General features: G+C 67.3%; 110 protein-coding genes, 2 tRNA genes and 1 pseudogene (1 of these 113 cut by a window edge). 58 read left to right on the top strand and 55 right to left on the bottom strand.

Annotation, left to right across the window (positions count from 1 at the left end):
- The first annotated feature begins 136 nt into the window (after window positions 1-136).
- The 18 genes from PAM7066_RS02200 (at window position 137) to PAM7066_RS02115 (ending at window position 14777) form a co-directional block, all read left to right on the top strand.
- Window positions 137-496, top strand: coding sequence for a hypothetical protein (locus tag PAM7066_RS02200; RefSeq protein WP_090928620.1), 360 nt, complete (start codon window positions 137-139; stop codon window positions 494-496).
- Window positions 405-1733: a DNA-packaging protein gene (locus PAM7066_RS02195; protein WP_085852474.1), complete on the top strand. Its 1329-nt coding sequence runs from the start codon at window positions 405-407 to the stop codon at window positions 1731-1733. Before PAM7066_RS02200 ends, PAM7066_RS02195 begins: the two co-directional genes overlap by 92 nt.
- An 8-nt stretch (window positions 1734-1741) precedes the next feature.
- Entirely contained in the window at window positions 1742-2905 is a 1164-nt protein-coding gene (locus PAM7066_RS02190; RefSeq protein WP_370738074.1) for a phage portal protein, read from the top strand.
- A 3-nt stretch (window positions 2906-2908) separates the two neighbouring features.
- Window positions 2909-3445, top strand: a complete 537-nt coding sequence (locus PAM7066_RS02185) for an HK97 family phage prohead protease (protein WP_085852472.1) — start codon at window positions 2909-2911, stop codon at window positions 3443-3445.
- A gap of 33 nt (window positions 3446-3478) precedes the next feature.
- Entirely contained in the window at window positions 3479-4657 is a 1179-nt protein-coding gene (locus tag PAM7066_RS02180; protein WP_085852471.1) for a phage major capsid protein, read from the top strand.
- 148 nt (window positions 4658-4805) lie between these two features.
- Entirely contained in the window at window positions 4806-5387 is a 582-nt protein-coding gene (locus PAM7066_RS02175; RefSeq protein ID WP_085852470.1) for a head-tail connector protein, read from the top strand.
- The gene (locus tag PAM7066_RS02170) at window positions 5387-5722 is read left to right on the top strand and encodes a head-tail adaptor protein (RefSeq protein WP_085852469.1); all 336 of its coding nucleotides are present in this window, start codon (window positions 5387-5389) and stop codon (window positions 5720-5722) included. The genes PAM7066_RS02175 and PAM7066_RS02170 overlap by 1 nt, the downstream gene beginning before the upstream one ends.
- Window positions 5719-6132, top strand: a complete 414-nt coding sequence (locus PAM7066_RS02165) for a DUF3168 domain-containing protein (RefSeq protein ID WP_085852468.1) — start codon at window positions 5719-5721, stop codon at window positions 6130-6132. Before PAM7066_RS02170 ends, PAM7066_RS02165 begins: the two co-directional genes overlap by 4 nt.
- A 19-nt stretch (window positions 6133-6151) precedes the next feature.
- Window positions 6152-6562 carry a phage major tail protein, TP901-1 family gene (locus PAM7066_RS02160; protein ID WP_085852467.1) on the top strand — a complete coding sequence of 137 codons (411 nt, stop codon included), beginning with the start codon at window positions 6152-6154 and terminating at the stop codon, window positions 6560-6562.
- A complete protein-coding gene (locus PAM7066_RS02155; RefSeq protein WP_085852466.1) occupies window positions 6562-6873 on the top strand; it encodes a gene transfer agent family protein in 312 nt (103 codons plus the stop codon). Before PAM7066_RS02160 ends, PAM7066_RS02155 begins: the two co-directional genes overlap by 1 nt.
- Complete coding sequence (locus PAM7066_RS02150; protein WP_085852465.1) at window positions 6870-7070, top strand: rcc01693 family protein; 201 nt, start codon at window positions 6870-6872, stop codon at window positions 7068-7070. Before PAM7066_RS02155 ends, PAM7066_RS02150 begins: the two co-directional genes overlap by 4 nt.
- Window positions 7063-7632 carry an RcGTA-type gene transfer agent tail tape measure protein gene (locus PAM7066_RS02145; RefSeq protein WP_090928616.1) on the top strand — a complete coding sequence of 190 codons (570 nt, stop codon included), beginning with the start codon at window positions 7063-7065 and terminating at the stop codon, window positions 7630-7632. Before PAM7066_RS02150 ends, PAM7066_RS02145 begins: the two co-directional genes overlap by 8 nt.
- Before the next feature lie 13 nt (window positions 7633-7645).
- A complete protein-coding gene (locus PAM7066_RS02140) occupies window positions 7646-8269 on the top strand; it encodes a DUF2460 domain-containing protein (RefSeq protein WP_085852463.1) in 624 nt (207 codons plus the stop codon).
- A complete protein-coding gene (locus tag PAM7066_RS02135; protein WP_085852462.1) occupies window positions 8269-9087 on the top strand; it encodes a phage/gene transfer agent baseplate hub protein in 819 nt (272 codons plus the stop codon). The genes PAM7066_RS02140 and PAM7066_RS02135 overlap by 1 nt, the downstream gene beginning before the upstream one ends.
- The gene (locus tag PAM7066_RS02130; RefSeq protein ID WP_085852461.1) at window positions 9084-9509 is read left to right on the top strand and encodes an NlpC/P60 family protein; all 426 of its coding nucleotides are present in this window, start codon (window positions 9084-9086) and stop codon (window positions 9507-9509) included. The genes PAM7066_RS02135 and PAM7066_RS02130 overlap by 4 nt, the downstream gene beginning before the upstream one ends.
- Complete coding sequence (locus PAM7066_RS02125; protein ID WP_085852460.1) at window positions 9509-13417, top strand: baseplate multidomain protein megatron; 3909 nt, start codon at window positions 9509-9511, stop codon at window positions 13415-13417. Before PAM7066_RS02130 ends, PAM7066_RS02125 begins: the two co-directional genes overlap by 1 nt.
- 67 nt (window positions 13418-13484) lie before the next feature.
- Window positions 13485-14288: a serine O-acetyltransferase gene (cysE, locus tag PAM7066_RS02120; RefSeq protein WP_085852459.1), complete on the top strand. Its 804-nt coding sequence runs from the start codon at window positions 13485-13487 to the stop codon at window positions 14286-14288.
- A 63-nt stretch (window positions 14289-14351) separates the two neighbouring features.
- A complete protein-coding gene (locus PAM7066_RS02115; protein WP_085852458.1) occupies window positions 14352-14777 on the top strand; it encodes a globin domain-containing protein in 426 nt (141 codons plus the stop codon).
- Here the strand turns inward: PAM7066_RS02115 and PAM7066_RS02110 are convergent.
- The 4 genes from PAM7066_RS02110 to PAM7066_RS02095 form a co-directional block, all read right to left on the bottom strand.
- Complete coding sequence (locus tag PAM7066_RS02110; RefSeq protein ID WP_085852457.1) at window positions 14774-15076, bottom strand: FtsB family cell division protein; 303 nt, start codon at window positions 15074-15076, stop codon at window positions 14774-14776. The genes PAM7066_RS02115 and PAM7066_RS02110 overlap by 4 nt on opposite strands.
- 110 nt (window positions 15077-15186) lie before the next feature.
- The gene (locus PAM7066_RS02105) at window positions 15187-16116 is read right to left on the bottom strand and encodes a class I fructose-bisphosphate aldolase (protein WP_085852456.1); all 930 of its coding nucleotides are present in this window, start codon (window positions 16114-16116) and stop codon (window positions 15187-15189) included.
- A 92-nt stretch (window positions 16117-16208) separates the two neighbouring features.
- The gene (locus PAM7066_RS02100) at window positions 16209-16952 is read right to left on the bottom strand and encodes an SDR family NAD(P)-dependent oxidoreductase (RefSeq protein WP_085852455.1); all 744 of its coding nucleotides are present in this window, start codon (window positions 16950-16952) and stop codon (window positions 16209-16211) included.
- Window positions 16949-18127, bottom strand: a complete 1179-nt coding sequence (locus PAM7066_RS02095; RefSeq protein ID WP_085852454.1) for a phosphoglycerate kinase — start codon at window positions 18125-18127, stop codon at window positions 16949-16951. Before PAM7066_RS02095 ends, PAM7066_RS02100 begins: the two co-directional genes overlap by 4 nt.
- Window positions 18128-18250: 123 nt before the next feature.
- Between PAM7066_RS02095 and PAM7066_RS02090 the strand changes: the two genes are divergently transcribed.
- On the top strand, window positions 18251-18757 hold the full coding sequence (locus PAM7066_RS02090) for a peptidylprolyl isomerase (RefSeq protein WP_085852453.1): 507 nt from the start codon (window positions 18251-18253) through the stop codon (window positions 18755-18757).
- Window positions 18750-19295, top strand: a complete 546-nt coding sequence (locus tag PAM7066_RS02085; protein ID WP_085852452.1) for a peptidylprolyl isomerase — start codon at window positions 18750-18752, stop codon at window positions 19293-19295. Before PAM7066_RS02090 ends, PAM7066_RS02085 begins: the two co-directional genes overlap by 8 nt.
- 103 nt (window positions 19296-19398) lie before the next feature.
- On the opposite strand, the pseudogene PAM7066_RS19120 reads toward PAM7066_RS02085, so the two are convergent.
- From PAM7066_RS19120 to PAM7066_RS02060, 5 genes and pseudogenes are all read right to left on the bottom strand, one after another.
- Window positions 19399-19497, bottom strand: a pseudogene (locus PAM7066_RS19120) (AAA family ATPase); the annotation flags it as partial.
- A complete protein-coding gene (locus PAM7066_RS02075) occupies window positions 19494-20918 on the bottom strand; it encodes a protein adenylyltransferase SelO (protein WP_085852450.1) in 1425 nt (474 codons plus the stop codon). The gene PAM7066_RS02075 and the pseudogene PAM7066_RS19120, both read right to left, overlap by 4 nt.
- Before the next feature lie 72 nt (window positions 20919-20990).
- Window positions 20991-21431 (bottom strand): GNAT family N-acetyltransferase, encoded by a 441-nt coding sequence (locus tag PAM7066_RS02070; protein ID WP_085852449.1) that lies wholly within the window; start codon window positions 21429-21431, stop codon window positions 20991-20993.
- The gene (locus PAM7066_RS02065) at window positions 21432-22361 is read right to left on the bottom strand and encodes a nucleoside hydrolase (protein WP_085852448.1); all 930 of its coding nucleotides are present in this window, start codon (window positions 22359-22361) and stop codon (window positions 21432-21434) included.
- A 78-nt stretch (window positions 22362-22439) separates the two neighbouring features.
- Window positions 22440-23810: a M20/M25/M40 family metallo-hydrolase gene (locus PAM7066_RS02060; protein ID WP_085852447.1), complete on the bottom strand. Its 1371-nt coding sequence runs from the start codon at window positions 23808-23810 to the stop codon at window positions 22440-22442.
- A 220-nt stretch (window positions 23811-24030) separates the two neighbouring features.
- On the opposite strand from PAM7066_RS02060, the gene hemA reads away from it, so the two are divergent.
- The 3 genes from hemA (at window position 24031) to ispG (ending at window position 27876) form a co-directional block, all read left to right on the top strand.
- Window positions 24031-25254 carry a 5-aminolevulinate synthase gene (gene hemA / locus PAM7066_RS02055; protein ID WP_085852446.1) on the top strand — a complete coding sequence of 408 codons (1224 nt, stop codon included), beginning with the start codon at window positions 24031-24033 and terminating at the stop codon, window positions 25252-25254.
- 133 nt (window positions 25255-25387) lie between these two features.
- On the top strand, window positions 25388-26656 hold the full coding sequence (locus tag PAM7066_RS02050; protein ID WP_085852445.1) for a helix-turn-helix domain-containing protein: 1269 nt from the start codon (window positions 25388-25390) through the stop codon (window positions 26654-26656).
- A gap of 86 nt (window positions 26657-26742) precedes the next feature.
- Window positions 26743-27876, top strand: a complete 1134-nt coding sequence (gene ispG, locus PAM7066_RS02045) for a flavodoxin-dependent (E)-4-hydroxy-3-methylbut-2-enyl-diphosphate synthase (RefSeq protein WP_085852444.1) — start codon at window positions 26743-26745, stop codon at window positions 27874-27876.
- Window positions 27877-27903: 27 nt separating this feature from the next.
- Here ispG and PAM7066_RS02040 read toward each other — a convergent pair whose 3' ends face one another.
- Window positions 27904-29832, bottom strand: a complete 1929-nt coding sequence (locus PAM7066_RS02040) for a monovalent cation:proton antiporter-2 (CPA2) family protein (protein ID WP_085852443.1) — start codon at window positions 29830-29832, stop codon at window positions 27904-27906.
- A gap of 58 nt (window positions 29833-29890) precedes the next feature.
- Window positions 29891-32836 (bottom strand): hypothetical protein, encoded by a 2946-nt coding sequence (locus tag PAM7066_RS02035; RefSeq protein WP_085852442.1) that lies wholly within the window; start codon window positions 32834-32836, stop codon window positions 29891-29893.
- 153 nt (window positions 32837-32989) lie between these two features.
- On the opposite strand from PAM7066_RS02035, the gene PAM7066_RS02030 reads away from it, so the two are divergent.
- The gene (locus PAM7066_RS02030) at window positions 32990-33679 is read left to right on the top strand and encodes an SIMPL domain-containing protein (RefSeq protein ID WP_085852441.1); all 690 of its coding nucleotides are present in this window, start codon (window positions 32990-32992) and stop codon (window positions 33677-33679) included.
- Here the strand turns inward: PAM7066_RS02030 and PAM7066_RS02025 are convergent.
- Window positions 33676-34209 carry a DUF421 domain-containing protein gene (locus PAM7066_RS02025; protein ID WP_090928608.1) on the bottom strand — a complete coding sequence of 178 codons (534 nt, stop codon included), beginning with the start codon at window positions 34207-34209 and terminating at the stop codon, window positions 33676-33678. The two genes, PAM7066_RS02030 and PAM7066_RS02025, sit on opposite strands and share 4 nt — an antisense overlap.
- Window positions 34210-34298: 89 nt before the next feature.
- On the opposite strand from PAM7066_RS02025, the gene PAM7066_RS02020 reads away from it, so the two are divergent.
- A complete protein-coding gene (locus PAM7066_RS02020; protein WP_085852439.1) occupies window positions 34299-34712 on the top strand; it encodes a VOC family protein in 414 nt (137 codons plus the stop codon).
- On the opposite strand, the gene mtnA is transcribed toward PAM7066_RS02020, so the two are convergent.
- From mtnA to PAM7066_RS02005, 3 genes are all read right to left on the bottom strand, one after another.
- Window positions 34709-35803, bottom strand: a complete 1095-nt coding sequence (gene mtnA / locus PAM7066_RS02015) for an S-methyl-5-thioribose-1-phosphate isomerase (protein ID WP_085852438.1) — start codon at window positions 35801-35803, stop codon at window positions 34709-34711. The two genes, PAM7066_RS02020 and mtnA, sit on opposite strands and share 4 nt — an antisense overlap.
- Entirely contained in the window at window positions 35800-36729 is a 930-nt protein-coding gene (tal, locus tag PAM7066_RS02010; protein WP_085852437.1) for a transaldolase, read from the bottom strand. The genes mtnA and tal overlap by 4 nt, the downstream gene beginning before the upstream one ends.
- 72 nt (window positions 36730-36801) lie before the next feature.
- Window positions 36802-37488: a M48 family metallopeptidase gene (locus tag PAM7066_RS02005; RefSeq protein ID WP_085852436.1), complete on the bottom strand. Its 687-nt coding sequence runs from the start codon at window positions 37486-37488 to the stop codon at window positions 36802-36804.
- Window positions 37489-37671: 183 nt separating this feature from the next.
- On the opposite strand from PAM7066_RS02005, the gene PAM7066_RS02000 reads away from it, so the two are divergent.
- Window positions 37672-38643, top strand: a complete 972-nt coding sequence (locus PAM7066_RS02000; RefSeq protein ID WP_085852435.1) for a sensor histidine kinase — start codon at window positions 37672-37674, stop codon at window positions 38641-38643.
- A gap of 38 nt (window positions 38644-38681) precedes the next feature.
- On the opposite strand, the gene PAM7066_RS01995 is transcribed toward PAM7066_RS02000, so the two are convergent.
- The 6 genes from PAM7066_RS01995 to PAM7066_RS01975 form a co-directional block, all read right to left on the bottom strand.
- Complete coding sequence (locus PAM7066_RS01995) at window positions 38682-39110, bottom strand: OsmC family protein (RefSeq protein ID WP_085852434.1); 429 nt, start codon at window positions 39108-39110, stop codon at window positions 38682-38684.
- Window positions 39111-39227: 117 nt separating this feature from the next.
- Window positions 39228-40244, bottom strand: a complete 1017-nt coding sequence (locus tag PAM7066_RS01990) for an aldo/keto reductase (RefSeq protein ID WP_085852433.1) — start codon at window positions 40242-40244, stop codon at window positions 39228-39230.
- Between the two features lie 39 nt (window positions 40245-40283).
- Complete coding sequence (locus PAM7066_RS01985) at window positions 40284-41468, bottom strand: vWA domain-containing protein (protein WP_085852432.1); 1185 nt, start codon at window positions 41466-41468, stop codon at window positions 40284-40286.
- Window positions 41468-41635 (bottom strand): hypothetical protein, encoded by a 168-nt coding sequence (locus PAM7066_RS18815; protein ID WP_090928604.1) that lies wholly within the window; start codon window positions 41633-41635, stop codon window positions 41468-41470. The genes PAM7066_RS01985 and PAM7066_RS18815 overlap by 1 nt, the downstream gene beginning before the upstream one ends.
- A complete protein-coding gene (locus PAM7066_RS01980; protein WP_245749558.1) occupies window positions 41632-43002 on the bottom strand; it encodes a DUF2927 domain-containing protein in 1371 nt (456 codons plus the stop codon). Before PAM7066_RS01980 ends, PAM7066_RS18815 begins: the two co-directional genes overlap by 4 nt.
- 100 nt (window positions 43003-43102) lie before the next feature.
- Window positions 43103-43942, bottom strand: coding sequence for an AAA family ATPase (locus PAM7066_RS01975; RefSeq protein ID WP_085852430.1), 840 nt, complete (start codon window positions 43940-43942; stop codon window positions 43103-43105).
- Between the two features lie 220 nt (window positions 43943-44162).
- Between PAM7066_RS01975 and dksA the strand changes: the two genes are divergently transcribed.
- Together dksA and PAM7066_RS01965 are read left to right on the top strand one after the other, a co-directional pair.
- A complete protein-coding gene (dksA, locus tag PAM7066_RS01970) occupies window positions 44163-44576 on the top strand; it encodes an RNA polymerase-binding protein DksA (RefSeq protein ID WP_085852429.1) in 414 nt (137 codons plus the stop codon).
- Between the two features lie 38 nt (window positions 44577-44614).
- Window positions 44615-45679: an FAD-dependent monooxygenase gene (locus PAM7066_RS01965; RefSeq protein WP_085852428.1), complete on the top strand. Its 1065-nt coding sequence runs from the start codon at window positions 44615-44617 to the stop codon at window positions 45677-45679.
- 92 nt (window positions 45680-45771) lie between these two features.
- Here the strand turns inward: PAM7066_RS01965 and tpiA are convergent, their stop codons facing one another.
- Window positions 45772-46524 (bottom strand): triose-phosphate isomerase, encoded by a 753-nt coding sequence (tpiA, locus tag PAM7066_RS01960; protein WP_085852427.1) that lies wholly within the window; start codon window positions 46522-46524, stop codon window positions 45772-45774.
- Window positions 46525-46927: 403 nt separating this feature from the next.
- Here tpiA and PAM7066_RS01955 point away from each other — a divergent pair, with 403 nt between their 5' ends.
- Window positions 46928-47644 (top strand): proteasome-type protease, encoded by a 717-nt coding sequence (locus tag PAM7066_RS01955; RefSeq protein ID WP_085852426.1) that lies wholly within the window; start codon window positions 46928-46930, stop codon window positions 47642-47644.
- A gap of 7 nt (window positions 47645-47651) precedes the next feature.
- On the opposite strand, the gene PAM7066_RS01950 is transcribed toward PAM7066_RS01955, so the two are convergent.
- Window positions 47652-48593 (bottom strand): alpha/beta fold hydrolase, encoded by a 942-nt coding sequence (locus tag PAM7066_RS01950; protein ID WP_085852425.1) that lies wholly within the window; start codon window positions 48591-48593, stop codon window positions 47652-47654.
- Entirely contained in the window at window positions 48594-48878 is a 285-nt protein-coding gene (locus tag PAM7066_RS01945) for an SCP2 sterol-binding domain-containing protein (RefSeq protein ID WP_085852424.1), read from the bottom strand.
- A gap of 76 nt (window positions 48879-48954) precedes the next feature.
- On the opposite strand from PAM7066_RS01945, the gene PAM7066_RS01940 reads away from it, so the two are divergent.
- The 6 genes from PAM7066_RS01940 (at window position 48955) to PAM7066_RS01915 (ending at window position 54454) form a co-directional block, all read left to right on the top strand.
- On the top strand, window positions 48955-49509 hold the full coding sequence (locus PAM7066_RS01940; RefSeq protein WP_085852782.1) for a tetratricopeptide repeat protein: 555 nt from the start codon (window positions 48955-48957) through the stop codon (window positions 49507-49509).
- A 130-nt stretch (window positions 49510-49639) separates the two neighbouring features.
- Window positions 49640-49864 (top strand): hypothetical protein, encoded by a 225-nt coding sequence (locus PAM7066_RS01935; RefSeq protein ID WP_085852423.1) that lies wholly within the window; start codon window positions 49640-49642, stop codon window positions 49862-49864.
- A 98-nt stretch (window positions 49865-49962) separates the two neighbouring features.
- Entirely contained in the window at window positions 49963-52962 is a 3000-nt protein-coding gene (locus PAM7066_RS01930) for a helicase-related protein (protein ID WP_085852422.1), read from the top strand.
- Window positions 52963-53340: an RNA-binding S4 domain-containing protein gene (locus tag PAM7066_RS01925; RefSeq protein ID WP_085852421.1), complete on the top strand. Its 378-nt coding sequence runs from the start codon at window positions 52963-52965 to the stop codon at window positions 53338-53340.
- A gap of 85 nt (window positions 53341-53425) precedes the next feature.
- Window positions 53426-53761 carry a ferredoxin FdxA gene (gene fdxA / locus PAM7066_RS01920; protein WP_085852420.1) on the top strand — a complete coding sequence of 112 codons (336 nt, stop codon included), beginning with the start codon at window positions 53426-53428 and terminating at the stop codon, window positions 53759-53761.
- Window positions 53762-53935: 174 nt separating this feature from the next.
- A complete protein-coding gene (locus PAM7066_RS01915) occupies window positions 53936-54454 on the top strand; it encodes a CarD family transcriptional regulator (RefSeq protein ID WP_085852419.1) in 519 nt (172 codons plus the stop codon).
- A gap of 139 nt (window positions 54455-54593) precedes the next feature.
- Here the strand turns inward: PAM7066_RS01915 and PAM7066_RS01910 are convergent.
- Window positions 54594-54668: transfer RNA gene (locus PAM7066_RS01910), tRNA-Glu, on the bottom strand.
- Between the two features lie 90 nt (window positions 54669-54758).
- The gene (recJ, locus tag PAM7066_RS01905; RefSeq protein WP_245749557.1) at window positions 54759-56519 is read right to left on the bottom strand and encodes a single-stranded-DNA-specific exonuclease RecJ; all 1761 of its coding nucleotides are present in this window, start codon (window positions 56517-56519) and stop codon (window positions 54759-54761) included.
- Window positions 56520-56635: 116 nt separating this feature from the next.
- On the opposite strand from recJ, the gene PAM7066_RS01900 reads away from it, so the two are divergent.
- From PAM7066_RS01900 to hmuQ, 4 genes are all read left to right on the top strand, one after another.
- Window positions 56636-57202, top strand: coding sequence for a hypothetical protein (locus tag PAM7066_RS01900; RefSeq protein WP_176237560.1), 567 nt, complete (start codon window positions 56636-56638; stop codon window positions 57200-57202).
- A 156-nt stretch (window positions 57203-57358) separates the two neighbouring features.
- Window positions 57359-59764 (top strand): endopeptidase La, encoded by a 2406-nt coding sequence (gene lon, locus PAM7066_RS01895; RefSeq protein WP_085852417.1) that lies wholly within the window; start codon window positions 57359-57361, stop codon window positions 59762-59764.
- 248 nt (window positions 59765-60012) lie between these two features.
- A tRNA-Val gene (locus PAM7066_RS01890) sits at window positions 60013-60087 on the top strand.
- A 1091-nt stretch (window positions 60088-61178) separates the two neighbouring features.
- Window positions 61179-61490: a heme-degrading protein HmuQ gene (gene hmuQ / locus PAM7066_RS01885; RefSeq protein WP_085852416.1), complete on the top strand. Its 312-nt coding sequence runs from the start codon at window positions 61179-61181 to the stop codon at window positions 61488-61490.
- A 357-nt stretch (window positions 61491-61847) separates the two neighbouring features.
- Here hmuQ and PAM7066_RS01880 read toward each other — a convergent pair whose 3' ends face one another.
- From PAM7066_RS01880 to PAM7066_RS01865, 4 genes are all read right to left on the bottom strand, one after another.
- Entirely contained in the window at window positions 61848-63497 is a 1650-nt protein-coding gene (locus PAM7066_RS01880) for a BCCT family transporter (protein WP_085852415.1), read from the bottom strand.
- A gap of 95 nt (window positions 63498-63592) precedes the next feature.
- Complete coding sequence (locus tag PAM7066_RS01875) at window positions 63593-64012, bottom strand: hypothetical protein (protein WP_085852414.1); 420 nt, start codon at window positions 64010-64012, stop codon at window positions 63593-63595.
- Window positions 64013-64201: 189 nt separating this feature from the next.
- A complete protein-coding gene (gene glnA / locus PAM7066_RS01870; RefSeq protein WP_085852413.1) occupies window positions 64202-65608 on the bottom strand; it encodes a type I glutamate--ammonia ligase in 1407 nt (468 codons plus the stop codon).
- Between the two features lie 34 nt (window positions 65609-65642).
- Window positions 65643-65981 carry a P-II family nitrogen regulator gene (locus PAM7066_RS01865; RefSeq protein WP_085852412.1) on the bottom strand — a complete coding sequence of 113 codons (339 nt, stop codon included), beginning with the start codon at window positions 65979-65981 and terminating at the stop codon, window positions 65643-65645.
- A gap of 165 nt (window positions 65982-66146) precedes the next feature.
- Between PAM7066_RS01865 and PAM7066_RS01860 the strand changes: the two genes are divergently transcribed.
- Complete coding sequence (locus tag PAM7066_RS01860; RefSeq protein WP_085852411.1) at window positions 66147-67661, top strand: NAD(P)H-hydrate dehydratase; 1515 nt, start codon at window positions 66147-66149, stop codon at window positions 67659-67661.
- Between the two features lie 6 nt (window positions 67662-67667).
- Here the strand turns inward: PAM7066_RS01860 and glmS are convergent, their stop codons facing one another.
- Both glmS and glmU read right to left on the bottom strand, forming a co-directional pair.
- Window positions 67668-69479, bottom strand: a complete 1812-nt coding sequence (gene glmS / locus PAM7066_RS01855; RefSeq protein ID WP_085852410.1) for a glutamine--fructose-6-phosphate transaminase (isomerizing) — start codon at window positions 69477-69479, stop codon at window positions 67668-67670.
- On the bottom strand, window positions 69479-70828 hold the full coding sequence (gene glmU / locus PAM7066_RS01850) for a bifunctional UDP-N-acetylglucosamine diphosphorylase/glucosamine-1-phosphate N-acetyltransferase GlmU (protein WP_085852409.1): 1350 nt from the start codon (window positions 70826-70828) through the stop codon (window positions 69479-69481). The genes glmS and glmU overlap by 1 nt, the downstream gene beginning before the upstream one ends.
- A gap of 111 nt (window positions 70829-70939) precedes the next feature.
- Between glmU and PAM7066_RS01845 the strand changes: the two genes are divergently transcribed.
- From PAM7066_RS01845 to PAM7066_RS01835, 3 genes are all read left to right on the top strand, one after another.
- A complete protein-coding gene (locus PAM7066_RS01845; RefSeq protein ID WP_085852408.1) occupies window positions 70940-71608 on the top strand; it encodes an HAD-IA family hydrolase in 669 nt (222 codons plus the stop codon).
- 123 nt (window positions 71609-71731) lie between these two features.
- A complete protein-coding gene (locus PAM7066_RS01840) occupies window positions 71732-72799 on the top strand; it encodes a Hint domain-containing protein (protein ID WP_085852407.1) in 1068 nt (355 codons plus the stop codon).
- Between the two features lie 104 nt (window positions 72800-72903).
- Window positions 72904-73179, top strand: coding sequence for a hypothetical protein (locus tag PAM7066_RS01835; RefSeq protein WP_085852406.1), 276 nt, complete (start codon window positions 72904-72906; stop codon window positions 73177-73179).
- Between the two features lie 12 nt (window positions 73180-73191).
- Here PAM7066_RS01835 and PAM7066_RS01830 read toward each other — a convergent pair whose 3' ends face one another.
- The 4 genes from PAM7066_RS01830 to PAM7066_RS01815 all read right to left on the bottom strand — a co-directional run bounded on the left by PAM7066_RS01830 (window position 73192) and on the right by PAM7066_RS01815 (window position 77082).
- Window positions 73192-73971: a gamma-glutamyl-gamma-aminobutyrate hydrolase family protein gene (locus tag PAM7066_RS01830; RefSeq protein ID WP_085852405.1), complete on the bottom strand. Its 780-nt coding sequence runs from the start codon at window positions 73969-73971 to the stop codon at window positions 73192-73194.
- 158 nt (window positions 73972-74129) lie between these two features.
- Window positions 74130-74552: a GlcG/HbpS family heme-binding protein gene (locus PAM7066_RS01825; RefSeq protein WP_085852404.1), complete on the bottom strand. Its 423-nt coding sequence runs from the start codon at window positions 74550-74552 to the stop codon at window positions 74130-74132.
- Between the two features lie 15 nt (window positions 74553-74567).
- Entirely contained in the window at window positions 74568-76718 is a 2151-nt protein-coding gene (locus tag PAM7066_RS01820; protein ID WP_085852403.1) for a malate synthase G, read from the bottom strand.
- A 127-nt stretch (window positions 76719-76845) separates the two neighbouring features.
- Entirely contained in the window at window positions 76846-77082 is a 237-nt protein-coding gene (locus tag PAM7066_RS01815; RefSeq protein WP_085852402.1) for a hypothetical protein, read from the bottom strand.
- 101 nt (window positions 77083-77183) lie between these two features.
- Between PAM7066_RS01815 and pepN the strand changes: the two genes are divergently transcribed.
- From pepN to PAM7066_RS01795, 4 genes are all read left to right on the top strand, one after another.
- Complete coding sequence (gene pepN / locus PAM7066_RS01810) at window positions 77184-79745, top strand: aminopeptidase N (RefSeq protein ID WP_085852401.1); 2562 nt, start codon at window positions 77184-77186, stop codon at window positions 79743-79745.
- Between the two features lie 69 nt (window positions 79746-79814).
- Window positions 79815-80246: a methyltransferase family protein gene (locus tag PAM7066_RS01805; RefSeq protein WP_085852400.1), complete on the top strand. Its 432-nt coding sequence runs from the start codon at window positions 79815-79817 to the stop codon at window positions 80244-80246.
- Between the two features lie 100 nt (window positions 80247-80346).
- Window positions 80347-81915, top strand: a complete 1569-nt coding sequence (locus PAM7066_RS01800) for a Re/Si-specific NAD(P)(+) transhydrogenase subunit alpha (protein WP_085852399.1) — start codon at window positions 80347-80349, stop codon at window positions 81913-81915.
- A 10-nt stretch (window positions 81916-81925) separates the two neighbouring features.
- Window positions 81926-83458, top strand: coding sequence for an NAD(P)(+) transhydrogenase (Re/Si-specific) subunit beta (locus PAM7066_RS01795; RefSeq protein ID WP_085852398.1), 1533 nt, complete (start codon window positions 81926-81928; stop codon window positions 83456-83458).
- Between the two features lie 33 nt (window positions 83459-83491).
- Here the strand turns inward: PAM7066_RS01795 and PAM7066_RS01790 are convergent, their stop codons facing one another.
- The 5 genes from PAM7066_RS01790 to PAM7066_RS01770 form a co-directional block, all read right to left on the bottom strand.
- Window positions 83492-84400, bottom strand: a complete 909-nt coding sequence (locus PAM7066_RS01790) for an AEC family transporter (RefSeq protein WP_085852397.1) — start codon at window positions 84398-84400, stop codon at window positions 83492-83494.
- A gap of 13 nt (window positions 84401-84413) precedes the next feature.
- Window positions 84414-85247 carry an arginyltransferase gene (locus PAM7066_RS01785; RefSeq protein WP_085852396.1) on the bottom strand — a complete coding sequence of 278 codons (834 nt, stop codon included), beginning with the start codon at window positions 85245-85247 and terminating at the stop codon, window positions 84414-84416.
- A gap of 68 nt (window positions 85248-85315) precedes the next feature.
- Window positions 85316-85765, bottom strand: a complete 450-nt coding sequence (locus PAM7066_RS01780; protein ID WP_090928675.1) for an RDD family protein — start codon at window positions 85763-85765, stop codon at window positions 85316-85318.
- A gap of 54 nt (window positions 85766-85819) precedes the next feature.
- Entirely contained in the window at window positions 85820-86230 is a 411-nt protein-coding gene (locus PAM7066_RS01775; protein WP_085852394.1) for a DUF2852 domain-containing protein, read from the bottom strand.
- 85 nt (window positions 86231-86315) lie between these two features.
- Entirely contained in the window at window positions 86316-86798 is a 483-nt protein-coding gene (locus tag PAM7066_RS01770) for a YbaK/EbsC family protein (RefSeq protein ID WP_085852393.1), read from the bottom strand.
- Window positions 86799-86873: 75 nt separating this feature from the next.
- Between PAM7066_RS01770 and PAM7066_RS01765 the strand changes: the two genes are divergently transcribed.
- From PAM7066_RS01765 to PAM7066_RS01745, 5 genes are all read left to right on the top strand, one after another.
- Window positions 86874-89639, top strand: a complete 2766-nt coding sequence (locus tag PAM7066_RS01765) for a [protein-PII] uridylyltransferase family protein (RefSeq protein WP_085852392.1) — start codon at window positions 86874-86876, stop codon at window positions 89637-89639.
- Window positions 89626-89901 (top strand): hypothetical protein, encoded by a 276-nt coding sequence (locus PAM7066_RS01760; RefSeq protein ID WP_085852391.1) that lies wholly within the window; start codon window positions 89626-89628, stop codon window positions 89899-89901. Before PAM7066_RS01765 ends, PAM7066_RS01760 begins: the two co-directional genes overlap by 14 nt.
- A gap of 85 nt (window positions 89902-89986) precedes the next feature.
- Window positions 89987-91765 (top strand): SLC13 family permease, encoded by a 1779-nt coding sequence (locus PAM7066_RS01755; RefSeq protein ID WP_085852390.1) that lies wholly within the window; start codon window positions 89987-89989, stop codon window positions 91763-91765.
- Window positions 91765-92088, top strand: coding sequence for a hypothetical protein (locus tag PAM7066_RS01750; RefSeq protein WP_085852389.1), 324 nt, complete (start codon window positions 91765-91767; stop codon window positions 92086-92088). The genes PAM7066_RS01755 and PAM7066_RS01750 overlap by 1 nt, the downstream gene beginning before the upstream one ends.
- A gap of 104 nt (window positions 92089-92192) precedes the next feature.
- Window positions 92193-92933, top strand: coding sequence for a YebC/PmpR family DNA-binding transcriptional regulator (locus PAM7066_RS01745; RefSeq protein WP_085852780.1), 741 nt, complete (start codon window positions 92193-92195; stop codon window positions 92931-92933).
- Between the two features lie 3 nt (window positions 92934-92936).
- Here the strand turns inward: PAM7066_RS01745 and PAM7066_RS01740 are convergent, their stop codons facing one another.
- Window positions 92937-93209, bottom strand: coding sequence for a DksA/TraR family C4-type zinc finger protein (locus PAM7066_RS01740; RefSeq protein WP_085852388.1), 273 nt, complete (start codon window positions 93207-93209; stop codon window positions 92937-92939).
- Between the two features lie 95 nt (window positions 93210-93304).
- On the opposite strand from PAM7066_RS01740, the gene PAM7066_RS01735 reads away from it, so the two are divergent.
- Complete coding sequence (locus tag PAM7066_RS01735; RefSeq protein WP_085852387.1) at window positions 93305-93901, top strand: LysE/ArgO family amino acid transporter; 597 nt, start codon at window positions 93305-93307, stop codon at window positions 93899-93901.
- Window positions 93898-94770 carry a DMT family transporter gene (locus PAM7066_RS01730; RefSeq protein WP_276326052.1) on the top strand — a complete coding sequence of 291 codons (873 nt, stop codon included), beginning with the start codon at window positions 93898-93900 and terminating at the stop codon, window positions 94768-94770. The genes PAM7066_RS01735 and PAM7066_RS01730 overlap by 4 nt, the downstream gene beginning before the upstream one ends.
- 4 nt (window positions 94771-94774) lie before the next feature.
- Here PAM7066_RS01730 and PAM7066_RS01725 read toward each other — a convergent pair whose 3' ends face one another.
- From PAM7066_RS01725 to PAM7066_RS01685, 9 genes are all read right to left on the bottom strand, one after another.
- The gene (locus PAM7066_RS01725) at window positions 94775-95329 is read right to left on the bottom strand and encodes a CvpA family protein (RefSeq protein WP_085852386.1); all 555 of its coding nucleotides are present in this window, start codon (window positions 95327-95329) and stop codon (window positions 94775-94777) included.
- 12 nt (window positions 95330-95341) lie between these two features.
- Window positions 95342-96709 (bottom strand): DNA repair protein RadA, encoded by a 1368-nt coding sequence (gene radA / locus PAM7066_RS01720; RefSeq protein WP_085852385.1) that lies wholly within the window; start codon window positions 96707-96709, stop codon window positions 95342-95344.
- A 36-nt stretch (window positions 96710-96745) separates the two neighbouring features.
- A complete protein-coding gene (locus PAM7066_RS01715) occupies window positions 96746-97378 on the bottom strand; it encodes a DNA repair protein (protein ID WP_139214931.1) in 633 nt (210 codons plus the stop codon).
- Between the two features lie 281 nt (window positions 97379-97659).
- Window positions 97660-98697: an alanine racemase gene (alr, locus tag PAM7066_RS01710; protein ID WP_085852383.1), complete on the bottom strand. Its 1038-nt coding sequence runs from the start codon at window positions 98695-98697 to the stop codon at window positions 97660-97662.
- A gap of 159 nt (window positions 98698-98856) precedes the next feature.
- A complete protein-coding gene (locus tag PAM7066_RS01705) occupies window positions 98857-100353 on the bottom strand; it encodes a replicative DNA helicase (protein ID WP_085852382.1) in 1497 nt (498 codons plus the stop codon).
- A gap of 192 nt (window positions 100354-100545) precedes the next feature.
- A complete protein-coding gene (locus PAM7066_RS01700) occupies window positions 100546-101226 on the bottom strand; it encodes an orotate phosphoribosyltransferase (RefSeq protein WP_085852381.1) in 681 nt (226 codons plus the stop codon).
- Window positions 101226-102206, bottom strand: a complete 981-nt coding sequence (gene glpX, locus PAM7066_RS01695) for a class II fructose-bisphosphatase (RefSeq protein ID WP_085852380.1) — start codon at window positions 102204-102206, stop codon at window positions 101226-101228. Before glpX ends, PAM7066_RS01700 begins: the two co-directional genes overlap by 1 nt.
- 96 nt (window positions 102207-102302) lie before the next feature.
- Window positions 102303-103598, bottom strand: coding sequence for a homoserine dehydrogenase (locus PAM7066_RS01690; protein ID WP_085852379.1), 1296 nt, complete (start codon window positions 103596-103598; stop codon window positions 102303-102305).
- A 61-nt stretch (window positions 103599-103659) separates the two neighbouring features.
- The gene (locus PAM7066_RS01685) at window positions 103660-104127 is read right to left on the bottom strand and encodes a hypothetical protein (protein WP_085852378.1); all 468 of its coding nucleotides are present in this window, start codon (window positions 104125-104127) and stop codon (window positions 103660-103662) included.
- 123 nt (window positions 104128-104250) lie between these two features.
- Here PAM7066_RS01685 and PAM7066_RS01680 point away from each other — a divergent pair, with 123 nt between their 5' ends.
- Window positions 104251-104724 carry a hypothetical protein gene (locus PAM7066_RS01680; RefSeq protein ID WP_085852377.1) on the top strand — a complete coding sequence of 158 codons (474 nt, stop codon included), beginning with the start codon at window positions 104251-104253 and terminating at the stop codon, window positions 104722-104724.
- Here PAM7066_RS01680 and PAM7066_RS01675 read toward each other — a convergent pair.
- The 4 genes from PAM7066_RS01675 to PAM7066_RS01660 form a co-directional block, all read right to left on the bottom strand.
- Window positions 104721-105302, bottom strand: a complete 582-nt coding sequence (locus PAM7066_RS01675; protein WP_085852376.1) for a TadE/TadG family type IV pilus assembly protein — start codon at window positions 105300-105302, stop codon at window positions 104721-104723. The two genes, PAM7066_RS01680 and PAM7066_RS01675, sit on opposite strands and share 4 nt — an antisense overlap.
- A 2-nt stretch (window positions 105303-105304) precedes the next feature.
- Window positions 105305-105832, bottom strand: a complete 528-nt coding sequence (locus tag PAM7066_RS01670; RefSeq protein ID WP_085852375.1) for a TadE/TadG family type IV pilus assembly protein — start codon at window positions 105830-105832, stop codon at window positions 105305-105307.
- Window positions 105829-107442 (bottom strand): TadE/TadG family type IV pilus assembly protein, encoded by a 1614-nt coding sequence (locus tag PAM7066_RS01665; RefSeq protein WP_085852374.1) that lies wholly within the window; start codon window positions 107440-107442, stop codon window positions 105829-105831. The genes PAM7066_RS01670 and PAM7066_RS01665 overlap by 4 nt, the downstream gene beginning before the upstream one ends.
- Before the next feature lie 254 nt (window positions 107443-107696).
- Complete coding sequence (locus tag PAM7066_RS01660) at window positions 107697-108191, bottom strand: fasciclin domain-containing protein (RefSeq protein WP_085852373.1); 495 nt, start codon at window positions 108189-108191, stop codon at window positions 107697-107699.
- 170 nt (window positions 108192-108361) lie between these two features.
- Between PAM7066_RS01660 and PAM7066_RS01655 the strand changes: the two genes are divergently transcribed.
- The 3 genes from PAM7066_RS01655 to rpoD form a co-directional block, all read left to right on the top strand.
- Entirely contained in the window at window positions 108362-108796 is a 435-nt protein-coding gene (locus PAM7066_RS01655; protein WP_085852372.1) for a hypothetical protein, read from the top strand.
- A 47-nt stretch (window positions 108797-108843) separates the two neighbouring features.
- Window positions 108844-110778, top strand: coding sequence for a DNA primase (gene dnaG, locus PAM7066_RS01650; protein WP_085852371.1), 1935 nt, complete (start codon window positions 108844-108846; stop codon window positions 110776-110778).
- Between the two features lie 148 nt (window positions 110779-110926).
- Window positions 110927-111271: the 5' end (the start) of an RNA polymerase sigma factor RpoD gene (gene rpoD, locus PAM7066_RS01645; RefSeq protein WP_085852370.1), read on the top strand. It continues 1662 nt past the right edge of the window; 345 of the gene's 2007 nt are visible here — the first part of the coding sequence; the start codon lies at window positions 110927-110929; the stop codon falls past the right edge of the window.

The following is a 111271-nucleotide window of genomic DNA, read 5'->3' as shown; positions in this document are numbered from 1 at the left end:
CGCACCGTCGTGATCCAGCGGCCGGTCGGGTTGGCCGCGTTTCAGGATTTCCCGCGAAAACAGGTCTTGCTGGTGGCGGCGTCGAGGGGGCGCGGCTCTTGGATCGGAGACCAACTTTGCTGGGGGGCAGGGGTCGATGACGATCATACGGGTGGAAGGAACGGGGCACGAACACGACGAGTGCGTGCTGGAGCTGGCGGAACATCAGTTCACGGAACTGCTGATCGAGCTGGGCGAGATGAAGGACCGCGTTCGTGAGGGCGACGCGGTGCCGGATTCAGAGGTGAAGAAGTGCGTAAGCGCGGTGCAAAGGGCGATTGACCATGTCTTCAGCGAAAGGAAACGGCTCGACGAGGCCCGGCGCAAGCGGGCCGGGATCGTCCATGACTACGCCATCGACTTCGATGCCGCGCGGGACGAGATCGGGCGCCGCCTGGATCGCCTCCGCGCCGTTGGAGGTGCAGGAGAGGTTCCTGGCGGAGCTGACCGAGGGTGAGCTGACGGCGCTGCCGTGGCTGTTCGAGTTCTGGGCGATGGAGCACCAGCTTCCGCCCGAGGGCGACTGGCGGTCCTGGGTGATCCTTGGCGGGCGCGGTGCGGGCAAGACCCGCGCCGGGGCCGAGTGGGTGCGGTCGATGGTCGAGGGGGCGCGCCCCCTCGATCCCGGCGTGTCGAAGCGGATGGCGCTGGTGGGCGAGACGCTCGACCAGGTGCGCGAAGTGATGATCTTTGGCGAGTCGGGTATTCTGGCCTGCTCGCCGCCCGACCGGCGGCCGGAGTGGGAATCGACCCGCAAGCGGCTGGTCTGGCCGAACGGGGCGGTGGCGCAGGCGTTTTCGGCGCATGACCCGGAGTCGCTGCGCGGTCCGCAGTTCGATGCGGCCTGGGTGGACGAGCTGGCCAAGTGGCGCCGGGGCGAAGAGGCTTGGGACATGCTGCAATTCTGTCTGCGTTTGGGTGACCGTCCGCGGCAATGCGTGACGACGACTCCGCGCAACGTGCCGGTGCTGAAGCGGCTGCTGGAGGCGGAGTCGACCGTGCGGACCCATGCGGCGACGCAGGTCAACAAGGCGAACCTTGCGGCCTCGTTCCTTGAGGAGGTCGAGCGGCGGTACGGCGGCTCGCGGCTTGGCTTGCAGGAGCTGGACGGGCGGCTTCTGGAGGATGTCGAGGGTGCGCTTTGGACCTCATCGCAACTGTCGGGTTGCCGGGGCGGTACGGGCGCGCTGAGTCGAGTCGTGGTGGCGGTGGACCCGCCGGTCACGGGCGGCGCGAATTCGGATACCTGCGGGATCGTCGTGGCAGGCCTGACCGTAGACGGCGAGCGGGCCGTGGTGATCGAGGATGCGTCCGTGAAGGGCTCGCCGCTGGAATGGGCGCAGGCGGCTGTCGCGGCCTACCACCGGCACGGTGCGGACCGCGTCGTGGCCGAGGTGAACCAGGGTGGCGAGCTGGTCGAGGCGATCCTGCGCCAAGTGGACCGTACGGTGAGTTACCGAGGCGTTTACGCGTCACGGGGCAAGGTCAGTCGAGCGGAACCAGTGGCGGCCCTCTACGAACAGGGGCGGGTCGCCCACCGGGGCCGGATGGACGAATTGGAGGCCCAGATGGTGCAGATGGCGGTTGGTGGATTTCGCGGTGCGGGATCGCCCGACCGGGTCGATGCGCTGGTCTGGGCTCTGACGGAGCTGATGCTGGGTCGCACGATGCGTCCGGGCGTCCGGGGACTTTGAGGAGAGACGTGATGTTTCAGTTTCTGACGCGAGGCGGTGCGGCGCCCGTCGAGGTCAAGGCGAGCGCTGCGGGTGCGCTCACCGCCTCGCGGATCGCCACGGGGAGCGCGGGCCGGGTGGCCTGGAGCCCGCGCGACACCGCCTCGCTGACCCGGTCGGGGTTCCAGGGCAACCCGGTGGTGTTCCGCTGCGTGAAGCTGGTGTCCGAGGCGGCGGCGGCGCTGCCGCTGGTGCTGGAGGCGAAAGGCGCGCGGATGGAGGTGCACCCCGTTGTCACGCTGCTGTCCCGGCCGAACGGGGCGCAGGGACGGGCGGAGTTGTTCGAAGCGCTGTACGGGCAGCTTCTGCTGACCGGCGACGGCTATGTCGAGGCGGTCGGGGGCGAAGGGCTTCCCGAGGAACTGCACGTGCTGCGGTCCGAGCGGATGAGCGTGGTGCCCGGCGCGGACGGATGGCCGGTGGCTTATGATTACAGCGTCAGCGGGCGGGCGCATCGCTTCCCGGCCGAGGCGGTCTGCCACGTAAAGAGCTTCCACCCGCAGGACGACCACTACGGGCTGTCGCCGATGCAGGCGGTGGCCCAGGCGATGGACGTGCACAACAGCGCGTCGCGGTGGTCGAAGGCGCTTCTGGACAACGCGGCGCGGCCCTCGGGGGCGATCGTGTTCGACGGCGGCGACGGCAGCGTGATGACGCCCGAGCAATATGACCGGCTGGTGGCGGAGATCGAAGCGAACCATCAAGGCGCGCGGAATGCCGGGCGGCCGATGCTGCTGGAAGGGGGGCTGGATTGGAAGCCGATGGGGTTCTCTCCGTCCGACATGGAGTTCCAGCAGACCAAGGAGTCGGCGGCGCGCGAGATCGCCACGGCCTTTGGGGTGCCGCCGATGCTGCTGGGGATCCCCGGGGACGCGACCTACGCCAACTATGCCGAGGCGCACCGGGCCTTCTATCGGCTGACGGTGCTGCCGATGGCGTCGCGGGTCACGGCGTCGCTGGCGCAGTGGCTGGAAGGGTTCGCAGGCGAGGACCTGGAGCTGCGGGTGGATCTGGATCGCGTGCCGGCGCTGTCGGCCGAGCGCGATGCACAATGGGCCCGGATCGCGGGCGCGAGTTTTCTGAGCGATGCCGAGAAGCGGGCGCTTCTCGGTCTCGCCCCCTCGGAGGAGTGAGTGATGGAGCTTGAGCGGAAGTTCGTGGACCTCGGGCAGGTCACGGTCAGCGAAGGCCATGTGATCGAGGGGTATGCTTCGTTGTTCGGGGCGCAGGATCAGGGCGGCGACATGGTGGCGCGGGGGGCCTACGCAGCTTCGCTGGCGGCGCTGGGTGCGAAGGGACAGCGGGTCAAGATGCTGTGGCAGCATGATCCGGCGCAACCGATCGGCGTCTGGGACGAGGTGCGCGAGGACGCGCAGGGTCTCTGGGTCAAGGGGCGCATCCTGACCGAAGTCGAGAAGGGGCGCGAGGCGGCTGCGCTGATCAATGCGGGGGCCATCGACGGGCTGTCGATCGGCTACCGCGTGACGCGGGCTGCGAAGGGTTCGGGGGGCGGAAGGCTCCTGAGCGAACTGGAGCTCTGGGAGGTGTCTCTGGTCACCTTCCCGATGCTCCGGGAGGCGCGGGTGGGTCGGAAGGGCGACGAGATGCCCGACCCGTGGCGCGATCTGGCAGAGGTCTTCAGGACCGCAAGCCGGGAACTGTCGGGCGCCTGACGGCCCCGATCCGACAAATCGAAGGAAGCAACGATGAGCACGACCGGGCCCGGCGTCCGGACGGAGAAGGCGTGCGCGCCCGATCCGATCCGCGACGTGCAGAATGCGATGGCTGATTTCGTCAGCGATCTCAAGTCGTTCAAGAACGACGTTCAGACCAGACTTCAACACAACGAAGAGCGACACATCATGCTGCAGACCAAATCCCAGCGCCCCGTCCTGGCCACGGCGGCCGAGATCGAGGCGCCTCACCAAAAGGCGTTCGAAGCCTATATCCGCTCGGGCGACGACGATGCCCTGCGCGGCCTCGTGCTCGAAGGCAAGGGCCTGTCGACGGCGGTGAACTCGGACGGCGGCTACCTCGTCGATCCGCAGACCTCGGACAGCGTCAAGGCCGTCCTGAAGTCCACCGCCTCGATCCGCCAGATTGCAACCGTGGTGAATGTCGAGTCGACCTCGTACGACGTCCTGATCGACACCAGCGACCTTGCGTCCGGCTGGGCCTCGGAGATCTCTGGTGTGGCCGAGACCGGGACCGGCCAGATCGACCGGATCTCGATCCCGCTGCACGAGCTGTCGGCCCTTCCGAAAGCTTCGCAGCGCCTGCTCGACGACGCGGCGTTCGATATCGAGGGTTGGCTTGCCGGCCGCATCGCGGACACGTTCTCTCGTGCCGAGGCTGCGGCCTTCGTGATCGGCGACGGCAACGAAAAGCCCCGCGGCTTCCTACGCCACAACATCGTGGAAGAGCAGTCCTGGACCTGGGGCTCGCTCGGCTATGTTGCCTCGGGTGCCGACGGCGCCTTCGGCGATGTCGATGCAGTCGTGGATCTGATCTACGCACTGGGTGCGGAATACCGAGCCAACGCGACTTTCGTGATGAACTCGAAGACCGCCGGGGTGGTTCGCCGCCTGAAGGACAACGACGGCCGCTTCCTTTGGTCGGACGGTTTGGCCGCCCATGAGCCGGCGCGCCTGATGGGTTACCCCGTGCTGATCGCAGAGGACATGCCGGACATCGCGGCGGGCAACACGGCCATCGCCTTCGGTGACTTCTCGTCCGGCTACACCGTGGCAGAACGTCCCGACCTGCGCATCCTGCGCGATCCGTTCTCGGCCAAGCCGCACGTCCTGTTCTACGCGACCAAGCGCGTGGGCGGCGACGTGAGCGACTTCGCCGCGATCAAGCTTCTGAAGTTCTCGGTCGCCTAACGGCGGGTGGGGCGGGTCGGGCTGAGGCGCCCGGCCCGGACGAACGCGCGCATTTCGCGCATCGACCAGCTTTCCCTCCGTCCAAGCGGTGTGTGGGCGCGCGTTCGTCATATCCGGGCGGAGGGATCGAGGCAGAGGGAAAACCGCCATGTATCTTGTCGAGCAATCGGGTCTGAGCGCAGCAGCGCTGCCGATCTCGGACCTTCGGGCCCACTTGCGTCTGGGCACCGGCTTTGCCGACGACGCGGTGCAGGACCCGGTTCTTGAACGGTCGCTCCGTGCGGCCATTGCGCAAATCGAATCTACGACCGGAAAGGCGCTCCTGAGGCGCGACTTTTCCGGAACCGTCTCGGCCTGGCGAGAGATCGGGCGGCAGGTGTTGCCGCGGGCTCCTCTTGAGGCGGTGACCGAGATCGCCGTGATCGACGGGAAGGGCGATCGCAAGGTGCTGGACCTCGACTCTGTCCATGTTCGGCACGACGCACATCGGCCGGCGATCGTGGCGAGGGGGTTTTCCCTGCCCGCCATCCCAGTTGGAGGCCACGCCGAGATCGCCTTCCGCGCAGGCTATGCAGCTAGTTGGGCAGAACTGCCCGGCGATTTGTCCTTTGCGGTGCTGAGCCTGGCAGGTGCGCTCTACGAAGAGCGGGCGCAACCCGGGCAGGTTCCGGCGGGTGTGCGGGCGTTGATCGCGCCGTACCGCCAGCCACGCTTGTGGGGAGTGTTCTGATGGATTTCCGACCTACGCGAGCGCTGGTTCTCGAGACCCGCACGAAGGTCTCGGACGGGGCCGGCGGGACGATCGAGGAATGGGCGCCTCTTGGCACGCTCTGGGCCGATATGCGGCCGCGAACGGGCGGCCTTTCGGACGGGCAGGAGGTGTCCTTGTCGCGGACCCTGTGGCGGATCGTGACGCGGGGCGCGCCGGCGGGAGCTCCGTCCCGTCCCGTGGCCGGGCAGCGGTTTCGGGAAGATGAGCGCATCTTCGGCATCCTGACGGTGACCGAGGGTGACCCGCAGGCGAAATGGCTGGTCGTTCAGGCCGAAGAGGAGGTGGTGCGATGAGCTATGCGGTCGCGAGCTCGCTGCAGGAGGCAGTCTACGAACGGCTGACCTTCGATGCGGGCGTGTATGATCTGGTTCAGGGGGCGGTCTATGACGGCGTGCCTGCGGGAACGGTACCCCCCCTGTTCGTCAGCCTAGGCGAAGAGAAAGTGACCGACCGGTCGGACGCGGATGGCTACGGCGCGGTGCACGAGGTCGTGGTCTCGGTCGTGTCGTCGGCCAACGGATTTCAGGCGGCAAAGCGGTTGGCAGGAGCGATTTCGGACGCGCTGCTGGGGACGCCGCTGGCGCTGGAGCGTGGGTACCTCGTCGGTATCTGGTTCCGCGGCGCCCATGCGAGGCGGGTTGCTCGCAGCGGCACTCGGCGGATCGATCTGCGCTTCAAGGCGCAGGTCCGGGACAATTCTTGAAAAGGCGGGAGTAAGGGACATGGCGGCCCAGAACGGCAAGGATCTTTTGATCAAGCTGGACATGACGGACGCGGGTGCGTTCGAAACCATCGCGGGGCTTCGGGCCACGCGGATATCCTTCAACGCCGAGGCGGTGGAGGCCACGAGCCTGGAAAGCGGCGGCTGGCGCGAGCTTCTGGCGGGCGCGGGCGTGAAGCAGGCCTCGATCTCGGGATCGGGCGTCTTCAAGGATGCGGCGACCGACGAGCGGATGCGCCGGGTGTTCTTCGAGAGCCGGACGCCTGTGTTCCAGGTGATCATTCCCGATTTCGGCATCGTCGAGGGTGCGTTCCAGGTGACCTCGATCGAATACGCCGGCACCCATGACGGTGAGGCAACCTATGAGCTGTCGCTCGCATCGGCCGGGCAGCTGAGCTTCACGGCGCTCTGATGGCCAACCCGTGGGCGGGCGAGGTCGCCGTGACCATCGACGGGGAGCGGCATGTCGCGAAGCTGACGCTGGGCGCGCTTGCCGAACTCGAGGATGCGTTGGGTGCAGGTGGCTTGGTTCCGCTGATCGAGCGTTTCGACACGGGCGGCTACGGGACACGCGATGTCGTGGCTCTGCTTCTTGCCGGTCTCAGGGCAGGCGGATGGCGCGGATCGGCGGCAGAACTGATGGCTGCCGAAATCGAGGGCGGTCCGCTCGAGGCGGCGCGGGTTGCGGCGGCGCTGCTGGCCCGCGCGTTCGGGGCGCCATGACCGCGTTCGACTGGCCTGCGCTTCTGCGGGCGGGGATCGCGATGGGGCTGAAGCCGCACGAGTTCTGGGCGCTCACGCCCTCGGAGCTCGAGATGATGCTTGGGCGCGGCGCAGGGGTCGCGCCCATGGGACGGGGCCGCCTTGAAGAATTGCGGGCGGCATTCCCCGACGAGCGCAGGAGGGCGCGACATGAGTGAGTTCAGCGATTTCGAAGACGAGCTACGGCGGTTCGAGGACAGCGTCGGCGGCGCAGAAGAGATGCTCCGGGCGCTGAAATCGGGGCTGCAGGACGTCTCGAAGGAGGGCGGAAAGCTGTCGGACTCGTTGCGCGGGATCGGGCAGTCGATGGTCGAAAGCGCCTATGCCGCGGCCGTCAGCCCCCTGCGGAAGGAACTGAGCAGCCTCATTACCGCTGGCGCGCAGAGCCTGTTGGGGAGCCTTCTTCCCTTCGCCAAGGGAGGTTCGTTCACGCAGGGACGGGTCATGCCCTTCGCCACGGGTGGCGTGGTGAACGGGCCCATGACCTTCCCGATGCGGGGCGGCACCGGGCTGATGGGCGAGGCCGGGCCCGAGGCGATCATGCCCCTGACACGCGGCGCGGACGGCAAGCTCGGCGTCCGCGCCGAGGGCGGCGCATCCGCACCTGCTCAGGTGGTGATCAATATCCAGACCCCGGATGTCGCCGGGTTCCAACGCTCGCAGAGCCAGATCGCGGCGCAGATGAGCCGCGCCCTGTCGCGCGCCGAGCGCAATCGCTGAAGGAGAAGAGGCCATGGCCTTTCACGAAGAGCGCTTTCCGACGGATCTGAGTTTCGGCGCCGTCGGCGGCCCGGAGCGGCGGACCGAGATCGTCACGCTGGCCAATGGCTTCGAGGAACGAAATACACCCTGGGCACATTCGCGGCGTCGATACGACGCGGGGTTCGGACTTCGCTCGTTGGAAGATGTCGAGCTGCTGGTCGCCTTCTTCGAGGCGCGGCGCGGGCAGTTGCACGGGTTTCGCTGGAAGGACTGGGCGGATTTCTCATCCGCACCGGGCGGCGCCGTGCCCGATTTCGACGATCAGCGGATCGGAACCGGGGACGGGACCACACGGGCGTTCGGCTTGCGCAAGACCTACGGGGTCGGTGAGAGCGCATATGCGCGGCCGATCTCGAAGCCGGTCGCGGGCTCGGTGCGGGTTGGTGTCGACGGTGTCGAAGTCTCGGCGTTCGAGGTTGACCACTCGACCGGCGAGATCGTCTTGGACGCCGCTCCGGCCAATGGCGTGGTGGTCACAGCGGGTTTTCTGTTCGATGTGCCGGTTCGGTTCGACGCTGACCGCATCGATGTGTCGCTTGCGACATTCAATGCGGGCCAGGTGCCCGACGTGCCGGTAGTGGAGCTGCGGGTTTGATGGCTGATCTCACGGGAACTCTGTGCCGCTGCTGGCGGCTGACGTGCTCGGATGGACGCGTCTTCGCATTCACCGACCACGATGCCCGTCTGTCGTTCGACGGGGCCGACTTCAGTCCTTCGGACGCGATGACTGCGCGGGCGTTGGAGCAGACAACCGGACTCTCGGTGGACAATTCCGAGGCGATCGGAGCCCTGTCCGCGGCGGGCCTGACCGAAGAGGATATACTCGCCGGGCGGTTCGACAGTGCGGCGGTGGAGATATGGCAGGTGAACTGGTCCGATCTTTCGGATCGGCGCCTGAGCTTTCGCGGCACGCTGGGGGAGATCGAGCGTGCCGGCGGCGCCTTCAAGGCCGAGCTGCGGGGCTTGACCGAGCAGCTCAACCGGCCGGTGGGGCGGCTCTATCAGAAGCAATGCGCGGCACGGTTCGGCGACGCCACTTGCGGGATGAACGCTGACATTTACGCAGTGGACGTCGTGGTGAGCCGGATCGAGGGCGCCATGATCGAGGTGACCGCCGGGACTGCGCCTGCGGAACACTACGCATTCGGGACCCTGCGGGTTCTGGATGGAGCCGCGAGCGGGCAGGTTGTTCACGTTCGAGGTGACCGCGCCGCGGATGGCGCACGGAGCCTGACGCTCTGGGACAGCGTGCGCGGATTGGCGATCGGGGACCGGGTGAAGCTGATCGCTGGGTGCGACAAGCGCGCCGCGACCTGCCGCGAGAAGTTCGGAAATATGCTGAACTTTCGCGGCTTTCCGCATCTCCCGACCGAAGACTGGGTGACGGCGTATCCGTCGGGCGGTGCCTCGTGAGCCGCGCGGCCGATGTCGCCCGCAGCTGGATCGGGACACCCTACGTGCACCAGGCATCGTGCCGAGGTGCGGGGACGGATTGCCTCGGCCTCGTGCGCGGCGTCTGGCGCGAATTGGCCGGGGCGGAGCCCGTGGTCATTCCGCCCTACACCTCAGACTGGAGCGAGCCGGCGCGGGAAGAAACGCTGTGGGAGGCCGCGCGGGGCCTGCTTGTCGAGCGGCCCCCGGGCGCTGTGGAGCCGGGGCATGTGCTCCTCTTCCGGATGCGCAAGGGCGGCGTCGCCAAGCATCTGGGTATCGCCAGTGGGGCCGAGCGGTTCATTCATGCGTATTCCGGGCACGGCGTCATCGAAAGCGCCCTGAGCAAGCCTTGGCGGCACAAGCTCGTCGCGGCGTTCGAATTTCCTCAAGGAGGTCACTGATGGCCACGATGGTTCTGGGCGCCGCGGGCGGCGCCGTCGGCACGTCCCTTGGGGGCGGGATCCTGGGTCTGAGCTCGGCCGCCGTGGGGCGTGCCGCGGGTGGAATGGCCGGTCGGCTGATCGATGCGCAGCTCAGCCAGAAGATCCTGGGTGCCGGCGGTCGCATTGTCGAGCATGGTCGGATAGACCGGTTGCGCCTGACGTCGGCCGGTGAGGGCGCTCCGATTCCGCAGGTCTTTGGCAGGATGCGGATTGCGGGCCATGTGATCTGGGCCTCGAAGTTCGTGGAACGGGTCAGCGAAACTGCTGGCGGAGCGGGCGGCAAGGGCGCGCGGACCGCGGCAACGGCGGACCGGACGTACTCCTACGAGATCTCGCTCGCCATCGGGCTGTGCGAGGGGCCGATCGCGGGTATCGGGCGGGTCTGGGCCGATGGTCGGGAACTCGTCCGCGAGTCGCTGGACCTGCGGGTCTACGCCGGCCACGCGGACCAGCTGTCTGATCCGGCCATCGAGGCCGTCGAGGGCGCCGGCGCCGCGCCAGCCTATCGCGGGCTTGCCTATGTGGTGATCGAGAATCTCGCCCTCGGGACCTTCGGCAACCGGGTGCCGCAATTCAGCTTCGAGGTCGTTCGAAACGAGGGTGAAGAGGGTGCCGGTGACGTGGCGCAGCATGTCAGGGGCGTCGCGCTGATCCCCGGAACGGGCGAGTATTCGATTGCTACCACGCCGGTCCGCTACGACGACGGCGCGGACGAGAGCGCCTTCGTCAACGCGCATGTCCGGACGGGTCGGACGGACATGGCGGCCTCGATTCAGGCGCTGACGACCGAACTGCCGCGCTGCGGGGCGCTGTCGCTGGTGGTCTCGTGGTTCGGGGACGACCTGCGCTGTGGCGTCTGTTCGCTCAAGCCGAAGGTCGAGGCGCTCGGGCGCGACGGGGTGGAGATCGCATGGCGTTCGGGGGGGATCGGGCATCGTGATGCCGAGCAGGTGCCGCAGCAGGACGGGCGCGTCGCCTATGGCGGTACGCCGGCCGACGGGGCGGTGATCGAGGCGATCCGCGCTGCCACGGAAGCGGGGCAGGAGGTGATGTTCTATCCGTTCATCCTGATGGACCAGCTGCCGGGCAACGGCCTTCCCGATCCGTATGGCTGGTCCGAACAACCTGCGCTTCCCTGGCGGGGTCGGATCACCTGCGACGTGGCCCCTGGCCATGACGGCTCTCCCGACGGGACCGCGGCGGTCGATGCCGACGTCATGTCTTTCTTCGGCGCGGCTGCTTCCGACGACTTCCAGATTTCGGGCGGCGAGGTGCACTATCATGGACCCGACGAGTGGTCCTTCCGCCGGATGATCCTGCACTACGCGCATGTTTGTGCCGTGGCGGGCGGAGTCGAGAGCTTCTGTATCGGCAGCGAGATGCGCGGGCTGACGACGCTTCGGGGAACCGACGGCTTTCCGGCAGTCCGTGCGCTGAAGGCGCTTGCGGCGGATGTTCGGGGGATCCTGGGACCGGAAGTCAAGATCGGCTATGCGGCCGATTGGTCAGAGTACTTTGGCTACCACCCTGCGGACGGATCGGGAGATCTGTTCTTTCATCTCGATCCGCTCTGGTCCGATCCGAACATCGATTTCGTGGGCATCGACAATTACATGCCGCTGTCGGATTGGCGCGGAGAGCATGACGAGGCCGATTCCGCCTATCAGGGCCCGCACGATCTTGATTACCTCAAGGCCAATATCGAGGGCGGCGAAGGCTTCGACTGGTACTACGGGAGCGACGCCGATCGCCTGGCTCAACTTCGCCGACCGATCACGGACGGCGCCTATGACGAGCCGTGGGTCTGGCGCTACAAGGACATCCGCAACTGGTGGAGTTCGCCCCACCACGATCGGATCGGTGGGCTGCGTCAGCCCATGTCGACGCCTTGGGAGCCCGGCTCGAAGCCGATCCGCTTCACCGAGATGGGCTGCGCCGCGATCGACAAGGGGACCAACCAGCCGAACAAGTTTCTGGACCCGAAATCTTCGGAATCCGCGTTGCCCTGGTTCTCGGACGGCGCGAGGGACGACTTCGTGCAGGTCCAGTACCTGCGCGCGATGGACGAGTACTGGGGCGATCCGGAACGCAATCCGGTATCGGCCACTTATGCCCGTCCGATGGTGGACATGCGTCACGCCTACGCATGGGCATGGGACGCGCGTCCGTTTCCCGCCTTCCCGGGGCTTCCGGACGTTTGGAGCGACGCGGAGAACTACTATCGCGGCCATTGGCTGACGGGGCGCTCTGGCTACCGCACCCTGGCCTCTGTCGTCTCCGAGATCTGCCACCGTGCCGGCGTTCGCACCATCGACGTGACGCGGTTGCGGGGGATGGTTCGCGGCTATGCGGTCACGGAGGTCACTGACGCGCGCGCAGTGTTGCAACCGCTCATGCTGGCCTATGGCTTCGATGCGGTCGAGCGGGACGGCGTTCTCCGTTTCTCGATGCGGCGAACAGATGGGGCCGTCGCGCTGGACCAGGCCGATGTGGTCGCTGCCGATGGCGGTGATGTGGTCACGGTTCGTGATCCGGAGGTCGAAGAGGCCGGACGCGTGTCGGTCGGTTACGTGGTCGAGACGGGTGATTTCCCAGCCGGCGTTGCCGAGGCCGTTGTGCCCGGGACGGACGACACGAGCCTGGCGCGGGTGGAGTTGCCCCTCGTGCTGAGCCCATCCGAAGCGCGCGGGATCGCCGAGCGTTGGCTGGCCGAGGCTCAAGCCGGACGCGACCGGATCAGCTTTGCGCTGCCGCCGTCGCGCTTCGACCTGGGCGCAGGCGACGTGGTTTCGATGCAAGATGCGTTGTGGCGTATAGATCGCGTGGCAAAGGGTGCGGCGCTGCAGGTCGAGGCTGTGCGGATTGCGGCTGGACGATCGCTCGTTGCAGCGGGAGGGGCGCTGGAGGACGGCATCGCCGTGGCGCCGGCCGTATTGCCGACGCCGCCCGTGGCCCTCTTCATGGATCTGCCGGTTCTGGACGGAGAGGGGGACGCGGTGCCGAGGATCGCGGTCGGGGCGAAGCGCTGGCCCGGCCCTGTTGCGGTGCTGTCGAGCGTGGAAGACGCGGGCTATGCGCTGGACACGACGGTGGTTCGGGGTGCGGTGATGGGCGTGACGGAGACAGCGCTCGCCCATGCGGCGCCGGGTCGGGTGGATCGTGGACCAGCGCTGCGCGTGCGGCTGCTGAGTGGTGCCTTGGCTTCCGTCAGCGATGCTGCGTTCGCGGCGGGTGCCAACGCGATGGCGATCGGGTCGGGCGAAGACGACCTGTGGGAAGTGTTCCAGTTCCGCGATGCCGAGCTTGTCGGCACGCATAGATGGACCCTCTCTCACCGTCTGCGCGGACAGGCTGGAACCGATGCGGTCATGCCGGCGGTCTGGCCGGCGGGAAGTCGGGTGGTTCTGCTTGACGCCGCCTTGGTCCCTCTGCACCGCGGCGCGGCGCAACCGGGGTTGGAGCGTCACTGGCGGATCGGCCCGGCGGATCAGCCTCTGGACGGACCGAGCTTTACCCATGCCGTCCGCGGGTTCGAGGGGATCGGACTTCGGCCCTACAGTCCCGTGCACCTCGGCTTCACGCCCAACGGTGGGGATTTGCAGGCGAAGTGGATTCGACGGACGCGAATCAACGGCGATAGCTGGAGCGGGCGCGAGGTGGCGCTTGGAGAAGAGACCGAAGCATATCTGGTTCGGGTCATGCGGGGCACGAACGTGGTTCGCGAGGTCGAGGTGGCCACGCCCGCCTGGAACTATGCCGCGGCGATGCGCGCCTCTGACGGGTCGGGATGTCGGCTGGAAGTCGCGCAGCTGTCTCGCGCGTTCGGGGCAGGGCCGACCGTTGCGTTGGCGCTTCCCGACCCGTAAGGCTGGCTTGGTCCTTGGCGCGCCACCCACTATATTGGGTGGCGCGAGCCGTCTCGGAGGAAGTGTCATGAGCCTCGAAGCTACGAATCTGAGAGCCGTTGATCCGGTTTGGGAACGTATCCGCGAGGAATGCCACCAGGCGACGCAGGACGAGCCGCTGATGGCCGGGATGTTCCACATCTCGGTCCTGCATCACGACACGTTCGAAAGCGCGTTGGCTTACCGGGTGGCGCTGAAGCTCTCGAGCGGTGAAATGCCCGAGCAGATCCTGCGCGAGATTGCCGACGAGGCCTACGCGGCCGATCCGTGGCTGGGGCAGGCGGCGCGGGCGGATCTCGTCGCTACGGTCGAGCGCGATCCGGTGTGCCATCGGTTCGTCCAGCCGCTTCTCTACTTCAAGGGGTTCCAGGCCGTGCAGGCCTATCGGCTGGCCCATTGGCTTTGGGAACAAGAGCGGATCGACCTCGCACTTTATGTGCAGATGCGCACCTCCGAGGTGTTCGGCGTGGACATCCACCCGGCCGCGAAGATGGGCAAGGGGATCATGATCGACCACGCGCACTCCATCGTGATCGGCGAAACCGCGACAGTCGGCGACAACGTCTCGATGCTGCATTCGGTGACGTTGGGCGGAACGGGCAAGGAAGATGACGACCGCCATCCCAAGATCGGCGACGGCGTGATGATTGGGGCCGGCGCGAAGGTGCTGGGGGCGATTCGGGTCGGCCATTGCTCGCGCGTGGCGGCGGGGTCGGTGGTTCTGGAAGAGGTGCCGCCGATGAAGACCGTGGCGGGCGTTCCCGCAAGGATCGTGGGCGAGGCGGGCTGCGCGCAGCCTTCGATCATGATGGATCAGCTCTTCGGCCGCTGACGGCTTAAACTCCGCATTAAAATCTCGGAGCTACGGTTGGGCGACCGCACCAAGGGGGCGCCCATGCCGAACGATGACATGCGTTTGATCCAGCCAAGTATAGCGCGTATCTTCGTCGTACGTCGGAGCATCGGCCAGGCGTTCTACGAGCGACTGTTCGAGCGACAGCCGACGTTCCGAACCATGTTTCCGACGGACCTGCGCACACAGGCGCGGACGTTCGACGACATGATCGCCCTGATCGTCAAGAAGACCGGCGACCCCGAGGCCGTGACGCCGGTCCTGCTGGCAATCGGGCGCCGATACCTCACCTATGGGTTGCGCCCGCAGGATTTGCGGGTGATCGGCGAGGTTCTGATGGAAGTTCTGTGTGCGCAAACGCCAGGCGGCCTGTCGCCTGATGAGGCAGCCGCATGGGAGCGATCGTTCAGCCGCGCGGCGGAAGTGGTGAAGCTCACCCTTGCCGATCCGGTGCCCGTGGAGGGCTAGCGAAGGATGATCTCGTTCGCGCCGATGTAGCCCAGGATCTCGCGGGCCTGCTCGTCGAGCAGGTCGAGGTCGAGATACTCGTCCGACAGCCGCCTAGTGCGGTTGGCATAGACCGCGACCTCGGCCTCGAGCGCGTCGAGTTGGGTCTCGAGCTGTCGGGCTTCGGCGTCGATCTCGATCCGGCGCATCAGGCCGTAGTCCCCCTGGACGGACGCGAAGGCAAAGTAGCTACCCAGCACGAAGGTCAGGACCACGTAGCAGAACAAGCCGTAGGAGAAGCGTTTGTGCGGATAGCTCATGCGGTTGCGTGACCCGGGGACCTGGACGTCGTGCCCATGATTGGCAAAGGCGGCCCGGATTGGGAATCCCGGGCCGCCGGAAAGACGCGCAGCAACGCAGCAAGTGTGACTTATTCGCTGCCCTTGTAGATCGACACGAGCTTGTCGAACATCGCCATCGCCTCGGATTTCTCTCGCTGGAAGGCGTTGCGCCCGATGATCGACCCGTTGCCCCCGCCGTCGCGGATGGCGCGGGCGTCGTCATAGATCGACTCTTCGCCCTTCTTGGCACCGCCCGAGAACACGACGATGCGGCGACCGTTGAAGGACGAACGCATGCATTCCTTCACCCGAGCGGTCTGGCTCGCGATGTCGATCTGCTGCTCTTCGAAGACCTTCTTGGCCTCGGGCACCTCGAGGTGATCGGTCGACAGCTTGATCTTGATGATGTGGGCGCCCAGGAGCGCGGCGATCTGAGCCGCGTAGGCGGCCACGTCGATGGCTGTTTCGCCTTCTTTCGAGATCGCCTCGCCGCGCGGGTAGGACCAGATCACGGTGGGCAGTCCGACCGAGGCGGCCTCGTGGCGCATCTCGACGATCTCTTCGAACATGTCGAGCTGACGGTCCGAGCCGGGGTAGATCGTGAAGCCGATGGCCGAGCAGCCCAGCCGCAGCGCGTCGTCGACCGAGGCCGTGACCGCCTGGTCCTTGCCCGAGGTCGAGGACATCAGCGAGTTGGCCGAGTTCACCTTCAGGATCGTCGGGATCTGGCCTGCGAACGTGTCGGCACCGGCTTCCAGCAGCCCGAGCGGTGCCGCAAAGGCGTTGAGGCCCGCATCGATCGCCAGCTGGTAATGGTAGTGCGGGTCGTAGGCGGGGGCATTGGGTCCGTAGGTGCGGGCCGGGCCGTGCTCGAACCCCTGGTCGACGGGCAGGATGATCATCTTGCCGGTGCCCTTCAGGCGTCCCTCCATCAGCATGCGGCAGAGATTGCCCTTCACGCCGGGGTTTTCGCCCTCGTAATTCGCCAGGATCTGCTGAACCTTACGGGTGGCTTTCATCGTGTCGCTCCTCTCGATGGCGTTGCGCCTGATGTAGGGTGGCAGGCGCCCCCGGGGCAATTTGTTTTCGCCAACGGCGCGCGCATTAGGGCTTACGGGCGGTGATTCAGGGTCCGCGCCACGATCGGCAGCAGCAAGGCGCGCGGCAGGATGCTGGTGGCGGCGGCCAGCAACTTGCCCTGCGCGCCGGGGATCACCGTGCGCCGGCCGGCCATCATCCCGTCCCATCCGATGCGTGCCACGTCCGAGGCTGGCAACATGCGCCGGCCGCCGCGCAATCCGCCGGCCTCGAAGAACGCGGTGTCCACCGGACCGGGGCAGAGGGCGGTGACGGTCACGCCGCGGCCCTTCGCCTCATGGTGCAGGGCGTCGGACAAGGACCGCAGGTAGGCCTTGCTGGCAAAGTAGATCGCCATGTTCGGACCCGGCACCCACGCGGCCAGAGAAGCCACGTTCAGGATGCGCCCCGACCCGCGCGGGACCATTTGGCCGAGCGCCCGCTTGGCCAGCAACGTCGCCGCCAAGACGTTCACGTCGAGCATATGGCGCTCGCGATCCCAAGTGTCGGGCTTCGCGAAGTCGCCCGACCCGCCGAGGCCGGCATTGTTGATCAGGATGTCGACCTCGCGCGCCTCCTGCCAGACCCGCTCGACCTCGGCGGGGTCAGAGAGGTCAGCGGGGATTACCTCGGCCCCGTCGATCTCGGCCGCCAGACGGTCGAGGTCGTCGCGGTTGCGCGCGGTCAGGATCACCCGGTGCCCCTCTGCTGCCGCAATACGGGCGAACTCGGCTCCGAGCCCGCGCGAGGCCCCGGTGATCAGAACGCGGACGCTCACCCGAGGGCCGCGACGCCCGGAAGGGTCTTGCCCTCCATCCACTCGAGGAAAGCGCCGCCCGCCGACGAGATATAGGTGAAGTCGTCCGCAGCACCCGCCTTGTTCAGAGCGGCCACCGTGTCGCCACCCCCGGCGACCGACACGAGGCTGCCCTCGCGCGTCAGCCGCGCGGCCTCGGCGGCGGCGGCGTTGGTGGCGGCATCGAACGGCTGGATCTCGAACGCGCCCAGCGGGCCGTTCCAGATCAGCGTCTTGCACCCGGCCATCGCCTTCTTGATCCGCTCCACGCTGTCGGGGCCGGTGTCGAGGATCATGGCGTCCGAGGGACAGGCATTGGCGGCCACCGTCTCGCTTTCGGCGCCTGCCTTGAACTCACGGGCGACGACGACGTCATGGGGCAGGATGATCTCGCAGCCCATTTCGTCGGCGCGGGCCAGGATGTCCTTGGCGGTATCGGTCATGTCATGCTCGGCGAGGCTTTTCCCGACGTCGATCCCCTGCGCGGCAAGGAAGGTGTTGGCCATGCCGCCGCCGATCACCAGGTGGTTCACCTTGCGGAGCAGGTTCGACAGCAGGTCCAGCTTGGTCGAGACCTTCGCGCCCCCGACCACGGCCATCACCGGGCGGTCCGGTTCGGTCAGCGCGGTTTCCAGCGCGTTCAACTCTTCGGCCATCAAGAGGCCGGCGCAGGCGGGCAGGCGACGCGCCAGCCCTTCCGTCGAGGCATGAGCCCGATGTGCGGCAGAGAATGCGTCGTTGCAATAGACGTCGCCCAGCTTCGCCATCCGGTCGGCCAGCGCGTCGTCGTTCTTCTCCTCGCCCGCGTGGAAGCGGGTGTTCTCCAGCAGGACCACGCCGCCCTTCGCGACCGCCTCGGCGGCCGCGTCACCGACGCAGTCCTCGCCGAAGGTCACGTCCCGGCCGAGCGCCTTCTCCAGCGCCGGAACGACCTGCCGCAGGGACATCTCATCGACCCGCTGCCCCTTCGGGCGGCCGAAATGGGCCAGCAGCACCGGCTGGCCGCCCTTTTCCAGGATGGCGTTCACCGTGGGCACGATGCGCTCGATCCGGGTGGCGTCGGTGACGCGCCCGCCCTCGACCGGCACGTTCAGATCGACGCGGGTCAGCACCCGCTTGCCGTCGAGATCCATCTTGTCGAGCGAAGTCCAGCTCATGCCCGTCTCCCTTGTTCTTCGTCGCGCAACTTGTCGCGCGATCCTGTCGCCTTCGCAACCGCGCCCTTTCCCAAGCGCGTGCGACGGCTTAGGTAGCGCCCCAACGCAGTTCGAGGAGGCACAATGGCCGAAATCACCGATCCCGAAAACACGATCATCATCGAGCTCAAGGACGGCCGCGTCGTCGTCGAGCTGATGCCCAAGATCGCGCCCCAGCACGCCGAGCGGATGAAGACCCTCGCCCGCGAAGGCGCCTATGACGGCGTGGTGTTCCACCGCGTGATCGAAGGCTTCATGGCCCAGACCGGCGACGTCCAGAACGGCAATGCCGACAAGGACTTCAACATCCGCCTCGCCGGAACCGGCGGGTCCGAATACCCCAACGTCCCGGCCGAGTTCTCGAAGATCCCGCATGACCGCGGCACGATCGGAGCTGCACGCTCGCAAAACCCCGACAGCGCGAATTCGCAGTTCTTCATCAACTTCGGCGACAACCATTTCCTGAACGGCCAATACACCGTCTACGGGCGCGTCATCGAGGGGATGGAGCATGTCGACTCCATCACCCGTGGCGAGCCCCCCGCAAACCCCGACAAGATGATCAGCATGAAGGTTGCCGCCGATGCGTAAACTCGCCCTCATCCTTTCGCTCACCGCGTCCCCCGCACTTGCCACCGGTCTCGACATCGAGATCGCGGGCGAGGCGGGCGGCACAGTCCATATCGACCTCTACGAGGACGTCGCCCCCCAGCATGTCGAGCGGATCACCGCCCTGGCCGAGCGTGGCGCCTATGACGGCGTGGTCTTCCACCGCGTGATCGACGGCTTCATGGCCCAGACCGGCGACGTCCAGTTCGGCAAGGCCGGCGGCGACCTGTCCCGCGCGGGCACCGGCGGGTCGGACCTGCCGGACCTGCAGGCCGAGTTCTCGGACCGGTCGTTCGGTCGCGGCACCGTCGGCATGGCCCGCTCGGCCAGCCCCGACAGCGCGAACTCGCAATTCTTCATCAACTTCGCGGCCACCCCGCATCTCGACGGGCAGTACACAATCGTCGGCGAAGTGACCGAAGGGATGGAGATCGTGGACCAGATCAAGCGCGGCGCGCCCGGCTCCGGCGCCGTGTCCGACACGCCGGACGTGATGGAAAGCGTCACCGTCACCGAATGAGCCGCGAGGGGCGGGACGATCGCGTCTCGCCCCCGTTCAGCCCGGCGCGGGCAAGGTGGCCAGAAACGCCGCCACGCCCCGCCGATCCCGCAGGCGCGTCGCCGTCGATATGGACGACCGGCAGCCCCGTGCGCGCACCAAGCTCGCGCGCCAGCGTCGATTTCCCGGCCCGGGGCTGGCCGACGATCATCTTGCGTTTCATGTACCGCAGAAGGTCGCCCTCACCTCCTCGCCCGGGGCAGGCGGGGTCGCATAGTCTGGGTGGTCGTCGAACGGGGTGGCGAGCGCGGCGTGGAGCGCGTGGAATGGGCCGTAATCGCCCCCGACCGCCGCCTGGATGCACTCTTCGACGCGGTGGTTGCGGGGAATGATGCCGGGGTTCGACCGGCGCATCAGCGCGACCTGGTCCGCTTCGGTAGCGCCATCGCGGTGGCGCCGGGCGGTCCACATCTCGTGCCACTGGTCGAAGGCGGGACGGTCGGTCACGTGATCGGCGGCGCTGCCGTCCGCCAGTCCGCGGAAGACCAGCGTGAAGTCGTCGCGGTTGGTCGCCATGATGTCGAGCAACTGATGGACGAGGGCAGTGTCGTCTTCCTCTGCGGTCGAGAGACCCAGCTTGGCGCGGAATACCTCCAGCCACTCGGCCTGATAGCGCGTGCCGAAATCGTTGACGAGGTCCGTGAACCGCTCGACCGCAGCCTGCCGGTCGGGCATCAGCGGCAGGAGGCAGGTCGCGAATTGCGCGAGGTTCCAGACCGCGATCTCGGGCTGGTGGGCATAGGCGTAGCGCCCGTGGCGGTCGATGGACGAGAACACCGTGTCGGGGTGGTAGCCGTCCAGGAATGCGCAGGGGCCGTAGTCGATGGTCTCGCCCGAGACGGCCATGTTGTCGGTGTTCATCACGCCGTGAATGAAGCCCACCCCCATCCACCGCGCGATCAGCCGCGCCTGCGCGCTGACGACGGCGTCCAGCAGCCCTTCCGGGCCGTCCGCGCCCGGGTAGTGGCGGGCAATGACGTGGTCGGTCAGGGCCTGCAGCCCCTCGGTATCCTGGCGGGCGTAGAGGTACTGAAACGTGCCGACGCGGATATGCGAGGACGCCACGCGGGTCAGCACGGCGCCGGGCAGGGGCGCTTCGCGCAGGACGGTCTCTCCGGTTTCGACGGCGGCGAGGGCGCGGGTCGTGGGAATGCCGAGCTTATGCATCGCCTCGCTGACGAGGTATTCGCGCAGGACCGGCCCCAGCCACGCCCGCCCGTCGCCTCCGCGCGAGAAGGGCGTGCGGCCCGCGCCCTTGAGCTGCAGGTCGTAGCGCCGGCCGTCGGAGACGACCTCGCCTAGCAATACCGCGCGGCCGTCGCCGAGCTGCGGCACCCAGCCGCCGAACTGGTGGCCCGCGTAGGCCTGTGCGATGGGCTCGGCGCCCTCGGGCGGCGTGTTGCCGGCCAGCGCCTCCACGCCATCGGGTCCGCGCAGCGCCTCGGGGTCGAGGCCGAGGTTGCGCGCAAGCTCGTCGTTCAGCGCGACGAGGCGCGGCGCGGCCACGGGGACGGGGCGCTGGCGGGCGAACAGACGGTCGGGCAGGCGGGCGTAGCTGTTGTCGAACGGCAGGGCGAGGGTCATGGTGGGCCTCCTTCCTGCGTCGATGTAGGAGCCCGCGGCCCGGTGCAAAACCTCGGCCGCGGGAAAAGGCGGTCAGAGCAGGCGGGTCAGCGCCGGCGCCTCCTCGGCTTTGAATCGCAGCCGGTCGAAGAGGCGCGTTCCGCCCGAGGGCGGTGCCGAGGCGTGGACGGCGCGCACCCCGTGCTGGGACAGCATCTTCAGAAGCGCCATCAGCGCCTCGGTCGCCATGCCGCGGCCGCGGACGGGCGGGCGGATGTACAGCTCGTCCAGGTAGGCGACCGTGCCGCCCTGCGCGATGGAATGGCCGAAGCTGACCGACAGGTAACCGACCGGGGACGAGGGCGGGCCGATCAGGTAGAACGCGCCCGGCGCCTCGCCCGACAGCAGCGACGCGATCGCGATGTCTCGGTCCTGGGGATCGGGGGCGTGGCCGATCTCGTCATGGCAGGCGGCCACGAGGCGGATGGCGCGGGATTCGTCGTCGGGGCGGGCGATGCGCAGGGTGGCGGACATTCAGAGGCGCCCCAGACGGTCGGTCAGAAGGTCGAAGAAGCCCTGTGCGTCGAGGTCGCCGATGAACAGCGCGTTGGCCGGCCGGTCGGTGATGGACCACCAGTCGGCGACGGTCATGCCGCGGGTCAGGTCGCTGTCGCACTCGACCTCGACATTGATCTCGCGGCCGGTGAAGAGCTCGGGCTTCAGGAGCCACGCGATCGTGCAGGGATCATGCAGCGGCGCCCCGTCCGAGCCGTATTTCTCCTTGTCGAAGCGTTCGTAGAAGTCGGTCATCTCGGCGACTGCGCGGCCTACAGGGGTGCCGAGGGCGCGGAAGACGTCGTTGCGCTTGCCCGTCACCATTGCCTTATGCGTCACGTCCAGCGGCAGCACCGTGATTGGTGCGCCCGCGTGGAACACCAGCTGCGCGGCCTCGGGGTCCACGTAGATGTTGAACTCGGCCGCTGGGGTGATGTTGCCGACCTCGAAATAGGCGCCGCCCATCAGGACGATGCGGGCGATCTTCGGCGCGATGTCGGGCGCCTTCATCAGCGCCATCGCGATGTTGGTCAGCGGCCCGATGGGGACGAGGGTCACGCTGCCCGACGGTTCGCGACGCAGCGTCTCGATGATGAAGTCGACGGCGTGCTGCTCCTGCAGCGGCATCGTCGGGTCGGGCAGGTCCGGGCCATCGAGGCCGGTGCGGCCGTGGACATGCTCGGCCGTGACGAGGGGCCGCTTCAGCGGCTGGCGCGCGCCGGCGAAGACGGGGATGTCCGTCCGCCCCGCCAATTCGCAGACGATGCGGGCGTTCTTCTGCGTCAGGTCCAGCGGCACGTTTCCGGCCACGGCGGTGATGCCCAGAACCTCGAGCTCGGGCGAGGCAAGGGCAGCGAGGATCGCGACCGCGTCGTCCTGCCCCGGGTCTGTGTCGATGATGATCTTCATGGGCGGACATCTGACGGGCCGCCGCGGGGAGGTCAACGGGATTGACCACCGCGCGCGACGGCCCGCCGAATCAGACGGTCAGGCGATCTCGGACAGGATGCGGGCCCAGCTTCTGGTGCCGCGGTGGAAGCTCTCGACGTCGTATTTCTCGTTCGGCGAGTGGATCTGGTCGTCGTCGCGACCGAACCCGATGAGCATGGAATCCATGTTCAGGATGCTCTTGAAATATCCCGCGATGGGGATCGACCCGCCCGCGCCGATATAGGCGGCCTCTTCCGGCCATTCCTGCCCGAGCGCGGTGCGTGCTGCCTCGAAGGCGGGGTTCGAGATGTCCATGCGGCTCGCGGGGGCGGCGCCGTGGCCGTGGAACTCGACCTTGCAATCACCGGGCAGCATCTCGCGGACCATCGCGCGGAAGCTCTCGCGGATGGCGTGGGGGTCCTGGTCGCCCACCAGCCGGAACGAGATCTTGGCCGCGGCCTCGGCAGGCAGCACGGTCTTGAAGCCCTTGCCGGCATAGCCGCCGCGGATGCCGTTGATCTCGGCCGTGGGGCGCGACCAGAGCTGCTCCAGCGCGGTGCGGTCCCGTTCGCCCGCGGGCATCGCGAGGCCCACGCCCGACAGGAAGGCCGAGGCGTCGAAGCCCAGGCTGTCCCACTGGGCGCGCATCGTGTCGGTCAGGTCGGGCACGCCGTCGTAGAAGCCGGGCACGGTGACGCGGCCGTTCTCGTCATGCAGGCTCGCGAGGATGCGGCTGAGCACGCGGATCGGGTTGGCCGCAAGCCCGCCGAAGCTGCCCGAGTGGAGGTCCTTGCTGGCGGCCTTGATGACCACTTCTTCGCCCAGAAGCCCGCGCAGCTGGGTGACGATCCCGGGCCGGCCTTTGGCGAAGAGCCCGGTGTCGCAGATCAGCGCCAGGTCCTTCGACAGCCAGTCGCGATTGGCCTCGAGGAAAGGAACGAGAGAAGGCGAGCCCGATTCTTCCTCGCCCTCGAACAGGAAGGTGATGTTGCCGGGCAGCGAGCCATGGACGGATTTCCACGCGCGGCAGGCCTCGACGAAGGTCATCAGCTGGCCCTTGTCGTCCGAAGCGCCCCGCCCGCGGATCACGCGGGTGCCGTCCGCGTCCTCGATCGCGGGGTCGAAGGGGTCGCGGGTCCAGAGCTCGAGCGGGTCGACGGGTTGGACGTCGTAATGCCCGTAGAACAGGATCGGCCGACCCTCGCCGCCGGTGGTCGCGGTCACCATCGGGTGGCCCGGCGTGTCGTGGATCTGCGCCTCGCAGCCAAGGCCTGCAAGCTCGTCGCGCAACCATTCCGCAGCGCGACGCGTTTCGGACAGGTAATCCGGGTCGGTCGAGATCGAGGGGATGCGCAGGAAATTCAGCAGCCGGTCGAGGCTGGCGTCGAGATCCGCGTTGATACGGTCGAGAACGGCGTCGAGGGTCATCGTGGGCTCCTTCGGGAAGGCTTTCCACATTCCTAGACCAGGGCGAATGGCGGGCGACAGTTCGAAAGATTCTAAACTGGACGTCGAAAGGTTTCTTGGGCTAGCATCATGATAGTTGATTTAGATCATGGCGTACGGGGCCGGAGTCGCGACATTGGGTCCGCGTGACAATCCGGGAACCGGGGAATACGTCGCGAGAGATCCGCGATGGGAGACGACAGTGAATTACGACGCCAGCATCGACGCCGCGATCCAGAAGCTGCACGACGAAGGTCGGTACCGCACCTTCATCGATATCGAACGCAAGCGCGGATCGTTTCCCCACGCCATCTGGACCCGCGCCGACGGAACCGAAAGCCCCGTAACCGTCTGGTGCGGCAACGATTACCTCGGGATGGGCCAGCACCCGGTGGTGCTCGATGCCATGCACGAGGCGATCGAGCGGGCCGGTGCCGGATCGGGCGGAACGCGCAACATCAGCGGCACGACCGTGTACCACAAGCGGCTCGAGGCCGAACTGGCCGATCTGCACGGCAAGGAAGCCGCGCTGCTCTTCACCTCGGCCTATATCGCCAATGACGCGACGCTGTCTACGCTGCCCAAGATCTTTCCCGGTCTGATCATCTATTCGGACTCGCTGAACCACGCTTCGATGATCGAAGGCGTGCGCCGCAACGGCGGGGCCAAGCGCGTCTTCCGCCACAACGACGTCGGCCACCTGCGCGAGCTGCTCGAGGCCGACGACCCGGCAGTGCCGAAGCTGATCGCTTTCGAGTCGGTCTATTCGATGGACGGCGATTTTGGTCCGATCGAGCAGATCTGCGACCTGGCCGAGGAATTCGGGGCCTTGACCTATATCGACGAGGTCCACGCGGTCGGCATGTACGGCCCTCGCGGCGGCGGCGTGACCGAGCGTGACGGGCTGGCGCACCGGATCGACATCATCAACGGGACCCTCGCCAAGGCCTACGGCGTGATGGGCGGCTACATCGCCGCGTCCGAGCGGATGTGCGACGCGGTGCGGTCTTATGCGCCCGGCTTCATCTTCACGACCTCGCTGCCGCCATCGGTCGCGGCGGGCGCCGCGGCCAGTGTCGCCCATCTCAAGACCGACCAGGGGCTGCGCGACAACCACCAGTTGCAGGCGCGAATCCTCAAGACGCGTCTGAAGGGAATCAGTCTGCCCTTCATCGACCACGGCAGCCACATTGTCCCCGTGCATGTGGGCGATCCGGTCCACTGCAAGATGCTGTCGGACATGCTGCTCGAGGATTTCGGCATCTACGTCCAGCCGATCAACTTCCCCACCGTCCCTCGCGGCACTGAAAGGCTGCGCTTTACCCCGTCCCCCGTCCATGGCCCGCAGGAAATCGACGCACTGGTGCGCGCATTGGACAACCTTTGGTCACATTGTGCGCTAAATCGTGCCGAACTGAGCGCGTGATATACAATTGACGGTGTTCAGCAGGCGGTCAGCTGTGGTAGTTCGCTTCTAACGAAGGTCCACGGTCGCTTTCGCGGGAACCGAAGCGTGGCTTGAAGGACTCTGTTCTGGGCAGGGCGAAGGAAGTGGGGGCATGATCGGGCGGTTCCGACAGCAGGACGATCAGATCGACGAGCCCAAGGGCTTCGACGACTACGACATGCGCCTCGGCGACATGATGCGGGGCGAGCGTGCGACGCTCGGCAAGTCCCTGCTCGACGTCCAGCGTGAACTTAAGATCAAGGCCACATACATCGCCGCCATCGAGAACGCCGATCCCTCGGCCTTCGAAACCCCGGGCTTCATCGCGGGCTACGTGCGATCCTATGCGCGGTATCTCGGGCTCGACCCCGAGTGGGCGTTCAAGGCGTTCTGCGCCGAGTCCGGATTTTCGACCTCCCACGGGATGAGCAACGCGGCATCGAGCAAACGCTCGGAGGGGGCGGACGAGCCGTCGCCCTTCGGTAGCCGCAACCTTGGCATTCCGCACCGACGCGAGAGCTTCCTGACCCGGGTCGAGCCCGGCGCGATCGGATCGATCATGGTGCTGACGGGGCTGATCGGCCTGCTGGGCTACGGGGGGTATGCCGTCCTCAACGAAGTGCAGCGCGTGCAGTTCGTGCCGGTGGAGCAGGCCCCCAATGTCGTGGCCGACATCGACCCGCTGGACGGGGTCGTCGCCTCCACGGGCGAGACCGACGATCCTGCCGTGGCCGCCGCCCGCGAAGGGTTCGACCGGCTCTATCGTCCGCAGGCACTGGACGTGCCGGTCATCGTCGCGCGCGACGGGCCGATCGGCACCCTCGATCCCCGCGGCACGGGCAGCTTCATCGGCACCGGCTCTGGCCCGATCCCCGCCAATGCCATTCCCGATCCCGAAGGTGGCGGCGGAACGAACGTCGCTTCCGTCGGGACCGGGGACGAGGCGATCGACACCGCCGTGCTCGCCGCGCTGGCGGAACCGCTGGAGGACGCCCCGGCCCCCGTCGTCAAGGCCGGTGACGTGCCCGAGGTCGTCCTCTTCGCAGTGCGTCCGTCCTGGGTTCGGGTCCGCAGTGCGGACGGCACGACGCTCTACGAGAAGATCATGGAGGAAGGCGATCGCTTCGTCCTTCCCAAGACCGAAGAGCCCGCGATCCTGCGCACGGGTGAGTCTGGCGCGATCTACTTCGCCATCAACGGTCAGCCCTACGGCCCCGCCGGCGACCCCGGGGTCGTCACCGGGAACCTGGCACTGGCGGCCGATACCCTGAAACAGGAATTCGCGGCGGCCGACCTGTCCCGCGACACGGCCCTTGCCCGGGTCGTGGCGGAACTGCGCTCCGATCCGCCGGCGCTTCCCGGCGAAACCGCATCGGAGTAGGCGGAGCAACCCGCCAAGAGGTCGCGCCCGGTTGGCAGAACGCGCGGAAACGCCTAGGTGTCGCACGAGGCAAGCCGGAGCGTTCCATGTCCCTGAACCACGTTCGACCCTGGAAGAACATTTACCGCCGGAAGTCGCGGCAGATCATGGTGGGAAACGTGCCCGTCGGCGGCGACGCACCGATCGCGGTGCAGACCATGACCAACACCGACGGAACGGACGCCAGGGCGACGCTGAAGCAGATCGAAGCCTGCGCCGAGGCCGGGGCAGACATCGTGCGCGTCTCGTGCCCCGACGAGGCGACGACGCAGGCGATGAAGGAAATCTGCCGCGAAAGCCCGGTGCCGATCGTCGCGGACATCCATTTCCACTACAAGCGCGCCATCGAGGCCGCCGAGGCTGGCGCCGCGTGCCTGCGGATCAATCCTGGCAATATCGGCGACGACCGGCGCGTGAAGGAAGTGATCCGCGCCGCACGCGACAATGGCTGCTCCATCCGCATCGGCGTGAACGCGGGCAGCCTCGAGCGTGATCTGCTCGAGAAGTACGGCGAGCCCTGTCCAGAGGCGATGGTCGAAAGCGCGCTCGACCATATCAAGATCCTCGAGGACAACGACTTCCACGAGTTCAAGATCAGCGTGAAGGCGTCGGACGTGTTCCTGTCGGCCGCGGCCTACCAGGCACTCGCCGAGGCGACCGACGCGCCGATCCACCTTGGGATTACCGAGGCGGGTGGGTTGATGTCCGGCACGATCAAGAGCGCGATCGGCCTTGGCAACCTGCTGTGGATGGGTATCGGCGATACGGTCCGCGTGAGCCTCAGCGCCGACCCGGTCGAGGAAGTGCGCGTCGGCTACGAGATCCTGAAATCGCTGGGGCTTCGGCATCGCGGGGTCAACATCATCTCGTGCCCGTCCTGCGCGCGGCAGGGCTTCGACGTGATCAAGACGGTCGAGACGCTCGAGGATCGGCTGGCGCATATCAAGACGCCCATGTCGCTGTCGATCATCGGCTGCGTGGTGAACGGCCCGGGCGAGGCGCTGATGACCGATGTCGGGTTCACCGGCGGTGGCGCCGGCTCGGGCATGGTCTATCTGGCCGGCAAGCAGAGTCACAAGATGTCGAACGAGCAGATGGTCGACCATATCGTCGAGCAGGTGGAGGCGCGCGCCGCCCAGATCGAAGCCGAGCAAGCCGAAGAGGTCCACGCGGCCGAGTAAGCCCGCCCGGGCGATGTGGGTCGCTGGTCAGGCCACCCGCGTGTCGTCCTCGTCCTCGTCCTCGTCGTCGTCCGAACTGCGGCCGGAGCGCATCTCGTCGTATTTGGCCGAGAGCGCCGATTCCAGGTCGGCATTCAGGGCGCGGGCGCGCTCCATGTAGGCTTCGTTCTTCGAGATCGGGACGCCGGGTTTCCACAGCTCGGCCAGCTCGCGCAGGGCCGAGCGGTCGATCCTGAAGAAGGCTTTCTCCAGTTCGGAGGCCTCGAACTCGCTCAGGCCGATATTCTCCAGAACGTAGCGCCCGGCCCGCAGCGAACTGTCGAAGACTTCGCGGACGATGTCGTCGGCGCCTGCGCGATACAGCTCGTAGACGTGGTTGCGGTCGTAAGCGCGGGCGATGATGTGCAGGTCCGGCCGTGCCTTGCGAGCATATTCCACGATCGCCGTGACCTTCTTCGGCTCGTCCATGGCCGCCACCAGCACCTTGGCCGTGTCGAGCCCGGCCGCGTGCAGCAGCTCGGGGCGGGTCGGATCGCCGAAGAACCCCTTGAAGCCGAACTTGCGCATCAGCTGCACCGTGTCCAGGTCGTGATCCAGCACCGTCGTTTCGAACCCGCCCAGCTGCAGCATCCGGTTCACGACCTGGCCGAACCGGCCGATCCCGGCGATGATGATGGACGATTGCTGGTCGATCTCGTCGGGCGGATGGTCGGCGACGTGACTCTCCGAGAGGCGCTTGTTGATACTCTCCCACAGGATGAAGAACAGCGGGGTCAGCAGCATGGACATGGCGATGATCAGAAGCAGAAGCTCGCTCAGTTCGCGGTTCAGGACGCCGGTCTGAAGCGCGAACGAGGTCAGCACGAAGCCGAACTCGCCCGCCTGCGCCAACCCCAGCGTGAACAGCCACCGGTCGCGCCGCCCGAGGCTGAACAGATGGGCCAATCCGTAGAGAACGACGCCCTTCAGGAACATCAGCCCCAGCGCAAGGCCGATGATGACGAACGGGCTTTCGAAAAGCCGCGGGAACGAGATTCCGGCGCCCACGGTGATGAAGAACAGCCCCAGGAGCAGGCCCTTGAACGGCTCGATGTCGGATTCGAGCTCGTGGCGGAATTCCGAGTTGGCCAGCACGACGCCGGCAAGGAACGCGCCGAGCGCGGGGGACAGGCCGACCAGCGTCATCACGTACGAGATCGAGATGACGATCAAGAGGGCGAGGGCGGTGTAAAGCTCGCGCAGCCGCGCCCGGTGGATGTAGCGGAAGACGGGGCGGGTGCCGAAGACGCCGGCGACGATGATCGCTCCGATCGCGGCGATGGTCAGCAGGGTCAGGCCCCAACCGGGCAGGTTCTGGACGAATTCGGTCATCGTCTCGGCATGGGCGGCGGCGGTGGTCTCTCCCGCGACCTCGGCCCCGTGGGCGTCGCCCGCCGGGCCCTGACCGCTGCCCAGAAGAGGCATCAGCGCCAGCATCGGGATGACCGCGATGTCCTGCGTCAGCAGCACCGAGAACGAGGACCGCCCGCCCGCCGTCTGCATCAGCTGCTTTTCGTTCAGGGTCTGCAGGACGATGGCGGTCGAGGACAGGGCGAAGATCATGCCCACGGCCGTAGCTTCGTACCAGTCGAGCCCGATCGCGATCGCCGCAGCCGTGACGAGGCCCATGGTAATCAGAACCTGCGACCCGCCGAGGCCCACGAGCCGGTGGCGCATGTTCCACAGCACGCGCGGCTCCAGCTCGAGCCCGATGAGGAACAGCATCATGACGACACCGAATTCGGCGAAGTGCTGAAGGTCCTGCGTCTCGGCTCCTACCAAGCCGAAGACCGGCCCGATCAGAATTCCGGCGGCTAGGTAGCCCAGCACCGATCCCAGGCCCAGGCGGGCAGCGATCGGAACCGAAATGACCGCGGCGCCGAGATAGATGAGGGCCTGAAAGAGGAACGATTCCATTCTGTCTCCGTCACCGCGCGTCCGATGGAAGGAGACCTACCAGAACCGCCCTGTTTTCCTAGCCTGCGGGGATCGAAAGGACGACCTGTCGACCGCCCTTGACGTATTGCAGCTTGTCGCTGGCGATGGCGCTGACACGGCCGCCATCCACACGGTCGCCGACCTGGACTTTCACGAAGCGCCCCGAGGGCAGGCGTATCAGGGCGCGGCGGCTGGATTCCGTGCCGTAGACGCCGATCAGGTTGATCTGGTTCAGCCGGATGGCGTTCTGACTGGTCGCGCGAGAGGCGACGGAACCAGTGGTCGGGTTGCGCGGCGTGACGACTGCAGAGGCCGCGGCGACCTGTACCGGTGCGGCCTCGCGTGCCTGCTCCACCGTCGCGGCGAAGTTCTGCGGGCGGTTGCCGGGGCGGAGGGATCGGGCCACGGCCTCGTCGGTCGCCTCGTCGAGCCCCGGAATGATCGAGGCGATGGCCGTGGCGACGGCCTGGGCTTGCGCGGCGCTCTGCTCTTCGCTGATCTGCGGCAGATCCTGCTGCGGGATTTCGCGTTCCGGCCGGGCGCGGGGGCTCAGCGCGGCCAGGACCACCTGCGCATCGCTCGGGGTCTGGACCACGCCATCGGGCGTGTCCTGAGGGCCTTCGAGCCCTGTCAGCGCAACGCTGCCCGGCGTCATCGCGTCGTCTTCGACGTCGTCGAGCGAGGTGCGCCGCGTCACCGAGACGCCGTCCGGGCGCGCCATGGGCGTGCCTATCACGGCCTGCTCCGTGGCATCGGCGTCGGGCGTTGCGATCCGCTCGGGCGGGGTCATGTCCGGCTGACCATCCGTGACCGGAACCTCGAGGCTGCTTTCGTCGACCGGCGCTGCGGCCTCGGTCGTGGCGGCGGGGCGTTCGGGGCTCTGCGGCGGCACGACGGGGGGCTGCCCGGACGTGATGCGCACGCCTTGCGGTGACATGGTGCCCTCGGGCGTGGCGAGGACGCGGCCGTTCTCGTCCAGCTCGAACCGCGCGCCGGGTGGCGGCGGCGGGGCCAACTGGGTGGGCGCCGACAGCGCCGCGAGTTCGGGCGCCTGCAGTGCGGCGACGCCGTCCTGCACCCGGATCGTGCTGTCGCCCTGCGACCCGGCGAGATCGGGGCTGTCCGCCACCGGGGTGTCGGAGGTGCTTGGTGCCGCGGTCGAGACGCCGGTAGCCGCGTATCGCGTCGCCTCGGGAGCGTCTTCCGGCCGGCGCAAAGGATCGTCCGGTCCCGGCTCGAGCGCGGGGTCCGGGGTTGCCGCGTCGGTCGGGGCGGGCTCTTCGGGGGCGGTCTCGACGACCTCGGGCGCCTCGGGCTCGACTTCGGCGACGCTTTCGACCTCGGCCGCGGGCTCTTCCGGGGACGCGTCGACGATCGCGCTGTCTTCGACGACAGGGGCGTTGTCGGCGGTCGCGTCCACGGCGACCGCGCTGTCTTCGATCTCTTCGGTGGCCGGGAGAGCATCATCGACGGGGAGGACGGAGGATTGCTCGATCTCGGGCGCCGTGTCCTCGGTGTCGCTTACAAAGTAGAACGCCGTCCAGACGAGCACGGCCAGCAACAGGGCCACCACGAGGCCGATCACGATGGGAAGCATCGCCGACGTCCGACGAGTCGGCGAGCCGCGCATCCCGAAGACGGTCAGCGACTCGGCCTCGCTCAGCCGAGGCTTCGGATCCGCGCTGCCGGGAGCGGTCGACAGGGACTTCGCGGCGCCTCGGACGCTGTCGGGCGTCTCGACCTTGCGGACGGTCGGCGTGGGTGCGCCACGGCCGGGGGCGGCGGTACGGCCCGACGGCTCGGTCGGGGCGGGGGCCGTGGTCCGCCGCTGGGGCGGGAGGGGGCCGGCTTTGGTCTTCGGCGCCTCCTTGGCGGGGGCGCGGGAGGTCTGGGATGGACCCGCGCCGCCATCGGGCGACGAGGCGGCGCGTGAGGCGATCGACCCCAGGCGCGTTGCGGTCGCCGCGGTGGCGACCCCCGCCGCGGCCCCGGCTGCGACGGCCGTTCCGATCGCGGCCGCGGCTCCTGTCCCGGACGAGCTGCTGGTCCGGCGCGACGCGAACGACGCCGGCGTCTCGGCCTCGTTTGACTTCTCTGCGGGCTTCTTGGGCGGCGGCGCACCGGTGGGTCCGTCCGTTCTGCCCGCGCGCGTGACGTTTGGTTCGGCGAAATCGTCGATGAGGGGCGGCTCTTCGGGCTTCCTGGCGGACACTTCTGGCTTCGGATCTGCCTTCGGAGGGGCCGGCGTGTCCGTCCCGGCCGACGCATTGGCGGGCTTGCTCGAGGACGGCGCGGGCCCTCGGGGCGTATCCGGGCCAGTCGGCGTCGCGGATACCGGCTTTGCAGCATCTTCCTTCACAGCTGGCGGTGGTGCCTCGGGCGCTTTCGGCGCCGGCAGAGCGGTCGCGGGCACTTCGGGCTTGGGCGCGGGCAGTTCCGCCTTCGGGGCCGCTGCGGGTGTCGGTGCAGGTTCGGGTTCCGGTATCGGCGCCGGCTTCGGCATCGGCCGGTCGGACGCGCCGAAATCCGGCTGACCGCGGAACGCCTTGGAGTTCGGCGGGGTCGAGTACGGGCCGGGGCCGAAGCCATGCGCGGCGGCGAAGGCATCCGCCTCGGCCAGCGTTTCGCGCGCCACGGCGGCGATCTCGGCCTGCGTTTTCGACAGCGTCTTCCAGTCATAGGCGAGGGAATCGATGTCGTAGGGCGTCATCCCGTCGAGTTCGGCGCGGACGGCCTTCTCGGTAATCTCGGTGCCTTCCTCGACCTTCATCGTGTGGAACAGGACTTCCGAGTGCGGCAGCAGCAACGCCGTCGCGAAGGGGCCGCCATGATCGTCTTCGGCCTCCTTCCGGAGGTCTTCGACACGCGTGTCGAAATGCGGGTCGTTGAAAACGACGTATCCAAAGACGACCTGGTCATCGCCGGAACCCTTCAGGAGGCGAACCCCCTCAGGCGTGAAGTCGAGCGCGAAATCGTATTTCATAAACCTGCTCTGGCACGGGCGCGGGCTGCCGGCACGGGGCGCCGGGACTAAGCTTGTCGTTTACCGCAGGATACCGCGCATGGGAAGAAAGGCGAGCAACTTTCGGATATTGAGGCTAGGTGTCGCGGTATGAGAAGCCGAAAGGGCAAGAACATGCTTATTCGAACATTGACCATGGTGGCGGGCGTCGCGCTCGCAAGCCCGGTTCTGGGGCAGACATTGACGGTCGGAGGCACCGGAGAAGTCGCTTTCGAACCCGATCTGGCCCTTGTGACGCTGGGTGTCGAGGCCGATGCGCCCACCCCGGCCGAGGCCGTGACCGCGATGGGGCAGGGGCTGTCGCCGGTCCTCCAAAGCCTGACCGACGCCGGGATCGCCCCACGCGACATGCAGACCGGAACGCTGAACCTGCGGCCGGTTTACGCCGATCAGGCCGAGACGCGGCCGAACGAGGGTCCGGAGATCGCGGGATACCGGGCCGAATCGCTTTTGTCGGTGCGGGTGCGCGACCTCGACACGCTGGGCCCCGTGCTGGATGCGGCCGTGACGCAGGGGGCGAACCGGCTCGAGGGGATTCAGTGGCAGCTGTCCGATCCGCAAGCCGCCGAGGACGCGGCCCTTGGCGCTGCGGTGGCCGATGCGGTGCGCAAGGCGGCCGTGATGGCACAGGCCGCCGGGCTGGGCCTGGGCGAGATCGAGGAGCTCCGCGAAGGCGAGGTCGGTTACGAGCCGCCGCAACCCATGATGCGGATGGAGGCGAGCATGGCCGACATGCCGATCGCCCGCGGTGAGGTCGGCGTCACGGCCAACGTCACGCTGCGGTTCGCGACGGTGGCCGACTAGCCCTGCCGCCCACGGTCGAGCCCCGCGCGGGCATAGGCGGTACCGTCCTCGGTACCGTCTTCGGAGACCACGCTGAACGAGCCGTCGGTTTCCAGGATCACCGCTGCCGTGTTCTCGGGCGCGCGGGCCGAGGATTGGCGGATGACGGTCATCAACTCGTTCTCGGTGACCCGTTGTCGCCGCAGGGCGTCATGCAGGATCTCTCCGTTGCGGACCAGCAGGGCGGGCTCGGATCGGACAAGCTGGGCAAAGCCGCTTGACCGGACCGACGCCCAGGCCACGATCCATTGCAGCGCGACGAGCGTCGCGAAGGCCGCGAGCGCCTCGACCAGAGGCGTCGATTGGGACAGGATCGCGGACGCCAGGGTCGAGCCGAGCGCAACCGTCACGATCATGTCGAACGCATTCAGCGTCGAAAGCGTCCGCTTGCCCGAGATACGTATGATGAGAACGACGGCGACATATGCCATCGTCGCGAGGAGGATCATCCGAAAGATGCCGCCGATGCTGTCGAAAATCATGTCACTCATGGACAGGCAATGCGCTTCCTGCCGCAGAGGTTCATTTGCGCGTGCAGGTCGTCCCGGGTAAGCCGCCCGCCGAAAAAAGGAGACCGACCATGCTGACCCCCTTCCACCTCGCCATCCATGTCACGGATCTCGATGACGCGCGGGCCTTCTATGGCGGCGTATTGTGCTGCACCGAGGGCCGCTCGACCGAGACATGGGTCGATTTCGACTTCTTCGGCCACCAGCTGTCGCTGCACAAGGGCGAGCCCTTCGCCACTGCCGCAACCGGGAAAGTCGGCGGTCACATGGTGCCGATGCCGCATATGGGCCTCGTGCTGCACCTGCCGGACTGGCAGCTCTTGCGCGAACGGCTCGAGGAGGCCGAGACCGATTGGCTGCTGGCCCCGTATGTCCGGTTCGAGGGGGAGCCGGGCGAGCAATGGACGATGTTCTTCCGCGACCCGTCGGGAAATCCCATCGAGCTCAAGGGTTTCCGCGAGATGGACGCCGTCTTCGCCAGCTAGGCGCGCCGCGCGATCAGGTCGGGGAACAGGCCGGCGAGGCCGTCTTCGGTGGCCGGGCAAAGGCCGCGTTCGGTGATGAAGCCTGTCACCAGCCGCGCGGGCGTGACGTCGAAGGCGTCGTTGCGGGTCGGCGTGCCTTTCGGGGTGACGCGGATCTCGGCGATGCCGCCCGGGCCCGCGCCCTGGATGTGCGAGACCTCGCGCGGGTCGCGCTGTTCGATCGGGATCTCGCGTAGCCCGTCAGAGACGGTCCAGTCGATCGTGGGCGAGGGTAGGGCGACCCAGAACGGGACGCCATTGTCCTTGGCCGCGAGCGCCTTCAGGTAGGTCCCGATCTTGTTGCACACGTCGCCCCGGCGCGTGACGCGGTCGGTGCCGGTGATGATGATATCCACCAAGCCTCGCTGCATCAGGTGGCCGCCCGCGTTGTCGGTAATGTAGGTGTGCGGGACGCCGTGGCTGCCAAGCTCCCACGCGGTCAGCGCACCCTGGTTTCGCGGGCGCGTCTCGTCCACCCAGACATGCAGGTCGATCCCTGCGTCGTGGGCCTGGTAGATGGGCGAGGTCGCGGTGCCCCAGTCGACCGTCGCGATCCAGCCCGCGTTGCAATGCGTCAGGATGTTGAGCGGTCGCTCGGCCTCGACCGCCAGGCGCCGCAGAAGGCTCAACCCGTGCGTGCCGATGGCGTGGTTGATATCGACATCCTCGCCGGCAATCTCGCGCGCCAATGCCAGCGCCGCCTCGGCACGCCGTTCAGGGTCGAGTGGCGCCAGCGCGGTGCGCGCCCGGTCGAGCGCCCAGCGAAGGTTGATCGCCGTGGGGCGCGTGGCGTGGAGGCGGTCGTAGGCGGCGGCAAGGCTGGCGTCCGACGGGTCGTTCGCCATGGCGATCGCCAGCCCGTAGGCAGCCGTCGCGCCGATCAGCGGCGCGCCGCGGACGCGCATCTGGACGATGGCGTCAGCGTAATCGTCGAGGCTGCGCACCTCCTGGATGCGCAACTCGTGGGGCAGCCAGCGCTGGTCGATGATCTCTAGGCAGCCCTTCTCGTCGGACCACCAGAGCGAACGATAGGGCTGCCCCTCGATCTTCACTTCGTGCGCTCGGCGATGAGTTTCTCCAGCTTCTCGGCATCGGCGTGGAACTTGCGGATGCCCTCGGACAGCTTCTCGGTCGCCATCGGGTCCTCGTTCAGCTCCCAACGGAAGTTCGGCTCGTCGATCGCGTCGACGCTGCCGGTGCCGTTCCTGGCCTCGAGCTTGCGGGTCAGCTGGCCCTGGTCGTTGTGCAGCTCGTCCAGCAGGTCGGGCGAGATCGTCAGCCGGTCGCAGCCCGCCAGCGCCTCGATCTGGCCGGCGTTGCGGAAGGACGCGCCCATCACGACCGTCTCGATGCCGTTCGACTTGTAGTAGTCGTAGATCGCGCGGACCGACTTCACGCCGGGGTCCTCTTCGGGGTCGAAGCCCTCGACGCCCTGGTCCTTCTTGTACCAGTCGGTGATCCGGCCGACGAAGGGCGAGATCAGGAACACGCCCGCATCGGCGCAGGCCTTGGCCTGGGCCATCGAGAAGAGCAGCGTCAGGTTGCAGTCGATCCCGTCCTTCTGCAGGCGCTCGGCGGCCCGGATTCCCTCCCACGTGGAGGCGAGCTTGATCAGGATGCGGTCCTTGCCGATGCCGCGCTTCTCGTAGCCCTCGATCAGGGAGTTGGCCTTGGCGATGGAGGCCTCGGTGTCGAAGCTGAGGCGCGCGTCCACCTCGGTCGAGACGCGGCCGGGCACGATCTGCGCGAGCTCGGCGCCGACCGAGACGGTCAGCCGGTCGGCGATCTCGGTGGTCGAGCCGCCCTTGCCGATGCCCTCTTCCACGATGTCCTTGAAGTAGTCCGAGCCCACGGCCTTCAGCACGATCGAGGGGTTGGTGGTGCAGTCCTCGGGCTTGAGGCGGCGCACGGCGTCCACGTCCCCGGTATCTGCGACGACCACGGTCATGTCGCGAAGCTGGTCGAGTTTGCTGGCCATGATGGATCCCTTTTGCGGTAACGGTTTGACCCCTTACCTAGGCAGGATCCGGGCCGGGGGCTAGGGGGTGCGTCAGGCGCCCAGCCACTTGCGCTCGTTGGCTTCGATCGCGGCAATCCGCTCGTCAGTCTTGGGGTGCGACAGCATCCACGCCGGAGAGTTGCCGCCCGCATTGCCGGTCATGCTCTCGAGCTTGCGGAACATGCTTTTCTGCGCGTCCGTCCCGATGCCGGACTTGATCAGCAGCGCCGAGGCATAGGCGTCGGCCTCGTACTCGTCCTGCCGGGACAGCCGGGCTGCCAGCAGCGAGGCGAGGCCGTTGGCGATCAGCACGCCAAGCCCCGGCACGATCCGTCCCAGCAGCATGATCAGCACCGTCCTGACCGCGTTCTGCCCCGAAAAGTCGATCATCCGGCGTTTCGAATGACCGAGGGCGACGTGGCCAAGCTCGTGCGCGATGACGCTCGACATTTCCTCGGCGGTGACCTGTCCGGCGCGGTACTTCTCGTAGAAGCCGCGGGTCAGGAAGATGCGGCCGTCGGGTGCGGCCAGGCCGTTGACGGGCGAGATCTCGTAGATGTGGACCGGCACGCGCTTGATCTCGAGCGCGGCGGCCATCCGGTCCGTCAGCGCCTTGAGATCGCGATCGGCAAGCTCGGTCGATTTCTCGTCCAGCTGCCGCTTGGTGCGCCACACCGAAAAGCGGTACATCGCGAGAGCGTAGAGGATGGCCAGGATGATCGGCGTGAGCTTCAGCATGGCTTCAAGATGGGGCGGCGACGCGTTCGGCGCAATGCGGCAAGAGGAACCGGGATGTGCGATGTCAAATGACGTCTATTGCGGTTCTCGGACAAACGCTTAAGACACGAAAATGTGTCAGGGACAAACGTGAACATAACGGCCGCGCCGAGGCCAGACTACTCCGGTTTGACCACGGAGGAGATGGAGATTGGCCTGCAGGTCGCGAAGGTCGGCCTGGGACGGACGGATTACGCCGCGCAGACCGTCCGGCTCGACCCGCTCGCGGCCGAGATTTTCGGTCTGCCGGCCGGCGAGGACATCCCCCGCGACGTGTTCCACGAAAGAATTCACCCGGACGATCGGACCGAGTTCGCGGTCGCGATCGAGCATCTTCTGTCGCCGCATGGGTCCGACGTGGTGGATCTGACGCTCCGGACCTTCGACCAGGACGGCAAGCTTCGCTGGGTGAATGCCCGCAAACGGGTGTTCTATGGCCCCGAAGACAATCGGTCGGCGCCCGTCTCGGCCATTCTGGCCGTCGTGGACGTGACCAGCCGCCAGCTGGCCGAGCTGCATTCGGAGGTGCTGATCGGCGAGCTGAACCACCGGACCAAGAACCTGATCACGGTGGTCGCCAGCATCGCCCGGCAGCTGCGCCGCCATTCCACGCCCGAGGACTTCCCCGACCGCTTCATCGACCGGCTGCAGGCGCTCGCCCGCAATCAGGAGGCCACGGCCCGCGAGACGCCGCACGGCTTCGACCTGAAAGAGATCATCTCGCAACAGATCACGCCCTTCGACGGGAAGGGACGGGCGCGTCTCGATCTCCATGGACCGCGGGTCGAGATGTCGTCCCAGTCGGCGCATGTGCTGGCGATGATGTGCCACGAATTGCTGACCAATGCGGCGAAATATGGCGCGCTGAGCGGCGACGGCCGGATCAGCATCACCTGGCGTATCGAGGGCGATGACCTGCGTCTGGAGTGGATCGAAAGCGGTGGCCCGCCGGTGTCGCAGCCCGAGCGGACGGGCTATGGCACGCAGGTGGTCACCGTGCTCGGCGCGGCGTCTTTCGGCGCGGATATTAAGCTGGACTACCCGCCCGAGGGGTTCCGCCTGTCCCTCGTCGCGCCGCTCGAGGCGTTCGCGCCCGAGAGCAGCGTCGTTCCCTAGAACGGCGCGCCCGGGCAGGCGCGCCGCTCGGTAACCGCTCAGACCAGCTTGGCGTCCATGGTGATTTCGGGACCTGCGAGGGCCTTCGAGATCGGGCAGTTCTCCTTGGCCTTCTGGGCGGCTTCCATGAACTGATCTTCGGACGCGTTCGGCACCGAGGCCGTGACCTCGAGGTGAATCTTCGTCACCGTGAAGCCGCTGTCGAGCTGCTCGAGGCTGACCGTCGCCTTGGTGTCGATGTTGTCGGGGGTCAGGTCGCTCTGGCCCAGGATCATCGACAGCGCCATCGAGAAGCAGGCGGCGTGGGCCGCGCCGATCAGCTCTTCAGGGTTGGTGTTGGTGCCGTCCTCGAACCGCGACTTGAAACCGTAATTCGCCTTGTCCAGAACGCCGGTCTGGGTCGAAACGGTGCCGGTGCCGTCTTTCAGGCCGCCTTTCCAGTTCGCTGTACCGTGCTTCTTGATCATGTCGATCTCCTTCTTGGGGCTGGACGGCCGTGGCCGTATGTATGGCATAGGGTGCGCCGGATGGGCGCACCGGTGGCGGGAACGATCCGGGCCGGCGACGGTTCCACAATGTCGCGGTCACTCCAGCCGGCCGGACTGCCTCTCGAACATCCATTGCGGATAGGTGTCGGGCAGGGCGCTCGCCTCGTCGAGCTTGGCCATGTCGTCGTCGGACAGGTCCACCTCGGTCGCGCCGAGGTTGTCCTGAAGCTGCGAGACCTTCCTGGCCCCCACGATGACCGACGAGACGCCCTCGCGCGCCAGCAGCCACGCCAGCGCAATCTGCGGCACACTCGCGCCCTTCGCCGAGGCGATCTTCTGCATCACGCCGACGATTCCGTCGGCCTTGTCCTTGTCGATGGGCGGGAAGTCGAACTCGGCCCGGCGACCCTCGGCATCCTTATCGTCGCCTGTATACTTGCCGGACAGGTAGCCCCCGGCGAGCGGCGACCAGCAGAGCATGCCCACGCCCTCGGCCTTTGCGGCGGGAAGCACCTCGCGTTCCACGTCGCGGCCGGCCAGCGAGTAGTACGACTGAATCGTGCGGATTGGCGCGGTGCCGCGGCGTTCGGCATAGCCTTGGGCCTTCGCCAACTGCCAGCCCGCCCAGTTCGACACACCGACATAGCGGACATGGCCGTGCTTCACGAGGATGTCGAGCGCCTCCATCTGCTCGTCGATGGGCGTGTCGAAGTCGAAGCCATGCAGCTGGTAGAGGTCGATGTGATCCACGCCGAGCCGCTTCAGCGAAGCCTTGCACGCGTCGATGATGTGGTAGCGCGAGGCACCGCGGCCGTTGGGGCCCTCGTGCATCCGGCCGAAGCCCTTCGAGGCGATGACCACCTCGTGCCGGTTCAGGCCGAGATTCTTCAGCGACTGGCCGAGGATCTCCTCGGACCCGCCCTCGGAATAGACGTTGGCCGTGTCGAAGAAGTTGATGCCGCCGTCGAAGGCGGTCTTCATGATCTCGTCGGCGTCGGACTGGCCGAGCTGGCCGATGTTCTTCCACATGCCGGTGCCGCCGTGGAAGGTCATGGTGCCGAGGCAGAGTTCGGACACCTGCAGGCCGGATCGGCCGAGGGGACGATAGCGCATGGGGGATCTCCTGAGGGGGTCGGCCGGGGAAACGACCGATCACGTCAGAAGTTTCATGCCCCGCGTCAGCCCGTCGAGCGTCAGGGGCACCATGCGCTGGGGGCCGAAGATCGCGCGGATCATCTGGGTGGACTGGGTGTAGCCCCACATGTCCTCGCGCACCGGGTTGATCCAAAGATGCGCGGGCCAGTGGTCGCGGGCACGCTCGAGCCAGGTCTGACCGGCCTCGGGGTTCCAATGCTCGTTGGCGCCGCCGGGCATGGCGACCTCGTAAGGGGACATGGCCGCGTCGCCCACGAAGATGCAGCGCCACTCGGGGCCGTAGGTGCGCAGGATATCCCAGGTCGGGGTCTGCGCGTCCCAGCGGCGGCGGTTGTCGCGCCAGACGCCTTCGTAGAGGCAGTTGTGGAAGTAGAACTGCTCGAGATGCCGGAACTCGGATTTCGCGGCCGAGAAGAGGTCCGAGACGACCTGCACGTGGTCGTCCATCGAACCGCCCACGTCGAGAAACAGCAACACCCGTGCCGCATTACGCCGTTCGGGCCGGGTCTTGACGTCGATGAAGCCGTTATGGGCGGTGGCACGGATCGTGCCGGGCAGGTCGAGCTCTTCCTGCGCGCCGTCGCGGGCCCAGCGGCGCAGGCGCTTCAGGGCGACCTTCATCGTACGGGTGCCGATCTCGCGGTCGCCGTCGAAGTCGCGGAATTCGCGCTTGTCCCAGACCTTCACGGCGCGGCGGTGGCGGCTTTCGTGCTGGCCGATGCGCACGCCCTCGGGATTGTAGCCGTAGGCGCCGTAGGGCGAGGTGCCGGCGGTGCCGACCCACTTGTTGCCGCCCTCGTGCCGGCCTTCCTGTTCGGACAGGCGCTTGCGCAGCTCTTCCATCAGCTTGTCGAAGCCGCCCATGGCCTCGATCTCGGCGCGTTCCTCGGGCGAGAGGTGGTTGTCGCGCATCCGGCGCAGCCAGTCCTCGGGCAGGTCCATCGCCTCGACCACGGCCTCGGGCGGAATGGCCTCGATGCCCGAAAAGGCGGCGGCGAAGGCTTGGTCGAAGCGGTCGATATGCGCCTCGTCCTTCACCAGGCTGGTGCGGGCGAGGTAGTAGAAGGCATCGACGTCATAGGTCGCGAGGCCGGCCTTCACGACGCTCAGGAAGTCGAGGAACTCGCGCAGGGTGGCCGGGACCCGGTGGCGGCGCAGCTCTTCGAAGAACGGCAGGAACATCAGGCGATCAGGTTCTCGACCAGGATCGTGGCGAAGAGGCCCAGAAGCGCGCCGGCGATGGCGCAGGCGATAGCATATTGCACCTTGTCCGCCCGCACGCCGCCGTTGCGCGCGGCAAGGCGCGCGCCGAGGAAAACGCCGATCAGGGCGAAGGCGATGACGATCATGAGGCAGTCTCCGGTTTCGGGGCGATGGCCGCGATCTCGTCGGCGCGGCTGAGGATCTCGGCGGTATCACCGTATCCATAGCGCGCCCAGCCTAACGCCTCGTCGCGCAGCCGATCCGCCTCGCCGGGACGCCCGAGGCTGCGCATCGCCTCGGCCTTCACGAGTAGAAGCGTGGACAGAAGCGACGCGTTCTCGGCCTCGATGACGGCTTGGGTATTTGCGTCCACGATGGCGAGCGCGCTGTGCGGCTGGCCGGCCGACAGGGCGAAGGTGGCAAGCTGCATGGCGATATGGGCACCGTGGACGCTCGTGTCGCGATCCGTGCCGTAGATGCCGCCGGCCTCCAGGAACGACATCAGCGCGACGTCGGGATCCGCGCTGATCGACAGCCGCCCGAGTGCGAAGAGCGAGAAGGCCAACCGGTTGTCGTTCCACCCGGCCGCCCGCGCGAGCGCCACGGCGCGGCGGGCATTTTCGCGGCGCTGCGACATCCGCACGTTGGGCCCGAGCGCTTGTTCGATGGCGTCGATCCAGGCGCGCGACGTCATCGCGCGGGGCGGTGCGGCGATGCGGTTGCCGGACGGGTTCAGCCGCGACAGCAGGCCGGGCAGGGCGGCGGCGACCTCGTCCCGGGTCATCCCCGAATGCAGCGCGTCCGAGTAGGTCGCGCGCAGGATCAGCATGTCGAAGCCCGTCAGCACCGTATGGAAATTGTCGTCGTTGAAGACCGAATCGGTCAGCCGGTAGAGGTCGTTCAGCGGCCCCAACGCCTGGGCGAGTTCCTCGTGAAGGCAGTCGCGCACCTCTTGCGGGGGCACGTCGCCCGGGATGAAGATCGCCAGCCGTTCGCGGGTTTCGAGCGTCGCCCAATCGATCGTCTCGCTGCGCCGGTTGCGCGCGAACTCGCGCCAGGAGGACACGCGGGGAACGACGAAGCAGGCGGCCTGGGGGACGGCCTTCTGGAGCCGGGCGCGGGGCACCATTTCGATGGTGATGTTCGCCTCCGAGCCCGGCGCGACACGGCTGATATCGATCCGCGCCTCGCGGCGGAGGCGCCCCAGCAGCCGGTCCAGATCAACGTCGAGGCTCGCCGGCCGCTGGCCCGTGACGCGCACGCTCACCGGATCTTCGAACCGGGTCAGGATCGGCAGGGATCGCCCCGATTCCAGCGTGAAGGACAGGTCGAGGAAGTCCTGCGCGATGTCGATGTTCGACCGATGCGCCCGCGCTGTTCCGGCGGGCGCGAAGGTCCGCATCGGCGGCAGCTCGGACAACGCGACCGTCGCGCGCCGTTCGGAGACCGACTGCGGCGCCGCGCAAGCGGCCAGGGCGAAGAACGCGGGCAGGAGGAGGGCTCGAAGCGACATCACCGACACCATCAGGCACGGCGCCCCGAATGTGAACAGACAGTTTGGCGACCCCGCGCCTTCCCGCGCAGGGATGCAGCTTCGCCACGAAGAATCAGGCCTAGCGCCCGCGGCGCGCCATGAATGCCAGCCGCTCGAACAGATGCACATCCTGTTCGTTCTTCAGCAACGCGCCGTGCAGTTTCGGCAGCGCGTTCGTAGCGCTCTGCCGCAGATCCTCGGCCGTCAGATCCTCGGCCAGCAGCAGCTTCAGCCAGTCGATCACCTCGGAGGTCGAGGGCTTCTTCTTCAGCCCCGGCTGCTCGCGAATCTCGAGGAACTGCGTCAGTGCCGTGGTCAGAAGACTTTCCTTGATGCCCGGATGATGGACGGCGACGATCTTCTTCAGCGTCTCGATGTCTGGGAAGCGGATGTAGTGGAAGAAGCAGCGGCGCAGGAAGGCGTCGGGCAGCTCCTTCTCGTTGTTCGAGGTGATGATGACGATGGGACGCAGGCGCGCGCGGACCGTCTCGCCCGTTTCGTAGACGTGGAACTCCATCCGGTCGAGTTCCTGCAACAGGTCGTTCGGGAACTCGATATCGGCCTTGTCGATCTCGTCGATCAGCAGGACGACGCGTTCCTCGGCCTCGAACGCCTCCCACAGCTTGCCCTTGCGGATGTAGTTGCGCACGTCGTGCACCCGCTCGTCGCCCAGCTGGCTGTCGCGCAACCGGCTGACGGCATCGTATTCATAGAGGCCCTGCTGCGCGCGGGTGGTCGACTTCACGTGCCACTCGATCATCCGCAGCCCCAGCGACGCGCTGACCTGGCGCGCCAGCTCGGTCTTGCCGGTGCCGGGCTCGCCCTTCACGAGAAGCGGTCGTTGAAGCGTGATGGCCGCGTTCACCGCGATCTCCAGGTCGGCGGTGGCGACGTAGCTGTCGGTCGAGGTGAACTGCATGGCGGGTCTCCGTCGGGGCTGGCGCCGAGGGGTAGTCGGCACCCGGGGGCGATGCAAGCGCGCCCCCTATCGGCCTTGCGGAACTGGTGAAGGACTGTGCGCGACAGGGTGCCATAGGCGTCACTTGCCGCGTGACAAGACCCCACCCTTCGGATAGAGCGACGCCAGAAGCCAGCCGCTCAAAGATCAACTGGCTCAAGGTCATAGGGGAGTAGGGGAAATGAAGGTCGAAACCTTTCTGCCGGACGACTATCGTCCCGCCGAAGACGAGCCGTTCATGAACGAGCGGCAACTCGAGTACTTCCGGCGCAAGCTTCTGGACTGGCGCGGCGAGCTTCTGGACGAAAGCCGGATGACCATCGAAGGCCTGCAGGACGGCACCCGCAACGTCGCCGATCGCGCCAGCGAGGAGACCGATCGTGCTCTGGAACTTCGGACGCGCGACAGGCAGCGGAAGCTGGTGGCCAAGATCGACGCCGCGCTGCGCCGGATCGACGAGGGCGAGTACGGCTATTGCGAGGTCACCGGCGAACCGATCTCGCTCAAGCGGCTCGACGCCCGCCCGATCGCCACGCTGAGCCTCGAGGCGCAGGAGCGTCACGAGCGCCGCGAGAAGGTGCATCGCGAGGAGTGACACCCAACCCCTGATGCGCTCGCGCCAAGGAGGGGAAGATGCAGCCCGTCACGGTGATCGGCGCCGGGATCGCCGGGATCGCCGCCGCGCTCGCCCTGCGCGCCCGTGGATGCGAGGTGCGCGTCCTGGAGCGCGCAACGGCGCTGCGCGAGGTCGGTGCCGGCCTGCAGATCAGCCCCAACGGGTATCGGGTCCTGTCGGCCTTGGGGCTCGGCGCGCAGATCGGCCGGGTCTCGCGCCCCAATCATGCGGTGGTTCTGGCGGACGGCCCCACCGGGGCCGAGGTCGTTCGGATGCCCTTGGACGGTCCGTTCCGCCTGATCGCCCGCCCGGCCCTCATCGACGTGCTGGCCGACGCCGCCCAAGCCGCAGGGATCGAGATCGCCTTCGCCCAAGCTGTCGAAGCGCCGCCCGAGGGCCTCGTGTTAGGCGCCGACGGCCTTCATTCGGTCGTCCGAAGCGTTCTGAACGGAGCGGATCGCCCATTCTTCACGAAGCAGGTCGCGTGGCGCGCGACCATCGAAGGCGAACGGCCCGAGGAGGCGCGGGTGGATATGGGGCCGGGCCGGCATCTGGTCCGCTACCCGCTGCCGGACGGGCGCGTGAACCTTGTCGGCGTGGAAGAACGTGCGGATTGGGCCGCGGAGGGTTGGCATACCGCCGGCGACCCGGACGCATTCCGCGCCGCTTTCGCCGAATTTCCGGACGCCCGTGCTGATCTGGACCGGGTCGAGGCCTGCGCGCTCTGGGGATTGTTCCGCCACCCGATCGCCGAGCGCTGGCAGGACGGGCGCCTCGCGATCCTGGGGGATGCGGCCCATCCCACCTTGCCGTTCCTGGCCCAGGGGGCGAACCTAGCGCTCGAGGATGCATGGACCGTCGCCGCGGCGGTGGAGGCCGGGGATCTTCCCTGCTGGGAAGCCGCACGCAAGCCCCGGGTCCGCCGCGCGATCGAGGCGGCCAATGCGAATGCGCGGAACTATCACCTGCGTGGCGCGCGCCGCATCGTCGCGCATGGTGTGCTCCGGGTGATCGGTCGGACGGCGCCCCATGCCTTGCCGGCGCGGTTCCGGTGGCTCTATGACCACGATGTGACCGCCTGATCCCGAGGGGTCAGCGCCCGGGCCCGGGTTCATAGGGGGCTCTGCCGTCCCCCGGAGCATTTTTGGCAGGATGAAGGACGGCAGGGCTGAAGTCAGCCGTCTAGGGCCGCGATGATTCCGCCGAAATCGTCGGCCTTCAGCGAGGCGCCGCCGACGAGCGCACCGTCGACGTTCTCGACCGCGAAGATCTCGGCCGCATTCGCGGCTTTGACCGACCCGCCATAAAGGAGCCGGACCGACCGGCCGACGCCGGGGCCGAACCGCCGTTCGAGCTGGGAGCGGATCACGTCGTGCACCTCGCCGATCTGATCGGTCGTGGGGACCTTGCCGGTTCCGATCGCCCACACGGGTTCGTAGGCGACCACCAGGTTGTGGCCCGTCGCCTGGTCCGGAATCGAGCCCGCCAGTTGTCCCTTGATGATGTCGATGGTGTTCGAGGCCTCGCGCTCGCTCAGCGTCTCTCCGACGCAGACGATGACGGTGAGGCCTTCGGCCCAGGCGGCCTCGGTCTTGTGGCGAACGATCTCGTCGCTTTCGCCATGATCGGCGCGACGTTCGGAGTGGCCGGTGATGACATAGGTAGCCCCGGCGTCCTTCAGCATCCGGGCCGATATGTCGCCGGTATGCGCCCCGCTCTCGGCCGCGTGGCAGTCCTGACCGCCGACGGCGATGTTCGTGCCCTCGGCCTCGCGGGCCATGCGCTCGACCAGCGTGGCGGGAGGGCACAGCAGGATCTCGCATCTCGCCTCACCCTGCGATCCGGCGAGGGCAGTGACCTCGGACAGGGCGGCGGCGGTGCCGTTCATCTTCCAGTTGCCTGCGGCGAGTTTACGTCTGTCGGCCATGAGCTTGCATCCTTGATGGGTCGTCGCCCTGTGAGGTAGCGGCTTTCACGCAGTGTCAAAAGCCATCGCCGGCGCGGTCGAGGAAGGCCCGCGGAGGGTGCCAACGGGTGCAGGCGGCGGCGATCCAGTACGCCGCCGTCCCGCCAGCTACGGCCTACGGCGCCCGTAGCGGGCGGAATATGACGGGCACAGGCATTGCGGGCCTGCCAAGCGTCACGATCCGGTGCATTCTCCTCTTCACCTTTTCTTCAGGGCAAGCCCTTATGCCCTAGGGACGAGATGGTAATTCGCGAAGGCGGACGACGTGGGACGCACGGGAACAGGCAGATCGGGCGTTTCGCCGGTTGTGGCCGCGCCGTTGCATCCCTAGCTTCTGCCGGGCGACCAAATCCGGGCGATTGTGATGACTTACTGCGTGGGCCTTTTGTTGGATGCTGGCCTGGTTCTTCTGGCCGATACCCGCACGAATGCGGGTGTCGACAACATTTCCACCTATCGCAAGATGTTCACTTTCGTGGACGAGGGCGAGCGGGCGATCGTGATCATGGCCGCGGGATCGCTGTCGGTCACGCAGACCACGATGGCGCGGCTGGACGAGGCGACCGCGAACCCCGAGGCCCGGTCGATCATGTCCGCCGATACGATGCTGGAGGTGGCAGAGATGGTCGGCGAAACGCTGGCCACCGTCACCGAGCAGGTGGCCTCGCGCATGGGCGCGAAGTCGCAGTCGGCGCGGGCGTCGTTCATCGTCGCGGGACAGCGCAGGGGCGGCGCGGCACGGCTGTTCCTGATATATCCCGAGGGCAACTTCATCGAGGCGACGGCGGACACCCCGTACCTTCAGATCGGCGAGCACAAATACGGCAAGCCGATCCTCGACAGGGTCGTGACGCCCGAAACCTCGATCGAGGATGCGAAGAAGGCGGCTCTCCTGTCGATGGACTCGACGCTCCGCTCGAACCTGTCCGTCGGAATGCCGCTCGACCTGTGCGTGATCGAGACCGACACCCAGCGGATCGCGGAGCAGCGCCGGATCGAGCCCGACGACGAGACGTTCAGCGCGATGAGCGTGGCCTGGAGCCAGGCCCTGCGCGACGCGTTCCAGGAAATCGAGATTTAGCCGCTCGTCACGACGTGACCGGAACCTGAAAGTGGTCCATCACCGTAGCGATGGCGCGCGCCCGCCGCTCCGGCGTCTCCATCAGGCATTCGTGCCGACCGCCTTCGATCAGCACCAGTTTGCCGTTGCGCCACTTGGCCATGCGCGTTCGGATGCGAGCGGCGTCGACGATCAGCTCGTCCGTGCCGAGCAGGGTCACGCATGGCGTGGCCGGCAAGGGGCGGCGGGACAGTTTGCGGCATTCGGCGAGCGCCGCGCCCAGCCAGCCAAGGGAGGGACCGCCGATCGCGAGGTCCGGGTAGGCCGAGGTCTGCGCAGCCATGCGGGCGTATTGCGCCTCGTCATGGGTCAGGAGGTTGCCCTCGAAGGGGGTGTCGCTCTGGTAAGCGCCGCGCGAGGTGCCGGGCGCGTAACGGTCGGTGAAGCCGGCTGCCCGCGCGGCGAGGGACAGGGTCCACGCCGCGGGCCGCAAGGACGCCGCGAGCGAGATGCCCCACATCGGCGCCGAAAACACCGCACGCTCGACCGGCAGACCCTCGATCAGGGCGCGCAGGCCGATCGCGCCGCCCATCGAGTGGGCCAGCAGGTACCAGGGCTTCGGCAGCCCCTCGGCCGTTGCGAAGGCGACGAGCGCTGCCAGATCGCGGTGGTATTCGTCGAAATGGCCGACATGGCCCGGCATCCGGTCGGCCAGCAGCCGGTCCGAAAGGCCTTGGCCGCGCCAGTCGATGGCAACGGTGGTCAACCCCGCCTCGGCCAGATCACCGGCGACCTGGCCGTATTTCTCGACATATTCGGTGCGCCCGGGAAACAGCAGGACCGTGCCGCGCGGGGTCGGCGCCGGCCAGGTCGCGACGCGCAGCCGCACGGCGTCCTCGGCCTCGATCCAGGTGGCCCGAACAGTATCCGGACCGCCTGCGACGTCGTTATGAAAGGGGGCCTCTTGCACTCAGAGAGCGGAGGCGAGCTTCATGGCCTGGCTCATGTCGCCGTCGATCTTCAGCCGGCCGGACATGAAGGCGGCGGTGGGGTCGAGCTCGCCCTCGAAGATCTCGCGGAACGTGTCGGCGTCGGCCGTCAGGGTGACCTCGGACTCCTCGTCGGCGGCGCGGGCGCCTTCACCGTCGAGCATGATGGTGCCCTCGTCCTCGACCACGAACTTGGCCGAGCCGTCGAAGCTGCCGCCGGTTTTCTGGTTCAGCTCTTTCACCGCCTGGTCGATCATCTCGCTCATGGGTCGTGCTCCTGCATTCGTGTTTCGGCCGGGACGTGACATCCGCCGGCAATCGGTTACGCTCACCTTCGATATGATGTTCCACCTTCGCAATCTCAAATCTGCCGTTGCGGCACTGCTGCTGACTGCCGGGTCCGCGCTGGCTCAGGCGGATGACGGGCGGCTGGACGATCTGTTCGCGGCGCTGCAACGCGCCGACGGGACCGATGCCCAGCAAATCGCGGGCAAGATCATCTCGGAATGGTCGAAATCAGGCTCTCCGGCGATGGACCTCTTGCTGGAACGAGGCCGCGCGGCGCTGGACGCGGGCGAAACGCACGAGGCCATCGGCCACTTCACGGCCCTGATCGACCATGCGCCCGGGTTTGCCGAAGCCTACAACGCCCGCGCCACCGCGTATTTCCAGGAAGGACAGTTCGGCCCGGCCCTGGCAGACCTTCAGCAGACGCTCGCGCTGAACCCGCGCCACTTCGGCGCGCTGACCGGGCTGGCGGTGATCCTGATGGACCTTGGCGCGGACGAGGCCGCGCTCGAGGCATGGCGTGAGGTCGAAGAGCTCTACCCCTCGAGCCCGCAGGTCGAAGCCGTCGTTCCGCAACTGGAGCGGTCGGTCGAGGGTCGCACGCTCTGACGGCTTGGCCGTCGCTTTCGTGCAACGGGTGATTCGCTCCCCGAGACGGCCCCTGACAACGGGGCGAAACTGTGCTCTCTTCAGGCCGGACCCGCGCGCAAAGACGCGGGCAGAGCAGATCGAGGCAATCATGAAACTTACACGACTTGCGGGCCTTGCCGCGCTTGGCTTTCTTGCGGTCGGACAGGCGCGGGCCGAGCCTGCGTCGCACGAGGACGGGCTGGGCTTCGGGATCATCCGGGACCTGACGCCAGTTCTCCGACCGGTCGTCCTGACTCCGAAGCCGAGCGAGGACAACAGCCCGAAGATCGAGCGGATCCAGATCGTGCGCAACGACGCCGCGCGCATGGAATGAGCCCCGTGCCGCCGTCCCTTTCGGGGCGGCGGTACAAGCAGGGCTTGTCCTTCGCCGCCAAGGACCTCACTTAAGGGGCGGGCGAGCAAGAGGACGCAATGGGACGGATTACGGCGGTCCTTGGCCCCACCAATACCGGCAAGACGCATTACGCGATCGAACGGATGCTGGGCTATCGCTCCGGCATCATCGGCCTGCCGCTGCGCCTTCTCGCGCGCGAGGTCTACGACAAGCTCGTCGGCCTGCGCGGTCCGTCGGTGGTGGCGCTGGTCACGGGCGAAGAACGCATCGTGCCCGAGCGGACGCAATATTGGGTGTGCACGGTCGAGGCGATGCCCGAGGCGATGGGCACCGATTTCCTTGCCATCGACGAGATCCAACTCTGCGCCGACCCCGAGCGCGGCCATGTCTTCACCGATCGCCTCCTGCGCGCCCGGGGGACGCACGAGACGCTGTTCCTGGGCGCCGAGACGATGCGCGGCGCAATCGCCGAGCTTGTTCCCGAAGCGTTCTTCATCAGGCGCGAGCGGTTCTCGACCCTGCTTTACACCGGCAGCCGCAAGATCAGCCGGATGAAGCCGCGCTCGGCCATCGTCGGGTTCTCGGTCGACAACGTCTATGCCATTGCCGAGCTTCTGCGCCGCCAGAAGGGCGGTGCTGCCGTCGTCATGGGCGCGCTCAGCCCGCGGACGCGGAACGCGCAGGTCGAGATGTACCAGAACGGCGATGTCGACTACCTCGTCGCGACGGATGCGATCGGGATGGGGCTGAACCTCGACATCGACCACGTCGCGTTCTCGGCGACGCGCAAGTTCGACGGGCGACGGATGCGCGACCTGCAACCTAACGAGCTTGCCCAGATCGCCGGGCGGGCAGGGCGCTATCAGAACGACGGCACCTTCGGCGTGACGGGCGAGGCGCCACCGCTCGAAGATGACGTGGCCGAGGCGATCTGCGACCACCGGTTCGCCCCGATCAAGCTTCTGCAATGGCGCAACGCGCGTTTGAACTTCGGGACGCCCGACGCGCTGATCGCCTCTCTCGAGCAACGGTCCGACCACCAACGATTGCAGCGGGCGCGCGAGGCGGACGACCTGTCCGCGCTCAAGACCCTGTCGGCGTTGCCCGATGTGGCGCAGGCATGCCGTGATGCGCCTGCCGTGAGACTGTTGTGGGACGTGTGCCGGATCCCCGATTTCCGCGGGATCAGCGCGTCCGAACATGCCGGTCTTCTCGAGACAATCTACGGTTTCCTGCACGAATTTGGCCGGGTCCCGGATGATTGGATGGCGCGGCAGGTCAAGCGGATCGATCGAACCGACGGAGATATCGACGCGTTGTCGAAACGCTTGGCGTATATCCGCACTTGGACGTATGTTGCACAGAGGAAGGGCTGGGTGGATGACGAGCGCCATTGGCGCGAAGCCACCCGCGCGGTAGAAGATCGACTGTCGGACGCCCTGCACGAGGCGCTGACGCAAAGATTCGTGGACCGGCGCACGAGTGTTCTCCTGCGGCGGCTCAAGCAGAAGGAGGCCATGGTGGCCGAAGTGAACGACAAGGGCGAGGTGACCGTCGAAGGTCAGTATGTGGGTCGGATCGAGGGATTCCGTTTCCGCCAGGACAAGGCGGGCAGCCCCGACGAAGCCAAGACGCTCCGGCAGGCCAGCGCCGCCGCGCTGGCGCCCCAGTTCCACCTGCGGGCGGATCGGTTCTACAACGCGCCCGATTCCGAGCTCGACTTCACCGAGCAGGGCGGCCTGATGTGGGGCTCTGACGCCGTGGGTCGCCTGACGAAGGGCGACGATCCGCTGAAGCCGCGCGCGCTGGCCTTCGTGGACGACGAGGCCGGCCCGGAGGTGCAGCAGAAGGTCGAGCGGCGCCTGCAGCATTTCATCGACCGCAAGATTGCCGCACAGTTCGAGCCGCTCCTGGCGATGCAGCGGGACGAGGCGCTGGAAGGTCTTGCCAAGGGCTTCGCCTACCGCCTGATCGAGACCATGGGCGTGATCACGCGCGGCGAGGTGGCGAACGAGGTCAAGGATCTCGACCAGGCCGCCCGCGGTCAACTGCGCAAGCACGGCGTGCGTTTCGGCCAGTTCACCGTCTTCCTTCCCGCGCTGCTCAAGCCCGCGCCGACGCGGCTGCGGCTGGTGCTGTGGTCGCTCCACCAGGGCTTCGACGAATTTCCCGAAAGCCCGCCACCGGGCCTGGTCACCATTCCCGCGGTTCAGGATGTTCCGGCCGGCACCTACACCATGGCGGGCTATCGGCTTGCAGGCGAGCGTGCGATCCGCATCGACATGCTCGAACGGCTGGCCGACCTGTTGCGTGCCAAGGATTCCCGTGCCGGGTTCGAGGCGTCACAGGACATGCTGTCGATCACCGGGATGACGCTCGAGCAGTTCTCGAAGCTGATGGAAGGGCTGGGCTACAAGTCCGAGCGGGGCGAGCGGGTAAAGGTCGCCGGCCCGAAGGACACTCCGCCCGCCAGCGCCGATCCCAAGGAGCAGCCCCCGGTAGAGCCGACTCCCGTACCAGACCCGGCCCCGGATGAGACCCCGCCGTCGAGCCCACCCGAGCGGCCGATGGACGTCCCTCCCGAAGGGCCGGCGCAGCCGCCGTCGGAAGTGCCGCCCGCGCCGGGCGGTCCGGGCACGGTGCCGACGGCCGAGGAGTCCCCTCAGGACGCCGATGTCGCTGCGGTAACGGACGAGGCTCTTTCGACCGCGCAGCCGGACGAGGCGGAACCGGTGATGGCCGAGCCCGAAGGGTCGTCCGATGCCCCCGAGAACGCCGACGTCGCTGCTGTCACGGACGAGGCTGCGTCCCCCGCCGCTCAAACGGACGAGACCGAGGTGTTCTACACCTTCACCTGGGGCGGTCGGGGCGAGCGCCGCGGCAACCGCCCGCGCGGCACCGACGAGCGTGGCCAGCAGGCGCGCCCCAAGGGCAAGCCGGGCGGCAACAAGGGTAAAAAGGGTCCGAAGGGCGACAAGCCGCAGAAGACCGAGGCGCGCCCGCCCCGCAGGGAAAAGCCGATCGACCCTTCGAACCCGTTTGCCGAGGCACTCATGGGGCTGAAGGGCAAGAACTGAGTGGAGGCCGCGTCTGCCATCCGGCTCGACAAATGGCTGTTCTTCGCGCGTTTCTTCAAGACGCGCAGCCTTGCCGCGAAGGTCGTGACGGATGGCGGCATCCGGGTAAATGGCCAGCGGGTCTCGAAGCCCTCGGCCAGCGTGCGGGTCGGCGACACACTGACCTTTACGCAGGGGCACAACGTCCGGGTGGTGATGGTGCGCGCTCCTGGCGAAAGGCGCGGTCCCGCCAGCGAGGCGCAGGCGCTTTACGAGGATCGCTCTCCGCCGCCCGCGCCCCGCGACCAGACGGCCCCGCGCGCCGAACCGGGCGGGCGCCCTACCAAGAAGGCACGCCGCGTGCTCGACCGTGACGCCGGGTGGCACGAGGCAGACTAGGCCGGGGCTCGATTAGGACGGGCCGCCGCTTGAACCTCGGGCGGCAAAGGTCTATGCCCGCGACGATTCCGATACGGGACCCATCATGACATACATCGTCAACGACAACTGCATCGCCTGCAAGTACACCGATTGCGTGGAAGTCTGCCCCGTGGACTGCTTCTACGAGGGCGAGAACATGCTGGTGATCCACCCGGACGAATGCATCGATTGCGGCGTCTGCGAGCCTGAATGCCCGGCCGACGCGATCCGCCCCGATACCGATCCCGAGGCGGAGAAATGGGTCGAGTTCAATCGGAAATACTCCGAGATGTGGCCCGTGATCGTCACCAAGAAGGACCCGCTGCCCGATGCCGAAGAGATGGATGGCAAGGAAGGCAAGATGGATCTCTTCTCGGAGGCGCCCGGCGAGGGCGGCTGAGCGCGTCGCACGAAGCGGCAGCGGACCCCGCTGGCGGAGGCCTGATTTTTGTGCTATGGTGTCCCTCACAGCAGCGAAATCGGGCGCGGATGCGTCCGAGCGGCGGGATATGTTTGTGTTCCCGGCGCTTTCGCGCGGCTGAGCCCCGGGGCCTGAGAAGGAACACTGTCTGCCATGAGCAAATCGAAGAAGCCGGAATTCCGTCCGAACGACTACGTCGTCTATCCCGCCCACGGCGTGGGTCAGATCCTCTCGATTGAGAAACAAGAGATCGCCGGGCTCGAGCTCGAGCTGTTCGTGATCTCGTTCGAGAAGGACAAGATGACGCTGCGCGTTCCGACGCACAAGGCGTCCGAGGTCGGGATGCGTCAACTTTCGTCGCCCGATGTCGTCACGAAGGCGATGGGGGTGCTGAAGGGCAAGGCCAAGGTCAAGAAGGCCATGTGGTCCCGCCGCGCGCAGGAATACGAACAGAAGATCAACTCGGGCGACCTGATCGCGATCGCCGAGGTGGTGCGCGACCTGCATCGCACCGATGATCAACGCGAGCAGTCGTATTCGGAGCGTCAGCTCTACGAGGCCGCACTCGAGCGTCTGGTTCGCGAGATCGCGGCCGTGTCCGGGGATGACGAGGGTGCCGCGCAGCGCCAGGTCGACTCGGTTCTCGAAGAGCGCAAGGCCGCCGCCGCCTGAACCGATCGTCCGTGGGAAATCGAAGGCCGCGCTCCGAAAGGGGCGCGGCCTTTTTCTTTGAGCGCGGTGCAGCGGCTTCGCGTGAGCCGAGCGCATTGGCGGCATCACGAGTCTTAAATCTGGGGAAGCGACAGAAAAATGGCAGCCCGTAGGGGAATCGAACCCCTCTTTCCAGGTTGAAAACCTGGCGTCCTAACCGATAGACGAACGGGCCATCCTGTCGTGAGCGGCTGTCTAAGGAAACTCGCTGGGGGGTGCAAGAGCGATTTTCGTGAAAGTTTCCTTCACCTCGCGGCAACTTTCTCTAGGCCGGCGCAGCGTCCTCGAGCCGGACCTGCGGGCGGGCGCGGCCTTGCCAGTGATTGATCTCGAGCCGTCCGGCGAGGTGGAAGCGGGCGCCGCCATGGCCTTCGAGTGCGGGACCCAGGGGGCCGTCGAAGGCGCCGAAGGCGATGGCGTCCACGCGGGGGCCCATGCCGTCGGTGAAGCTGATCTTCAGGTGGCTCTCGCCCACGCGCCGGGCCGACGTGACGCGGCAGTCGGGGAAGGCGAAGCGCGGGGCAGGGGAGCCCTGGCCGAAGGGGCCGGCGCGCTCGATCTCGTCGATAAGTTCGGTCGTCGCGGCACCGGGCATGAGCAGGGCGGAGACCTTGAGGCCGCGCGGCTCGCCCGCGGCCGCCCCCTGCCGCGCGAGCAGGTCGCCAAGGCGGGCCATGGCGTCCTCGATCCGATCCTCGGCGACGGTCAGGCCGGCGGCCATGCGGTGGCCACCGCCCTTCAGAAGCAGGCCCTCCTGCGCGAGGCGGTGGATCGCGGCGCCCAGGTCGACGCCGGCGATGGACCGGGCCGAGCCCTTGCCGATGCCGTCGGCCACGCCGATCACCACCGCCGGGCGGCCGGTCGCCTCTTTCAAGCGCGCCGCGACGATGCCGACGACGCCGGGGTGCCAGTCGGCGCCCGCGGCCCAGACGAGGGGGCCGTCGACGCCGCGGGTCTCGGCCTGGGCGAGGGCGGCGTCGCGCACGGCGTTCTCGACCTCGCGCCGGTCGGTGTTGAACTGGTCCAGCCGTTCGGCCAGCGAGGCGGCCTCGTCCGGGCAGGCGGTTGACAGCAGCCGCGCGCCCAGATCGGCGCGTCCGACGCGGCCGCCGGCATTGATCCGCGGTCCCAGCACATAGCCCAGGTGATAGGCCGAGGGCGCGACCGTCAGGCGCGCGATGTCAGACAGCGCGGCGAGGCCGGGACGGGCGCGGCGGTGCATGATGTCGAGGCCCCGCCGCACCAGCGCGCGGTTCACTCCGACAAGCGGCGCGACATCGGCCACGGTGGCAAGCGCCACCAGGTCGAGCATCGCCATCAGGTCCGGCCCGCGCGTTCCGCCTTCGCGCAGTCGACGGTTGGCCTCGACCAGCAGCAGGAACACGACCGCAGCGGCGCAGAGATGGCCCAGGTCGCCGCTTTCATCCTGCCGGTTGGGGTTCACCACGGCGATGGCGTCGGGCAGGGTCTCGGTGCCCAGGTGGTGGTCGAGGACGATCACGTCAGCACCGACGGCGGCGGCGATCGGGCCGTGGGACAGGGTGCCGCAGTCGACGCAGACGATCAGGTCGTGGTCGGCGGCGAGCTGCTCCATGGCGGCCTCGTTCGGACCATAGCCCTCGTCGATCCGGTCGGGAATGTAGAGCGTCGGGTCGAGCCCGAGGGCGCGCAGCCAGATCAGGAGCAGCGCCGAAGAGGCCGCGCCGTCGACGTCGTAATCTCCGAAGACGGCAACCCGTTCGCGGCGGGCGACGGCTTGCAGCACCCGCTCGGCCGCGGGGGCCATGTCGCGCAGGGTCAGCGGGTCGGGCAGCAGGTCCTTGATCGACGGCGCAAGGTAGCCCGCAGCGCCCTCGGGCGCGATGCCGGCGCGGCAGAGGACGCGCGCGACGGGGTCGGGCAGGTCGGTTTCCTGGCACATCGCTTCGGCCAGGCGGTCGTCCTCGGCCGTGGGGCCGATCCAGCGGCGGCCGGTGAGGGAGCTTTCGACGCCCAGGAAGGCCCGTGTGATCTCGTCGCGCGGCACGGCATATCTCGTTCATCCGGGAAGTCCCGCCACCATATCGCGGAGTTCCGCCGCAAGGAAGGGTGTCCCTCGGGGATTGCTTGGCACCATCCGTCGCCGGGCGTATGCCTGAACACATGAGTATGAGTGATCCAGCCAACATCGCGCGTGCGATCGCCATTTGCCTGCTGGCCGCCGGCCCCGCGGCGGCACAGAGCCTGTGTGGAAATGGCGATTCCGAGGCGGTTCTGGACGCGATCGAGGGGCGTTGGACGGCACAGGAAAAGATCGCCCTCGAGTCCCATGCCGACAGCTATTTCCGCGCACCCGATCCCGCCCCGGTCGTGATCCGCGACGGCCGGATCGAGTCGGCCTTCCTCGACAGTCTGCAGGGTCAGCCGCTCGACCTCGCGCTTGCCGACGGGCCGATCTACGACACGGATGCGGTGGACGCGCTGCTCGAGGACACCCGCAACCAGACGCTGGCCGACCTCCTGTCCGACACGCCCTGCGGTCCCGAGGATCTGCCGCAGCTCGTCGCGCACGTCCCCGATACCGAGGGGATCAGCGCCGGCGGGACCGTCACGCTGATCCCCTACTTCGAGGACCGGATGCTGATGGTCACCGAACTCGAGCTTTCCAGCCCGGAAGCGCTTCTGTTCATGGCCGGCGTCGCCTACATGACCCCCTCGGATCCCGACTGACCGCTTGCGTCCAGAGCGACGCGAAGGCAGTGTCGGTCGGCTGATCGGACCAGCTTGCGAAACGGACGGCGTGCCCCCACATCTGTCCCGTCACCGGAGGACCCGGGCCGTTGCCGCGAAGCGGGACGCGTGGTCCTTGCCAAGAAGGATAACTTGATGACCGAGCATACCTATCCTGTCCTGCCCCTGCGCGACATCGTGGTGTTCCCCCACATGATCGTGCCGCTCTTCGTCGGCCGCGAGAAATCCGTCCGCGCGCTGGAAGAGGTGATGGCGGACGACAAGCAGATCCTGCTGGCGAGCCAGATCGACCCCGGGCAGGACGATCCCGACTCCGACGGGATCTATACGTCGGGCGTACTGGCGAATGTGCTGCAGCTGCTGAAACTGCCCGACGGCACCGTGAAGGTGCTGGTCGAAGGCCGCGCCCGCGTGCGCATCACCGAATTCGTCGAGAACGATCGCTTCTTCGAAGCCGAAGCCGAGGAACTGACCGAGGCGGTCGGTGACGAAGAGGCCGTCGTCGCGCTGCTGCGCTCGGTCGGCGAAGAGTTCGAGAAATACGCCCGGGTAAAGAAGAACATCCCCGAAGAGGCGCTTGCCGCCGTGGGCGAGACCAACGATCCCGCGAAGCTGGCCGACCTGGTGGCGGGCCATCTGGGCGTCGAAGTGGCGCAGAAGCAGGAACTTCTGGAGACGCTCGACATCTCGCAGCGGCTGGAGAAGGTCTACGGCCTGATGCAGGGCGAGGTTTCGGTCCTGCAGGTCGAGAAGAAGATCAAGACCCGCGTGAAATCCCAGATGGAGCGCACGCAGCGCGAGTATTACCTGAATGAGCAGATGAAGGCCATTCAGAAGGAGCTGGGCGACGGCGAGGACGGCGAAGGCGAAGTGGCCGAGCTGGAGAAGCGCATCTCCGAGACCAAGCTGTCGAAGGAAGCGCGCGACAAGGCCGAGGCCGAGCTGAAGAAGCTCAAGAACATGTCGCCCATGTCGGCCGAGGCGACGGTCGTGCGCAACTACCTCGACTGGATGCTGTCCATCCCGTGGGGCGACAAGTCGCGGGTCAAGAAGGATCTGACCCGGGCGCAGAAGGTGCTGGATGACGATCACTACAGCCTGGACAAGGTGAAGGAGCGGATCGTCGAGTATCTGGCGGTCCAGCAGCGGTCGAAGAAGCTGAAGGGGCCGATCATGTGCCTCGTCGGCCCTCCGGGCGTGGGCAAGACGTCGCTCGGCAAGTCGGTCGCGAAGGCCACGGGGCGCGAGTTCATCCGCATCTCGCTTGGCGGCGTGCGGGACGAGTCCGAGATCCGTGGCCACCGCCGGACCTATATCGGCTCGATGCCCGGCAAGATCATCCAGGCGTTGAAGAAGGCGAAGACCACGAACCCCCTCATCCTGCTCGACGAGATCGACAAGATGGGCCAGGACTTCCGTGGCGACCCCGCTTCGGCGATGCTGGAAGTGCTCGACCCCGAGCAGAACTCGACCTTCGTGGACCACTATCTCGAGGTGGAATACGACCTCTCGGACGTGATGTTCCTGACCACGGCGAACTCCTACAACATGCCGGGGCCGCTTCTGGACCGGATGGAGATCATCCCGCTGGCCGGCTACACCGAGGACGAGAAGGCCGAGATCGCCAAGCGTCACCTGATCGCCAAGGTGGTCGAGAACCACGGCCTGAAGAAAGGCGAATTCGAGGTCACCGACGAGGCGCTGACGGCCATCATCCGCACCTACACCCGCGAGGCAGGCGTGCGGAACCTCGAGCGCGAGCTGGCGAAACTGGCCCGCAAGGCCACGACCCAGATCGTCAAGAAAGAGGTCGAGAAGGTCGTCGTCACGCCCGAGAACCTGTCGGATTTCCTCGGCGTGCCGCGGCACCGCTATGGCTTGGCCGAGGAAGAGGACCAGATCGGCGTGGTCACGGGGCTGGCCTACACCAGCGTCGGCGGGGAGCTTCTGAACATCGAGGCGCTGCGCCTGCCGGGCAAGGGGCGGATGAAGACCACCGGCAAGCTGGGCGACGTGATGAAGGAGTCGATCGACGCGGCCTCCAGCTTCGTCCGGTCGATCTCGCCCCGGATCGGGGTGAAGCCGCCGAAATTCGACACGCTGGACATTCACGTCCACGTGCCGGAGGGCGCGACGCCGAAGGACGGCCCCTCGGCAGGTCTGGCGATGGTGACGTCCATCGTGTCGGTGCTGACCCAGATCCCGGTCCGCAAGGATATCGCCATGACGGGCGAGGTGACGCTGCGCGGCAACGCGCTGCCGATCGGGGGCCTGAAGGAAAAACTGCTCGCGGCCCTTCGTGGCGGCATCAAGACGGTGCTGATCCCGAAGGAGAATGAGAAGGACCTGGCGGACATCCCCGACAACGTGAAGGAGGGGCTGCAGATCATCCCCGTTTCCCACGTGAACGAGGTTCTCGAGCATGCGCTCGTGCGCAAGCCCGAGCCGGTCGAGTGGGACGAGGCAGCGCAGGAAGCGGCCGACGCCGATCGCGCGGCCCGCTCCGCCGCGGCCGAGAACGCGGCGCATCTGCCGCACTGATCCCGGAGCGGGCGCTCCCGCCCGGTCCGACACTTCGACGGCGCGTCGCTTGGGCGGCGCGCCGTTTCTTTTTGAAGCGCTTGCCCGCACTGCCCCGTTGGCGGATGTGCTGCGTGGGGCAAAGCAGAAGGACCTACTGACCCCGATCAAGCTCCGATGCGAAGGAGGCGGATTGTCAGGAATTTGCCTGCCATCGGAGCGATAGAACCTTGCGGCCCTTTACCGACCGCGATACAGAACGCGCCACCGGGCGGTTAGCTCAGCGGTAGAGCACTTCGTTCACACCGAAGGGGTCACTGGTTCGATCCCAGTACCGCCCACCATTCGTACCCCTTGTTCCGATGGGGGTTTCGCGCCGAAATGCCGTCGGGCGAGCAGCCAAGCATTGGCTTCCGCCGCCCGCGAAGCTGGCGATGATCAGACATCATCCTGCCGTGTGCGCCCGCGCGGCATGACGAACATCGGGAACATCCGGTCGTCCCACCGGCGGCGCTGGCTCGGGACTCGAGCATCGCCGTCTCGTGCCTCTGATGGCCTTCGACTAGCCAATGACGTTTGCGGCAACGCGTGCTTTCGTTGCCCGCCGGGCGTTGCGGCCATGTCGCGGGCTTCCAGGCCGATCGGTGGCAAACAAGGAAAATGCGCTCAAGTTTCAGACGACCGAACCAGACGCGGAGGTACAAAGGACCGGCGGGGCGGGAACGTCGTCGATAGCGTAGGTAAATCCGCACGGCGTTTCAGGTTCCCCCCAGCGCCTGGGAACCCAGAACCCGTTCCAAGCGCAACCGACGCGCAGTGGCAAGACGCGCGAGGGGAAAGAGAACCCCGGCCGGCCAGCACTCCCACCAAGAGGTGCACCCATAGGGAGGTTACGCAGACCTGCTGCAGGCGATTCGGAAGGCTGCTGAGAGTATCGTGTGACTCAGGTCGATGAACGTGCCCAGATCATTCCCAGCACGTGAAAAGGTGCATTGCGGCGAGCTCCAAGGAACAACGGCCTCGTCTCTTCGGAGACGGGGCAGTGTCAGGTAAATCGCGATAGCCACAGCGGCGAGACACGCGAATGACGCTTCGGGAAAGCGCAAAACAAGTGGAACTGCCAGAGCCGCTGCCGAACAGAGCAGGAAGAGTGCCCACAGAAACCAGTAGTGCTTGTAGGGCGGGAGCGGCCCCCGAGGAATGGCGCGACAGGATTGTTCGCTGCGTTGTCCGGAAGCATCAACGCCGCGGCAAATATCCCCGTCGACAGTGCAAGCGGCCAAAGGAGCCTTTGCGCACGCTTGCCAACAGAAAACGCACCGTCTTTCGAGAAAGGCGCGGCCGAGCCGGTCGTGCCTGTGTGGCTTTGCGCCCCTGTCGCCGGGGCGCGGGACATCCTACAAGGTGATGGCACCACATCACTCGGAAGGTCCCCATGTATCTGACAATGAACCGTTTCAAGGTCACTCGCGGCCAGGAAGAGACCTTTGAGGAGATTTGGGCCAGCCGCGACAGCCATCTGAAAGAGGTCGAGGGCTTCGTCGCCTTTCACCTGATGAAGGGCGAGACGAACGAGGATCACACGCTCTACGCCAGCCATACCACCTGGAAAAGCCGCGAGGCGTTCGAGACCTGGACCCGCTCGGACGCATTCCGCAAGGCGCATTCCGGGGTGCGCCCCCAGACGGACCTCTATCTCGGGCCGCCGAAGCTCGAAATCTTCGAGAGTGTCCAGAGCGTTACCTGAGCCTGCGTCGCGCGGCGGGGCCTGACATAGCTCACCTGAAGGCGAGCACCGATCGAGCCTACCTCGCCCCCTAGCGCGACGCCGGATCGGTCTGCGACCCACGCGGGCGGCAACGGTTCCTCCACGGGCCGACATGGGCACCGCCGAAGCTCTGGCCGAGGGGGCGGACTCCCGATGCGTGCGCACCTCTTGGAGCGGGGTTCACGGTGGACTCGTCGCTGCAATTCCACCGAATTCCCGAGGACGAGTTACCGGGTGGACGGATTGCCCCAGCCTCGGGCGGGGCGGCGGCGATGGCGGGGATGAGCTGCCGGCGGAGCTGAGGATCGGGGGGCGGGGATGACCCGCCCCGCGTGGTCATTCGGCGGGCGCCGCGCGGGCATCCTCGGGCTCGGTGGACTCGCCGATGTCTTCGGCACTGCCGGGAAGCTCGTTGGGCATGTTGTGGTCCGCCTCGACGTCCGTACGGTAGCGCAGGTTGTGGCGGTGGACGATCAGCGGGTCCCAGGCAAGCGCGCGCCACAATCCGTAGGTGATGAGCACCACGACGATGGCAAAGGGGAAGCCCGCCACCACCGCCGCCGCCTGAAGGGCCGACAGGCCGCCGGCGAGCAGCAGGACCGACGCGACGCACCCCTCGGCAACAGCCCAGAACACGCGCTGGACCTTCGGGGGATCGGGGTCCCCGCCCGCAGTCAGCATGTCGATCACAAAGCTGCCCGAGTCCGACGAGGTGACGAACCACAACACGATCAGCACCACGGCGAAGATGGACGTCACGCTTGCCAGCGGGAAATACTCGAGCAAGGCGAACATCGTGTTGCCGTAGCCTTCTTGCGTGGCCTCGATCAGGGTCTGGTCGCCGCCGAGCGAGATGTCGATGGCAACGCCGCCGAAGGCCGAGAACCAGAAGAACATGATCGTGCAAGGCAGCAGCATCACGCCCGCTACGAACTCGCGGATCGTGCGCCCGCGCGAGATGCGGGCGATGAACACGCCCACGAAGGGGGCCCAGCTGATCCACCACGCCCAGTAGAAGATCGTCCAGGCGTTCTGCCAGTTTCCGCCGCTCCACCCTTCGGTCCAGGTGCCGAGATCGACGAGCTTGGCAATGTAGTTGCCGTAATTCTCGATGAAACTGTCGAGGATGAAGAGCGTCGGTCCCACGATCATCATGAAGGCCAGAAGCACCATCGAAAGTATGACGTTGATGTTCGACAGCCGCTTGATGCCGCCGTCGAGGCCGGCGACCACCGACAGCGTCGCCATGGCCGTGATGACTGCGATCACGATGATCTGCACCCAGACGCTGTTTTCGATCCCGAAGACCACCCCGAGCCCGTCATTGATCTGGATCGCGCCGAGGCCGAGCGAGGTGACGATGCCGAACATCGTGCCGAACACTGCCAGCGTGTCCACCACGTCGCCCCAGAACCCGTAGATGCGGTCTCCGATCAGCGGATAGAGCGACGAGCGGATCGACAGGGGCAGGCCCTTGCGGAAGTGGAAATAGGCGAGGCTGAGCGCGACGACGGCATAGATCGCCCAGGCGTGGAACCCCCAGTGGAGGAACGTGATCGCCATGGCCTCTTGCGCGGCGGCCTGCGTCTCGGGCTCGAGCCGGGGGGGCGCGAAGAAGTGGTACATCGGTTCGGCCACGCCCCAGTAGATGAGGCCGATGCCGATTCCGGCCGAGAACAGCATCGCCGTCCACGAGAACAGGTCGTATTCGGGGGACTCGTCCATGTAGCCGAGGCGGATGTCCCCGTACGGCCCGAACCCGAGGAAGATGACGAAGAGAAGAAGCGCGTTGACGAGGACGATCAGCGTCCAGCCGAGATAGGTGGTCAGCGCCGATTGCAGGCCGGTGAAGATCGTGTTGGCCGTGTCCGAGAAGATCGCGCCGAACAGGATGAAGGCGACGATCAGGATGGCGGAGGTGGCGAAGACGGGGCGATGAACCTTGGGAAAGATCCAGAGCCGGCTCTGGGTGATCTGCTGTTTCATCTCGCTCCTGGCATTGGTCGGCCTGGGCCCGCTACGGCCGGTTTCGGCTGATGTAGCGTGCAGAGGCATCGACACAAACGCAAGGTGACCGAGAGTCAGATCGTGGCTGCGGCGTGATTGGCTGGGAAGATCGTTATCGAGGGAGCACGCCAGCGACGCGGCGAAACGGTGAGCGCGTGCCAGGTGAAGCTGCCGGGCGCCAGCCGCTGCCGGGTCGGCTGCCAGAAGACCGACGACACGGGGAACCGCCCGATCAGGCGGCGCACGACCTGGAAGCAAAGCTGCCGACCGAGGCCTCCAACCGCGTCGCAGGTGACGGTGACTTGCCACGCGCCATCGTCGTGCAAGCGGCCGAGAAGTTCGAGATCGCCGTGGTCGGTGGCATAGCGGATGCTATCGCCCGACAGGCCGAGATCGAGCGCGCTGATCGAGGCGCCGGTCCGGGACAGCACGCCGCCGATGAGGGCAGGCAGATCGTAGAATCCCGCCGCCTCGTTACTGGCGAACGCGATCATGGCTGAGGTCTTGTGAGAAGCGTCGGTCACGGTGTTCCCCCTGCTGTGTCGCGCCAGATCCCAGGCGTGACGGCTAAGCAGAGCATTCCAGCGACCCGTTTACATTTCGTTCTCATCACCGCGCGGAGCGCGGAAACGGGAAAGGGGCGCCACTGCGGACGCCCCTCAATAGCTTTCCGGTTGGCCGGTTCAGCAGCTGTAATACATCTTGAACTCGATCGGGTGCGGCGTGTGCTCGTAGGCGTAGATCTCTTGCCACTTGAGATCCATGTAGCCCTGGATCTGGTCCTTCGTGAAAACATCGCCGGCGGTCAGGAAGTCCATGTCGGCCTCGAGCTCGGTCATCGCCTCACGCAGGCTGTGGCAGACCGTCGGGATGCCTTTCAGCTCTTCGGGGGGCAGATCGTAGAGATCCTTGTCCATGGCTTCGCCCGGATTGATCTTGTTCTTGATCCCGTCGAGGCCGGCCATCAGAAGCGCCGCGAAGCACAGGTAGGGGTTCGCGGCCGGGTCGGGGAAGCGGGCCTCGACGCGCTTGGCCTTGGGCGACTCGGCCCACGGAATACGGACGCAGCCCGAGCGGTTGCGGGCCGAGTAGGCGCGCAGGACGGGGGCCTCGAAGCCGGGGATCAGGCGCTTGTACGAGTTCGTCGTCGGGTTGGTGAACGCGTTCAGGGCCTTGGCGTGCTTCAGGATCCCGCCGATATACCACAGCGCCTCGTCCGACAGGTCGGCATACTTGTCGCCCGCGAACAGCGGCTTGCCGTCCTTCCAGATCGACATGTTGACGTGCATCCCGGTGCCGTTGTCGCCCGCGATGGGCTTGGGCATGAACGTGGCCGACTTGCCGTAGGCGTGGGCAACGTTCTGGATGACGTACTTGTACTTCTGAAGCTGGTCGGCCTGGTCGGTCAGGGTCCCGAAGATCAGGCCCAGCTCGTGCTGGCAGGACGCGACCTCGTGGTGGTGCTTGTCGACCTTCATGCCCATGCGCTTCATCGTCGACAGCATTTCCGAGCGCAGGTCCTGCGCGTCGTCCACCGGGTTCACCGGAAAGTAGCCGCCCTTGATGCCGGGACGGTGGCCCATGTTGCCGCTCTCGAACTCGGCGTCGCTGTTCCACGCACCGTCGGCGGCGTCGACCTGGTAGGACACCTTGTTCATCGAGACCGAGTAGCGGACGTCGTCGAACAGGAAGAACTCGGCCTCGGGGCCCATATAGGCGGTGTCGCCGATGCCGGACGCCTTGAGGTATTCCTCGGCGTTGCGCGCGGTGCCGCGCGGGTCGCGGTCATAGCGCTCCATCGTGTCGGGTTCGTACACGGTGCAGTGAACGGCGAGTGTCTTCTCGGCGTAGAACGGGTCCATGTAGGCCGATGCCGGATCGGGCATCAGTTTCATGTCGGACTGGTCGATGCTCTTCCAGCCGGCGATCGAAGAGCCGTCGAACATGAAGCCTTCGTCCAGGAAATCCTCGTCCACCTGGTCGGCCATCACCGTCACGTGCTGCAGCGTGCCGCGCGGGTCGGTAAAGCGGATGTCGACGTATTCGACGCCTTCATCCTTGATGGTCTTCAGCATGTCTTCCTTGCTCATGGGTCTCTCTCTGTTTGGTATGTCGCGGTCAGGCTTACAGCGCGTCCGAGCCGGTCTCGCCGGTTCGGATGCGGATCGCCTGTTCGACGGGGGATACGAAAATCTTTCCGTCGCCGATCTTGTCGGTCTTTGCGGCGCTCACGATGGCTTCGATGGCGGCGTCGACCTGATTGTCGTCAAGGACGACCTCGATCTTCACCTTGGGCAGGAAATCCACCACGTATTCGGCGCCGCGATAGAGTTCGGTATGGCCCTTCTGCCGGCCAAAGCCCTTCACCTCGAGGACAGAGAGGCCCTGGATGCCCACATCCTGAAGCGCTTCCTTCACCTCGTCGAGTTTGAAGGGTTTGATGATCGCCTCGATCTTCTTCATCTGGCCGATTCCTCCGGTCTCGGGTTCATTGGGGTCAGACCACTTCCCGCGTCGTCTCTCAATCGGGGACCCGAGCGGGACGTGGCCGGCGTCGCTGCCTTCGTAGGGGTTGCCTGAATTTTGTGCAATGTGATTGTCTTTGCGCCTGTTTTGGAAAGGAAAGCCATGCCGCGTCTGCTGTCTGCCGAAGAGATGCGCGAAATCGAGAGTGCTGCCATGGATTCAGGCAGCGTCACCGGCCGCGCCCTGATGGAGCGGGCCGGGCAGGGGGCGGTCGCCGCCGCGCTGTCCCGCTGGCCCGACCTTGCCTCCCGAGCGCACCGCGCCGTCATCCTCTGCGGTCCCGGGAACAACGGTGGAGACGGGTTCGTCGTGGCGCGCCTGTTGGCCGGGCGGGGCTGGGAGGTGCGCGTGCTTCTGATGGGCGATCCGGCGGGACTGCCGCCGGATGCGCGGGCCAACCACGACCTCTGGGCCGGCATCGGACCGGTCGAAGAGATGACCCAGGCGGTTCGGGACAAGCCGGACCTCGTGGTCGATGCGATCTTCGGCACCGGCCTCTCCCGTCCGTTCGAGGCCGAGGGCATCACGGCCGCCTTGGCCGACATGGCCGAAGGGGAAGCGGTGCGGGTGCTGGCGCTCGACATGCCGTCGGGGTGGTGCTCGGACAGCGGGCGGTGGCTGGGCGAGGGGATAACGCCCACCCGCGCGAACCTGACCGTCGCCTTCCACGCAGCCAAGCGGGGGCACTACCTAGGTGACGCGCCCGAGGCCTGCGGAGCGCTTGCCGTTGTCGAGATCGGGCTGGACGAAAGCGAGGCGGGCGTCTCGCTCGTGTCCGCGCCGCCGGCCCGACGGCTGATGAAGCAAGGCGGGCACAAGTATGGTTACGGCCACGCGCTGATCCTTGGCGGCGGCGTCGGCAAGGGCGGTGCGGCCCGAATGGCCGCGCGCGGGGCGCTTCGGATCGGCGCAGGGCTGGTGACGCTGGCCGTGCCCGGCGCGGCGCTGCAGGAGAACGCCGCCCGACTCGATGCGGTGATGCTGACGCGCATGAACGATGTCCGGGACCTGGCCGAGATCCTCGAGGACGACCGTCTGAACGCGCTCTGCCTCGGGCCGGGGCTGGGGCATGGCGGCGGGACGCGGGCGCTGGTGCACGCGGCGCTCGAGGTCGAGCGGCCGGTGGTACTGGACGCCGATGCCATGACCAGCTTCGAGGAGGACCCCGAAGAACTGTTTGACGCGCTTCACCTCGGCGTCGTGCTGACGCCGCATATGGGCGAGTTCGCCCGGCTCTTCCCCGACCTCGCCGCGCCGCTGAAGGAAAGCCCCGAGGCCGGTCCCGCCTACTCGCGCCTGGACGCTGCGCGCCTCGCGGCGGAACGGGCGGGCTGCACCATCCTGTTGAAAGGTCCCGACACGATCATCGCGAATGCCGAAAGCGCCGCACTCCATGGGGCGTTCTACGACCGCGCGGCACCGTGGCTGGCCACCGCGGGGGCGGGGGACACGCTGGCCGGGTTCATAACCGGCCTTCTGGCGCGCGATGACGACCCGTTCTTCGCCGCCACCGCCGCCACATGGCTGCACGCGGACTGCGCGCGGGATTTCGGCCCCGGCCTCATCGCCGAGGATCTGCCCGAGCGCCTGCCGCGCGTGCTGGCGCGGCTCGCTTAGGCCGCGTTATTCAACCGTGACCGACTTCGCCAGGTTACGCGGCTGGTCGGCATCGGTGCCCTTCGCGATCGCCGTGTGGTAGGCGATCATCTGTGCCGGCACCGCATAGACGATGGGCGCCCAGAGCGGGGGCACGCGCGGCATCTCGATCGTGCGCCACGCCTCGTCGTCCTTCGACAGCCCCTCGGCATCGGACACGAGCACGACCCGGCCGCCGCGGGCCAGCACCTCCTGCATGTTCGACACGGTCTTGCCGAACAGGTGGTCGGTGGGCGCGAAGACGATGATCGGCACGGTCTCGTCCACCAGCGCGATCGGGCCGTGCTTCAGCTCTCCGCTCGCGTAGCCTTCGGCGTGGATGTAGCTGATCTCCTTCAGCTTCAGCGCCCCTTCGAGCGCCAGCGGATAGAGCGCGCCCCGACCCAGGAACAGCACGTCGCGCGTCTCGGCCAGCCGTCGGGCGATGTCCTTCACCCGGTCCTCTGTCGCGATCGCCTGGCTGACGAGGGCCGGCATCCTCCGCAGATCGGCCAGGTGGGCCGCGGCCGCGTCGGGCGTGATCTCCTTGCGGTCGAGGGCTGCACGAAGCGCCAGCACGGCCAGTACCGTCAGCTGGCAGGTGAACGCCTTGGTCGAGGCCACGCCGATCTCGACCCCGGCAAGGATCGGCAGGGCGGTGCCTGCCTCGCGCGCGATGGACGAGCCCGCGACGTTCACGATGGCGACCGTTTTGGCCTTGTCCTTGCAGTAGCGCAGGGCGGCCAGCGTGTCGGCCGTCTCGCCCGACTGGCTGACGAAGATCGCCATGGTGTTCTCGCCCATGGGCGGCTCGCGGTAGCGGAACTCGGACGCGACGTCGATCTCGACCGGAACGCGGGCCAGCGCCTCGAACCAGTATTTCGCGACGTGGCAGGCGTAGGAGGCCGTGCCGCAGGCCACCATCACGATCCGGTCGACCCCGGCGAAATCGATCTGCCCTTCCTTCAGGCGTATCGCGTCGCCATCGAGGTAATGGTCGAGGCAGGCGGCGATCACGGCGGGCTGCTCGTGGATCTCCTTTGCCATGAAGTGCCGGTGGCCGCCCTTGTCGACCTGCGCAGCGGACTCGGCGATGCGGGTCTCGGGGCGCACGACCTCGTTGCCGGCCTCGTCGAAGATGTGGCTCTCGGTCCGGGTCAGGACGGCCCAGTCGCCTTCCTCGAGGTAGATCAGCCGGTCGGTCAGCGGGGCCAGGGCGATGGCGTCCGATCCGACGAACGCCTCGTGGCCGTTATGCGCGATGGCGAGGGGCGAGCCCTTGCGCGCCGCGATCATCAGGTCGTCCTCGCCGTCGAAGAGGAAGGCCAGCGCGAAGGCCCCTTCGAGCCGTGCGAGGGTGCGCTTCACCGCCTCGACGGGGGTCGCGCCGCGGTCGAGGTGGGACTTGCACAGAAGGGCGACGATCTCGGTATCGGTTTCGGATTCCGCGCCGTAGTTGGCGGCGGTCAGCTCTTTGCGCAGGGTCGAGAAGTTCTCGATGATGCCATTGTGGACCACGGCCACCGAGCCCGCGCGATGGGGGTGGGCGTTGACCTCGGTCGGCTTGCCGTGGGTGGCCCAGCGGGTGTGGCCGATCCCGGACTTGCCAGGCAGCGGGTGGTGGACGAGCGTATCGCTCAGGTTGACCAGCTTGCCCACGGCGCGGCGGCGGTCGAGGGCGCCGTCGTTGATCGTCGCGATCCCGGCGCTGTCATAGCCGCGATACTCGAGCCGGCGCAGCGCTTCGAGGATGGTGGGCGAGACTTCGTGCTCGCCCAGAATGCCGACAATCCCGCACATCAGTTGGTCCTCTTGCTCTTTGCCGACCGCAGCTTGGTCATCAGTTTCCGGGCCAGCCCCTCTTTCACCACCTGCCGCGCCCGGCCGAGGGCAAGGGCCCCGTCCGGCACGTCGCTGGTGATGACCGAGCCCGAGCCGGTCATCGCCTCGGCACCCACACGGATCGGCGCCACCAGCATGGTGGACGAGCCGATGAACGCGCGCGCGCCGATCTCGGTCCGGTGCTTGAACACGCCGTCGTAGTTGCAGGTCACGGTGCCCGCGCCGATATTCGCTCCCTCGCCTACGGTGGCATCGCCGATATAGGTCAGGTGGTTCACCTTGGCGCCTTCGCCGATCTCGGCCGACTTGATCTCGACGAAGTTGCCGACCTTCGAGTCGTTCCCAAGCTCGGCCCCGGGGCGCAGGCGGGCATAGGGGCCGACCACTGCTCGGGCGCCGACATGGCAGCCTTCGAGATGGCTGAAGGCGCGGATCGTGGCGCCGGATTCCACGGTGACGTCCGGGCCGAAGACGACATGCGGCTCGATGAGCGCGTCGCGGCCCAGGTGGGTGTCGTAGGCGAAGAAGACGGTGTCGGGGGCGGTCAGGGTCACGCCGTCCTCGAGCGCCTCGGCCCGGCGGCGGGCCTGGAAGATCGCCTCGCCCCGCGCGAGCTCGGCGCGGGTGTTGATGCCCATGGTCTCGGACTCGTCGCAGGTGACGGCGGCGCAGCGCAGGCCGCGGTCGCGCGCGATGCCCACGATGTCGGTGAGGTAGAATTCTCCGCTGGCATTGTCGTTGCCGACCGCGTCGATCAGGTCGAACAGGACCTCGGCATCCGCGCAGATGACCCCCGAGTTGCACAGGGTGATCGCGCGCTCGGCCTCGGTCGCGTCCTTGTATTCGACGATGCGGGTCAGGTCGCCGCCCTCCACCACCAGCCGACCGTAGCGGCCCGGATCGGCAGCCTCGAAGCCCAGCACCACGACCGCGGCACCGCCCGTGCGGGCGGCGGCCATCATCGACAGGGTCTCGGGCCGGATGAACGGGGTATCGCCATACAGGATGAAGACGTCGCCGGTGGCATCCTTCAGCGCCTCGCGGGCCTGCGCGACGGCATGGGCGGTGCCAAGCTGTTCTTCCTGCAGGACCACGCTCAGGCCCTCGTCATGCTCGGCGGCTTCGGCGCGCACCGCTTCGGCGCCGACGCCTGCGACCAGGACGCGGCGATCCGGGTCGAGCGCCGCACCCGCCCGAAGCGCGTGAACGAAAAGCGGCGCGTGGCCGACACGGTGCAAGACCTTGGGCAGGTCCGACATCATCCGAGAGCCCTGGCCCGCGGCCAGGACGATCAGGTGAGAGGGCATGTGTGGGCCTTTCCTTCTGCTAGCCGGCGTTCTACGCCTCTGCGCAAAAGGTTAAAATAGCGCCGCGATCAACCCCGATTGCGCCTCGTTACAAAAAGGATGGAAGCCCGCATGCGCACGGTCGTGTTCGATCTGGACGGAACGCTCGTCGATACCTCTGCCGATCTGGTCGCGGCCGCCAACGCCTGTTTCCGCGCGCGGGGTCTCGGCGATGTGCTGGACCCCGAAGCCGACGCTGCGGTCGCCTTCCGGGGCGGGCGGGCGATGCTGACCGAAGGGTTCTCGCGCTGCGGCGCCGGCGGGAATGCCGAGATCGAGGCCGACTACCCCAAGCTGCTCGAAGCCTACGGCGCCGCTATCGCGGTGCACTCGCGCCCCTACGATGGCGCCTGGGGCGCCGTCGAGACGCTCAAGAACCGCGGCTTCGCCGTGGCGATCTGCACCAACAAGCCCGAGCGGTTCGCGATCCGCCTGATGGAAGAGATGGGCACGTTCCACGTCCTGCCGACCATCGTGGGGGCCGACACGCTGCCCGTCCGCAAGCCCGACCCCGAGACGTACCTAGAGGCCGTCCGGCGGGCCGGCGGCGATCCGGCGCGGTCGATCTTCGTCGGCGATACCGAGACGGACGTGAACACGGCCCGCGCCGCCGGCGTCCCGATCGTGCTGGTCGGTTTCGGCCCCGAGGGGCAGGGCGTGAGTCGTCTTGGACCGGATGCGATGCTGGATCATTTCGCCGATTTGCCGGACCTTGCCGACAGCCTCCTGCCAGCGGGCTGAGAGCTTGGGCGGTCCGCGCGTGCAGGTGCCGATCCTCGCGGACACATTAAACGCCCGATAACGAATTCAAAGGTACGTTCGCGCTGCCGCGGCCAGCGTGGCCAAGCTGAAAAGGTCTCAGGTATGGCGAACATCTACGGCACCAAAGGCAACGACGATCTGAATGGCACCTCGGGCAACGACCGGATCGACGGTGACAAGGGCAACGACACGCTGAAAGGCGGGGCGGGCAACGACTTCCTGTACGGGGGCCGAGGCGACGACGAAATCATCGCCGGAGACGGCAACGACTTCGTGGATGGGGGCGACGGCGACGACACGATCATTGGTGGCGGCGACAACGACAACCTGAACGGTGGCGACGGGGCCGACCGATTCGTCATCACCCTCGGCAGCTCTGGCGTGAACAACACGACCGTCAACGGCAACCGCGGCGGCCACGACAATGACGTTCTGGATATCTCGGGGCTGCTCAAGGACGGCTACGCGATCACGAACCTCGTGAAGAATCCCGACGACAACGGGTTCAACGGTCAGATCCAGCTCTACAATTCGACGACCAACCAATGGGCGAACATCAACTTCTCGGACATCGAGGAGATCGTGATCTGCTTCACTCCCGGCACCCTGATCACCACCCCGATGGGCGAGATCCCGGTCGAACGGCTACAGGTCGGCGAGCGCGTCATCACCCGCGACAACGGGGTCCAGCGGATTGCATGGGTGGGTCGCAAGCTGCTCGACGGGGGAATGTTGCGACGGCAGCCCGCGCTCAACCCCGTGCTGATCCGCAAGGGGTCGCTCGGGATGGGGTTGCCCGAGCGCGACATGAGGGTCAGCCCGAACCACAGGATGCTGACGGCTTCGGATCAGGCGGCGCTCTATTTCGAAGAGCGCGAGGTGCTGGTCGCCGCCAAGGACCTGTGCCATTTCGACGGGGTCGATCAGGTCGAGGCACCGGCGGTCGAATATATCCACATCATGTTCGAGCGGCACGAGGTCATCCTGGGCGATGGTGCCTGGACGGAGAGCTTCCAGCCTGGCCATTACTCGATGCGGGGGCTGGACGCGGCGCAGCGGGCCGAGATCCTCGAGATCTTCCCCGAACTGGCCGATCTTTCGGCCCTCCAAGGCATCCAGTCGGCCCGGCGGAGCCTGAGGCGTTTCGAGGCCGCGCTCCTCCGGCCGTGACCTTCTCCAGAACTTGGCTACCTATCGGGTGGACGCCAGAATACGGAGGATCCCATGCGCCGATCGACCGGACTTCCGCAGGTGGGAGCGGACCGCTGACGGACGTGCGGTTCGTCATTCCGCTGGCAGCACTTTGCCTGACGGCCGCAGTGTTGGGCTATCGGCTGGGCGCCGCTCGGCCGGAAGAAGGCGATGCACTTGCGCGTGCGGCGGCGATCTACGTCTCTGAAGTGCCGGGCACCGAAACGCGCAATTGCGCCGCCCGACCGGGCGAGGGCCAAGTCTGGCTGATCGTCGCGTGCGGTCTGCCGGAAACGCCCGAGCGCCGGGTCTATGCCCTTGATCGCGCGGGCGAACTGATCGCCCCGCCGGGGATCTGACCCCGCCTCGGGTCAGGCGATCGCGCGGGTGGGTACGCGAAGGCGCTCGTCCCGCCAGGCGCGCAGGGCATCGCCGAACGCGCCGAACAGCCTGCGCGAGACCTCGTCCTGCGTCGCGTTGTATTCGGGGTGCCACTGCACCGACATCGTGAAGCCGCGAGCGCCCTGGATGTAGGAGGCCTCGGGCGTGCCGTCCGGAGCGCGTCCGTCGATCACGAAGCGGGGGCCGGGTTCGATCACGCCCTGGCCGTGCAGGGTGTTGGTCATCACCGTCTGCGCCCCCATCAGCCGATGGAACGGGCCGCCCTCGGTGAAGGTGACCTCGTGACGGAGGGCAAACTTCTCCTCTATCGTCCCGTCCGGGGGCATCCGGTGATTCATCCGTCCCGGGAGTTCGCGTATCTCGGGGTGGAGGGTCGACCCGAAGGCCACCGCGACCTCTTGGTAGCCGCGGCAGATGCCGAGGTAGGGCTGCCCGCGCTCGGTCAGCGCGCGGATCAGGGGCAGGGCCACGCGATCGCGGGGGCGGTCGAAGGCGCCGTGGGCGACGGTCTCTTCGTGGCCGTACTCCTCGGGGTGGACGTTCGGGCGGCCGCCGGTGAAGAGGAAGCCGTCGCAGACCTCCATCATCTCTTCGATGTCGACGATGTCGGGATCGCCGGGAACGATGAGGGGGAGTGCGCCGGTCACATGGGCGATCGCCTCGGAATTCATCTTGCCGCCGCCGTGAATCTCGTAGGCGTCGTTGATGAGGTGGTGATTGCCGATGATGCCGACGAGGGGGCGGGTCATGTCCGAGGGCTCTCTGTTTGTGGGCGCGTGGTCCGTAGGTTAAGCATTTCCGCGCCGCTGTTCACCCCCGCCAGCGCACAGGCACCGCGCGTCACACGCCTCTGCCCGGTTCGCGGGAAAACCGGGCAGTCGCGATGCGCATCTTGGCAGCGTGCGGATCAGGCCTCGCCCGTCAGTCCTGCGGCAGACAGCCCCTTCATGCCTGCGTCGACATCGTTGTCGGACGTGTCGCCGGTGACGCCGAGCGCTCCGATGACCGCGTCGCCGTCCTTGATGAGGATGCCGCCGGGGACGGGGATGACCGCGCCGCCATAGGCGCCGTTCAGCGCCGCGACAAAGTAGGGCTGCTTCTCGGCCCGCGCCATCAGAGCTGAACTCGGCATCCCGAGCATCACCGCCCCGTAGGCCTTGCCGTGGGCGATGGCGAACTTGCCGGGGCTCGAGCCGTCCTGCCGCTCAAAGGCCAGCACGTTGCCGCCAGCATCAAGCACGATGGCCGAAAGCGGCTTGAAGCCGGCTTCGCCACCCGCTTCGAACGTGCCGCGAATGGCCGCGCGGGCCTGGTCGAGGGTAAGGGTCATGGGCATCTCCTTGGGTTAACCGCGCGCCTTCTTTTCCTGCCGGCGGTCGTGAAGCACGGGTTCGGTATAGCCCGACGGCTGCTCGCGCCCCTTGAAGACGAGGTCGCAGGCGGCCTTGAAGGCGGGGCCGTCATAGGCTGGGGCCATCGGTTGATAGCCGGGGTCGCCGGCGTTTTGCTGGTCCACGACCTTGGCCATCTTCTTCATGACCTCCATCACGCGATCTTCCGAGACGACGCCGTGATGCAGCCAGTTCGCCAGCGCCTGGCTGGAGATCCGACAGGTCGCGCGGTCCTCCATCAGGCCAACATCGTGGATGTCGGGCACCTTGGAACAGCCGACGCCGTGATCCACCCAGCGGACCACGTAGCCCAGGATGCCCTGAGCATTGTTCTCGATTTCTGAGGTGATCTCGTCCTCGGACCAGTTCTCGCGGGCGACCGGCACCGTCATCAGGTCCTCGAGCGTGGTGCGGGGGCCGCCTTGGGCAAGCCGTTCCTGCACCTCGGCCACGTTCACCTCGTGATAATGCAGCGCGTGCAGGGTGGCAGCGGTGGGCGAGGGCACCCAGGCGCAGGTGGCGCCCGCCTTCGGGTGGCCGATCTTGGCGTCGAGCATGTCCGCCATGCGGTCGGGCATCGCCCACATGCCCTTGCCGATCTGCGCCTTGCCGCGCAGGCCGCAGGCGAGGCCCACATCGACGTTGCGATCCTCGTAGGCGTTGATCCAGGCGGTCTTCTTCATCTCGCCCTTGCGGACCATGGGACCCGCTTCCATCGAGGTGTGGATCTCGTCGCCCGTCCGGTCGAGGAAGCCCGTGTTGATGAAGGCCACGCGGGACTTCGCGGCGCGGATGCACTCTTTCAGGTTCGCCGAGGTGCGGCGCTCCTCGTCCATGATGCCGATCTTCACGGTGTTTCGGGGCAGGCCCAGCATATCTTCGACCCGCGCGAAAAGGCGGTCGGAGAAGGCGACCTCATCGGGGCCGTGCATCTTTGGCTTCACGACATAGACCGAGCCGGTCTCGGAATTGCCGCCCTCGCGGTTCAGGTCGTGCACGGCGCACAGCACCGTCACGGCGGCGTCGAGCAGCCCCTCGAACACCTCGTTGCCGTCGCGGTCGAGGATCGCGGGCGTGGTCATCAGGTGGCCCACGTTGCGCACCAGCATCAGCGAGCGACCCTTGAGCCGCAGCGTGCCGCCGTCCGGCGTGTCGTATGTGCGATCCTCCGCGAGGTCGCGGGTGAAGGTGTCACCGCCCTTCGTCACCTCTTCGGTCAGGTCGCCCTTCATCAGTCCCAGCCAGTTGGCATAGGCGAGCGCCTTGTCCTCGGCATCGACGGCGGCGACGGAATCCTCGCAATCCATGATCGCGGACATCGCGGATTCAAGCTGGATGTCGGCGATGCCCGCCTTGTCCTCGGACCCGATGCGGTGTTCACGCTGAATGATAAGTTCTATGTGCAAGCCATTGTTATGCAACAGGATATGCGTCGGCGCATCCTTCGGCCCGCGGAAGCCCGCCAGTGCGTCGGGCCGGTCAAGCGCCAGCAGCTGATCGCCGGCGATGGCCTCGAGGCCGGTGTCGCCGATGCGGTAGCCCTCGGCCTGTTCGTGGCTGCCCGAGGCAAGAGGAAAGAACTTGTCGAGGTATCCCTTGGCGGCGGCGATGACGCGTTTGCCGCGCTCGGCGTCGTAGCCGGTGCCTTCGGGCAGGTCGCCCATGGCGTTGGTCCCGTAGAGCGCGTCATACAAGGACCCCCACCGCGCGTTTGCGGCGTTCAGGGCGTACCGCGCGTTCATGATCGGCACGACGAGCTGCGGGCCGGGGACGCGCGAGATCTCGGGGTCGGTCTCGGGCGTGTCGATCTGGAAATCGGGGCCTTCCTCGACGAGGTAGCCGATCTCGCGCAGGAAGCTCATATAGCCCTGCTGGTCGGCGATCGCGCCGGGGTGGTCGCGGTGCCAGGCGTCGATCTTCGCCTGCATGTCCTCGCGCGTCTGCAAAAGCGCGCGATTGTCGGGTGTAAGGTCGTGGATCAGCCCGGAAAGATCCGCCCAGAAGCGGTCGGTGTCGATGCCGAGGCCGGGCAGGGCCTCGTTCTCGATGAAGTCAGCTAGGTCGCGGGCCACCTGAAGGCCCGCGTGATCGGTCCGGTCAACCATGTCTCTCCCCGTCAATTGTTCGGCGCGGCGGTCTGTGTCGCCGCGGACGTCCTGTCACTTTTGGCCCATGCGGGGGGCAGCCCGCAAGGCGGACCTTCCGCGGACGGTCCGGCCCGCAACGGCCGCGTCACTCTTCCTGCGCGTCGGCGCCCTGTGCGTCCTGGATCTCCTCGGTCACAGCGCCGCCGCTTTCGGTTTCTTCGCTGATGGGCGTGCTGTCCGCGGGCTCGTTGCCGCGATTCACGACATAGATCGACAGCAGGCCCAGAAGGATGACGGCGAAGATCACTACTCCGACCATGCCCATGAGGGGCCCCTTGTGCCGCTTCGCGTCTTTCTTCTTGTTCGTATCGGGTGCAGACATGTCATTCCTCGTTCTTCGGTTGGACCCGTTGAAGCGCGGGGCCATTTGTCTTTCAACGTAGCGGGCGTCACATTGTTCGCCACGCCAGCACGAGGATTTCCATGAAAGACGCCGCGCCCCGCGCCATCAAGCTCGCCGACTACCGCCCGCCCGCCTACCTGGTCGAGGACGTGAAGCTGACGTTTCGCCTTGATCCTAAGGCCACGCGGGTGCTCTCGGCGATCCGGTTCCGCCGCAATCCCGAGGGCGATGGCGGCCCGCTGCGGCTGGACGGCGAGGGACTGCGGCTGATCCGCGCTGCCATCGACGGGGCCGAAGTGACGCCGAAGGTCCTGCCCGAGGAACTCGAGATCGAGGCCCCCGACGACTTCCTGTGGGAATGCGAGGTCGAGATCGCGCCCGAGGACAACACGGCGCTGGAAGGGCTCTACATGTCCAAGGGCATGTACTGCACCCAGTGCGAGGCGCAGGGCTTCCGCAAGATCACCTACTACCCGGACCGGCCCGACGTGATGGCCCCGTTCGAGGTGCGCGTGGAATCGGACCTGCCGGTCTTGCTGTCGAACGGCGACAAGGTCGAGACGGGCGAGGGCTATGCCGTCTGGCGCGACCCGTGGAAGAAGCCGGCCTACCTCTTCGCCCTCGTTGCGGGCGAGTTGATCGAGGTGCGCGACAGCTTCACCACGTCCGAGGGGCGCCACGTCGCCCTGTCGATCTGGGTGCGCAAGGGGGACGAGACCCGCTGCGACTACGCCATGGACAGCCTCAAGCGGTCGATGAAGTGGGATGAGGAAGCCTATGGCCGGGCCTATGACCTCGACCAGTTCAGCATCGTCGCGGTGGACGATTTCAACATGGGCGCAATGGAGAACAAGGCGCTCAACATCTTCAACGCGCGCTATGTGCTGGCCTCGCCCGAAACGGCGACGGATGCCGATTACGCGCGGATCGAGTCGATCGTGGCGCACGAGTATTTCCACAACTGGACCGGCAACCGCATCACCTGCCGCGACTGGTTCCAGCTGTGCCTGAAAGAGGGGCTGACGGTCTTCCGCGACCAGATCTTCTCGGGCGATGAACGCTCGCATGCGGTCAAGCGCATCGAAGAGGTCCACCAGCTGCGCGCCCGCCAGTTCCGCGAGGATGCCGGGCCGCTGGCGCATCCCGTCCGCCCGACCTCGTATATCGAGATCAACAACTTCTACACCGCAACGGTGTACGAGAAGGGCGCCGAGATCATCGGGATGCTGCGCACCCTGATCGGCCCCGAGGCATACCGGAAGGGCACCGACCTCTATTTCGACCGGCATGACGGGCAGGCCTGCACCATCGAGGACTGGCTTCAGGTGTTTGAGGACGTGACGGGGCGCGACCTGTCTCAGTTCGCGCTATGGTATCATCAGGCGGGCACGCCGCGGGTTACCGTGTCGCACCGGATCGAGGCCGGCACACTGGTCCTGTCCTTCCGGCAGGAGGTCCCGGCGACGCCCGGCCAACCCACGAAACAGCCGATGCTGATCCCGATCGCCGTCGGCGCCATCGGCCGCGACGGCACCGAGGTCCTTCCGACGCAGATCGTCGAGCTGACCGAGGCCGAGCAGGAGGCCCCCTTCGAGATCGGCGCGGACGACGCCGTGCCCAGTGTCCTGCGCAATTTCTCGGCGCCGGTGATCCTGACGCAGGAGATGTCGGCAGAGGACCGCGCGCTGCTGCTGGCCCACGACACCGACCCGTTCAACAAGTGGGAGGCCGGTCGCCAGCTTGCCAAGACGGCGCTGCTGCGCATGGTGACGGACGGCGCCGAGCCCGATGCGGCCTATCTCGACGCGCTGGAGCCGGTGCTGACGGACGACCGGCTCGACCCGTCCTTCCGCGCGCTGGTGCTGGGGCTGCCGTCGGATGACGACATGGCGCAGACCCTCGCCGACGCCAACTCCACGCCCGACCCCGAGGCGATCGCGGCCGCGCGGCGCCGGATGAGCGAGGCGATGGCGCGGCGGCTCGAGGCGCCGCTGGCGGAGCTTTATGACCGACTCCGGATTGAGGGGCCGTATTCGCCCGATGCCGAAAGCGCCGGCAAGCGCAGCCTTCGCAATGCCGCGCTGTCGCTTCTGACGAAGATCGACGGCGGCGAGCGGGCGCGGACCCAGTTTGCGGCTGCCGACAACATGACCGACGAGGTCGCGGCGCTGTCGGCGCTGGTGCGGAACGGCCGCGGTGACGACGAGGCGCAGGCGTTCCACGACCGCTGGAAGGACGACCGCCTGGTGATGGACAAGTGGTTCACGCTGCAGGTGGTCAACGCCCCCGGCGCAAGCGGCGCGGCCGTGGCCGACCGGCTGACGCAGCACGAGGCGTTCGACTGGAAGAACCCCAACCGCTTCCGCTCGGTCATCGGGGCGCTGGGCGCGAACCATGCCGCTTTCCACGCGGCCGACGGCTCGGGTTACCGGCTGGTGGCCGACTGGCTGATCCGGCTCGACCCGCTGAACCCGCAGACGACGGCGCGGATGACCACGATGTTCGAGACCTGGACCCGCTACGACGCCGACCGCCGGGCGCTGGCGCAGGAGGCGCTGGAGCGCATCGCCGGGGCCGAAGGTCTAAGCCGCGACACCTCGGAAATGGTGACGCGCATCCTGGGCAGCGCGGTGCATGGCTGAGGCCCGATTGCCGTGGCATCCGGTGCCGGACCTCGCTTAGGTTGCCGCTGAGGCAATGGAGGTTCGGCAATGCGATGGTTGGATTTACCGCCCATCTGGACGGCAGGCCATCTGCTCGTCCTGTGGGTCCTGCCGGGCGGGGCGGGCGGCCGCATGTGGAACGTGCTCGGCATCGCCCTGATCTCGGTCGGGGTGGTGCTGATGGTCTGGGCCGTGACGGCGATGCTCGCACGGCGCACGCCGGTGATGCCGGGGCAGGCGCCCGAGGCGCTGGTCAGCAGCGGTCCCTTCGTCCTGTCGCGCAACCCGATCTACCTGGGCGACGTGCTGGTGCTGGCGGGGGCGGCGCTGTGGATGGGGCCGCTCTGGGGCATCGTGCTGGTCATCCCGCTGATGGCGGTCCTGACGATCCGCTTCATCCGACCGGAAGAGGCACGGCTGCGCGAGCGCTTCGGCGGTGAATATGACGCTTGGGCACAACGCACGCGGCGCTGGATATGAGCGGACGGCGATGCGCCGACCGCGACTTGTGAAACAATGTTGCGCACGGTATGCGCAACCAAAGCCCGTCCGGCGGGCAGGACAGAGGGAGTGACGACGCATGAAAATCGGTGTCGTGAGGGAAAGCCACGAGGGGGAGGCGCGGGTCGCCCTGACCCCTCAATCGGCCGAGCAGATCGCCAAGCTGGGCCACGAGTGCATGGTCGAGGCGGGGGCCGGGTCGCGCGCGGACATCTCGGATGACCTGTACCGTGCCGCCGGTGTCGAGGTGGTCGAGACTGCCGCCGACGTGTTCGACCGCTGCGATGTCGTCGCCAAGGTGCGCCCGCCGACCGAGGACGAGGTCGAGCGCCTGCGCGAGGGCCAGACGCTGATCTCGTTCTTCTACCCGGCCGAGAACGAAGAGCTGATGAAGCGCGCCTCGGAAAAGGGCGCGACGCTCATCGCCATGGACATGGTCCCGCGCATCAGCCGCGCGCAGAAGATGGACGCTCTGTCCTCGATGGCGAACATCGCGGGCTACCGGGCCGTCATCGAGTCCGCCAACAATTTCGGGCGCTTCCTGACCGGCCAGATCACCGCCGCCGGAAAGGTGCCGCCCGCCAAGGTGCTGGTCGTCGGCGCCGGTGTCGCGGGCCTTGCCGCCATCGGCACGGCAACGTCTCTGGGTGCGATCACCTACGCCTTCGACGTGCGCCCCGAAGTGGCCGAGCAGGTCCAGTCCATGGGCGCCGAGTTCGTCTTCCTCGACTTCGAGGGCGAGCAGGGCGCGGGCGAGGGCGGCTACGCGGCCCCGTCGTCCCCCGAGTTCCGCGAGGCGCAGCTGGCGAAGTTCCGCGAGCTGGCGCCCGACATCGACATCGTCATCACCACGGCGCTGATCCCCAACCGCGAGGCGCCCGAGCTCTGGACCGAGGACATGGTGAAGGCCATGAAGCCCGGCTCGGTCATCGTGGACCTCGCGGCCGAGAAGGGTGGCAACTGCAAGCTGACCGTCAAGGACCAGCGCATCGTCACCGATAACGGCGTCGTCATCATTGGCTATACCGACTTCCCCAGCCGCATGGCGAAGCAGTCCTCGACCCTCTACGCCACGAATATCCGTCACATGCTGACCGACCTGACTCCCGGCAAGGACGGTCAGATCAACCACAACATGGATGACGACGTGATCCGGGGTGCGACGATCACCCACAAGAACGACGTCACCTGGCCGCCCCCGAAGCCGAAACAGGCCGCGCAGGCCCAGCCGGCCAAACGCGAGAAGCCGAAGGAGAAGACCGCCGCCGAGAAGCGCGCGGACGAGGCCGCCGCCTTTGCCACCCAGACCCGCAACCAGGTGGGGATGCTGGCGATCGGCGCGCTGCTGCTGCTGATCGTCGGCGCCTACGCCCCCGAAAGCTTCATGAGCCACTTCATCGTGTTCGCGCTGGCCTGCTTCGTCGGTTTCCAGGTGATCTGGGGCGTGGCGCATAGCCTGCACACGCCGCTGATGGCGGTTACGAACGCGATCTCGGGGATCGTGATCCTTGGTGCGCTTTTGCAGATCGGGTCGGGCAACTTGCTGGTGATCTTCCTCAGCCTCGTCAGCGTGCTCATCGCCTCCATCAACATCGTCGGGGGCTTTCTGGTGACGCGCCGGATGCTCGCGATGTTCGTCAAGTCGTAAGGGACCAGAGATGATCGAATCGGGACTCCAGTCGGCGGCCTATATCGTCGCCGCAATCCTCTTCATCCTGTCGCTTGGCGGGCTGAAGGACCAGGAAAGTGCCAAGCGTGCCATCTGGTACGGCATCGCCGGCATGGCGCTTGCGGTTGTCGCCACGGTGTTCGGGCCCGGCGTGCAGAACGTGTGGCTCATCCTGCTTGCCATCGCGGCGGGCGGGTTCGCCGGCTACTACATTGCTGGCAAGGTGCAGATGACCGAGATGCCGCAACTCGTCGCGGCGCTGCACTCGTTCGTCGGCCTCGCGGCGGTGTTCATCGGGCTCAACGCCGACCTGATGCTGGGCGAGGTGCTGGAACTGAGATACGGGCTGGCCGCCCTTTCGGGCGTCGCACCGGAAACCTTCCTCTGGCCGATCCCCTCGGCCGGTACGCTCTTCACCACGCCCGAGGCCCTCGCCCTCATGGAGCGGGCCGAGAACCTGACCGGCTTCGGGAAGAGCCTGTTGGCCAAAGACGCGGTGGAGATCGCTATCCTGCGGGTCGAGGTTTTCCTCGGCATCTTTATCGGCGCGGTAACCTTCACCGGGTCGGTGATCGCCTATGGCAAGCTCGCCGGGCAGGTCGACGGCAAGCCCAAGCAGTTCCCGGGCGGACACATGCTGAACCTCGGCGCGCTGATCGTCTGCCTGATCCTTGGCATTCTATACTTCAACGGGGCCGGGATCTGGTCGATCTTCCTCGTCGCGATCATCGCGGGCTTCATCGGCTATCACCTGATCATGGGGATCGGCGGCGCGGACATGCCCGTCGTCGTGTCGATGCTCAACAGCTATTCCGGCTGGGCGGCGGCGGCGATCGGCTTCACGCTGGGCAACGACCTGCTGATCGTGACCGGCGCGCTGGTCGGCTCCTCGGGGGCGATCCTGTCCTACATCATGTGCAAGGCCATGAACCGGCAGTTCGTCAGCGTGATCCTGGGCGGCTTCGGCGGCGTCAGCGGGCCTCAGCTCGAGGTCGAGGGCGAGATGGTGCCGACGGATGTCGACAGCGTGGCCGACGCGCTGAAAGAGGCCGACAGCGTCGTGATCGTGCCGGGCTACGGCATGGCGGTGGCGCAGGCGCAGCAGGCGGTCAGCGAGCTGACCAAGAAGCTGCGGGACGCGGGCAAGACGGTGCGCTTCGCCATCCACCCGGTCGCCGGGCGTCTGCCGGGGCACATGAACGTGCTGCTGGCCGAGGCGAAGGTGCCCTACGACATCGTGCTCGAGATGGACGAGATCAACGACGAGTTCGGCTCGACCGACGTGGTGATCGTCATCGGCTCGAACGACATCGTGAACCCGGCGGCGAATGACGATCCGAACTCGCCGATCGCCGGGATGCCGGTCCTGCATGTGTGGGAGGCGAACCAGGTGTTCGTGTCCAAGCGCGGTCAGGGGACGGGCTACTCGGGCATCGAGAACCCGCTGTTCTTCAAGGAGAACACGCGGATGCTCTATGGCGACGCGAAGGACTCGGTGCAGGCAATCCTGCAGAAACTGTAAGCGACGTAGGCCGCCCTCCGGGGCGGCCTTTTGCTATCCCAGCCCCGCCAGAGACAGCACCACCGGGATCGTCAGGACCGAAGCGACTGTCTGCGCGGTGACGATGCCGGCCATGAGTTCTCCGTCGCCGCCGAGCTGCCGGGTCAGCACGTAGGACGTGGGCGCCGTCGGGATCGCGGCGAACACGACGAGGGCCAGCGTCTCGACGCCCTGTAGCCCGAGCCCCTGCGCGACGACGACCGCGATGGCAGGCATCGCCAGCAGGCGCACCACGGCGATTACAGCCAGTGCACCCACATGTTGACGCAGGGCCGCTGGCCGCAGGGCCGCCCCGACGCAGAGCAGCCCCAGCGGCAGGCTGGCCTGCGCGATCAGTCCCAGGAACCGCCCCGTGCCGAAGGGAAGGCCGCTTCCGGATAGGGCGATCGCGATCCCCGCGATGCAGGCGAGGATCAGGGGGTTCGTGACGACGCGACGGACTAGGGCGCCGTAGCCGCGAGTCCCGCTTCCGTCGGTCAGTGCCATGATCGACAGCAGGTTCACCAGCGGCACGGCGACGGCCAGAAGCACCGCCGCACGCTCCAGTCCCGGGTCACCCGCAAGGCTCGCGACGATGGCCAGGCCGAGATAGGTATTGAAGCGCACCACCCCCTGCAGCGCGGGGCCGAAGCGCCGCGCCGGCATCGGGCGGGCGCGACGCACCAGCGCCATCAGCGCGGCGGCAGCGCAGATCGTGGCCACCACCGCACCCCCCAGTCGCAGCAGGTCGGGGTCGCGCACCGGCGCGTCGGCAAGGGTCGAGACCAGCAGGGCGGGGAAGAGAAGGACGTAGTTCACCCGTTCGGCCGCAGGCCAGAAGCCGGCGTCCGGGAAGCACGCGCGCTGCAACGCGAAGCCAAGGCAGATCAGCGCGAAGACGGGCCAGATGGTGAGGAACAGCATCGCCCGTGCGGGCTCAGTCGTGGCGCGACATGGAATCCGGCAGGTCGAGCTTTGCGACCTGCTCGGCGATCGGGTCGGTCGACAGGGGATGCATCTCGTTCTCGTGCTCGGCCGGCGCGCCGATCGGCTGCCACGCGCCGCCCTTGTAGATCTCGAGGGCGTCGAAGCGGGACTTGTAGCCCATCTTCGTCGATCCCGGCACCCAGTAGCCGAGATAGACGTAGGGAAGGCCCGCCTCGCGCGCGATCTCGACGTGGTCGAGGATCGCGTAGGTCCCCAGCGACCGTTGCGCTGCCGCGGGGTCGTAGAAGGAATAGACCATCGACAGCCCGTCCTCGAGCACGTCGGTCAGGCAGACGGCGGCCAGTTCCGAGGCGCCGGTCTCGGGGTCGGGGTGCGAGTACTCGACGACGCGGCTGCGGATCGGAGTCTCCTCGATCATCGCCGCGAACTCGAAGATGTCCATGTCGGCCATCCCGCCATCGGCGTGGCGACAGTCGAGATAGGCGCGGAACAGCTCGTACTGCGCTTCGGTCGCCCATGGTGCGTTCGCGGCGCGCGTCATCGCGGCGTTGCGGTTGATGATCTTGCGATGCGTACGGTTCGGCTTGAAATCCGCAACCCGGATCCGCGCCGACAGGCAGGCCGAGCACTCCGAGCAGGACGGGCGGTAGAGGACGTTCTGGCTACGTCGGAAACCCTGCCGCGACAGGGTATCGTTCAGAAGTTGAGCGTCGTCCCCTGAGAGCGCGGTGAACAGCTTCCGCTCGACCCGGTCCGGCAGGTACGGGCAAGTTTGAGGCGCCGTCACATAGAATTGCGGCGCGATGGGAAGGGTATGTCGCATGGGCCCTCGGAAAGCTCATCGAGCAGGACGGTAGCGCGACACTTCGGCTTCGCCAACCCCGCTCGTCACTACATGTCGAGGGCCGAGCGGTTGATTGCCGCGGAGCCGAGGACCAGGTCGCTCAGCCCCTGCTTCCGTGCGGTGCCGAGCATCAGCGCGCCCGAGAGCAACTGCAGCGGAAAGACCGCCCACGAGACCGTATAGCCCAGCGTGTGCAGCGCGGCCTGTGGCAGGTCGAAGCGCGCCCCGCTCGCGTCGCGAAGTTCGACGGACATCAGTCGCATCCCGGGCGTTCCCGACCATTTCGCGATCGAGACGGTGCGATAGGCGAAACCGACCATCACGTAGAAGACGGGGAAGTAGAAGATCGAGGTGAACAGCGTCAGCGGCGTCAGCAGAAGCGACAGGCTGGTGATCGCGATCACGTCCACCACCCAGGCGAGGCCGCGCTTGATGGCGGTGTCCTCGTAGAAGGCGGCGTCGCGATGGGGGTCGGGCAGTCCGAGGGCGGCGGTCATCATGTCCTCTCAAATAGGCGGTTGGCCCGCCCCTTGGAAGGGGCGGGCGATGGCTCAGGCGGCGTCCTTGTCCTCGTCGGACTTCGACTTGCCCTGTTCGGCCATGAACTGGTCGAACTCGGCCTTGTCGCGGGCCTCGCGCAGGCGCTTGAGGAAGCCTTCGAAGGCCGCCTGCTCCTCTTCCAGCCGGCGGATCGTCTCGGCGCGGTAGGCATCGAAGGCGGCGTTGCCGGTGGTCTGCTGGCGGAAGCTCATGCGGCGGCTCATCCCGCAGCCCTTGCCGGACAGCGAGAACTTGTTGGCCCAGAGCATGTAGGCCAGTAGCGCCAACCCGGCGGGCCAGACGAAGACGAAGCCAAGCACCATTGCGGCGATCCATCCCGCGCGGCCGCGGCGGTCGAGCCACCCCTCGACGCGGATCAGAGGGTTCTGGCGCTGGACGGGCGTGTCGGCGAAGCTGGTCATGTAATCCTCCTGGATGTTAATGCCTTTCACATCACATCAGATGGGAGGCCCGGATCGGGCCCGCAAGGGGCAATGTGAACGGCTTTTACATTTTTTCGTTGGTGGAGGCAAAATCCGCCACCTGCGCGCCGATGGCGGTGGACAACACGGCCGGGTCGGCGGGGAAGTTGTGCCGCGGCGTGCCGGCGGCACACCAGATCACGCTGAAATCCAGCAGCCGCCGGTCCATCCACGTGGGCGTCGGTCGCACATGACCGATCGGAGAGACTCCGCCGATGGCAAAGCCTGTTGCCTCGCGGATCGCCTGCGCATCGGCACGGTCGAGCGGCTCGCCGGCCAGGACGGCCGCCCTGTCGGTATCCACGCGCTGCCCGCCGGCGGTCAGGAACAGGTAGACCTGGCCCGTGTCGGTGCCGCGCAGGATGATGGACTTGCCGATCTGGTCCAGCGCCACGCCAAGCGCGTCGGCGGCCTCCTGGGCGGTGCGGGTCTGGGCCTCGACCTCCATCGGGGCGGGAAGGCCGAGATCGGCGAGGGCGCGGATGACACGTTTCAGGCTCTTGCTCATGGGCGTCGTGGTGCCCCGATCCGGCGGGCGGTGCAAGATGCTTGACCTTGGCGCGGCATACGCGATCTCTGGGACATGTCGTTCGCCACCCGCATCACCCGCGCGCCTGATCCCTTCGACCGCGACCGCGCGGATGAAGCGCTGTCCCTTCTGGGTGAACTGCCCGACACCCTTCGCGACCTGGTGGCGGGCGTCGCCGGGTGCAGCCCCTACCTGCAGCGCCTGATCGAGGCCGAGGCCGACTGGCTGCGAGAGGCGCTCGACTCCGAACCCGAAACCGCGCTGCACGAGATCCTGTCCGAGGCCAACACCGCCGAGGCCGCCGACCTCGGCGAGGCCCTGCGGCGGGCCAAGCGGCGCGTGGCCTTGCTCGTGGCGCTGTGCGACTGCGGCGGGGTGTGGTCGCTGGGTGACGTGACCGGCGCGCTGACCCGTCTGGCCGACCTCGCCACCGACCGCGCCTGGCGTCGCGAGATCGATGCCGAGATGAAGCGCGGCCGCCTGCCGGATACCGAAAGCGATGCGGGCGGCTTCGTCGCCCTCGCCATGGGGAAGATGGGCGCGTTCGAGCTGAACTATTCCTCGGATATCGACCTGATCTGCCTCTTCGACGAGGATGCCTACGCCACCGACGACGTTCATGCCGCGCGTTCCGCGCTCGTGAAGGCGACGCAGCGCGCCAGCCGCCTGCTGACCGAAACGACCGGCGGCGGCTATGTCTTCCGCACCGACCTGCGGCTGCGGCCAGATCCGGGGGTGACGCCCGTGTGCCTCGGGATGGCGGCGGCGCTGCGCTATTACGAGTCGCTCGGCCGCACGTGGGAGCGCGCCGCCCATATCAAGGCGCGGCCCTGCGCCGGGGACGTGCGCGCGGGCGAGCGCTACCTGGAAGAGCTTCGCCCCTTCGTCTGGCGCCGGCACCTGGACTTCGCCGCCATCCGCGACGCGCACGACATGCGGCTGCGGATCCGCGACCACAGGGGGCTGGGCGGGCCGATCCGCCTGGAAGGGCACGACATGAAGCTCGGCCGGGGCGGCATCCGCGAGATCGAGTTCTTCACCCAGACGCTTCAGATCATCGCCGGCGGGCGGGATGCCGGCCTGCGGGTGCGCGGGACGGTCGAAGGGCTGGGGCATCTGTCCGCCGCAGGCTGGGTGGACGACGACACCGCCCAGCAGTTGGCGATGGACTACGCGGCGCATCGCGAGGTCGAGCATCGCATCCAGATGATCGCCGACCAGCAGACCCATCTGCTGCCCGACGATGCCGAGGGGTTCGCCCGCCTCGCCGCGTTCGTCGGACGCCCCGAGGCCGACCTGCGCCGGGACATCGTCGAGCGGCTGGAGCGGGTCTCGGACCTGACCGAGACGTTCTTCGCCCCCTCGGAACCCGCCGCCACCGGCCCCGAGCTGACCGAGGAGCAGGCCGCCCTCGTCGAGGGCTGGCGCGGCGTGCCCGCTCTGCGGTCCGAGCGCGCGCTCGACATCTTCGACCGGATCAAGCCGATCCTTCTCAAGCGCCTGCTGGCGGGGCCGCGACCTGACCTGGCGCTGGTCCATTTCGACGGGTTCATCCGCGGGCTTCCGGCGGGGGTGCAGCTTTTCTCTCTGTTCGAGGCCAATCCCGAACTTCTGACCCTGATCGCCGACATCGCCGGCACCACCACGGAGTTGTCGGCGTATCTCAGCCGCAATGCCGGCGTGCTCGACGGGGTTCTCGGCGGTCACTTCTTCACCGACTGGCCCGGCGAGGACGAGCTGGCGCGGGAACTTTCGCGTCATCTCGCGGCCGAGACGGACTATGAGCGCCAGCTCGACGCTGCCCGCTCCTGGGCACGCGACTGGCATTTCCGCACCGGCGTGCACCACCTGCGCGGGCTGATCGACGGGGCCGAGGCCGGGCGGCAATACACGGACCTGGCCGACGCGGTGATCCGCGCGCTCTGGCCCGCCGTGATCGCCGAGTTCGGGGGCAAGCACGGCCCGCCGCCGGGGCGAGGGGCGATGGTGCTGGGCATGGGCTCGCTCGGGGCCAGGCACCTGACCGCGCGGTCGGACCTGGACCTGATCGTGATCTACGACGCCGCTGGCGAGGATCAGTCCGAGGGCCGCCGCCCGCTGCCCGCGCGGACCTATTACGCGCGCCTGACGCAGGCGCTGGTCACCGCGCTGAGCGCACCGACGGCGGCGGGCAAGCTCTACGAGGTGGACATGCGCCTGCGCCCCTCGGGCAAGCAGGGGCCGGTCGCGACCGCGCTGTCGGCCTTCGAGGCCTATCAGAGCGATCAGGCCTGGACGTGGGAGCATCTGGCGCTGACGCGGGCCCGCGGAATCGCCGGCGGCGCGGCGCTGATCGAGGACGTGGAGGCCGTCCGCCGCGCCGTGATCAGGGGCGACCATGACAGGTCCCAGATCGTCGCGGATGCCCGCACGATGCTCGACCGGCTGGCCGAGGCGAAGCCGGGCGGCCCCTGGGACATGAAGGCGGGGCCGGGGCACATGACCGAGATCGAGCTGGCCGCGCAGGCGATGGGCCTGCTGGCGTGCTCGGATGCGCGCGCACCGCTGGCGCAGCTCGACGCGGGCCTGGAGCGCGGCCTTCTGCCGGAGGAGACAGCCGCGAACCTGAGACGCGCCTACCTGCTCTTCAGCCGCGTGCAGGACGTCAAGCGCCTGCTGGTCGGCGACGCGTTCGACCCGGCCGACCTTGGCGCCGCCGGAGAAGAGATGCTACTGCGCGAAACCGGGTCCGAGGCGATCGGCGCGCTTTCCGACCGGATCGGCAACGAGGCGGATGCGGCGGCGCAGGCAGTGCGGGAGGTGCTCGATGGCGAAGGGTGAAGAGGCGGACCCGAAGGGGCTGATCGCCGAGAGCTTCCGCATCGACGGGATCACCGAGGCTGAATGCCGCTCGATCTTCCTCGACTGGGCCTTGTCGCTGCCCGCCGAGATGCCGGCCAACGAGGCCGCCGCGCGGCTTCTAGCGCTGCACCAGGGGCGACCGCGCGACCATCCGATGTGCGGTGTGCTGCGCGAGGCGCTGGTCGCCAGCCCCAAGCCCCGGCGGCGCGGAGGCTGGGCCGGGCGCCAGCGTGACAGCTAGGACCTGACGTGCGGTCGCGGTGCACTCGTCGCTTGCACCCGGCTGACCGGCGGCTAATGTCCCCGGGATTTGCTCGGAATCAGGCATGATTGAGAATTTCCTCGACCCCTCGGCCCCGGCCTTTCTGAGCTTCGCGATCGTGGTGGGGATGTTCGTCCTCTTCGCGCGCGAGACCTACCCGACCGAGGTGGTCGCCATCGGCGGCGCCGCCCTGATGTTCGCGACGGGCCTGCTGCCCTACGAGGCCGCGCTCGAGGTGCTGGCGAACCCCGCGCCGTGGACCATCGCGGCCATGTTCATCATCATGGGGGGCCTCGTGCGGACGGGGGCGCTGAACTATCTGACCGAGGTCGCCGACGCGCGGGCAGAGCGGCGGCCCATCCGCACCCTCGTGATCACCCTCGTCGCCGTGGCGCTGGGGTCGGCGGTGATGAACAACACGCCGGTCGTCGTGGTGATGATCCCGGTCTTCGTGCAACTGGCCAAGCGGATCGGCGTGCCGCCGTCGAAGGTGCTGATCCCGCTGTCATATGCCGCCATCCTGGGCGGCACGCTGACGCTGATCGGCACGTCCACCAACCTTCTGGTCGACGGCGTCGCGCGGTCGAACGGGCTCGAGGCGTTCTCGATCTTCGAAATCGCGCCGCTGGGGGCCATCCAGATCGCCGTGGGGGGCCTGTACCTGGCCTTCATCGGCAGGCGCCTGCTGCCCGAGCGGGCGTCCATCGGCACCATGCTGTCCGAGCGTCGCCGCATGAAGTATTTCACCGAGGTCGCGATCCCCGAGGGCTCGTCCCTGATCGGGGACAGCGTTCTGGGCGTCGAGGCATTCAAGCGCCAGGGCGGTCGCGTGGTCGACGTGCTGCGCGGCGACGCGTCGCTGCGGCGCGACCTGGGCTCGGTCGAGCTCGAGGCCGGCGACCGCGTGGTGCTGCGCACCGAGATGGCGGAACTTCTCAGCCTGCAGGAAAGGCGCGACCTGCGCAGTGTCGATCGCCTGTCCTCGGTCGAGACCGAGACGGTCGAGGTCCTGATCTCGCCGGGGTGCCGGATGATCGGCCGGTCGCTTGGGGCGATGCGCCTGCGCCGGCGCTACGGCGTCTACCCGCTGGCCGTCCATCGCCGGAACCAGAACGTGGGCCGCCAGCTAGAGGATATCGTCGTGCGGGTCGGTGACACGCTGCTTCTGGAAGGGGCGCCGGCGGATATCGAGAGGCTGGCGACAGACATGGACCTGCTCGACATGTCCCGCCCCCAGGCGCAGGCCTATCGTCGGCACAAGGCGCCCGTCGCCGTCGCGTCACTGATCGGCGTCGTGGTCCTGTCGGCGCTTGGCGTCGCCCCGATCCTGGGACTGGCCATCGTCGCGGTGGCAGTCATACTGCTGACCCGCTGCATCGATGCGGACGAGGCCTTCTCGTTCATCGAGGGCCAGTTGCTCGCGCTGATCTTCGCAATGCTCGCCGTGGGCGCGGGCCTTCAGGCGTCGGGCGCGGTCGAGTTGCTGGCGACCTGGCTTGCGCCATTTCTGACCAACCTGCCACCCATGGCGGTGGTCTTCGTCGTCTACGTCATGGCCTCGGTCCTGACCGAGATGGTGTCGAACAACGCGGTCGGCGTCATCCTGACCCCCATCGCCATCGGCATCGGAACGTCGCTGGGCTATGATCCGCGGGCGCTGGTGGTGGCGGTGATGTTCGCCGCCTCTTCGGCGTTCTCGACGCCGATCGGCTACCAGACCAACATGCTGGTCTTCGGCCCCGGCGGCTACAAGTTCACCGACTACCTCAAGGTGGGGATCCCCATGAACCTGCTTCTGGCGTGCTCGGCCAGCGTCTTCATCCCGCTCATCTGGCCCCTGTGATGACCCGCGCCCTTCTGCTTTTGCCGCTGCTGGCCGCCTGCGCCGCACCCGTGGTGGCGGACCGGCCGATCGCACCGCGCGAGGTGACGCTCTATCGCGATACGGTGACCGCGCAGATGACGGATGGGGCGCTTTGCACCTCGGTGCGCGGCGCATCGTCGGGTCCGTGGAGCGGGGCCTTCCGCGGCTGTCCCCATACCTGGCCGGTCGAGGTGCGCCGGCCGACGACGCGTCCGCGCCTGCCGTTGGCTCCCGTCGCGCAGGACCCGTGGGTCGTGCTGACTGCTCCGAATGGCGCGCAAGGGTTCGGCCCGCGGGGCTGAGGCCAGAGAAAATCCCGCCCGGGGCCAGGCGGCAAGGCTTGAACGCCAGCCCTCTGGTGCTTTATATCCCGCGCGATCCAGGGGACATCGGGGAGCACGTCATCATGGCCGGCCATTCCAAATGGGCGAATATCCAGCATCGCAAGGGACGTCAGGACGCGGCGCGCTCCAAGCTGTTCTCGAAGCTGGCGAAGGAGATCACCGTCGCCGCCAAGATGGGCGACCCCGACCCCGAAAAGAACCCGCGCCTGCGCCTCGCGGTGAAGGAAGCGAAGTCGAGCTCGGTCCCCAAGGACGTGATCGACCGCGCCATCAAGAAGTCGCAGGGCGGTGACGCCGAGAACTACGAAGAGATCCGCTACGAAGGCTACGGTCCCGGCGGCGTGGCCGTCATCGTCGAAGCGATGACCGACAACCGCAACCGCACCGCGTCGACCGTTCGCTCGACCTTCGGCAAGAACGGCGGCAACCTGGGCGAGACCGGGAGCGTGTCGTTCATGTTCGACCGCAAGGGGCAGGTGATCTACTCGGCCAAGGCCGGAAGCTCGGACGACGTGATGATGGCCGCGATCGAGGCCGGCGCCGAGGACGTGGAAAGCTCGGACGAGGCGCATGTGATCTGGTGCGATGCGACGGACCTCAACGAGGTTGCCACCGCGCTGGAAGAGCAGCTGGGCGAGTCCGACTCTACCAAGCTGGTGTGGCGCCCGCAGACGACGACCGAGCTCGACCTCGAGGGCATGCAGAAGCTGATGAAGCTGATGGATGCGCTCGAGGATGACGACGACGTGCAGAACGTCACCGCCAATTTCGAGACGTCGGACGAGGTCATGGCCGAGCTCTGAGGCCTATTTCAGCTGGCTGTCCTTCGATCCGCGGCGGTTGAACCCCGCCGCGGGGCGGCGGGCGCCGTCACGCTCGGACTGGCAGTCGATGCAAAGCTGCACGCCGGGGATCGCCACGCGGCGCTTTTCAGGGATCGGTTCGTCGCATTCGGCGCAGGTCTCGCGCGAGGGACGGTCGCCGGACCTGCGCAGTGCCTTCATCCGATTCAACTCGTCGTCGATCGACGCCTCGATCTGCTCGCTCACCGCGCCGTCGCGGGTCCAGCCACCTGCCATGATCCGTCCTCCTTTCCGCAAGATCTAGGAGGCCACGGAGAAGATTACAGCCCCCGCGCTCTGGACGAGTCCGGGGACCGATCCTAAGCAGAGGCATGACGTCGCTTCTGTCGGGCTTCGCGCTCGGATTCTCCCTCATCCTGGCCATCGGTGCGCAGAACGCCTTCGTTCTGCGGCAGGGCCTGCGCCGTGCCCATGTGCTGCCCGTGGTCCTGACCTGCGCGGTGTCGGACGCGGCTCTGATCACGGCGGGGGTCGCCGGCTTCGGCTGGCTGGTCGAGGCGGCGCCGTGGATCGCGCCGGTCTTCACCTTCGGGGGTGCCGCATTCCTGATCGCCTACGGCACTATCTCCCTGCGCTCCGCATGGCGGGGCGGGCAGGCGCTGGAGGCGGCGGACGAGCGGGCAGGGGACCTTTCCCGCGCGGTGGCGACCTGCCTCGCGCTGACCTGGCTGAACCCGCATGTCTACCTGGACACGGTGGTGCTGCTCGGCTCGATCTCGAGCCAGTCGCCCTGGCCGTTCGGCTTCGGAGTCGGGGCGGTCACGGCATCGTTCGTGTTTTTCTTCGCCCTTGGTTACGGCGCGCGGCTTCTGTCGCCGCTTTTCGCCAAACCGTCGGCCTGGCGTTGGCTGGACGTCATCGTGGGGCTGACCATGCTGGCGCTGGCCCTGAAGCTGGTGGCCTCGTGAAGCCGCTGGCCGGGTTCTTCTGGATGGTGGTAACAGGGTTCCTCTTCGTCGGAGTGACCGCCACCGTCAAGCACTTGGGCGGCCGCGTCCCCGCGGCCGAGGCCGCGTTCCTGCGCTACCTGCTGGGCTTGGTGTTCCTGCTGCCGCTGCTGGGCGCGATCCGCCGCGCACGGCTGGACAAGCGGCGGCTCGGGCTCTTCGCGTTGCGTGGTGCGATCCACGCGGTCGGCGTGATCCTGTGGTTCTTCGCCATGACCCGCATCCCGATCGCCGAGGTCACGGCACTGAACTACCTGTCGCCCGTCTACATCACCATCCTGGCGGCCGTATTCCTGAACGAGAAATTCTCGTGGGCGCGGGGCGGCGCCATCGCAGCGGCCCTGATCGGCGTGGTGCTGATCCTGCGTCCCGGCTTTCGCGAGGTCGGGCCGGGTCACCTGGCGATGATGGGCACGGCGCTGTTGTTCGCCTGTTCCTACATGATCGCGAAGGTCATGTCGGACGAGGTCGCGCCCGCGGTCGTCGTCGCCATGCTGTCGGTCTGGACGACGCTGGGCCTCGCACCCGCCGCCATCGCGGTCTGGGTCTGGCCGACATGGGACGAGCTTGGCTGGCTGTTCCTCGTCGCCACGCTCGCCACGACCGGGCACCTGACGATGACGCTGGCCTTCAAGTCCGCGCCGATCAGCGTCACGCAGCCGGTGACCTTCCTGCAGCTCGTCTGGGCCACGATTCTCGGCTGGGCGGTGTTCGGCGAAGGGGTCGACGCCTTCGTGCTGGCGGGCGGCACGATCATCGTCGGATCGGTCGTCATCATCTCGATCCGCGAGGCGCGGCGGCGGCCGAAGACGCCGCCGGTCGCGCCCTGACCGATCAGGCGGTGCAGACCGACACGAGGGATTCGTAGCGCTGCACGACCCAGCCCGGCGCGTCCTGGGGCAGCGTCTCGTTGATCGACTCTTCCGAGCGGGCGAAGACGTTCGCGGTGCGTGAGTTCTCGATCGACGGGATCGGGTCCGTCACTGCGACCCGGTCGTAGACGACGAACGCCACGGCCACCAACAGCACGCCCCGGGCAACGCCGAAGACGAAGCCCAGGCCCCGGTCGATGGGGCCGAGCGCGGAATCCTGAACTGCGCCGGACAAAAGCGGCGTGAAGATCGACACCACCACCAGCATCACGGCAAAGACCGCCGCGAAGGCGAAGATGATCGACAGCTCGCAACTATCGGCGAGGTAGCGGTTGATGTAGGGAATTTCCTGCACCAGCGGCTGGGCGGCGGCGGCGAAGGCAAAGGCCGCGATGGCGGCAACGATCCAGCCGGCGATGGCCATGCCCTCGCGCACGAAGCCGCGAGAATAAGCCAGAATCGCCGAGACCACGAGGATCAGCGCGACGATCCCGTCCACGATGGTGAAGCCGTCCATACAGTCATTCTCCTAGCCGGCGCCGAATATGTCACCGACGAGACCCGCAAGATCGGAATACTGGCGCAGGGCCATGTCCTCTCCGGCGAGGGCCTTCGTCTGGGCCGGCGCGATCGCGGTGGAGAAACCAAGTTTGCTCGCCTCTTTCAACCTGTTTTCCGCCTGCCCGGCGGGGCGTAGCGCACCCGACAGGCTAATCTCGCCGAAGACGACCGATTGCGGCGGAAGGGCCACATCCTCGCGCGCCGACAAAAGCGCCGCGGCGACGGCCAGATCCGCCGCGGGTTCGCGCACGCGAAGGCCGCCCGCGACGTTGAGATAGACGTCGAGCCCCGAGAACGGGATCGCACAACGCGCTTCGAGCACGGCAAGGATCATCGCCAGCCGCCCGCTGTCAAGGCCCACGGTCGACCGTCGCGGCTGGCTGTGCGGGCTGGGGGCGACCAGCGCCTGGATCTCGCACAGGACGGGGCGCGAGCCTTCGATGCCGGCAAAGACCGCCGCACCGGGCTGCGGCTGCTCGCGGTCTCCGAGGAACAGGGCCGAGGGGTTGGCGACCTCGGCCAGCCCGTCGCCCGTCATCTCGAACACGCCGATCTCGTCGGCGGGGCCGAAGCGGTTCTTGACCGCGCGCAGGATGCGGAACTGGTGGCCGCGCTCACCCTCGAAATAGAGGACCGTGTCGACCATGTGCTCGACCACGCGGGGGCCGGCGATCTGGCCCTCCTTGGTGACGTGGCCGACAAGGACCACGGCGATCCCGTGCTGCTTTGCGAAACGCGTCAATTCATGCGAGGCGGCGCGCACCTGGCTGACCGAGCCGGGCGAGGCCTCGACATTGTCGGCCCACATGGTCTGGATCGAGTCGATTATTGCGAGGTCCGGCTTTTCCGCCTCGAGCGTGGTCAGGATGTTGCGCAGGTTGGTCTCGGCCGCGAGCTTCACCGGCGCATCCTTCAACCCCAGCCGCTGCGCCCGCATGCGGACCTGCGCCGACGCCTCCTCGCCCGAGACGTAGATGCAGGACGTGCCCGCGCGCGCGAAACTGGCGGCAGCCTGCAGCAGCAGGGTGGACTTGCCGATCCCGGGATCGCCGCCGACAAGGATCGCCGAGGCCGGCACCAGGCCGCCGCCCAGCACGCGGTCAAGCTCGGCGATGCCGCTGGCGGCGCGGGGCGGGGGGGCCTCTTCGCTCGACAGGTCGGTCAGTGCCATGCCCTTGCCGCGCTTCGTGCCGAGCGACTTGGCGGCCGGCCCGGCCGAGAGCGGCTGCTCTTCGACGATGGTGTTCCAGGCACCGCACGCATCGCAGCGGCCCGACCATTTGGAATAGGTCGCGCCGCAGGACTGGCACACGAAGGAGAGGGGAGGTTTCGCCATGGCGCCCTTCTGCCCCGCGCGCGGGGCAGGGGCAAGTTACTCGGCCGCAGTCGCGTGGGGCATCGAGATGACGTTGCCAGGGGTCCGGGTGCGCGAGAAGCCGAGTTCGCCCAGCAGTCCACCGAACTCTTCCTCGAGCGCGTGGAGGCGGTTCTCCATCGCGGCCTCTTCGACCTCGACAGCCTCCTTCTGGCGGCGCAGTTCGCGGCTGACCGACAGGGCGCGGTCGATCTTGTCCTCGAACAGGGCGATCTCTTCCTCGCGATGCTTTAGGAAGCCGCGGGCCCGCGAGACGTTCTCGTCCGAGTAGATCTCGGCCAGTTCGCGGCTGGCATAGGACATCTCGGCCGCAGCCTCGAGGATCTCGGGCTCGAGCTCGCGCAGGTCGGGATGGCTGCGCAAGTACATGATCCGTTCCTTCACCGCGTCGTACTCGGTGCCGAGGTTGAAGACGCCCTCGCGATCGGCGGCGTGGCAGAACTGGTAGGCCTCGGCCACGTCGGACATGCACATCGAGAAGTCCCTGTGCGAGTTCTCGAGACGGCTTACGCGGAAGCCCGACGGCAGCGTGCTGCAGATCGCGACCAGCAGCACGATGGCCCCGACCTGAATAGCGGCGCCAGCTTGTGGATAGATCACTTCGCCAAATTGCAAGGGCAAAGTCAGCATGGGCAGGAAGCCAAGAAACCCGGCGATCGTGGCCGCGAATGCGGCAATGGTGACGACTAGAAGGATTCCAGCGGAAACCCACTGGAAATAAGCCGATATCGGCACGTATGACATTCGGCGCGACTGCATCTCTCACTTTCCCCCGTGGTATACATCGGCGACATTCCGCTTTCCACGCTAATACGAAGGCGCGGCGTTTGGTTCCCAAAAGCGCGGAACAGGGCCGAATCGGGGCGATCTCTTAGAGTTTGCAGAATAGTGTGGCAGGACTGCACAAGCCGTCAGATGTAGGAGCGTCGATACCGGGGCCCGAGGCTCGTGAGGATCTCGTAGCCGATGGTCTCGGCTGCGTCGGCAAGATCGTCGACACTTTGCTGCGGGCCGAGAATGTCGAGCGCCTCCGGGACCTCCGGCAGGTGGCTGACATCGACCGTCAGCAGATCCATGGAAACCCGTCCCACAAGGGGGCAGGGCACGTCGCCGTGGAACAGCACCGCCTCGTTTCCCATCGCCCGGATCAGCCCGTCGGCATATCCTGCCGACAAGGTCGCGACCCTCGTGGGGGTATCGGCCAGCCACGATCCGCCGTAGCCGACGATTTCCCCGGCAGCAATTTCGCGCACCTGGATGACGGGGATTGACAGGCCCACGACCGGCGCCGCGTCGGAGAATGGAAGGCCACCATAGAGGCCGATCCCTGGACGGGTCACATCAAAGTGAAATTCGGGTCCCATCAGGATGCCCCCGGTCGCCGACAGCGACAGAGGCACCGCAACGCCCTCCGTCATCTCGCGGAAGGTCGCAAGCTGGCGGTGGTTCATCGGGTCGGACGGATCATCGGCGCAAGCGAGGTGGCTCATCACGAGGGCAGGGTTCTGCCCCAGGATGACCTCTCGGACCGCGGACCATTCCACAGGCTCCAGTCCCAGCCTGTTCATGCCACTGTCGAGCTGCACGCCGAACGGGTGTCCGGGCAGGCTCTCGAAGTGGCGGGTAAGCTGCTCGATCGAGTTCAGAATGGGAACCAGCCCCTGCGCCGCGATCATTTCGGCGTCGCCGGGCATATGGCCAGAAAAGACGCAGATCTCCCGTTCCGGCCCAACCGTTTCCCTGATCGCCGCGCCCTCTTCGGCCACCGCAACGAAGAAGCGCCTTGCGCCTGCATCCAGAAGCGTTCGGGCGACCTGTCTCGCCCCTAGCCCGTAGCCGTCGGCCTTGACGACAGCGGCCGTCTCGACAGACGGCGCAGAAAGAGCGTCGAGCGCGCGCCAATTTGCGGCGAGCGCGGCGAGGTCGATGGTAAGATGCGCTGTTCCCATGCACCCGCAGGTGCAGCCTGGGACACGCGGGGTCAAGAGCACTCCAACCCAGTGTGGCGGAGCCGCCATCCGGGGCTCGCACTCTTCATCCTGCCGGACATACTCCGGAGAGCGCGAGGGGCAGCGCCCCTGGTTCCGAGACCGGTCGTGCGCGGCCGCTCAGAACTCCTGGCTCGACCCCTGTTGCCAAGGCTGCACCAGGTTGCCGAACCGGGTGAACCGGCCCTCGAAGCTCAGGTCGACCGAGCCGATGGGGCCGTGGCGCTGCTTGCCGATGATGACTTCGGCGCGGCCGTGCAGGCGCTCCATCTCTTCCTGCCAGGTGGCCATGCGTTCCAGCTCGTGGTCGCCCGGCTTCTCGCGCTCCTTGTAGTATTCCTCGCGGAACACGAACATCACGACGTCGGCGTCCTGCTCGATCGAGCCCGATTCCCGAAGGTCCGACAGCTGCGGGCGCTTGTCGTCCCGGCTTTCGACCTGGCGCGACAGCTGCGACAGGGCGACCACGGGGATGTCCAACTCCTTGGCGATCGCTTTCAGCCCCTGCGAGATCTCGGAGATTTCGTTGACCCGGTTCTCACCCTTGCCGGTGCCCTTCACGAGCTGAAGGTAGTCCACGATCAGCGCGTCGAGCCCGTGCTCGCGCTTGAGCCGCCGCGCGCGGGCGGCAAGCTGCGAGATCGGCAGGGCGGGCGTGTCGTCGATGTAAAGCGGGCAGGCTTCCAGCGACTTGGCGGCCTCGACGAAGCGGCGGAACTCGGTCTCGTTCATGTCGCCGCGGCGGATCTGCTCGGACGGGACCTCGGCGGCTTCGGACAGGATCCGGGCCGCAAGCTGCTCGGCCGACATCTCGAGCGAGTAGAAGCCGACGATGCCGCCCTCGATCGCGCCTTCGGTCCCGTCGGGCCGGGTGCCCTTGCGGTAGGCCTTGGCGATGTTGAACGCGATGTTCGTCGCCAGCGAGGTCTTTCCCATCGAAGGACGCCCGGCAAGGATCAGAAGGTCGGACTTGTGCAGGCCCCCCAGCTTCTTGTCGAGATCGACGAGCCCGGTCGAGATGCCGGCCAGCCCGCCCTCGCGCTGATACGCGGCGTTGGCGACGTTCACTGCATCGGTCACTGCGCGGAGGAAGGACTGGAAGCCCTGCGAGGCCTGCCCGGCCTCGGCCAGCTTGTAGAGCGCCTGCTCGGCCTCGACGATCTGCTCCTTGGGTTCGGAGGCGACGTCGACCTTGCCCGCCTTGGACGAGATCTCGCGCCCCAGGTCGATCAGCTTCCGCCGGATCGCGAGGTCATAGATCATCTGCGCATAATCCCGCGCCGCGTAGGACGAGATCGCGGCACCGGCGAGACGCACGAGGTAGGACGGCCCGCCCAACTCCTTCAGGCCCTCGTCATCTTCGAGGAAGGCCTTCAGCGTCACGGGCGAGGCCAGCGCGTTCTTGGCAATCCGGGCGGCGGCGACCTCGTAGATCCGGGCGTGGACGGGATCGTAGAAGTGGCTCTCGTCGATGACGCTCGCGACCTTGTCGTAGACGTCGTTGTTCGTCAGGATAGCGCCCAGAAGCTGCTGCTCGGCTTCGACATTGTGGGGCAGGAGGTCGGGCTTCTCGTCACCCTCGGCCGCGTTCTGTCCGAACGGCGCGATCTGGTTCATCGTCCCTCTCCCCTGCTTCATGTCGGTCCCGTGACGAGCGGGATACTCCCTCGCGACGTGGCGCATCAAGTGAGGATAAGTTTCAGGCTGAATCCTGCTCTGAAGCAGCGATATTGTGCCCTTCATGACGCAGGGCACATCATCCTGACCAAGGCCGCGGCGGGGCGAAAACTATCCCCGACTTTCCACAGGCTAGGTGCTGCCACGCGCGTCCTGCCAGGCGCGGGGGTCCTGCAGGAACGACTCGACCGTTTGAAGCGTCGCCGGATCGACGGCGCCAGAGTCCTTCGCCACCGCCAGGACGTCCCACCAGGTGCAGAGGGAATGCAGCTGCACGCCATGCTCGGCCAAGGTCGGCTCGGTCTCGGGGAAGATGCCGTACGAGAAGATAACGGCCGTATGCGCGCAGGTCGCGCCGGTCTCGCGGATCGCGTCCACGAAGGACAGCTTCGATCCGCCATCCGTCGTCAGATCCTCGACCAGCAGCACCCGCTGTCCTTCGGTCATCACGCCCTCGATCCGGGCGTTGCGGCCGTAGCCCTTGGGCTTCTTGCGCACATAGGTCATCGGCAGCGCCAGCCGCTCGGCCACGAGCGCGGCAAACGGGATGCCCGCCGTCTCGCCGCCCGCGACGTTGTCGAACGCCTCGAACCCGGCCTCGCGCATCACCGTGACGGCCATGAAGTCCATCAGCGTGGAGCGGATGCGCGGGAACGAGATCAGCTTGCGGCAGTCGATATAGGTGGGCGAGGGCCTTCCGCTGGCCAGCGTGAACGGTTCGGCCGCATTGAAGTGGACGGCCTCGATCTCGAGCAGCATCGAGGCCGAGAGGCGGGCCATCTCAGCCTTGTCGGGAAATCCGCTGGGGATCATCAATCGCGCCCCGTCGGCGAGCGGTCGATCGGGTTGCGGTAGGTCATGCGACGGACCGAGCCGGTCTTCGAGCGCATCAGGATCGTCTCGGTCGTGAAGTAGCCCGGCTCGCGCTTGATGGCGTGCAGCATCGAGCCATCGGTCACGCCGGTGGCGGCGAAGATCACGTCATCGCTGACCAGGTCGTCGCGGGTGTAGACGCGGTCGTAATTGGTGACGCCGGCCTTCTTCGCCCGCTCGCGCTCGTTGTCGTCGCGGAAGGTCAGCTTGCCGTACATCTGCCCGCCCATGCATTTCAGCGCGGCGGCGGCCAGCACGCCCTCGGGCGCACCGCCAGAGCCCATGTACATGTCGATCCCGGTGGTGGGCTCGGCGCAGTGGATGATGCCCGCCACGTCGCCATCCGTGATCATGCGGATGGCGCAGCCAGTCGAGCGCAGTTCCTCGATCATGGCCTCGTGGCGGGGCCGCTCCAGCACACAGACCGTGATGTCATGGGTCGACACGCCCTTGGCCGAGGCCAGCGCCGAGACCCGCTCGGACGGGCTCATGTCCATCGTGACCACGCCGGGGCGCATGCCGGGGCCGATGGCCAGTTTTTCCATGTAGACGTCGGGCGCGTGCAGCAGCGAGCCGCGCGGACCCATGGCGATCACGGTCAGCGCGTTCGGCATGTCCTTGGCGGTCAGCGTCGTGCCTTCCAGCGGGTCGAGCGCGATGTCCACCTCGGGGCCTTCACCGGTGCCGACCTCTTCGCCGATATAGAGCATCGGCGCCTCGTCGCGCTCGCCCTCGCCGATCACGACTGTGCCGCGGATCTGCAGCTTGTTCAGCTGGTCGCGCATGGCGGTGACGGCGGCCTGGTCGGCAGCCTTCTCGTCGCCGCGGCCGACCCAGCGGCCGGACGCGAGCGCCGCCGCCTCGGAGACGCGGGCGAGGCCCAGGGAAAGCATCCGGTCGTTGAAATCTTGCGTGGCCATGGATCGTGCCTCCTTGTCGCGGTTGTCAGGGTCCTAGCCCGCGCGCGCCGCGGCGCACAAGACTGTTACCGCCCACCCTTCGCCAGAAGCGCCCGATCAGTCGTCGAGTTCTTCGATCCGCAGCGCCACCGGCTCGCCCGTCAGAACGCCGGTTTCGGTCATCCGTTCGATCGCGGCGTCGAGGTCGGGCCGCCCGGCCTTGTGCGTGACCAGGATCACCGGGGCGATCGACGCGTCGGCATGGTCGTACTGCCGCATCCGGTCGATCGAGATCCCGGCGTCGCCAAGACAGGCCGCCACCTTCGCGAGGGCGCCCGGTTTGTCCTGCAACTCCATCCGCAGGTAATAGGGGGCGGGGCTGCCGGATTGCGCCCGCGTTCCCTTGACCAGAGAGGCGGCCGGCTGCCCGAAGGTCGACAGCCGGGTGCCGCGCGCGATCTCGATGACGTCCGAAAGGACGGCGCTGGCGGTCGGGCCTTCGCCCGCACCGGCACCGCGCAGGACGATCCGGCCCACGGCGTCGCCTTCGAGCACGACCATGTTGGTCGCCCCCGACAGTTGCCCCAGCGGCGAGGCGGCCGGGACGAGGCAGGGCGACATCCGCGCCTCGAGGCCCCGGCCGGTCATCCGTGCGACGCCCAGCAGCTTGACCTTGAAGCCCATGTCGCTGGCGTGCCGGATGTCGGCGATCGAGACTCGCTCGATCCCTTCCAGCCTCACGGCCTCGAAATCGACCCGCGTGCCGTAGGCGATCGAGGCCAAGAGTGCCAGCTTGTGGCCCGCATCGATCCCGCCCACGTCGAGCGTAGGGTCGGCTTCGAGATAGCCAAGGGCGCTCGCCTCGGCGAATACGGTGTCGTAGGGCAGGCCGGCATCCTCCATCCGCGTCAGGATGTAGTTGCAGGTGCCGTTCATGACGCCCATCACCCGCTCGATCCTGTTGCCGGCGAGGCTTTCGGTCAGGGCCTTGACGCACGGAATCCCGCCCGCGACGGCGGCTTCGAAGCGCAGGCACAGGCCCTTCGCCTCGGCGGCCTCGGCCAGCTCCTGCCCGTGCAGGGCCAGCATCGCCTTGTTGGCGGTCACGATGTCCTTCCCGTGGGCAATCGCGGCCTCTATCGTGTCCTTCGCCGGGCCGTTGTCGCCGCCGACGAGCTCGACCACGAGGTCCACATCGTCGCGGGCGGCAAGTCTGACGGGATCGTCCTCCCACGCGTAGGCAGACAGATCGAAGCCGCGGTCCTTGCCCTGCGTCCGGGCCGAGACCGCAGTGACCTTGACGGGACGCCCGGCGCGGGCGGCGATCAGGTCGGCCCGCTTCTCGAGGATTTTCACGACGCCGGCGCCAACGGTGCCGAGGCCCGCGATCCCGAGGCGAAGAGGGTCTGACATGGGGAGGGCTCCTTCGATCTGACGGCGTCGGGCTTGGGCCTTAGCCGAGATCACGCCCCGATCAAAGGGGGTCCTCGGCCGTCCCGTCGCGCAAACGGCGGAGGCGCTCGGCAGCCTCGGCGTCGCTTCCGGTCGGGGCCGGGGCCACGACGGCCGCCGCTGGCGGCTGGTCGGCGCGGATCGTCGCGGCGCGCTCCCGCAGGGCAGCGCTCGGCGCGGTGCTCGGAGTGGCCACGTCGCGCAGGCCCTGCGCCCGTGCCCTCAGACCGTCCGCACGGGCGAGTATCGCGGACGTGTCCGCAGCCGCCATGCTCCGCGCGGCGTTCCCCTGCGCGGCAAGACCGGCGCTGCGACCCGACAGCTCTGCGCCGGCCAGGGTGGCAGTGTCGGCTTCGACGCGCGACAGGATCTCCTGGCGGGGCGCGAGGTCGGGATAGGGCGCCACGGCGCCTGCGCGGGTCGCGGGCGTATCGAGTTCGGGCAGTCCGCAACCGGCGGCGAGGCAGACGATGATCAGGGTGCGGCGCATCGGTAGTTCCCTTGGTTGACCGCACGCTATCCGCGCCGACCGCTCTCCGGCAATCGCCTTTCCGCACCTGCCGGACAGAGCGTGCCTTGCACGCGCGCTTCGCAGCGGCATTATGGACCGACCATGCCCGATCCCGAAACTCTCGCGGAACTCCACGCCTCGATGCCGCGCCGCATCTTCGGCGTCAGCATGCTCGGCGCCTTGGCGGTGCTGCTGGGCTGGCTCGGCGCGACGGCCCCGACGGGCATCGGCGCGCGTTTCGTGCTTCTGATCGTGGCCGTTCTGGCGGCCTACGGCGCGGTCGCGTTGTGGCGTGCGACGGCGCAGGCGGTGTTCCTGACCGAGGCCGGGCTCGTCCAGTCGGACGGCCGCATCCTCGCCGCGATGGACGAGATCGCGGGGGTGGAGCGCGGGCTGTTCGCGGTGAAGCCGTCGAACGGGTTTCTGGTCCGCCTCAACCGATCCCGGCCCTTTGCCTGGGCGCCGGGCCTGTGGTGGCGCTGGGGCCGGCGGTTGGGCGTCGGGGGAATGACGCGGGCGGCCCAGGCCAAGACGATGGCCGACATCCTGACGCTGAAAAGTCACGGGGCGCTCTAGCCCGTCAGGTTGTCCGCGTCATACCTGAGCACCGGGATGAAGCGGGGCGAGACGACGCCGATGTGCTCGAACGTCTGCTCGCCGAATCCGACGTCGAAGGGCGGCACGTAATGGACCCAGCTATCCACGACGATCACCGAGTCGCCATCGGCCAGGTTCGGCAGGCGGTCGGTGAGGCCGGGCAGGGTAGCCTCGGTTATGGGGTCGGGCAGGGGCGTCGTGGAGCCGGCCCGCGCGGAGTCCGACCAGACCAGCAGGTACTCGGCATTGCTCTCGTCCCAGACGATCGAGCTGACCCGGATGGCCGTGTTGTGTTCGCCGATGGCGAGCTGGTCGAAGACTTCGGCCAGCCCGGTGATCGTCTGATGGGTCGCCGGAAACTGCGACCGCGAGAGCATGTCGCCGACGGCATAGGTGACGCGCAGCGCGTGGACCCGCGCCCGGTAGGCGTCGATATAGGTCAGCATCGTGAAGATGGTCAGGCACAGCACCGGCAGCATCAGGACGGTCTCGACGGAATAGGACCCGGTTTCGTCCCGGCGGAACCGCACGAGGTGGCGGAGGGGCTTGCGGGTCATCGTCACGGCTCGTTCACGAAGAATGTCTCGGTCACCATGGCCACGCCGCCGCCCGAGACCTGGTCCATCCGCGCCCCGATGCCCACGCCGGGGAAGATCGGGTCATAGAGGACGCAGAACCTCATCAGCATCAGCTCGTTCTGCGTGCCGGGCTTGAAGGTCGTGGCCGGCTGCACCTCGAGGTCGCGATTACGGCAGGTCACCGCGCCCTCGGATGCGGTGAAACTGCCCAGATCGACGCGCGAGAGGTCAAGCATGAGGTCGCTTTCGCAGTCCGGGATGACGGTCGCCGTCTCGCAGACCGCGGCGCGGATCTCGGCCGCGGTGCCATAACCCGAAATGCCCATCCGCACGTCGCGGGCGACCACATCGACGGCGTATTCGAACATGACCCGCCGCATCTGCATGACACCGGCCTCCATCCCCGTGAGGAACGGCCAGAGCATGAGCGGGAACAGCACCACGATCTCGACCGAGGCGGCGCCATCGGCGGCCCGCAGGAAAGTGCACAGGCGCGAAAGAAGCCTCATTCGACCAGCTGCAATTGGTTGATCGTGCCGGCGATCGAGGCGAAGGCGTAGTTTATCTGGCTGCCGGTGACGTTGTAATAGTGGTTCGGCGTCGTCGCGCAGGCCTTGAGGAGCTTCGAGTTCCCTTCGGAGATGTCGAAGGCAATCGTGAAGACCACGACGTCGCGGTCGCGGATCGCCGAGCAGAGGGCCGTCAGGCGATCGTCCTTCTCGTTAGGGCCGATCGAGTCGAGGACCTTGGAATACCAGTCGTTCGCGACGTATTGCCGGTACTGGCTGTTCACTTGTTCCGCCCGTGCGTAATAGGCGTGCCACGCGAGCGGCATCTCGGCCCAGACCTCGGCCCAAGTCATGCGCTCGGCGGAGCTTCCACCGACGGGATCGCGTCGCCACTCGTTCCGCCCGGCCACGAAATAGTAGCTTGGATCGCTACTTTGGACCGAAAAGCGCAGGTAGCTCCCGTCATATCCTTTCCAGATGTCCGAAAGGTTGCTGCCCGAGTATGCAGGCTTCATGGACAGCTGGGTGGTGTTCTCACCATCGGTCATGATGATCAGCACCTTCATCGAGTTCTCGCGGTCGTAGTCGAACGGCCGGTCCCTGAAGCCCTCATCGATATCGGGAAGCGCGGCCACGGCAGAGCGCATCTGCGGATCGAGCAGTCCGATGGCCCATTTCGTCCCGATCTCGATGGACGTGTTCCCCCCGTATTGAAGGCTGTCGATCTTGTCGTGAAGCGCGTCCCGGTCGTCGCTGACGAAGAGGGTGCGGCTGCTCGCGTCGGTGCGGCATTGGATCCGACCTTCCGAGACGCGGTCGTGGAATCGTCGGTCGTTCCGGTCGGGGATAGCCGGATAGGGGTCGAAATGCGCGGTCTGGCGATACGGTGTTGTGGGCGACATCTCGACCGTCCGGAACGCGCCAGCGGAAAAGTCGAGGCAATGGGAGTAGCCGTGGGAGTGCGTCACGGCCATCTGCGCGAGGATGTCGGCGCCTGCATTCACCTGCGTCGCGTAGGGCACGATGTTGATCGAGACTTCGCCTTCGATCGGGTTCCCGTTCCCATCGAGAAGCATTTTGTCCACGAATTCCTTGGCGGCCGTCTTCATGTAACCGAGCCGGCCGTGATTCCCCATCGAACCCGAAATATCGAGCGCCATGGAGATCTCGATATCGCGGATGTCCTCGCGCGCCGTGGCCCCCGCCGCCCCGCCGAGGTCGTCCACCCCGAGCGCGTGCATGAACATCGTGGGCAGCGACAGTTCCGCATTGGCCGAAACGGCTCGCGAGTTGATGCGGCTCGTCACCTGGATGTCGGTCAGCGCATCGGCAAGACCGGCCTTGGCGAAGTAGTCCGCCACCACGCCTTCGGGGTCGAGCGACTGGTCGAGGTCGGCCGCGGCCAGGACCGCGTTGTCCAGCGTGGTCTGCAGCTGGGTTCGCTGGTAATCGTGCCGCAGCAAGTCCACGACCACACCGCCCGTCAGGAAGATGGCGGCGAAGAAGAACAGCGTCAGGATGACGAAAGAGCCGTCCTCGGCCCTGGCGAAGGCGGAAACGCGGTGCCGGAGTCTGTGCCGGGGAGCTATCGTGTCGCTGCGCGCCGCCATTCTGGGTTCCCGTCGTTGTGGCCAAGACCGCAGGGTGATCCGACCGCGCGGCGGTGGAGGAAGAGCGAACGTCAGCCCCGCACGGTCCTCCGCATTGCTCAAGGAGCCACCGGAACTGGACGAGAATATGGCGGGCGGGGGCCTCTTTCGCGGCTTTCAGCCGGCGGGCCAGGGGAGGGGCCCATCTTGACCCCTGAACGCGAAAAGGGGCCGCCTCGCGGCGACCCCCCTGATCCGTCGGATCGGAAACCCGATCACATTTCGGGCGGCATCAACACGCTGTCGATGACGTGGATCACGCCGTTCGACGCTTCGATGTCGGCCTGCGTCACGGTCGCGTCGCCCACCATCACGGTGTCGCCGTCGATCGAAACCTCGAGCTCGGCGCCGTTCACGGTTTCGATCATCTGGCCGTCCGACAGGTCCGCCGCCATCGCCGCGCTGGGCACGACATGGTAGGTCAGGATCGAGGTCAGCTGCTCTTCGGACAGACCGTCGAGCGTGCCTTCGGGCAGCGCCTCGAACGCCTCGTCGCTGGGCGCGAACACCGTGTAGGGGCCTTCGCCCGACAGGGTTTCCGCCAGGCCGGCAGTTTCCGCAGCCGACAGCAGGGTCGAGAAATTGCCCGCGTCCTGCGCCGTTTCGACGATGTTCATCTCGGCGTTCATCTCGGCGTCATGGGACGCGGCGAAGGCCATCGTGCCAGCCAGCGACAGTGCGGCGGTGGTGGTAAAGATCTTGGTAAACATGGTGCCTCCCAAAAAGGATTGTGACCCGGCGTCTTGCAGGGTCGCTGGAACAACTGCCCGAACCCGCTACCGTTTCCGCGACAACTGCGCACAGTGCGGCGGCATGACCGACCGGCTTGTGGAACTGTACGAATCCGCGCAATTTCGCGCATCACCACAGGGAGAGACCCATGATCCACCGCCTGTTCCTCGCCGCGCCGCTGGCGCTTCTGGCGTGCGCGCCGACCACTGACCAGCCGGCCACGTCGAACCTGAGCGTCAATGCCGACGGCGCCGCCGCCGCCGCGCAGACGCCTCCGGCGCTCACGGCCGTGGCGCAGGCGCTGGATGCGCGGCAAGGGCAGATGCTGACGCCCGACCTGGAAATCCGGGGCGCGAGCGCCGAGGGCGACACGCTGGTCATGCAGTTCCGTCACGCCCAGCCGTCCACTGCTTTCGGTCCCGCCGCGCGCGAAGGATACGAGGTCGTGGCCGCCCGTTCGATCCGCGAGCAGCTTTGCGCCGCGCCGGCCACCGCGCGCTTCGTCGAGACCTACGGCGTCGCCGCGACCATCGTCACCAGCGACGACCAGCCGCTCGCCACCGTGAACGTGGACGACTGCTGAGCCTCACCCTCTGGACAGACCGGCGGGCGAGGCTGATATAACGGACCATGAGCCTGCCCCCCGGTTTCCTTGACGAGCTTCGTTCGCGCCTGAGCCTCGCTCAGGTGGTCGGCCGCAAGGTCGTGTGGGACACCCGCAAGTCCCAGCAGGGCAAGGGCGACATGTGGGCGCCCTGTCCGTTCCACCAGGAGAAGTCCGCCTCGTTCCACGTCATGGATCGCGAGGGGTACTACTACTGCTTCGGCTGTCACGCGAAGGGCGACGCGATCAGCTTCGTGCGCGAGACCGAGAACGTCTCGTTCATCGAGGCGGTGCGGATCCTCGCCGGAGAGGCCGGCATGGAGATGCCGCAGGAGGACCCTCGCGCCAAAGAGCGGTCCGACCGGCGCACCGAGCTATCCGAGGTCATGGAAGAGGCGGTGAAGTTCTACCGGCTGCAACTGCGCACCGGCGCCGGGGCGGCGGCGCGCGACTACCTCAAGGGCCGTGGCCTCGACGATGCCGCCTGCGAGCGGTGGGAGATAGGCTTCGCGCCCGACGACTGGCGGCGACTTGGCGCCCATTTGCGGCAGAAAGGGATCGACCCCGAGATGATCCAGGCGGTGGGGCTCGAGAAGGTCAGCGACCGCGGTGGCCAGCCCTACGACGTCTTCCGCAACCGCATCCTCTTTCCGATCCGCGACGCCCGGGGCCGGGCCATCGCGTTCGGCGGGCGGGCGATGGATCCGGACGACAACGCCAAGTACCTGAACTCGCCCGAGACGGAGCTCTTCGACAAGGGCCGCAACCTCTACAACCATGCCAACGCGCGACGCGAGGCAGGGCGCGATGCGCAGCTGATCGTGGCCGAGGGCTACATGGACGTCATCGCGCTGTCCGAGGCGGGGTTCGGCGCGACGGTCGCGCCGCTCGGGACGGCCGTCACCGAGGATCAGCTGCGCCTGCTGTGGCGCGTCCATGACGAGCCGGTCATCGCCCTCGACGGCGACCGGGCAGGGCAGGCGGCGGCCCTGCGCGCGGCCAAGCTCGCAATGCCGTTGCTCGAGGCCGGCAAGTCGCTGCGCTTCTGCCTGATGCCCGAGGGGCTCGACCCAGACGACCTGCTGCGCGCCAAGGGAACCGGCGCGATGCAGGGGCTGCTGGATCAGGCGATCCCCATGGTGGACCTGCTGTGGCGTGCGGAAACCGAAGGGCGGCCCATCGACAGCCCCGAACGGCGCGCCGCCCTCGACAAGCGGTTGCGCGAGGTGCTGGGGCAGATCAGGGATCCCTCGATCAAGCGCCACTACGGCGACGCCTTCAAGGAGCGTCGCTACCAGCTGTTCAACCCGCGCCGCGTCTGGACGCCCCGCGGCAAGCGGCGGGATGCGCCGGTCAGCGCCAGCGCCACCACCCGTAGCTCCGAGCTGATGTCGCACGACGCCGTGGATCGACTGCGCGAGGCAGTGGTCCTGGCGCTGCTGCTGCGTTTTCCGGCGCTGATCGAGATGTTCGAGCCGGCGCTCGAGCGATTGGACTTCTCGGATGCCGACCACGCGCGGCTCTGCGACTGTCTTCTCGCCACGCCCGCCACGGATGCCGACGCGTGCCGCGCGGCGGTCGAGGCCGCTCTGGGCGCGCATGCCCTTGAAAAGCTGCATGCCACGCGCCATCTCGACATCGTTCCCGCGCTTCGCTCGGACCGGGTGGATATCGCGCAGCAATGCCTGGCTGAAGAACTCGCCAAACTCGCCGCTCGCCAAGGCGCGGCCCGTGAAATCGAAGAGGCTCTTGGAGATATCAGTGGTGTCGAGGACGAGGCGCTGACATGGCGGCTTTCCCAGGCGGCGCAGGCGAAAGCCCGCGCCGAACGCAGCCAGGGAGAGGACCGCAGGCTCTTCGACTTGGCACCGAACGGCGTCCGGCTAGATCGGGAAGAAAGAGGTGCCCTGGACCGTCTGCTCAGCCAGATCGGGTCGGGGACACGCAAGGACACAAAGTGATCCGCCTGCTCTGGGTAAGGCGGTTCGGGTTTGGTAGGATGGACGACGTTTTCAACCTGCGAATCACTGATTCGGGTGAAGCGAATCGCGACGCGGGCCGCATGGACCCGCCACGGGACACCGCGATCCGCGGGAAGGAGAGTGCCGCATGGCCGCTAAGGACAGCGTAGAGGACCGCAAGGACGAGCAGGACGGCGAAGCCATGCTCGACATGAGCCAGTCCGCCGTCAAGAAGATGATCGCCGACGCGAGAGAGCGCGGATACATCACCTACGATCAGCTCAACGCGGTCCTCCCGCCCGAGCAGGTGAGCTCGGAACAGATCGAGGACGTGATGTCGATGCTGTCCGAGATGGGCATCAACGTCATCGAGGAAGAAGAGGCCGCCGACGAGGACGAGAAGAAGTCCACCGAGGTCGTGGCCCGCAACGATGCCCGCGACGTTGCCGTCTCGACCGCCGAGAGCGAGAAGCTCGACCGCACCGACGACCCG

This window comes from Palleronia marisminoris (assembly GCF_900172315.1).
GTDB lineage: Bacteria > Pseudomonadota > Alphaproteobacteria > Rhodobacterales > Rhodobacteraceae > Palleronia > Palleronia marisminoris.
Note: the sequence above shows the minus strand (reverse complement) of the source record. Positions and strands in the feature narration are given on the sequence as shown.

Coding starts and splice junctions, on each gene's coding strand:
- PAM7066_RS01670 (WP_085852375.1), bottom strand. CDS start 105,832: ATGAGGCTTCTTTCGCGCCTGTGCACTTTCCTGCGGGCCGCCGATGGC.
- PAM7066_RS01865 (WP_085852412.1), bottom strand. CDS start 65,981: ATGAAGAAGATCGAGGCGATCATCAAACCCTTCAAACTCGACGAGGTG.
- PAM7066_RS02035 (WP_085852442.1), bottom strand. CDS start 32,836: ATGAAATACGATTTCGCGCTCGACTTCACGCCTGAGGGGGTTCGCCTC.
- PAM7066_RS02085 (WP_085852452.1), top strand. CDS start 18,750: ATGCGTAAACTCGCCCTCATCCTTTCGCTCACCGCGTCCCCCGCACTT.
- PAM7066_RS01975 (WP_085852430.1), bottom strand. CDS start 43,942: ATGCAGTTCACCTCGACCGACAGCTACGTCGCCACCGCCGACCTGGAG.
- PAM7066_RS02020 (WP_085852439.1), top strand. CDS start 34,299: ATGCTGACCCCCTTCCACCTCGCCATCCATGTCACGGATCTCGATGAC.
- PAM7066_RS01830 (WP_085852405.1), bottom strand. CDS start 73,971: ATGACCCGCCCCCTCGTCGGCATCATCGGCAATCACCACCTCATCAAC.
- PAM7066_RS01770 (WP_085852393.1), bottom strand. CDS start 86,798: ATGAGCAAGAGCCTGAAACGTGTCATCCGCGCCCTCGCCGATCTCGGC.
- PAM7066_RS01820 (WP_085852403.1), bottom strand. CDS start 76,718: ATGGTTGACCGGACCGATCACGCGGGCCTTCAGGTGGCCCGCGACCTA.
- PAM7066_RS01900 (WP_176237560.1), top strand. CDS start 56,636: ATGAGTATGAGTGATCCAGCCAACATCGCGCGTGCGATCGCCATTTGC.
- PAM7066_RS02060 (WP_085852447.1), bottom strand. CDS start 23,810: ATGACCCTCGACGCCGTTCTCGACCGTATCAACGCGGATCTCGACGCC.
- PAM7066_RS01725 (WP_085852386.1), bottom strand. CDS start 95,329: ATGGACGGCTTCACCATCGTGGACGGGATCGTCGCGCTGATCCTCGTG.
- PAM7066_RS02070 (WP_085852449.1), bottom strand. CDS start 21,431: ATGTCCGCCACCCTGCGCATCGCCCGCCCCGACGACGAATCCCGCGCC.
- PAM7066_RS02075 (WP_085852450.1), bottom strand. CDS start 20,918: ATGACCCTCGCCCTGCCGTTCGACAACAGCTACGCCCGCCTGCCCGAC.
- PAM7066_RS02170 (WP_085852469.1), top strand. CDS start 5,387: ATGGATTTCCGACCTACGCGAGCGCTGGTTCTCGAGACCCGCACGAAG.
- PAM7066_RS01995 (WP_085852434.1), bottom strand. CDS start 39,110: ATGATCAAGAAGCACGGTACAGCGAACTGGAAAGGCGGCCTGAAAGAC.
- PAM7066_RS01930 (WP_085852422.1), top strand. CDS start 49,963: ATGGGACGGATTACGGCGGTCCTTGGCCCCACCAATACCGGCAAGACG.
- PAM7066_RS01745 (WP_085852780.1), top strand. CDS start 92,193: ATGGCCGGCCATTCCAAATGGGCGAATATCCAGCATCGCAAGGGACGT.
- PAM7066_RS01655 (WP_085852372.1), top strand. CDS start 108,362: ATGATCCACCGCCTGTTCCTCGCCGCGCCGCTGGCGCTTCTGGCGTGC.
- PAM7066_RS01700 (WP_085852381.1), bottom strand. CDS start 101,226: ATGATCCCCAGCGGATTTCCCGACAAGGCTGAGATGGCCCGCCTCTCG.
- PAM7066_RS01685 (WP_085852378.1), bottom strand. CDS start 104,127: ATGCGCCGCACCCTGATCATCGTCTGCCTCGCCGCCGGTTGCGGACTG.
- glmS (WP_085852410.1), bottom strand. CDS start 69,479: ATGTGCGGGATTGTCGGCATTCTGGGCGAGCACGAAGTCTCGCCCACC.
- dnaG (WP_085852371.1), top strand. CDS start 108,844: ATGAGCCTGCCCCCCGGTTTCCTTGACGAGCTTCGTTCGCGCCTGAGC.
- PAM7066_RS01665 (WP_085852374.1), bottom strand. CDS start 107,442: ATGGCGGCGCGCAGCGACACGATAGCTCCCCGGCACAGACTCCGGCAC.
- PAM7066_RS02050 (WP_085852445.1), top strand. CDS start 25,388: ATGATCGGGCGGTTCCGACAGCAGGACGATCAGATCGACGAGCCCAAG.
- PAM7066_RS01985 (WP_085852432.1), bottom strand. CDS start 41,468: ATGTTCCTGCCGTTCTTCGAAGAGCTGCGCCGCCACCGGGTCCCGGCC.
- PAM7066_RS02110 (WP_085852457.1), bottom strand. CDS start 15,076: ATGAGCTATCCGCACAAACGCTTCTCCTACGGCTTGTTCTGCTACGTG.
- PAM7066_RS02000 (WP_085852435.1), top strand. CDS start 37,672: ATGGAGATTGGCCTGCAGGTCGCGAAGGTCGGCCTGGGACGGACGGAT.
- PAM7066_RS01840 (WP_085852407.1), top strand. CDS start 71,732: ATGGCGAACATCTACGGCACCAAAGGCAACGACGATCTGAATGGCACC.
- PAM7066_RS01805 (WP_085852400.1), top strand. CDS start 79,815: ATGCGATGGTTGGATTTACCGCCCATCTGGACGGCAGGCCATCTGCTC.
- PAM7066_RS02025 (WP_090928608.1), bottom strand. CDS start 34,209: ATGAGTGACATGATTTTCGACAGCATCGGCGGCATCTTTCGGATGATC.
- hmuQ (WP_085852416.1), top strand. CDS start 61,179: ATGTATCTGACAATGAACCGTTTCAAGGTCACTCGCGGCCAGGAAGAG.
- PAM7066_RS02150 (WP_085852465.1), top strand. CDS start 6,870: ATGACCGCGTTCGACTGGCCTGCGCTTCTGCGGGCGGGGATCGCGATG.
- glpX (WP_085852380.1), bottom strand. CDS start 102,206: ATGGCCACGCAAGATTTCAACGACCGGATGCTTTCCCTGGGCCTCGCC.
- PAM7066_RS02090 (WP_085852453.1), top strand. CDS start 18,251: ATGGCCGAAATCACCGATCCCGAAAACACGATCATCATCGAGCTCAAG.
- PAM7066_RS02160 (WP_085852467.1), top strand. CDS start 6,152: ATGGCGGCCCAGAACGGCAAGGATCTTTTGATCAAGCTGGACATGACG.
- PAM7066_RS02095 (WP_085852454.1), bottom strand. CDS start 18,127: ATGAGCTGGACTTCGCTCGACAAGATGGATCTCGACGGCAAGCGGGTG.
- PAM7066_RS01675 (WP_085852376.1), bottom strand. CDS start 105,302: ATGACCCGCAAGCCCCTCCGCCACCTCGTGCGGTTCCGCCGGGACGAA.
- PAM7066_RS01785 (WP_085852396.1), bottom strand. CDS start 85,247: ATGCGACATACCCTTCCCATCGCGCCGCAATTCTATGTGACGGCGCCT.
- PAM7066_RS02005 (WP_085852436.1), bottom strand. CDS start 37,488: ATGCTGAAGCTCACGCCGATCATCCTGGCCATCCTCTACGCTCTCGCG.
- fdxA (WP_085852420.1), top strand. CDS start 53,426: ATGACATACATCGTCAACGACAACTGCATCGCCTGCAAGTACACCGAT.
- PAM7066_RS01945 (WP_085852424.1), bottom strand. CDS start 48,878: ATGAGCGAGATGATCGACCAGGCGGTGAAAGAGCTGAACCAGAAAACC.
- PAM7066_RS02195 (WP_085852474.1), top strand. CDS start 405: ATGCCGCGCGGGACGAGATCGGGCGCCGCCTGGATCGCCTCCGCGCCG.
- PAM7066_RS01940 (WP_085852782.1), top strand. CDS start 48,955: ATGTTCCACCTTCGCAATCTCAAATCTGCCGTTGCGGCACTGCTGCTG.
- PAM7066_RS01965 (WP_085852428.1), top strand. CDS start 44,615: ATGCAGCCCGTCACGGTGATCGGCGCCGGGATCGCCGGGATCGCCGCC.
- cysE (WP_085852459.1), top strand. CDS start 13,485: ATGAGCCTCGAAGCTACGAATCTGAGAGCCGTTGATCCGGTTTGGGAA.
- tal (WP_085852437.1), bottom strand. CDS start 36,729: ATGGCCAGCAAACTCGACCAGCTTCGCGACATGACCGTGGTCGTCGCA.
- PAM7066_RS01765 (WP_085852392.1), top strand. CDS start 86,874: ATGTCGTTCGCCACCCGCATCACCCGCGCGCCTGATCCCTTCGACCGC.
- PAM7066_RS01800 (WP_085852399.1), top strand. CDS start 80,347: ATGAAAATCGGTGTCGTGAGGGAAAGCCACGAGGGGGAGGCGCGGGTC.
- PAM7066_RS01750 (WP_085852389.1), top strand. CDS start 91,765: ATGACCCGCGCCCTTCTGCTTTTGCCGCTGCTGGCCGCCTGCGCCGCA.
- PAM7066_RS01860 (WP_085852411.1), top strand. CDS start 66,147: ATGCCGCGTCTGCTGTCTGCCGAAGAGATGCGCGAAATCGAGAGTGCT.
- pepN (WP_085852401.1), top strand. CDS start 77,184: ATGAAAGACGCCGCGCCCCGCGCCATCAAGCTCGCCGACTACCGCCCG.
- PAM7066_RS01825 (WP_085852404.1), bottom strand. CDS start 74,552: ATGACCCTTACCCTCGACCAGGCCCGCGCGGCCATTCGCGGCACGTTC.
- PAM7066_RS01980 (WP_245749558.1), bottom strand. CDS start 43,002: ATGTCGCTTCGAGCCCTCCTCCTGCCCGCGTTCTTCGCCCTGGCCGCT.
- PAM7066_RS02030 (WP_085852441.1), top strand. CDS start 32,990: ATGCTTATTCGAACATTGACCATGGTGGCGGGCGTCGCGCTCGCAAGC.
- PAM7066_RS01955 (WP_085852426.1), top strand. CDS start 46,928: ATGACTTACTGCGTGGGCCTTTTGTTGGATGCTGGCCTGGTTCTTCTG.
- PAM7066_RS01790 (WP_085852397.1), bottom strand. CDS start 84,400: ATGCTGTTCCTCACCATCTGGCCCGTCTTCGCGCTGATCTGCCTTGGC.
- PAM7066_RS01715 (WP_139214931.1), bottom strand. CDS start 97,378: ATGCTGACTTTGCCCTTGCAATTTGGCGAAGTGATCTATCCACAAGCT.
- glnA (WP_085852413.1), bottom strand. CDS start 65,608: ATGAGCAAGGAAGACATGCTGAAGACCATCAAGGATGAAGGCGTCGAA.
- PAM7066_RS01845 (WP_085852408.1), top strand. CDS start 70,940: ATGCGCACGGTCGTGTTCGATCTGGACGGAACGCTCGTCGATACCTCT.
- ispG (WP_085852444.1), top strand. CDS start 26,743: ATGTCCCTGAACCACGTTCGACCCTGGAAGAACATTTACCGCCGGAAG.
- PAM7066_RS02115 (WP_085852458.1), top strand. CDS start 14,352: ATGCCGAACGATGACATGCGTTTGATCCAGCCAAGTATAGCGCGTATC.
- PAM7066_RS01680 (WP_085852377.1), top strand. CDS start 104,251: ATGCCCGATCCCGAAACTCTCGCGGAACTCCACGCCTCGATGCCGCGC.
- PAM7066_RS01795 (WP_085852398.1), top strand. CDS start 81,926: ATGATCGAATCGGGACTCCAGTCGGCGGCCTATATCGTCGCCGCAATC.
- radA (WP_085852385.1), bottom strand. CDS start 96,709: ATGGCGAAACCTCCCCTCTCCTTCGTGTGCCAGTCCTGCGGCGCGACC.
- PAM7066_RS02040 (WP_085852443.1), bottom strand. CDS start 29,832: ATGGAATCGTTCCTCTTTCAGGCCCTCATCTATCTCGGCGCCGCGGTC.
- PAM7066_RS02185 (WP_085852472.1), top strand. CDS start 2,909: ATGGAGCTTGAGCGGAAGTTCGTGGACCTCGGGCAGGTCACGGTCAGC.
- lon (WP_085852417.1), top strand. CDS start 57,359: ATGACCGAGCATACCTATCCTGTCCTGCCCCTGCGCGACATCGTGGTG.
- PAM7066_RS01875 (WP_085852414.1), bottom strand. CDS start 64,012: ATGATCGCGTTCGCCAGTAACGAGGCGGCGGGATTCTACGATCTGCCT.
- PAM7066_RS01740 (WP_085852388.1), bottom strand. CDS start 93,209: ATGGCAGGTGGCTGGACCCGCGACGGCGCGGTGAGCGAGCAGATCGAG.
- PAM7066_RS02105 (WP_085852456.1), bottom strand. CDS start 16,116: ATGAAAGCCACCCGTAAGGTTCAGCAGATCCTGGCGAATTACGAGGGC.
- glmU (WP_085852409.1), bottom strand. CDS start 70,828: ATGCCCTCTCACCTGATCGTCCTGGCCGCGGGCCAGGGCTCTCGGATG.
- PAM7066_RS02125 (WP_085852460.1), top strand. CDS start 9,509: ATGGCCACGATGGTTCTGGGCGCCGCGGGCGGCGCCGTCGGCACGTCC.
- PAM7066_RS01760 (WP_085852391.1), top strand. CDS start 89,626: ATGGCGAAGGGTGAAGAGGCGGACCCGAAGGGGCTGATCGCCGAGAGC.
- alr (WP_085852383.1), bottom strand. CDS start 98,697: ATGGGAACAGCGCATCTTACCATCGACCTCGCCGCGCTCGCCGCAAAT.
- PAM7066_RS02165 (WP_085852468.1), top strand. CDS start 5,719: ATGAGCTATGCGGTCGCGAGCTCGCTGCAGGAGGCAGTCTACGAACGG.
- PAM7066_RS02145 (WP_090928616.1), top strand. CDS start 7,063: ATGAGTGAGTTCAGCGATTTCGAAGACGAGCTACGGCGGTTCGAGGAC.
- PAM7066_RS01815 (WP_085852402.1), bottom strand. CDS start 77,082: ATGTCTGCACCCGATACGAACAAGAAGAAAGACGCGAAGCGGCACAAG.
- PAM7066_RS02180 (WP_085852471.1), top strand. CDS start 3,479: ATGAGCACGACCGGGCCCGGCGTCCGGACGGAGAAGGCGTGCGCGCCC.
- PAM7066_RS01780 (WP_090928675.1), bottom strand. CDS start 85,765: ATGACCGCCGCCCTCGGACTGCCCGACCCCCATCGCGACGCCGCCTTC.
- PAM7066_RS02175 (WP_085852470.1), top strand. CDS start 4,806: ATGTATCTTGTCGAGCAATCGGGTCTGAGCGCAGCAGCGCTGCCGATC.
- PAM7066_RS01915 (WP_085852419.1), top strand. CDS start 53,936: ATGAGCAAATCGAAGAAGCCGGAATTCCGTCCGAACGACTACGTCGTC.
- PAM7066_RS01755 (WP_085852390.1), top strand. CDS start 89,987: ATGATTGAGAATTTCCTCGACCCCTCGGCCCCGGCCTTTCTGAGCTTC.
- PAM7066_RS02065 (WP_085852448.1), bottom strand. CDS start 22,361: ATGAAGATCATCATCGACACAGACCCGGGGCAGGACGACGCGGTCGCG.
- tpiA (WP_085852427.1), bottom strand. CDS start 46,524: ATGGCCGACAGACGTAAACTCGCCGCAGGCAACTGGAAGATGAACGGC.
- PAM7066_RS01990 (WP_085852433.1), bottom strand. CDS start 40,244: ATGCGCTATCGTCCCCTCGGCCGATCCGGCCTGCAGGTGTCCGAACTC.
- dksA (WP_085852429.1), top strand. CDS start 44,163: ATGAAGGTCGAAACCTTTCTGCCGGACGACTATCGTCCCGCCGAAGAC.
- PAM7066_RS02155 (WP_085852466.1), top strand. CDS start 6,562: ATGGCCAACCCGTGGGCGGGCGAGGTCGCCGTGACCATCGACGGGGAG.
- PAM7066_RS01660 (WP_085852373.1), bottom strand. CDS start 108,191: ATGTTTACCAAGATCTTTACCACCACCGCCGCACTGTCGCTGGCTGGC.
- PAM7066_RS02140 (WP_085852463.1), top strand. CDS start 7,646: ATGGCCTTTCACGAAGAGCGCTTTCCGACGGATCTGAGTTTCGGCGCC.
- PAM7066_RS01690 (WP_085852379.1), bottom strand. CDS start 103,598: ATGTCAGACCCTCTTCGCCTCGGGATCGCGGGCCTCGGCACCGTTGGC.
- PAM7066_RS02135 (WP_085852462.1), top strand. CDS start 8,269: ATGGCTGATCTCACGGGAACTCTGTGCCGCTGCTGGCGGCTGACGTGC.
- PAM7066_RS01880 (WP_085852415.1), bottom strand. CDS start 63,497: ATGAAACAGCAGATCACCCAGAGCCGGCTCTGGATCTTTCCCAAGGTT.
- PAM7066_RS01775 (WP_085852394.1), bottom strand. CDS start 86,230: ATGACCAGCTTCGCCGACACGCCCGTCCAGCGCCAGAACCCTCTGATC.
- PAM7066_RS01705 (WP_085852382.1), bottom strand. CDS start 100,353: ATGAACCAGATCGCGCCGTTCGGACAGAACGCGGCCGAGGGTGACGAG.
- PAM7066_RS02200 (WP_090928620.1), top strand. CDS start 137: ATGACGATCATACGGGTGGAAGGAACGGGGCACGAACACGACGAGTGC.
- PAM7066_RS01935 (WP_085852423.1), top strand. CDS start 49,640: ATGAAACTTACACGACTTGCGGGCCTTGCCGCGCTTGGCTTTCTTGCG.
- PAM7066_RS18815 (WP_090928604.1), bottom strand. CDS start 41,635: ATGATCGTCATCGCCTTCGCCCTGATCGGCGTTTTCCTCGGCGCGCGC.
- PAM7066_RS01735 (WP_085852387.1), top strand. CDS start 93,305: ATGACGTCGCTTCTGTCGGGCTTCGCGCTCGGATTCTCCCTCATCCTG.